126 protein-coding genes and 3 tRNA genes (2 of these 129 running past the window's edge) are annotated in these 109,264 nt (G+C 67.7%); 73 read left to right on the top strand and 56 right to left on the bottom strand.

Annotation, left to right across the window (positions count from 1 at the left end; translation table 11 throughout):
* Positions 1-750 carry the final stretch of a bifunctional proline dehydrogenase/L-glutamate gamma-semialdehyde dehydrogenase PutA gene (gene putA, locus LPC10_RS02205; protein ID WP_231345273.1) on the top strand. 2,343 nt of this gene lie to the left of the window's left edge, so only the last 750 of its 3,093 coding nucleotides appear in the window; its start codon lies beyond the left edge, outside the window; its stop codon occupies positions 748-750.
* A gap of 171 nt (positions 751-921) precedes the next feature.
* Here putA and LPC10_RS02200 read toward each other — a convergent pair whose 3' ends face one another.
* Together LPC10_RS02200 and LPC10_RS02195 are read right to left on the bottom strand one after the other, a co-directional pair.
* Complete coding sequence (locus tag LPC10_RS02200; protein WP_133089746.1) at positions 922-1,164, bottom strand: DUF2188 domain-containing protein; 243 nt, start codon at positions 1,162-1,164, stop codon at positions 922-924.
* A gap of 90 nt (positions 1,165-1,254) precedes the next feature.
* Entirely contained in the window at positions 1,255-1,482 is a 228-nt protein-coding gene (locus tag LPC10_RS02195; RefSeq protein ID WP_231345272.1) for a hypothetical protein, read from the bottom strand.
* Between the two features lie 111 nt (positions 1,483-1,593).
* On the opposite strand from LPC10_RS02195, the gene LPC10_RS02190 reads away from it, so the two are divergent.
* A complete protein-coding gene (locus LPC10_RS02190; protein ID WP_231345271.1) occupies positions 1,594-1,818 on the top strand; it encodes a hypothetical protein in 225 nt (74 codons plus the stop codon).
* 20 nt (positions 1,819-1,838) lie between these two features.
* Here the strand turns inward: LPC10_RS02190 and LPC10_RS02185 are convergent, their stop codons facing one another.
* Both LPC10_RS02185 and LPC10_RS02180 read right to left on the bottom strand, forming a co-directional pair.
* Positions 1,839-2,405: a glutathione peroxidase gene (locus LPC10_RS02185; RefSeq protein ID WP_231345270.1), complete on the bottom strand. Its 567-nt coding sequence runs from the start codon at positions 2,403-2,405 to the stop codon at positions 1,839-1,841.
* Positions 2,406-2,496: 91 nt separating this feature from the next.
* Positions 2,497-2,964, bottom strand: a complete 468-nt coding sequence (locus tag LPC10_RS02180; RefSeq protein ID WP_231345269.1) for a histidine kinase — start codon at positions 2,962-2,964, stop codon at positions 2,497-2,499.
* A gap of 418 nt (positions 2,965-3,382) precedes the next feature.
* Between LPC10_RS02180 and argJ the strand changes: the two genes are divergently transcribed.
* From argJ to LPC10_RS02160, 4 genes are read left to right on the top strand one after another with little or no spacing between them, the layout of a single operon-like run.
* Positions 3,383-4,627: a bifunctional glutamate N-acetyltransferase/amino-acid acetyltransferase ArgJ gene (argJ, locus tag LPC10_RS02175; protein ID WP_231345268.1), complete on the top strand. Its 1,245-nt coding sequence runs from the start codon at positions 3,383-3,385 to the stop codon at positions 4,625-4,627.
* Positions 4,624-5,346 carry an SIMPL domain-containing protein gene (locus LPC10_RS02170; protein ID WP_231345267.1) on the top strand — a complete coding sequence of 241 codons (723 nt, stop codon included), beginning with the start codon at positions 4,624-4,626 and terminating at the stop codon, positions 5,344-5,346. The genes argJ and LPC10_RS02170 overlap by 4 nt, the downstream gene beginning before the upstream one ends.
* Entirely contained in the window at positions 5,343-5,759 is a 417-nt protein-coding gene (locus LPC10_RS02165) for a (deoxy)nucleoside triphosphate pyrophosphohydrolase (protein WP_231345266.1), read from the top strand. Before LPC10_RS02170 ends, LPC10_RS02165 begins: the two co-directional genes overlap by 4 nt.
* A gap of 25 nt (positions 5,760-5,784) precedes the next feature.
* The gene (locus LPC10_RS02160; protein ID WP_231345265.1) at positions 5,785-7,329 is read left to right on the top strand and encodes a DUF6880 family protein; all 1,545 of its coding nucleotides are present in this window, start codon (positions 5,785-5,787) and stop codon (positions 7,327-7,329) included.
* Between the two features lie 147 nt (positions 7,330-7,476).
* Here LPC10_RS02160 and LPC10_RS02155 read toward each other — a convergent pair whose 3' ends face one another.
* Both LPC10_RS02155 and LPC10_RS02150 read right to left on the bottom strand, forming a co-directional pair.
* Positions 7,477-7,833: a DUF427 domain-containing protein gene (locus LPC10_RS02155; RefSeq protein ID WP_231345264.1), complete on the bottom strand. Its 357-nt coding sequence runs from the start codon at positions 7,831-7,833 to the stop codon at positions 7,477-7,479.
* Complete coding sequence (locus LPC10_RS02150; RefSeq protein ID WP_231345263.1) at positions 7,830-8,723, bottom strand: methyltransferase domain-containing protein; 894 nt, start codon at positions 8,721-8,723, stop codon at positions 7,830-7,832. The genes LPC10_RS02155 and LPC10_RS02150 overlap by 4 nt, the downstream gene beginning before the upstream one ends.
* A gap of 196 nt (positions 8,724-8,919) precedes the next feature.
* Between LPC10_RS02150 and LPC10_RS02145 the strand changes: the two genes are divergently transcribed.
* On the top strand, positions 8,920-9,147 hold the full coding sequence (locus tag LPC10_RS02145) for a hypothetical protein (RefSeq protein WP_231345262.1): 228 nt from the start codon (positions 8,920-8,922) through the stop codon (positions 9,145-9,147).
* Between the two features lie 29 nt (positions 9,148-9,176).
* Positions 9,177-9,935: a ComF family protein gene (locus LPC10_RS02140; RefSeq protein WP_231345261.1), complete on the top strand. Its 759-nt coding sequence runs from the start codon at positions 9,177-9,179 to the stop codon at positions 9,933-9,935.
* An 88-nt stretch (positions 9,936-10,023) separates the two neighbouring features.
* On the opposite strand, the gene LPC10_RS02135 is transcribed toward LPC10_RS02140, so the two are convergent.
* The 4 genes from LPC10_RS02135 to LPC10_RS02120 all read right to left on the bottom strand — a co-directional run bounded on the left by LPC10_RS02135 (position 10,024) and on the right by LPC10_RS02120 (position 17,053).
* Positions 10,024-11,283 carry a nitrate/nitrite transporter gene (locus tag LPC10_RS02135; RefSeq protein ID WP_231345260.1) on the bottom strand — a complete coding sequence of 420 codons (1,260 nt, stop codon included), beginning with the start codon at positions 11,281-11,283 and terminating at the stop codon, positions 10,024-10,026.
* Positions 11,284-11,643: 360 nt separating this feature from the next.
* A complete protein-coding gene (locus LPC10_RS02130; RefSeq protein ID WP_231345259.1) occupies positions 11,644-15,390 on the bottom strand; it encodes an AAA family ATPase in 3,747 nt (1,248 codons plus the stop codon).
* 10 nt (positions 15,391-15,400) lie between these two features.
* Positions 15,401-16,648 carry an exonuclease SbcCD subunit D gene (locus tag LPC10_RS02125; RefSeq protein WP_231345258.1) on the bottom strand — a complete coding sequence of 416 codons (1,248 nt, stop codon included), beginning with the start codon at positions 16,646-16,648 and terminating at the stop codon, positions 15,401-15,403.
* Between the two features lie 132 nt (positions 16,649-16,780).
* Positions 16,781-17,053 (bottom strand): hypothetical protein, encoded by a 273-nt coding sequence (locus tag LPC10_RS02120; protein ID WP_231345257.1) that lies wholly within the window; start codon positions 17,051-17,053, stop codon positions 16,781-16,783.
* Between the two features lie 340 nt (positions 17,054-17,393).
* Between LPC10_RS02120 and LPC10_RS02115 the strand changes: the two genes are divergently transcribed.
* Both LPC10_RS02115 and LPC10_RS02110 read left to right on the top strand, forming a co-directional pair.
* Entirely contained in the window at positions 17,394-18,311 is a 918-nt protein-coding gene (locus LPC10_RS02115; RefSeq protein WP_231345256.1) for a L,D-transpeptidase, read from the top strand.
* A 71-nt stretch (positions 18,312-18,382) separates the two neighbouring features.
* Positions 18,383-20,263 carry a S9 family peptidase gene (locus LPC10_RS02110; RefSeq protein ID WP_231345255.1) on the top strand — a complete coding sequence of 627 codons (1,881 nt, stop codon included), beginning with the start codon at positions 18,383-18,385 and terminating at the stop codon, positions 20,261-20,263.
* A gap of 194 nt (positions 20,264-20,457) precedes the next feature.
* Here the strand turns inward: LPC10_RS02110 and LPC10_RS02105 are convergent, their stop codons facing one another.
* Together LPC10_RS02105 and LPC10_RS02100 are read right to left on the bottom strand one after the other, a co-directional pair.
* A complete protein-coding gene (locus LPC10_RS02105) occupies positions 20,458-20,805 on the bottom strand; it encodes a hypothetical protein (RefSeq protein WP_231345254.1) in 348 nt (115 codons plus the stop codon).
* Between the two features lie 130 nt (positions 20,806-20,935).
* Positions 20,936-21,967 (bottom strand): alpha/beta hydrolase, encoded by a 1,032-nt coding sequence (locus LPC10_RS02100; RefSeq protein WP_231345253.1) that lies wholly within the window; start codon positions 21,965-21,967, stop codon positions 20,936-20,938.
* Between the two features lie 146 nt (positions 21,968-22,113).
* Here LPC10_RS02100 and meaB point away from each other — a divergent pair, with 146 nt between their 5' ends.
* Positions 22,114-23,103, top strand: coding sequence for a methylmalonyl Co-A mutase-associated GTPase MeaB (meaB, locus tag LPC10_RS02095; protein ID WP_231345252.1), 990 nt, complete (start codon positions 22,114-22,116; stop codon positions 23,101-23,103).
* On the top strand, positions 23,100-23,765 hold the full coding sequence (locus LPC10_RS02090) for a peptidase C15 (RefSeq protein WP_231345251.1): 666 nt from the start codon (positions 23,100-23,102) through the stop codon (positions 23,763-23,765). The genes meaB and LPC10_RS02090 overlap by 4 nt, the downstream gene beginning before the upstream one ends.
* On the opposite strand, the gene leuD is transcribed toward LPC10_RS02090, so the two are convergent.
* Positions 23,729-24,334: a 3-isopropylmalate dehydratase small subunit gene (gene leuD, locus LPC10_RS02085; protein ID WP_108938454.1), complete on the bottom strand. Its 606-nt coding sequence runs from the start codon at positions 24,332-24,334 to the stop codon at positions 23,729-23,731. The genes LPC10_RS02090 and leuD overlap by 37 nt on opposite strands.
* 159 nt (positions 24,335-24,493) lie before the next feature.
* Here leuD and LPC10_RS02080 point away from each other — a divergent pair, with 159 nt between their 5' ends.
* The gene (locus LPC10_RS02080; protein WP_162940415.1) at positions 24,494-24,667 is read left to right on the top strand and encodes a hypothetical protein; all 174 of its coding nucleotides are present in this window, start codon (positions 24,494-24,496) and stop codon (positions 24,665-24,667) included.
* Positions 24,668-24,679: 12 nt separating this feature from the next.
* Here the strand turns inward: LPC10_RS02080 and trpS are convergent, their stop codons facing one another.
* The gene (trpS, locus tag LPC10_RS02075) at positions 24,680-25,741 is read right to left on the bottom strand and encodes a tryptophan--tRNA ligase (protein WP_166058226.1); all 1,062 of its coding nucleotides are present in this window, start codon (positions 25,739-25,741) and stop codon (positions 24,680-24,682) included.
* 198 nt (positions 25,742-25,939) lie between these two features.
* Positions 25,940-26,314, bottom strand: a complete 375-nt coding sequence (locus tag LPC10_RS02070; protein WP_231345250.1) for a helix-turn-helix transcriptional regulator — start codon at positions 26,312-26,314, stop codon at positions 25,940-25,942.
* Between the two features lie 108 nt (positions 26,315-26,422).
* Between LPC10_RS02070 and LPC10_RS02065 the strand changes: the two genes are divergently transcribed.
* On the top strand, positions 26,423-27,169 hold the full coding sequence (locus tag LPC10_RS02065) for a glucose 1-dehydrogenase (RefSeq protein WP_231345249.1): 747 nt from the start codon (positions 26,423-26,425) through the stop codon (positions 27,167-27,169).
* A 135-nt stretch (positions 27,170-27,304) separates the two neighbouring features.
* Here the strand turns inward: LPC10_RS02065 and LPC10_RS02060 are convergent, their stop codons facing one another.
* On the bottom strand, positions 27,305-29,371 hold the full coding sequence (locus LPC10_RS02060; protein WP_231345248.1) for a protein meaA: 2,067 nt from the start codon (positions 29,369-29,371) through the stop codon (positions 27,305-27,307).
* Between the two features lie 368 nt (positions 29,372-29,739).
* Here LPC10_RS02060 and LPC10_RS02055 point away from each other — a divergent pair, with 368 nt between their 5' ends.
* A complete protein-coding gene (locus LPC10_RS02055) occupies positions 29,740-31,212 on the top strand; it encodes a catalase (RefSeq protein ID WP_231345247.1) in 1,473 nt (490 codons plus the stop codon).
* 180 nt (positions 31,213-31,392) lie between these two features.
* The gene (ccrA, locus tag LPC10_RS02050; RefSeq protein ID WP_231345246.1) at positions 31,393-32,691 is read left to right on the top strand and encodes a crotonyl-CoA carboxylase/reductase; all 1,299 of its coding nucleotides are present in this window, start codon (positions 31,393-31,395) and stop codon (positions 32,689-32,691) included.
* Positions 32,692-32,913: 222 nt separating this feature from the next.
* On the opposite strand, the gene LPC10_RS02045 is transcribed toward ccrA, so the two are convergent.
* The 3 genes from LPC10_RS02045 to LPC10_RS02035 form a co-directional block, all read right to left on the bottom strand.
* Positions 32,914-33,567 carry a pyridoxamine 5'-phosphate oxidase family protein gene (locus LPC10_RS02045; protein ID WP_012452299.1) on the bottom strand — a complete coding sequence of 218 codons (654 nt, stop codon included), beginning with the start codon at positions 33,565-33,567 and terminating at the stop codon, positions 32,914-32,916.
* 166 nt (positions 33,568-33,733) lie between these two features.
* A complete protein-coding gene (gene ilvC, locus LPC10_RS02040; protein ID WP_133089719.1) occupies positions 33,734-34,753 on the bottom strand; it encodes a ketol-acid reductoisomerase in 1,020 nt (339 codons plus the stop codon).
* A 33-nt stretch (positions 34,754-34,786) separates the two neighbouring features.
* Complete coding sequence (locus LPC10_RS02035; protein WP_231345245.1) at positions 34,787-35,434, bottom strand: TetR/AcrR family transcriptional regulator; 648 nt, start codon at positions 35,432-35,434, stop codon at positions 34,787-34,789.
* 224 nt (positions 35,435-35,658) lie between these two features.
* Between LPC10_RS02035 and LPC10_RS02030 the strand changes: the two genes are divergently transcribed.
* Both LPC10_RS02030 and LPC10_RS02025 read left to right on the top strand, forming a co-directional pair.
* Positions 35,659-35,733, top strand: a tRNA-Val gene (locus tag LPC10_RS02030).
* A 131-nt stretch (positions 35,734-35,864) separates the two neighbouring features.
* Positions 35,865-36,419 carry a TerB family tellurite resistance protein gene (locus LPC10_RS02025; protein ID WP_231345244.1) on the top strand — a complete coding sequence of 185 codons (555 nt, stop codon included), beginning with the start codon at positions 35,865-35,867 and terminating at the stop codon, positions 36,417-36,419.
* 146 nt (positions 36,420-36,565) lie between these two features.
* On the opposite strand, the gene LPC10_RS02020 is transcribed toward LPC10_RS02025, so the two are convergent.
* The 9 genes from LPC10_RS02020 to LPC10_RS01980 all read right to left on the bottom strand — a co-directional run bounded on the left by LPC10_RS02020 (position 36,566) and on the right by LPC10_RS01980 (position 46,923).
* Positions 36,566-38,098: an acyl-CoA carboxylase subunit beta gene (locus LPC10_RS02020; protein ID WP_166058218.1), complete on the bottom strand. Its 1,533-nt coding sequence runs from the start codon at positions 38,096-38,098 to the stop codon at positions 36,566-36,568.
* Positions 38,099-38,589: 491 nt separating this feature from the next.
* Positions 38,590-39,393: an ATP12 family chaperone protein gene (locus LPC10_RS02015; protein ID WP_231345243.1), complete on the bottom strand. Its 804-nt coding sequence runs from the start codon at positions 39,391-39,393 to the stop codon at positions 38,590-38,592.
* A gap of 63 nt (positions 39,394-39,456) precedes the next feature.
* Complete coding sequence (locus tag LPC10_RS02010) at positions 39,457-40,158, bottom strand: HAD-IA family hydrolase (protein ID WP_231345242.1); 702 nt, start codon at positions 40,156-40,158, stop codon at positions 39,457-39,459.
* A gap of 20 nt (positions 40,159-40,178) precedes the next feature.
* The gene (locus LPC10_RS02005; protein WP_231345241.1) at positions 40,179-40,574 is read right to left on the bottom strand and encodes a serine/threonine protein kinase; all 396 of its coding nucleotides are present in this window, start codon (positions 40,572-40,574) and stop codon (positions 40,179-40,181) included.
* A gap of 206 nt (positions 40,575-40,780) precedes the next feature.
* Positions 40,781-42,166: an RluA family pseudouridine synthase gene (locus tag LPC10_RS02000; RefSeq protein WP_231345240.1), complete on the bottom strand. Its 1,386-nt coding sequence runs from the start codon at positions 42,164-42,166 to the stop codon at positions 40,781-40,783.
* Positions 42,167-42,266: 100 nt separating this feature from the next.
* Entirely contained in the window at positions 42,267-42,623 is a 357-nt protein-coding gene (locus LPC10_RS01995; protein WP_231345239.1) for a hypothetical protein, read from the bottom strand.
* 109 nt (positions 42,624-42,732) lie between these two features.
* Positions 42,733-43,980 carry an Hsp70 family protein gene (locus tag LPC10_RS01990; RefSeq protein ID WP_231345238.1) on the bottom strand — a complete coding sequence of 416 codons (1,248 nt, stop codon included), beginning with the start codon at positions 43,978-43,980 and terminating at the stop codon, positions 42,733-42,735.
* 97 nt (positions 43,981-44,077) lie between these two features.
* Positions 44,078-45,574 (bottom strand): carboxypeptidase M32, encoded by a 1,497-nt coding sequence (locus tag LPC10_RS01985; RefSeq protein WP_231345237.1) that lies wholly within the window; start codon positions 45,572-45,574, stop codon positions 44,078-44,080.
* 35 nt (positions 45,575-45,609) lie between these two features.
* Positions 45,610-46,923 (bottom strand): replication-associated recombination protein A, encoded by a 1,314-nt coding sequence (locus LPC10_RS01980; protein WP_231346942.1) that lies wholly within the window; start codon positions 46,921-46,923, stop codon positions 45,610-45,612.
* A gap of 132 nt (positions 46,924-47,055) precedes the next feature.
* Here LPC10_RS01980 and LPC10_RS01975 point away from each other — a divergent pair.
* Both LPC10_RS01975 and LPC10_RS01970 read left to right on the top strand, forming a co-directional pair.
* Positions 47,056-47,145, top strand: a tRNA-Ser gene (locus LPC10_RS01975).
* Positions 47,146-47,254: 109 nt separating this feature from the next.
* Entirely contained in the window at positions 47,255-48,568 is a 1,314-nt protein-coding gene (locus LPC10_RS01970; protein WP_231345236.1) for a tyrosine-type recombinase/integrase, read from the top strand.
* Here the strand turns inward: LPC10_RS01970 and LPC10_RS01965 are convergent.
* From LPC10_RS01965 to LPC10_RS01860, 22 genes are all read right to left on the bottom strand, one after another.
* Positions 48,532-48,762: a hypothetical protein gene (locus LPC10_RS01965; protein ID WP_231345235.1), complete on the bottom strand. Its 231-nt coding sequence runs from the start codon at positions 48,760-48,762 to the stop codon at positions 48,532-48,534. The genes LPC10_RS01970 and LPC10_RS01965 overlap by 37 nt on opposite strands.
* Positions 48,755-48,937 carry a hypothetical protein gene (locus tag LPC10_RS01960; protein ID WP_231345234.1) on the bottom strand — a complete coding sequence of 61 codons (183 nt, stop codon included), beginning with the start codon at positions 48,935-48,937 and terminating at the stop codon, positions 48,755-48,757. Before LPC10_RS01960 ends, LPC10_RS01965 begins: the two co-directional genes overlap by 8 nt.
* Complete coding sequence (locus LPC10_RS01955; protein WP_231345233.1) at positions 48,930-49,214, bottom strand: hypothetical protein; 285 nt, start codon at positions 49,212-49,214, stop codon at positions 48,930-48,932. The genes LPC10_RS01960 and LPC10_RS01955 overlap by 8 nt, the downstream gene beginning before the upstream one ends.
* The gene (locus tag LPC10_RS01950) at positions 49,207-49,554 is read right to left on the bottom strand and encodes a hypothetical protein (RefSeq protein WP_231345232.1); all 348 of its coding nucleotides are present in this window, start codon (positions 49,552-49,554) and stop codon (positions 49,207-49,209) included. Before LPC10_RS01950 ends, LPC10_RS01955 begins: the two co-directional genes overlap by 8 nt.
* A complete protein-coding gene (locus LPC10_RS01945; protein WP_231345231.1) occupies positions 49,544-49,750 on the bottom strand; it encodes a hypothetical protein in 207 nt (68 codons plus the stop codon). Before LPC10_RS01945 ends, LPC10_RS01950 begins: the two co-directional genes overlap by 11 nt.
* On the bottom strand, positions 49,747-49,899 hold the full coding sequence (locus LPC10_RS01940; protein WP_231345230.1) for a hypothetical protein: 153 nt from the start codon (positions 49,897-49,899) through the stop codon (positions 49,747-49,749). Before LPC10_RS01940 ends, LPC10_RS01945 begins: the two co-directional genes overlap by 4 nt.
* Positions 49,892-50,281, bottom strand: a complete 390-nt coding sequence (locus LPC10_RS01935) for a hypothetical protein (RefSeq protein WP_231345229.1) — start codon at positions 50,279-50,281, stop codon at positions 49,892-49,894. Before LPC10_RS01935 ends, LPC10_RS01940 begins: the two co-directional genes overlap by 8 nt.
* A gap of 4 nt (positions 50,282-50,285) precedes the next feature.
* Positions 50,286-50,936, bottom strand: a complete 651-nt coding sequence (locus LPC10_RS01930) for a hypothetical protein (protein WP_231345228.1) — start codon at positions 50,934-50,936, stop codon at positions 50,286-50,288.
* 1 nt (position 50,937) lies between these two features.
* Positions 50,938-51,396: a hypothetical protein gene (locus LPC10_RS01925; RefSeq protein WP_231345227.1), complete on the bottom strand. Its 459-nt coding sequence runs from the start codon at positions 51,394-51,396 to the stop codon at positions 50,938-50,940.
* Between the two features lies 1 nt (position 51,397).
* Positions 51,398-51,895 carry a hypothetical protein gene (locus tag LPC10_RS01920; RefSeq protein ID WP_231345226.1) on the bottom strand — a complete coding sequence of 166 codons (498 nt, stop codon included), beginning with the start codon at positions 51,893-51,895 and terminating at the stop codon, positions 51,398-51,400.
* A gap of 1 nt (position 51,896) precedes the next feature.
* Positions 51,897-53,720, bottom strand: coding sequence for a hypothetical protein (locus tag LPC10_RS01915; RefSeq protein ID WP_231345225.1), 1,824 nt, complete (start codon positions 53,718-53,720; stop codon positions 51,897-51,899).
* A gap of 43 nt (positions 53,721-53,763) precedes the next feature.
* Positions 53,764-54,120, bottom strand: a complete 357-nt coding sequence (locus LPC10_RS01910; protein ID WP_231345224.1) for a hypothetical protein — start codon at positions 54,118-54,120, stop codon at positions 53,764-53,766.
* An 8-nt stretch (positions 54,121-54,128) separates the two neighbouring features.
* Complete coding sequence (locus tag LPC10_RS01905) at positions 54,129-54,527, bottom strand: hypothetical protein (RefSeq protein ID WP_231345223.1); 399 nt, start codon at positions 54,525-54,527, stop codon at positions 54,129-54,131.
* A 41-nt stretch (positions 54,528-54,568) separates the two neighbouring features.
* Complete coding sequence (locus tag LPC10_RS01900; RefSeq protein WP_231345222.1) at positions 54,569-55,255, bottom strand: hypothetical protein; 687 nt, start codon at positions 55,253-55,255, stop codon at positions 54,569-54,571.
* On the bottom strand, positions 55,252-55,605 hold the full coding sequence (locus LPC10_RS01895; protein ID WP_231345221.1) for a hypothetical protein: 354 nt from the start codon (positions 55,603-55,605) through the stop codon (positions 55,252-55,254). The genes LPC10_RS01900 and LPC10_RS01895 overlap by 4 nt, the downstream gene beginning before the upstream one ends.
* Entirely contained in the window at positions 55,605-55,844 is a 240-nt protein-coding gene (locus LPC10_RS01890; protein WP_231345220.1) for a hypothetical protein, read from the bottom strand. The genes LPC10_RS01895 and LPC10_RS01890 overlap by 1 nt, the downstream gene beginning before the upstream one ends.
* Entirely contained in the window at positions 55,841-55,981 is a 141-nt protein-coding gene (locus LPC10_RS01885; protein WP_231345219.1) for a hypothetical protein, read from the bottom strand. The genes LPC10_RS01890 and LPC10_RS01885 overlap by 4 nt, the downstream gene beginning before the upstream one ends.
* Entirely contained in the window at positions 55,972-56,325 is a 354-nt protein-coding gene (locus LPC10_RS01880; protein WP_231345217.1) for a hypothetical protein, read from the bottom strand. The genes LPC10_RS01885 and LPC10_RS01880 overlap by 10 nt, the downstream gene beginning before the upstream one ends.
* A gap of 71 nt (positions 56,326-56,396) precedes the next feature.
* Entirely contained in the window at positions 56,397-56,543 is a 147-nt protein-coding gene (locus LPC10_RS01875; protein ID WP_231345215.1) for a hypothetical protein, read from the bottom strand.
* Positions 56,544-57,087: 544 nt separating this feature from the next.
* Positions 57,088-57,870, bottom strand: a complete 783-nt coding sequence (locus LPC10_RS01870; protein WP_231345212.1) for a hypothetical protein — start codon at positions 57,868-57,870, stop codon at positions 57,088-57,090.
* A 131-nt stretch (positions 57,871-58,001) separates the two neighbouring features.
* The gene (locus LPC10_RS01865; protein WP_231345209.1) at positions 58,002-58,301 is read right to left on the bottom strand and encodes a hypothetical protein; all 300 of its coding nucleotides are present in this window, start codon (positions 58,299-58,301) and stop codon (positions 58,002-58,004) included.
* A 102-nt stretch (positions 58,302-58,403) separates the two neighbouring features.
* A complete protein-coding gene (locus LPC10_RS01860; RefSeq protein WP_231345208.1) occupies positions 58,404-59,030 on the bottom strand; it encodes a S24 family peptidase in 627 nt (208 codons plus the stop codon).
* A 93-nt stretch (positions 59,031-59,123) separates the two neighbouring features.
* Between LPC10_RS01860 and LPC10_RS01855 the strand changes: the two genes are divergently transcribed.
* The 45 genes from LPC10_RS01855 to LPC10_RS01640 all read left to right on the top strand — a co-directional run bounded on the left by LPC10_RS01855 (position 59,124) and on the right by LPC10_RS01640 (position 98,710).
* On the top strand, positions 59,124-59,369 hold the full coding sequence (locus LPC10_RS01855) for a helix-turn-helix transcriptional regulator (RefSeq protein WP_231345205.1): 246 nt from the start codon (positions 59,124-59,126) through the stop codon (positions 59,367-59,369).
* Complete coding sequence (locus LPC10_RS01850) at positions 59,366-59,509, top strand: hypothetical protein (RefSeq protein ID WP_231345204.1); 144 nt, start codon at positions 59,366-59,368, stop codon at positions 59,507-59,509. Before LPC10_RS01855 ends, LPC10_RS01850 begins: the two co-directional genes overlap by 4 nt.
* A gap of 423 nt (positions 59,510-59,932) precedes the next feature.
* On the top strand, positions 59,933-60,250 hold the full coding sequence (locus tag LPC10_RS01845; RefSeq protein WP_231345203.1) for a hypothetical protein: 318 nt from the start codon (positions 59,933-59,935) through the stop codon (positions 60,248-60,250).
* Entirely contained in the window at positions 60,247-60,429 is a 183-nt protein-coding gene (locus tag LPC10_RS01840) for a hypothetical protein (RefSeq protein ID WP_231345202.1), read from the top strand. The genes LPC10_RS01845 and LPC10_RS01840 overlap by 4 nt, the downstream gene beginning before the upstream one ends.
* Complete coding sequence (locus LPC10_RS01835) at positions 60,426-60,926, top strand: helix-turn-helix domain-containing protein (RefSeq protein WP_231345201.1); 501 nt, start codon at positions 60,426-60,428, stop codon at positions 60,924-60,926. The genes LPC10_RS01840 and LPC10_RS01835 overlap by 4 nt, the downstream gene beginning before the upstream one ends.
* Positions 60,923-61,474, top strand: coding sequence for a hypothetical protein (locus tag LPC10_RS01830; RefSeq protein WP_231345199.1), 552 nt, complete (start codon positions 60,923-60,925; stop codon positions 61,472-61,474). The genes LPC10_RS01835 and LPC10_RS01830 overlap by 4 nt, the downstream gene beginning before the upstream one ends.
* Positions 61,475-61,660: 186 nt before the next feature.
* Positions 61,661-62,404, top strand: a complete 744-nt coding sequence (locus LPC10_RS01825) for an ATP-binding protein (protein WP_231345198.1) — start codon at positions 61,661-61,663, stop codon at positions 62,402-62,404.
* Positions 62,405-62,409: 5 nt separating this feature from the next.
* A complete protein-coding gene (locus tag LPC10_RS01820) occupies positions 62,410-62,976 on the top strand; it encodes a DUF669 domain-containing protein (RefSeq protein WP_231345197.1) in 567 nt (188 codons plus the stop codon).
* Positions 62,977-63,066: 90 nt separating this feature from the next.
* Positions 63,067-63,651 (top strand): 3'-5' exonuclease, encoded by a 585-nt coding sequence (locus tag LPC10_RS01815; protein WP_231345196.1) that lies wholly within the window; start codon positions 63,067-63,069, stop codon positions 63,649-63,651.
* Complete coding sequence (locus LPC10_RS01810) at positions 63,651-64,352, top strand: GxxExxY protein (protein ID WP_231345195.1); 702 nt, start codon at positions 63,651-63,653, stop codon at positions 64,350-64,352. Before LPC10_RS01815 ends, LPC10_RS01810 begins: the two co-directional genes overlap by 1 nt.
* Before the next feature lie 100 nt (positions 64,353-64,452).
* Complete coding sequence (istA, locus tag LPC10_RS01805) at positions 64,453-65,952, top strand: IS21-like element ISMdi7 family transposase (protein ID WP_012778770.1); 1,500 nt, start codon at positions 64,453-64,455, stop codon at positions 65,950-65,952.
* Positions 65,949-66,791 carry an IS21-like element ISMdi7 family helper ATPase IstB gene (gene istB / locus LPC10_RS01800; protein WP_003596510.1) on the top strand — a complete coding sequence of 281 codons (843 nt, stop codon included), beginning with the start codon at positions 65,949-65,951 and terminating at the stop codon, positions 66,789-66,791. The genes istA and istB overlap by 4 nt, the downstream gene beginning before the upstream one ends.
* A 21-nt stretch (positions 66,792-66,812) precedes the next feature.
* Positions 66,813-67,454: an HNH endonuclease gene (locus LPC10_RS25655; RefSeq protein WP_370644632.1), complete on the top strand. Its 642-nt coding sequence runs from the start codon at positions 66,813-66,815 to the stop codon at positions 67,452-67,454.
* On the top strand, positions 67,379-69,061 hold the full coding sequence (locus LPC10_RS01795; RefSeq protein ID WP_231345194.1) for a DEAD/DEAH box helicase: 1,683 nt from the start codon (positions 67,379-67,381) through the stop codon (positions 69,059-69,061). The genes LPC10_RS25655 and LPC10_RS01795 overlap by 76 nt, the downstream gene beginning before the upstream one ends.
* A 4-nt stretch (positions 69,062-69,065) precedes the next feature.
* Positions 69,066-69,440 carry a DUF6511 domain-containing protein gene (locus LPC10_RS01790; RefSeq protein WP_231345193.1) on the top strand — a complete coding sequence of 125 codons (375 nt, stop codon included), beginning with the start codon at positions 69,066-69,068 and terminating at the stop codon, positions 69,438-69,440.
* A gap of 3 nt (positions 69,441-69,443) precedes the next feature.
* On the top strand, positions 69,444-71,789 hold the full coding sequence (locus tag LPC10_RS01785; protein WP_231345192.1) for a bifunctional DNA primase/polymerase: 2,346 nt from the start codon (positions 69,444-69,446) through the stop codon (positions 71,787-71,789).
* Positions 71,786-72,106 (top strand): hypothetical protein, encoded by a 321-nt coding sequence (locus LPC10_RS01780; RefSeq protein ID WP_231345191.1) that lies wholly within the window; start codon positions 71,786-71,788, stop codon positions 72,104-72,106. The genes LPC10_RS01785 and LPC10_RS01780 overlap by 4 nt, the downstream gene beginning before the upstream one ends.
* A gap of 456 nt (positions 72,107-72,562) precedes the next feature.
* Complete coding sequence (locus tag LPC10_RS01775; RefSeq protein ID WP_231345190.1) at positions 72,563-73,318, top strand: transcription termination/antitermination protein NusG; 756 nt, start codon at positions 72,563-72,565, stop codon at positions 73,316-73,318.
* A 383-nt stretch (positions 73,319-73,701) separates the two neighbouring features.
* On the top strand, positions 73,702-74,355 hold the full coding sequence (locus LPC10_RS01770; RefSeq protein WP_231345189.1) for a hypothetical protein: 654 nt from the start codon (positions 73,702-73,704) through the stop codon (positions 74,353-74,355).
* 188 nt (positions 74,356-74,543) lie between these two features.
* Entirely contained in the window at positions 74,544-74,783 is a 240-nt protein-coding gene (locus tag LPC10_RS01765; RefSeq protein ID WP_231345188.1) for a hypothetical protein, read from the top strand.
* A gap of 262 nt (positions 74,784-75,045) precedes the next feature.
* Positions 75,046-75,552, top strand: a complete 507-nt coding sequence (locus tag LPC10_RS01760) for a hypothetical protein (RefSeq protein ID WP_370644631.1) — start codon at positions 75,046-75,048, stop codon at positions 75,550-75,552.
* Between the two features lie 154 nt (positions 75,553-75,706).
* A complete protein-coding gene (locus tag LPC10_RS01755; protein WP_370644630.1) occupies positions 75,707-77,578 on the top strand; it encodes a phage terminase large subunit family protein in 1,872 nt (623 codons plus the stop codon).
* Positions 77,578-77,832, top strand: a complete 255-nt coding sequence (locus tag LPC10_RS01750) for a phage head-tail joining protein (protein WP_231345183.1) — start codon at positions 77,578-77,580, stop codon at positions 77,830-77,832. The genes LPC10_RS01755 and LPC10_RS01750 overlap by 1 nt, the downstream gene beginning before the upstream one ends.
* 3 nt (positions 77,833-77,835) lie before the next feature.
* A complete protein-coding gene (locus LPC10_RS01745) occupies positions 77,836-79,446 on the top strand; it encodes a phage portal protein (RefSeq protein WP_231345182.1) in 1,611 nt (536 codons plus the stop codon).
* On the top strand, positions 79,443-80,345 hold the full coding sequence (locus LPC10_RS01740) for a S49 family peptidase (RefSeq protein WP_231345181.1): 903 nt from the start codon (positions 79,443-79,445) through the stop codon (positions 80,343-80,345). Before LPC10_RS01745 ends, LPC10_RS01740 begins: the two co-directional genes overlap by 4 nt.
* Before the next feature lie 68 nt (positions 80,346-80,413).
* Complete coding sequence (locus LPC10_RS01735; protein ID WP_231345180.1) at positions 80,414-80,992, top strand: hypothetical protein; 579 nt, start codon at positions 80,414-80,416, stop codon at positions 80,990-80,992.
* A 13-nt stretch (positions 80,993-81,005) separates the two neighbouring features.
* Positions 81,006-81,386 carry a head decoration protein gene (locus LPC10_RS01730; RefSeq protein ID WP_231345179.1) on the top strand — a complete coding sequence of 127 codons (381 nt, stop codon included), beginning with the start codon at positions 81,006-81,008 and terminating at the stop codon, positions 81,384-81,386.
* 3 nt (positions 81,387-81,389) lie between these two features.
* Positions 81,390-82,421, top strand: coding sequence for a major capsid protein (locus LPC10_RS01725; protein WP_231345178.1), 1,032 nt, complete (start codon positions 81,390-81,392; stop codon positions 82,419-82,421).
* Positions 82,422-82,432: 11 nt separating this feature from the next.
* Positions 82,433-82,729, top strand: a complete 297-nt coding sequence (locus LPC10_RS01720; RefSeq protein WP_231345177.1) for a hypothetical protein — start codon at positions 82,433-82,435, stop codon at positions 82,727-82,729.
* The gene (locus LPC10_RS01715) at positions 82,729-83,088 is read left to right on the top strand and encodes a hypothetical protein (protein WP_231345176.1); all 360 of its coding nucleotides are present in this window, start codon (positions 82,729-82,731) and stop codon (positions 83,086-83,088) included. The genes LPC10_RS01720 and LPC10_RS01715 overlap by 1 nt, the downstream gene beginning before the upstream one ends.
* Entirely contained in the window at positions 83,085-83,753 is a 669-nt protein-coding gene (locus tag LPC10_RS01710) for a DUF6441 family protein (protein WP_231345175.1), read from the top strand. The genes LPC10_RS01715 and LPC10_RS01710 overlap by 4 nt, the downstream gene beginning before the upstream one ends.
* Positions 83,753-84,187 carry a hypothetical protein gene (locus tag LPC10_RS01705; protein ID WP_153874210.1) on the top strand — a complete coding sequence of 145 codons (435 nt, stop codon included), beginning with the start codon at positions 83,753-83,755 and terminating at the stop codon, positions 84,185-84,187. The genes LPC10_RS01710 and LPC10_RS01705 overlap by 1 nt, the downstream gene beginning before the upstream one ends.
* 24 nt (positions 84,188-84,211) lie before the next feature.
* Entirely contained in the window at positions 84,212-85,153 is a 942-nt protein-coding gene (locus tag LPC10_RS01700) for a phage tail tube protein (RefSeq protein ID WP_231345174.1), read from the top strand.
* A 496-nt stretch (positions 85,154-85,649) separates the two neighbouring features.
* Complete coding sequence (locus LPC10_RS01695) at positions 85,650-85,976, top strand: hypothetical protein (RefSeq protein ID WP_231345173.1); 327 nt, start codon at positions 85,650-85,652, stop codon at positions 85,974-85,976.
* A 53-nt stretch (positions 85,977-86,029) separates the two neighbouring features.
* Entirely contained in the window at positions 86,030-86,227 is a 198-nt protein-coding gene (locus LPC10_RS01690) for a hypothetical protein (protein ID WP_012605436.1), read from the top strand.
* A complete protein-coding gene (locus LPC10_RS01685; RefSeq protein ID WP_231345172.1) occupies positions 86,217-89,726 on the top strand; it encodes a phage tail length tape measure family protein in 3,510 nt (1,169 codons plus the stop codon). Before LPC10_RS01690 ends, LPC10_RS01685 begins: the two co-directional genes overlap by 11 nt.
* 3 nt (positions 89,727-89,729) lie before the next feature.
* The gene (locus LPC10_RS01680; protein WP_231345171.1) at positions 89,730-90,104 is read left to right on the top strand and encodes a hypothetical protein; all 375 of its coding nucleotides are present in this window, start codon (positions 89,730-89,732) and stop codon (positions 90,102-90,104) included.
* Positions 90,105-90,108: 4 nt separating this feature from the next.
* Entirely contained in the window at positions 90,109-90,657 is a 549-nt protein-coding gene (locus LPC10_RS01675) for a DUF1833 family protein (RefSeq protein ID WP_231345168.1), read from the top strand.
* Positions 90,654-91,058, top strand: a complete 405-nt coding sequence (locus LPC10_RS01670; protein ID WP_231345167.1) for a glycoside hydrolase — start codon at positions 90,654-90,656, stop codon at positions 91,056-91,058. Before LPC10_RS01675 ends, LPC10_RS01670 begins: the two co-directional genes overlap by 4 nt.
* A complete protein-coding gene (locus tag LPC10_RS01665; RefSeq protein ID WP_231345164.1) occupies positions 91,055-95,041 on the top strand; it encodes a host specificity factor TipJ family phage tail protein in 3,987 nt (1,328 codons plus the stop codon). The genes LPC10_RS01670 and LPC10_RS01665 overlap by 4 nt, the downstream gene beginning before the upstream one ends.
* Before the next feature lie 11 nt (positions 95,042-95,052).
* Positions 95,053-95,364 carry a hypothetical protein gene (locus LPC10_RS01660; protein WP_231345162.1) on the top strand — a complete coding sequence of 104 codons (312 nt, stop codon included), beginning with the start codon at positions 95,053-95,055 and terminating at the stop codon, positions 95,362-95,364.
* Positions 95,361-95,633 (top strand): hypothetical protein, encoded by a 273-nt coding sequence (locus tag LPC10_RS01655; RefSeq protein WP_231345161.1) that lies wholly within the window; start codon positions 95,361-95,363, stop codon positions 95,631-95,633. Before LPC10_RS01660 ends, LPC10_RS01655 begins: the two co-directional genes overlap by 4 nt.
* Before the next feature lie 109 nt (positions 95,634-95,742).
* Positions 95,743-97,479, top strand: coding sequence for a hypothetical protein (locus LPC10_RS01650; protein ID WP_231345159.1), 1,737 nt, complete (start codon positions 95,743-95,745; stop codon positions 97,477-97,479).
* Positions 97,480-97,662: 183 nt separating this feature from the next.
* A complete protein-coding gene (locus tag LPC10_RS01645; RefSeq protein WP_231345157.1) occupies positions 97,663-98,523 on the top strand; it encodes a hypothetical protein in 861 nt (286 codons plus the stop codon).
* A gap of 10 nt (positions 98,524-98,533) precedes the next feature.
* Entirely contained in the window at positions 98,534-98,710 is a 177-nt protein-coding gene (locus LPC10_RS01640) for a hypothetical protein (RefSeq protein WP_231345155.1), read from the top strand.
* Between the two features lie 97 nt (positions 98,711-98,807).
* Here LPC10_RS01640 and LPC10_RS01635 read toward each other — a convergent pair.
* Positions 98,808-98,885: transfer RNA gene (locus LPC10_RS01635), tRNA-Cys, on the bottom strand.
* Between the two features lie 335 nt (positions 98,886-99,220).
* On the opposite strand from LPC10_RS01635, the gene LPC10_RS01630 reads away from it, so the two are divergent.
* From LPC10_RS01630 to LPC10_RS01605, 6 genes are all read left to right on the top strand, one after another.
* Positions 99,221-99,445 carry a hypothetical protein gene (locus LPC10_RS01630; RefSeq protein ID WP_231345154.1) on the top strand — a complete coding sequence of 75 codons (225 nt, stop codon included), beginning with the start codon at positions 99,221-99,223 and terminating at the stop codon, positions 99,443-99,445.
* A gap of 103 nt (positions 99,446-99,548) precedes the next feature.
* Positions 99,549-100,064, top strand: a complete 516-nt coding sequence (locus LPC10_RS01625) for a hypothetical protein (protein ID WP_231345153.1) — start codon at positions 99,549-99,551, stop codon at positions 100,062-100,064.
* A gap of 51 nt (positions 100,065-100,115) precedes the next feature.
* Positions 100,116-101,324, top strand: coding sequence for a hypothetical protein (locus LPC10_RS01620; protein ID WP_231345152.1), 1,209 nt, complete (start codon positions 100,116-100,118; stop codon positions 101,322-101,324).
* Between the two features lie 3 nt (positions 101,325-101,327).
* On the top strand, positions 101,328-101,744 hold the full coding sequence (locus tag LPC10_RS01615) for a hypothetical protein (RefSeq protein ID WP_231345151.1): 417 nt from the start codon (positions 101,328-101,330) through the stop codon (positions 101,742-101,744).
* Between the two features lie 14 nt (positions 101,745-101,758).
* A complete protein-coding gene (locus tag LPC10_RS01610; RefSeq protein WP_231345149.1) occupies positions 101,759-102,073 on the top strand; it encodes a hypothetical protein in 315 nt (104 codons plus the stop codon).
* A 2-nt stretch (positions 102,074-102,075) separates the two neighbouring features.
* Positions 102,076-102,687, top strand: coding sequence for a hypothetical protein (locus LPC10_RS01605; RefSeq protein ID WP_231345148.1), 612 nt, complete (start codon positions 102,076-102,078; stop codon positions 102,685-102,687).
* 81 nt (positions 102,688-102,768) lie between these two features.
* On the opposite strand, the gene LPC10_RS25650 is transcribed toward LPC10_RS01605, so the two are convergent.
* From LPC10_RS25650 to LPC10_RS01585, 5 genes are all read right to left on the bottom strand, one after another.
* On the bottom strand, positions 102,769-102,963 hold the full coding sequence (locus LPC10_RS25650; RefSeq protein ID WP_370644628.1) for a Lar family restriction alleviation protein: 195 nt from the start codon (positions 102,961-102,963) through the stop codon (positions 102,769-102,771).
* Between the two features lie 58 nt (positions 102,964-103,021).
* On the bottom strand, positions 103,022-103,243 hold the full coding sequence (locus tag LPC10_RS01600; protein ID WP_231345147.1) for a hypothetical protein: 222 nt from the start codon (positions 103,241-103,243) through the stop codon (positions 103,022-103,024).
* Positions 103,244-103,288: 45 nt separating this feature from the next.
* Complete coding sequence (locus tag LPC10_RS01595) at positions 103,289-103,513, bottom strand: hypothetical protein (protein WP_231345146.1); 225 nt, start codon at positions 103,511-103,513, stop codon at positions 103,289-103,291.
* Positions 103,514-103,611: 98 nt separating this feature from the next.
* Positions 103,612-104,490, bottom strand: a complete 879-nt coding sequence (locus tag LPC10_RS01590; RefSeq protein ID WP_231345145.1) for an RNA ligase family protein — start codon at positions 104,488-104,490, stop codon at positions 103,612-103,614.
* 506 nt (positions 104,491-104,996) lie between these two features.
* Positions 104,997-105,185, bottom strand: a complete 189-nt coding sequence (locus LPC10_RS01585; protein ID WP_231345144.1) for a helix-hairpin-helix domain-containing protein — start codon at positions 105,183-105,185, stop codon at positions 104,997-104,999.
* Positions 105,186-105,446: 261 nt separating this feature from the next.
* Here LPC10_RS01585 and LPC10_RS01580 point away from each other — a divergent pair, with 261 nt between their 5' ends.
* Both LPC10_RS01580 and LPC10_RS01575 read left to right on the top strand, forming a co-directional pair.
* Positions 105,447-106,571, top strand: coding sequence for a hypothetical protein (locus tag LPC10_RS01580; RefSeq protein WP_231345143.1), 1,125 nt, complete (start codon positions 105,447-105,449; stop codon positions 106,569-106,571).
* Between the two features lie 339 nt (positions 106,572-106,910).
* Positions 106,911-109,264, top strand: partial view of a DEAD/DEAH box helicase gene (locus tag LPC10_RS01575; RefSeq protein ID WP_231345142.1) — the 5' end (the start) only. The gene runs 2,911 nt beyond the window's last position; the window shows 2,354 of its 5,265 coding nt (coding positions 1-2,354); it begins with the start codon at positions 106,911-106,913; the stop codon falls past the right edge of the window.

Raw genomic sequence — 109,264 nt, 5'->3', positions numbered from 1 at the left:
GCGATCCTGCCGCTGATCGCCGAGACCGGCGGCATCAACGCGATGATCGTCGATGCCACGGCGCTTCCCGAGCAGGTGGCCGACGACGTCGTCACCTCGGCCTTCCGGTCCGCCGGCCAGCGCTGCTCGGCCCTTCGGCTGCTCCTCGTGCAGGAGGATGTGGCCGACCGGATGATCGCGACGGTGGCGGGCGCCGCGCGAGAACTCACGGTCGGTGATCCGCGCGACCTCGCCAACGATATCGGGCCGGTGATCGATGTCGAGGCGAAAAAGCGGCTCGAGGCCCATATCGGGGCGATGACGGCTACAGCGCGTCCGCATTTCGTTCGGGCGGCGCCGGGCGGTGTGTACGTGGCGCCCCACATCTTCGAGATCGGCGCCGTGGCGGACCTGCGGCAGGAGGTGTTCGGGCCGATCCTGCACGTCGTCCGCTTTCCGGCAAACGGTCTCTCCCACATCGTCGAGGAGATCCGGGCCGGCGGTTACGGGCTGACCCTCGGCATCCACTCGCGCATCGAGGCGGCGGCGGAGCGGATCGCCGAGGCCCTGCCGCACGGCAACGTCTACGTGAATCGCAACATGATCGGCGCGGTGGTGGGGAGCCAGCCGTTCGGCGGCACCGGCCTGTCGGGCACCGGCCCGAAGGCCGGCGGCCCGCATTATCTCGCCCGCTTCGCCATTGAGCGGACCCTGACCGTCAACACCGCGGCGGCAGGCGGCAGCGTCGGGCTCATCACCCTCGACGGGTGAGGCCGGAACGCGTTTCCGGTCGATCGCTTCGGCCCCGTCTCATTCCGTCATCGCGAGCGTCAGCGAAGCGATCCAGCGCCCGAATTCTCCGGAAGATTTGCGCCCTGGATTGCCCCGGCTTCGCCTCGCAAGAACGCAGAGGAAACCGAAGTCATCAGCCGGGGCGCCGGATCAATCCTCCACAACCCGCGCCACCGGTCGGTCGCTGCCCTGTGCGGTCTCGTCGTGCCACTGGCCGCGCCCGTCCTGGTAGCGGATGCCCTCGGTCGAGCCCGGCACCTGCTGCTCGGCCGCCGCCGCCTGCGCTGCCTGAAGCGCCTCCTCCCGGCTCGGGAAAGGCTCGGAGAAGACGTCGCCGACCTTGTAGGCGAAGCCGCCGTCGTGCTCGACGATGTGGTAGGTGACTTCGGTCATCGCGAAAGATCCCGTTCGTTTCCGGCGCGCTTTCCCCGCGCGATCTGGAGCCCGAACCGATTGAGATGCCGGAGGTTCCGCCTCTCCCCGTCAATGCCGCGTCGGCACCCGGCGCGGAATGCGCGCGACCGCAGCCTCGCAGCCGGCGATCAACGAGCCGCGCATGTCGTCCGGATCGAAGCCGACGCCGTCAGGAAAGGCGACGACATGCGCCTGCGCGCTGTCTTCCGGCCGGATGTGGGCGACCCACCCGTCCGGCGTTCGCTCGAAGCTCACCTCATAGACGATGCCACCCTGTTCGAAGCTGTGCGGTTCCATCGCGCGATCTCCGGCCCGGCCTCTCCGGCCGCAATGATGACGCGGCCCGGTGGCATGTGGGGACGCGCCCCGTTCGGGCGCGAGTCCCCCTTGATCGGAATCTCATCGCCGATGCGTTCGAGCACCGTCTTCGTCTTCGCGAGCCTCTGCCTCGCCGCCACGCCCGCCCCGGCCCAGAGCGTGCCGCCAAACCCCTTCGCCTCGAACTATCCGTCCGCGTCGCCGCGTGCCGTGGAGCGGGACGGCCGCCTTCCGTCACCGCGTGCCCGGCGCCCGCTGCCGCCGGAACGGGTGCAGCGGGGCCTGCTGCCGCCGGCCGACATTCCGGGGCGGTGAAGCGAGAGACGGCGAACGGATCAGGCCTGCCCCAGCTCCGCGACGATCGCGCTGACGATGCGCGGGTCGCTCGGATCGACCTGGGTCGCGAAGGCGGCGCGCAGAGTGCCGTCGCGGCCGATCAGATATTTATGGAAGTTCCATTGCGGGCTCTGCCCCGGCTTCTGCTCGGCCGCCCAGCGGTAGAACGGATGCGCGGAAGGACCCCGGACATGGGTCTTGTCGGTCACGGGGAAGGTGACGCCGTGGTTTTTCCGCGCGGCGTCCGCGATGGCCGCTCCGTCGAGGGGCTCCTGGTTGCCGAAGTCGGGCGATGGGACCGCGATCACCGTCAGGCCGCGCTCGCCGAAGCGGGTCCAGAGACCCTGGAGGCCGGCGAATTGCGGAGCGTAGCCGCAGGCGGTGGCGGTGTTGACGACGAGGACGGGCTTGCCGGCATAGGCTGCGAGCGGAAGGCTCCCGCCCTCCGGCTTGGCGAAGGCGAAGGCAGCGGCCGGCCCTGCCTCGGCGGCACGGGCGGCGGTCGATGCGCGGCCCGCGGCGAGAACGGCGAGCAGAGCGAGGCAGTCGCGGCGGCGAATCGTCATGGCGTTGAGTCCTCCGCCCCGGAGGCTGCCACAAGCGGCCGCCCATGAGGTACGAGCCCGATCGTCGCGGATTTGAACGGCGAAGCGCGTCTCAGAGGGCGCGGGCGGCCAGCGCCTCGCGCACCGAGCAGGCCACTGCCTCCTCGTTCGGGCTGGACACCAGCAGCGCGTCCGCCGGCACGAGGTCGGCGCAATCGCTGAGAGCCGAGTCGCAGGCGACGACGATGCCGAGGTTCGGGCGCAGGGCGCGTGCCTCCGCGGCGAGTTCGCTGAGCCCGAGCGAGCCGTGCAGCTCGGCATCCGTCACAAGAACGTCGATCGGCAGTCCGAGCACGAGCACCGTGAGGGCATCGACAGCCGAATCGACCGTCGTCGCGCTGTAGCCCGCGCGGCGGATCTGCCCGTTGATCTCGTCGCGCCACCGCTTCCGGCGCCCCGCAATCAACACCTGGACGCCGTAGCAACTGCGCGGCGTGCCGCTTACCCCGATCGGGCCCTCCGCATGAACGGGAGCCTCGGCGATGGTCGCGTCCTCACGATCTTGGGTGCGCTGCATCATTCTAGGTTACGCAGATCGCACAATGCATACAAGCGTCGGCCAGCGATCAGACCCCCGATGCGCCACATGGGACACACCTGCAAGACATGTTGAGACGCGTCGTCGGCTTGTAAATTGCAAGTTGTTCCGAGAGTACTCCGCGCCTTGAACTTGCCGGACGAATGCCGGCCATTGGTGTATGCCGGCCTGTGGTCAAGCGTGTCGGGATGGCTGTCGGCAGTCGCCTGGGCCGGCGGCGGGGCCGTGGCGGCTTTCGCCCGCTTGGGGCGTACTCCGCGAGTTGACGTGGCGCTTCACGGGCGCAAGACAGCGGCCTGCGACCCTTGAGCTTCATGCCCGTGTCGCCTCCGCGTGCGAGGCCGCGCTTCCCGATGCGGCCGAATGGGCGAGAACGGGTACGAGACGGAGCCGACGACCGATGTCATCCACCGAAATCTCCCCTCTGGCCCCGGCCGTGTCGCCTTCGCTGCCGGACATCGCGGGCGTGCGCCTCGCCACGGCGCAGGCCGGCATCCGCTACAAGAACCGCACCGACGTGCTCTACGTGGCCCTGGCCGAGGGAACGCAGGTGGCGGGCGTGTTCACCCGCTCGCGCTGCCCTTCCGCGCCGGTGGATTGGTGCCGCGACGCGCTGAAGACCGGCAAGGGCGCGCGGGCGCTCGTGGTCAATTCGGGGAATGCCAACGCCTTTACCGGCATGAAGGGCCGCGAGGCGGTGGCGCTGACCGCCGAGATCGCCGGCCGGGCCGCTTCCTGCGCCCCCGAGGCTGTGATGATCGCCTCCACCGGCGTGATCGGTGAGCCGCTCGATGCCCGCAAATTCGAGGGCGTGCTGGCCGATTGCGCCGCCCGTGCCGAGGGCGGCGCCGAGGCCTGGGCGCAGGCGGCCCAGGCGATCATGACCACCGACACCTTCCCGAAACTCGCCACCCGCCGGGTCGAGATCGACGGCGTGGCGGTGACGATCAACGGCGTCGCCAAGGGTGCCGGCATGATCGCTCCCGACATGGCGACGATGCTTTCCTTCGCCTTCACCGACGCGGCGCTTCCGCAGGACGTGCTGCAGGAACTCCTCAGCGAGGGCACCAAGACCTCGTTCAACTGCGTGACGGTGGACGGCGACACCTCCACCTCGGACACGCTGCTGCTCTTCGCCACCGGCGCCGCGGGCAACGCGGCGGTCACCCGCGCCGACGATCCCCGGCTCGCCGGCTTTCGCGCCGCCCTCGACGACCTGCTGATCGAGCTGGCGCAACTCGTCGCCCGCGACGGCGAAGGGGCCAACAAGCTCGTGACCGTCGAGGTCGAGGGCGCCGAGAGCGACCCGTCCGCCCATCGCATCGCCATGTCGATCGCCAATTCGCCGCTGGTGAAGACGGCCGTGGCCGGCGAGGACGCCAATTGGGGCCGGGTGGTGATGGCGGTGGGCAAGGCCGGCGAGCCCGCCGACCGCGACCGCCTCGCGATCTGGTTCGGCGACGTGCGTGTCGCCGTGCAGGGCGCCCGCGATCCCGATTACAGCGAGGAGGCGGCCAGCGCGGTGATGCGGCGGCCCGAGATCACCGTGCGCGTCGATCTCGGGCTCGGCCAGGGCCGCGCCCGCGTCTGGACCTGCGATCTCACCAAGGCCTACGTCGCCATCAACGGAGACTACCGCTCGTGACGCGTTTTCCGATCGCAGCGCCTCTCCTGCTACTCGCTGTCGCGACGGCACCCGCCTCGGCCGATGACGAGCCGGGCCGCATCCGGGTGATCGGCCGCGCCTCGCAGGAGGTTGCGCCGGATTTCGCCTCTGTCGAGATCGGCGTCGAGAGCCGCGGCGCCACGCCGGCCGCCGCGCTCGATGCCGCGAGCCAAGCGGCGAAGGGGATCGTCGCGACGGCCAAGGAGATGGGTGTGGCGGAGGCCGATATCGGCACCTCCGCGATCACCCTGCAGCCGCGCATCAGGAACGTTCGCCAATCGGACGGCACGATGGGCGAGCGCGAGGACGGCTATACGGCGAGTAACCGCGTGCGGGTGCGGCTCGCCGAGATGGGCAAGCTTGGCGAACTGATGCGGCGCACCCTCGATTCCGGTGCCAACCGGATCCAGGGGATCAGCTTCGGCCTGCGCGACCCGGCGGCGGCGGAAGCCGCTGTGCAGGTCGCCGCCGTGAAGGACGCGAAAGCGCAGGCCGAGCGCATTGCCGAGGCGACCGGGGTGAAGCTTGGTACCGTGATCTCGATCGACGCGCCGCCGCGGACCGAGTCGGTCCGGCCGATGCCCTACGCCATGGCGATGAAGGCGCCGGCCCCGCGCGGCCGCACCGCCGTGCCGGTGGAGGCCGGCTCGATCGAGACATCGGCCGAGGTCGACGCCGTCTTCGCGATCGGCCGATGAGCCTGCCCGTCAAGCTCTTGCTCGTCGTCGCCGCGGCCCTCGTCGATGCCGATGGCCGGGTGCTGATGGCCCAGCGGCCAGAGGGCAAGGCGCTGGCCGGCCTCTGGGAATTCCCCGGGGGCAAGGTCGAGCCGGGCGAACGGCCGGAGGAGACGCTGATCCGCGAACTTGCCGAGGAACTCGGCATCGCGGTGAAGGAGCCCTGCCTCGCGCCACTCACCTTCGCCAGCCACGCCTACCCGGATTTCCACCTGCTGATGCCGCTCTACATCTGCCGGCGCTGGGAAGGGGTTCCGCAGTCACGCGAGGCACAGGCGCTCCGCTGGGTGCGCCCAGGGGCCTTGCGGGACCTGCCGATGCCGCCGGCCGACCTGCCGCTGATCCCCTTCCTGATCGATCTGCTCGGACCCTGACCGGGCCCGGAGGGAGAGGGAAGCGATGGCGCGACGGGCAAAGGCGGCTGTCGAGAGCGCGGCGTCTGCGAAGACGCCCGCGGAATTGAAGCCGCCCAAGAAATCCCGCAGCACCACGCCGACGGCGGAGAGCCTCGCGGCGCTCAGCCAGGAGCGGCTCATCGCCCTGATCCTCGACGAAGTCGGCCAGAGCGCCGCCTTCAAGAAGCGGGTGAGCGCCGCACTCGCCGCGCTCCAGGGGCCGGACCGCGTCGCAGCCATGATCGACCGCCGCCTCTCGGCGCTGGAGAAGGCGCGCGGCTACATCGACTGGCAGAAGCGCCGGGCCTTCGCCGCCGATCTCGACGCCACGCTGGCGACCGTCCTCTCCGACCTGAAGCCGCTCGATTCCGAGATGGCCCTCGAGCGGCTGCTGCGCTTCCTCCGCAGCGCCGAGGCGACCCTGGAGCGCGTCGACGATTCCAGCGGGCAGGTGCACGGCATCTACGAGGCCGCGGCGGAAGCCGCCGCCGGTCTCGCGGCGGGGCTCCCGGCGCAAGCCGCGCTCGGCTTCGCGACACGTGCCCTCGATGGGCTCGAACACGACGGTTTCGGCCTCGTCGGTGCGCTCCTGATCGATCTCCTGCCGAAGCTGCCGAAGGCAGCGCTGGAACCGCTCGATGCGCGGCTGGTCGAGGCCCTCGCCGCGCTGCCCGCCCAACCCAAGAAGAAGTCCGGCCCGGCCACCTTCGAGATGGCTGGACTGGAATGGGAGCGCCGCTATCATCGCCTCAGCTTGAACCGTCTGCGTCAGGCGATCGCCGATGCCCGCGGTGACGCCGACGCGTTCATCGCCCTCGAACTCGAGATGTCGCCCGAGCGGCCCGATCGCGTCGCCGTGGCGGAGCGGCTGCTCGCTTCGGGCCGCGCCGCGGAAGCCCTCGACTGGATCCGCCGCGAGCAAAAGCGCGGGGTGGTGGTGATGACCCGCGAGGACCTGCTGGCCGGCGGCCACGATTCGCAGGGCCCGGAGCGCGAGCGCGAGGCCGTGGAGATCCGTATCCTCGATGCACTCGGCCGCAAGGACGAGGCGCAAGGTCTGCGCTGGGCGCGCTTCGAGAAGAGCCTCGATCCGCAGGCCCTGCGCGACTACCTCGCCCGCCTACCGGACTTCGAGGACGAGGAGGCGCTGGAGCGTGCCTTTGCCCATGCCGCAAGCCTCAAGGACCCGCATGGCGGCCTCTACTTCCTGGTGCGCTGGCCGCATCTGGATCGTGCCGCGCGGCTGGTGCTCGACCGGCGCAGCGAGTGGTCGGGCCGGATCTGGGAATTGCTCGCCCCGGCCGCCGAGGCGCTGGAGCCGGACCATCCGCTGGCGGCGAGCGTGCTCTACCGTGCGCTCATCGACGACATCCTCGATCGCGGCCGCTCGCCCGCCTACGGCCACGGCGCGCGCCACCTGACACGCCTCGCCGAATTGGCGCGGGAACTGGCGCCGGGCGACCTCGCGCCGAGCCACGCGGATTACGTGGCGCAGCTCCGTAAGGCGCACGGGCGCAAGAGCGGGTTCTGGTCCCAGGTGGAGGGGTGACGTCGGATCCGATCGGAAGACCTCCGCGCCGCCTCCGTCCTTGCGAGGCGAAGCCGTGGCAATCCGGGGCGCGACATTTCCGGATAGGTCGCGCCCTGGATCGCTTCGGCTGAAGCCTCGCGATGACGAGGAGGTTCGAGCCGATCCCTACGCCTCGATCGCTTCGACCTGATCCGGATAGAACGCGACATGGCCGCGGATGCGAGCGACCGCCGGAAACGGGTTCTCGTAGGACCACGCCGCCGGTGTACCGGATGGTCCGCCGGCCGGGAGATCGAAATACAAGGCCTCGCCCTTGTAGGGGCAGAAGCTCCGCCGCGGATTGGGGACGAGCATGCCCGCGGCGACATCCTCGCGCGGGATGTACAGAACGGGCGCGTAGCCGGCTTCCCGCAGTTCCAGCGCCCGCCGTGTTTCGGCGATCACGCGCCCGTTGCGGTGAACGCGCACGGGAGCGGGATAGAGCGTGATGGTGATCGGATGGGCGGGGCCGGGCTCCTTCATGACGGCTCCCCATCGACCGGCAGTCGATGCTCGGCGGCGCCGAGGGCATCGGCGAGGCGCGTCTTCGCGCTGCCGGGCCGCAGCGGCTTCTGCTGGCTCTCGTGCGGCGCCCAGCCGGACAACCACAGGATCTCGAAGGTCGCCCGCAGCCGCCCGTCGGGATCGGAAAAGCGCTCGGCGTAGATCGCGGTGGCCCGCATCAGCGTCGCCCGCCGCAGCGGCATGCGGCGGCGATCGTGCAAGGCGTTGGTCAGGCCCATGGCGCGCAGGTCGCGCATCAGCGAGAACGGATCGCCGTAGCGGACGGTGATCGTCTCCGCATCGACCACCGGCAGGGCGAACCCCGCCCGCTGGAGAAGGCCGCCAAGGTCGCGCAATTCGGCGAAGGGGGCCACGCGAGGGCTCGCCCCGCCCTCGGTCTCACTCTCGGCCTGGAGAAAGGCCTGGCGCAGCTCGGTGAGTGTCGCGCCGCCGAGAAGGCCGGCGAGCAGAAGGCCGTCGGGCTTGAGCGCCCGACGCAGTTGCAGCAGAGCGCCGGGCAGATCGTTGACGTGCTGAAGCGAGAGCGCCGACACGGCGAGATCGAACCCGGCGCCTGCGCCGAACGGCAGCAATTCGGGATCGCCGACCACCGATCCGCCCGGTTCGGCCGTGGGGCTGAGGCGGATCATCCGCCCGACGCGGCCGCTCGCTCGCAGCCGTTCCGTGAGGGTCGGCACGGGCGTGCCGAGATCGAGTCCGAGGCTGAAGGAGCGCGTCACCGCCGCGAGACGATCTTCCAGATCGTCCGCGACCCGTTCCACGAGGAAGCCGGCATAGCCCGCCTCCCGCGCACGCGCGATGCGTCGGCGGATCAGGGCGGGATCAAACAGGGGAGCTGACTCGTTCATCGGATAGGCAGATGGGGCTTTGAGCGCGCTGCGGCCAGGGCACATTCCCAGTCCGGACCGCGCGCCGAGACGGCTCCGTCACACGGGAGTGGAACGGTTTCGTCAACCGGTCGGACGCGCGATCTTTCGGCGGCGAAATGACCGGGAACGGAATCGAGGTCTTTCCGTTTTTGCTCGTCGATCGAGGAGGTTGAAGATGACACGGATCCTGATCCGCGCCGCGCTGATCCTTGCCGCCGTCGCCATGGCCGGCGCGGCGGAAGCGAAGGGCTGCCTGAAGGGCGCCGCGGTGGGCGGAATTGCGGGGCACATGGCCGGACACGGTGTCGTCGGTGCCGCTGCGGGATGCGCCATCGGACGCCACGAAGCGAATAAGAAGGACAAGGCGGCGCGGCAGCAAGAGCAGGGCACCCCGGCGCGCTGACGGCGGCCCCTCGAACCGCCCGGCCGCGGATGACGGGCTCCGCCCTCGGCGAAGGCCTGCGTCGCTTCGCCGCGAGCGCCATCGGATTGATCTATCCGCCGACCTGCATCGCCTGCGGTGCGGCCATCGGGCAGCCCCACGCTCTCTGCGCCGCCTGCTGGAGCGGACTGCGCCTGATCGAGCGCCCCTATTGCGAACGACTCGGCACACCCTTCGCCCTCGACCTTGGGGTCGGCAGCCTGATCTCGCCCGGCGCCCTCGCCGAGCCCCCGGTCTTCGGACGCGCCCGAGCGGTCGCGGTCTACGACGGGACGGCGCGGGATCTCATCCACCGCCTCAAGTTCAACGACCGTCTCGACCTCGGCCGGACCATGGCGCGCATGATGGCTGCCGCCGGCAGCGAATTGCTGCAAGAGGCCGATCTCATCGTGCCGGTTCCGCTGCACGGCCTGCGCCTCTGGCGGCGGCGCTTCAATCAATCGGCTTTGCTGGCGCGCGACATCGGACGGCAGAGCGGCAAGCCTTGCGACTTGCGGGCGCTGGCCCGCGTGAAGGCGACCCGACCCCAGGTCGGCCTCACGCGCCGCCAGCGCGCCGAGAATCTCCAGGGCGCCTTCCGCGTCACGGAGGCGGGGCGCGCGCGCATTACCGGCCGGCGCCTTCTTCTGATCGATGACGTGGCGACCACGGGAGCCACGGGCAACGCCGCCGCCCGCGTGCTGCTGCGCGCGGGCGCGGCGAACGTCGATCTGCTGACCTTCGCCACGGTGACGCGGGACGGGCTCTGAGCCGGTCCATCGACGATGCTGCGACCGTCGGAAACGGGAACGGGGGCCGCGAGGGCCCCCGTCCGACGATGTTTCGGTGCGGCGCCTCTCAGGCGCCCGCCGGTTCCATCCGGCCGGTGGCTCGAACCTGGGCTTCGGTCGGCTGGTCGAGCACCTTGCCGCGAGGGCCGACCCAGTCGCCGACCCACTTGCGCTGCCACAAGAACAGGCAGCCGAGCACGAGAGCCGTGAAAAGGGCATAGATCACGAACCCTGAGGCGAAGCCGCCGGTATACTGCTTCGAGAAGCCCATCACGTTGGGCAGGATTGCGCCACCCAGCGCCCCGACCTCGCCGATCATCGAGCCGGCGACGGCGGTGTTGGTGGGCCAGCGCAGGGGCACGAGCTGGAACAGCGCGCCGTTGCCGGCGCCGAGCGCGGCGAAGCACAGCATGAACAGCAGCGTCGTCACCGCGAGCGAGGGTGTGGTGGTCAGCGCCAGGAACGAGCCGATCGCGGCCAGCAGCACCAGGGAGAGGACGAGGATGCCGCCCATGCGGTCGGCATAGTAGCCGCCGACGATGCGGATGCCCGACCCCATCAGGGCGGCGAGCATCGTCAGGCGCCCGGCCTCGATCTTCGTGACCGAGAACTGCTCGTAGAAGAAGGTCGGCAGGAAGTTCGAGAGGCCGATGAAGCCGCCGAAGGTGATGACGTAGATCAGCGAGAAGGCCCACCCGTCCTTGGTGAACAAGCAGGAGACGTGCTCCTTGAAGGTCTGGCCGTGGCAGTCCGGCGGCTCCTTGGCGAGAAAGATCATCACCAGGATCGGCACGATCATCACGAGGCCGGCGAAGCCGTAGACCGCCTGCCAACCGAAGGCCTGGGCCAGCGGCGGCGCGAACAGTACGGCGAGCACGGTGCCGGAATTGCCGGCACCGGCGATGCCCATGGCGAGCCCCTTGTGCTCCGGCGGGAACCAGCCCGAGCCCAGCGAAAGCGCCACGCCGAAGGAGGCGCCGGCGATGCCGAGCAGCACGCCCATCGCGAGCACGTCGTTGTAGGATGAGACGAAGAAGAAGCCGTAGGCCATCGCGAGCACGATGACGCCCATCTCCGTCAGCGCCGCGTTCTTGCGGCCGATATACTGGGCCAGGATGCCGAGCGGGAAGCGCATGATCGCGCCGGCCAGGATCGGCAGCGAGATCATGAAGCCGGTCTGGGCCGGGCTGAGCCCGTAGGTCTCGGTGATGAACGGACCCATGGCGCCGTTGAGCACCCAGATCGCGAAGCAGAAGTCGAAATAGAGGAACGCGGCGAACAGGGTCGGGTTGTGCCCCGACTTCATCACGGTCTTGAAGGAAGCCATCGGCGTTCTCATTGGGCTCGAAGACCTGCCGTCCGGCGAAACGCCGTGCGGGGCCGTTCATGCGGGAGAGTGTGTCCGGACATGCGCCGTCCGAGCGCGAGGCGCCGTTGCCCCGCCCGCCGCCCAGAGGCAGCGTTCAAAGCTATGCAGGGGGCGTGCCAGTTTTGATGCTACTGGGAACCGGCCGGCATGGCTGCCCGACGGAGGCTTCCGGAGCCGACCGCCTCGCGCTCCCACGGACAAGAAGACCCGCATGTCCCGAGAGGATCGACCGGACAGGGCCGGGTCCGGGCCGTGCGGCCGCAGCGTGCTGTCCGGGGATGCAGCGCTGTCTATGAACGAAGCAGCGGCTGCATGGCTTCAATCGATGGCAGCGCCGCGGTCCACGACGCGGACCACGCTGCGCCCGGAGCCGCGCTTCTCCACGCGGATCTGTACGGCGATGCGCTCCATCATCCCTGCGACATGGGTGATGACGCCGACCTTGCGACCTCGGCCCTGCAGCGTCTCCAGCGCGTCCACCGCGAGGTCCAGGGTCTCGGCGTCGAGCGAGCCGAACCCTTCGTCGATGAACAGCGTGTCGACGAAGGATTGCCGTCCCTCCAGGCCCGAGAGGGCGAGCGCCAGGGCCAGCGAGACGAGGAAACGCTCACCGCCGGACAGACTGCGCGTCGCCCGGCGCTCGTCGCCCATGTCGCGGTCGACGACGTGGAGGGCGAGGTCGGCGCCCGCGCTCCGGGCCAGACGATACCGGGGGCTGAGCGCCTTGAGCTGTTCGTTGGCGAGATGGACGAGGTGATCGAGTGTCACTCCTTGCGCGAAGCGGCGGAAGCGGTCGCCGCCGGCCGAGCCGATCGCTTCCTCGACCCGGTGCCAAGTGGCGAACTCGCCCTTGGCCGCCTCGATCGCGTGGGCGAGGTCGGCCGCCTTCGCGCGGGCGGCCTCGTCGCGGAGCAGTTCCGCGTCCAGCGCACCGAGGCGCTGCTGCGCCTGCGCCATCGCCTCCGTCAGCCGCGCCGCCTCGGCCTGCGCGGCGGCGACGTCGATCTCGGACTCGGTGCTGAGCGTCGCGACATCGGCCTGGCGTGTGGCAAGCGCTGTCAACGCCTCAGCCTCGTCGCGGGCGAGCCGGTCGAGATGCCCGCGCAAAGCCTCGCGCGTCTCGGCCGGGACGGCGAGCAAGGCCGCCACCGCCTCGCGGCCGCGCTCGCCGCAGGCCTGCGCGAAGGCGGCCTCGGCCGCATCGTGGCGGGCTGCAGCCCGCTCCAGAGCGGAGACCGCCGCAGAGGCCTCGGAGACGGCGCCCGTAAGAGCGCGGGCGGCCTCGGCGCCGGCGGTCTGCGCGGCTTGAAGCGCGTCGCGGGCCGCGCGGCGCTCGTTGTTGAGCCGCGTGCGGTGCGTGCCGGTCGCCTCGCCGCCAAGAAGGCCGGCGCGGGCGGCGTGCGCCTGGCCGAGGCGGACCTGCCGTTCCGCCGCCTCGGCGCGGGCTTCGGCGGCGGCGCGCGTCTCGGTTTCGCTCAACGAAGCGGCGGCTGCCCGTTCCGGCGCCAGGGCAGCGAGTTGCGCTTCGTGCCCGGCCTGCTGCGTCTGCAGGATCGCGTAGGCTTGCCCGAGGGCGAGGATCCGGTCGGCGCCGGCCTCCGGGGCGCGGTCGAGATCAGGCAGGCCGAGATCGGCGGCGCTGAGGGCCGGAGCGATTTCCCCCGCAAGGTCCGACATCCGCTGGAGGAGGGCGGCGTGACCGTTCTCCGCCCGTTCAGCCGCGAGACCGGCCTCGCCGCGGCGGCGCGTCATCGCGTCGAGAGAGCGGGTCTGCGCCTCGATCCGCGCCTCGACCGCGTCGCGATCCCGGATCAGGCCGTCGATCTCACCGCGCAGGGCTCGCGCCGCCGCAAGCGTCCGCTGGGTGGCGTCGCGCTCGGCCCGCGCGGCGGCGCCGGCGGCGGCAAGGCCGGACAGATCCGGTTCCTGCGGCAGAGGTACGGCAAGCCCGGACGCGTCGCGCGCGGCGGCGAGGTCGGGCAGGCCGGCGCGGTAGCGGGTGGCGGTCGAGGCAGCCGCCTCGGCGGCCGCGGCGCCGCGCTCCTGCGCGTCGTCATGCCGGCCCTCGGCCGCCGCGGCATCGCCCCGCGCCCGGTCGTGGGCGGCCTGATGGGCCGCGATCTCGGCGTCCAGTGCCGCGCGTCGGGCGCGCATCTCCTCGGCGAGACGTCCGAGGGCATCGTCGGATCCGTGAGCATGCGGATGGTCGCGGCCGCCGCAGACCGGGCAGGGCGCGCCCGCCACCAGAAGGCTGCGCAGCCGCGCCGCCTCGCGCGACGCGCTTTCCTGGGCGAGTTCCGCGAGCGGTGCGATCCCCGAGCGGCGGATGCCGACCTCGTGCAGCGCCCGCTCCTCCGCTGCGAAGCGGGCGGCGGCCTCGGCGAAGGCTGCGCCGGCTTCGGCCTCCGCTTCCGCCGCGGCCGCCCGGTCGGCCAGCGCCGTGCCGTGGCGCTGCGCCAGGGTGTAGGCGTCGCGAAGGGCATCGAGCAGGCCTTCGAGGGCGACCGCGCGCGCCTGCGCGGCAGGCTCGGCGAGCGCGTCGAACGCCGCCTCCCGCTCGGCGCGGGCAGCGGCCAGCGCCTCGCGGCGGGCACGAAGCTCGGCGAGGCGGGCGGTGCCTTCGCTGGCCTCGCCGTCGCAGGCGGCGATCTCGGCCCGGCGCGCCGCGGCCTCCTGCGCCGCCGTCTCCGCTTGCCCGCGCAGCCGCGCCCGTTCGCGGATGCGGCGGGCGAACTCCTCGCCGCGCTCGGCCAGGAGGGCGTGGGCCCGGTCGGCGTCGAGGCGGTGAGCTGCATTGTCGCGCGCATCCCGTGTCTCCGCGAGACGCCGGTCGAGGGCGGCCAACGTGGCGAGCGCCGCCTCAGCAGCTGCGGCGGCCCGAATGGCCTTTTGCGCGGCGTTTTCGGATTCTGATTCCGCATGGGCGATCGCCTCGTCGAGCTTGGTCGCTTGGTCCCAGAGCGGGCCGAAACGCTTGAACACGACTTCTGCGGCCTCGTCCGCCGCGCCGGCCTCCGCCCGCTTCGCCTCGGCGGCCTCCGCGGCCATGCGCGCCGCCGTGACACGGATCGCCGCCGCTTCGGCTTCCGCCCGCGCCGCCCTCCGCTCGCGGGCGGCCTCGCCGAGGGCCTCCGCGCGCCCGCGCAGCGGCTCGACCGCGTCGAGTTCGGCCCATCGCGCTCGCTCCGGTGCCGCCGCCTCCGACGCCGTGCGGGCCGCGGCGGCGCGCTGCTCGGCCAGCGCCAGCGCCAGCCCGGCGGCCTCGATCCGTCGGGCGGTCTCGAGGACGCGTCCCACCGCCTCCTGCTCGGCGCGCCACGCCGTCACCTCGGCAAGGCGCTCCGCGCGCTCCGACCGGCGGGCCTGCAAGCCGGCCTCGTCGAGCAGGCCGATCTCGCCCTGCCGCAGTTCCAAAGCTTCGACCGCGCGGCGATGCTCCTCGTAGCCGAGATGCACCCGCTTCGAGATTTCCGAATAGATCGCGGTGCCGGTGATCTTCTCCAGAAGCTCGGCCCGCTCGCCCTCCGCCGCGAGCAGGAAGGCGTCGAACTCGCCCTGGGCCAGCAGAACCGTGCGGCGGAACTGGTCGAATGTCAGGTCGGTGAGCCCGACGACCTTGTCGAGCACCTGCGTCTTGCCCGCCGCCACGGCGCTGCCGTCGTCGAGCCGGTGCAGGCGCCGCCGCTCCGCCTGGAGCTTGCCCGTCGCCCGGTTGCGGGCGCGATAGGCCTCCCAGCCCACGCGATAGGCGATGCCGTCCTGGCCGATGAAATCGACCTCGGCATAGCCGGAGCCGGCGCCTCGGCGCAGGATCGCCCGCCCATCGCTGGCGCTCAGCGCCTCGCCGCCAGGATCGGGCACGTCCTCGCGGCGGCTCACCGCGACGCGGGGATAGCGGCCGTACAGGGCGAGGCAAAGCGCGTCGAGGATCGTGGACTTGCCCGCGCCGGTCTCGCCGGTGATGGCGAACAGGCCGGTGGCGCCGAGCGGCTCGGCGGCGAGATCGACCGCGAAGGGCGCGGCGAGGCTCGCGAGGTTCTCGCCGCGGATCGCGAGGATGCGCATGGCTTGGGGCTCAGGCCTCGGCTCGCGCGCGGTGGAACACGTCGAGATGAGCGGGCTCGGGCTCCTCGTCCCACTTCGCGCGGTAGGCGAGGCGGAACAGCTCCTCCGGGTCGCGCTCGGACAGGCGCGGCGGCGGCGCGTCCGGTTCCACGATCTCGATCGCGGCCCGCGGCGGCACGCTGACCCGCACATCGACCACGCGCACGGGGAAACTCTCGGCGATGCGGTCCACCTCGGCTCGATAGCCGGGAAGCAGACCCTCGCGGGCGAGCCGAACCTGGATGTAGGGTCGTGCCTCCAGCGGCAGATCGGGATCGAGCGTGAGCGCCGCGAGATGGTCGCCGAGATCGGCCAGCGGCATGTCGCCGGAGGCGGGCAGGCGCAGGAAGGGGACGGGGCGCGGGATCTCGATATGCTCGATCTCCGCCGCGCCGGTGCCGAGCGTCACCAGGGTGACGCCGTGGCGGTAGGGCTGCTCGGCGGCCGAGAGCGGGATCAGCGAGCCGCAATAGCGCACCTGCCCGCCGCCCAGCCCCTGGGCGCGATGAAGATGGCCGAGCGCCACGTAGCGCGCCTCCTCGGGAAACACGTCGGCCGGCACCGCGTGCTCGCCGCCGACGAGAATGCGCCGCTCGGCGCCCTCCGATTCGAGACCGCCCGCGACGTGGAGATGGCCGGTGACGAGGAGCGGCAGGCCGGCGAGCCGCGGCCGGGCCGCCTCGAAGAGCTGACCGTAGAGGTCGCGCACCGCCCGCACGATCGGCGAGGTCTCGCCGATGCGCCGCTCGGCTCCCAGCGAGGAGAGCGGCGGCAGGCAGGCGGCGGTGGGATAGGAGACGGCGAGCACCTGCGCCGCCACCTCGCCGCCGGCCGAACGGACCGGCACGAGATGGCGTTCGAGATCGATCGCGCCGTCGCGGCGTCGGACATTGCCGACGACGTGGACGCCGATGGCCTCCAGCAGTGGGCGCGGCGCTTCGAGGCGTCCGGCGGCATCGTGGTTGCCGGCGGTGATGACGATGGTCATCGCCGGCCGCGCCGCGTGCAGGCGCGCCATCAACGCGTAGAAGCGCGCCTGGGATTCACCGGACGGGTTCTGGCTGTCGAACACATCGCCCGCCACCACGAGGGCATCGACCTCGCGCTCGACCACAATGCTCTCCAGGCAGCCGAATACGGCCTCGTGCTCGCTCTCGCGGGAGAAGCCGCGCAGGGTCTGGCCGATATGCCAGTCGCCCGTATGGAGAACGCGGATCACTGAGAACGCCACTCACCGAAACCGAAGCCGCGACCGTCGCAGCCTTGAGGCGGCTTGTAGCGGGTTGCGTCGCCGGCTTCGAGTAGATCCCGGCGTTGAGCCGGGATCTCCTGTGGCTTGCGGCTGCGCGCCTCAGTGGCAGACGGTCACCGTCTTCACGATCCAGCCTTCCTCGGCTTGCCAGAGCTTGCGCCGCACGCGGCCGCAACTGGCCGGTTCGGCTGCGGTCCAAGCCGTCTGCGGTGCCGCGGGCGGCAGTTTCGCGTCCGGCTGTGCCGCCTTCGGCCTGACCATCGTCTTGGTTGGGCGAGACGGAGCCGCCTTGCGGGCGGCCAAGGCCTCACTGGGAAGCGTCAGGCCGAGGCAGAGCAATCCGAGCGAGAAGCGGAGGAGCGAGGCGCGCAAGGGAGGAGGTCCGTGGTCGGGGCCAAACGGCTACGCTTGATCTAGGGATGCGTCCGGCCAAAACAATCGCCGTTCGCCACGATTCGCCCCGCAATCCGCACATTTTTTGCGAAATCGTTAAAGCCGCCCGCCGCGCGCATGGCGGCTGCGCGTGTAACCTTTCGGACACAATGTTCGCACAGTTCGCGGTGCAGGAGCCATGACGGTCGCGACCGGCCCTGACGCCCGTGCGCTTCCTTGCTAGGGAACAAGCGGGGCAGTTCAGCCGGCCCGGACGATCGTGACCGTTCTTCCGTATTCCGGAGACGTTTTCGGCCCGGCCCATTCGATCGAGCGATCTATGTCACTTCAGAACCGCCGTACGCTTCTTTTCGGAGCCGCGACGAGCCTCGGGCTCGCGCTCCTGCCGGCGCACGTCCTCGCCCAGACCTTCGACGGGTTCGACGACGACCGCCTCTACCAGGACAGCAACGGCAACCTGTTCCGCCGCCGCGGCGGTCAGTACGTTCCCTATAACGGCCGCGTCAGCAACGGGCGCCCGGTGCCCGATGCGCAGACGGATCTCGACGCGGAAGGCTATGCCCGCCGACGGGCCGAGCGTTACGGCGAGCCCTCCGCCGCCGAGGCCCCCAACCAGACGCCGCGCCAGCAGCAGGCCGGTTATCCAGTGCCGCCGCAGGAGCCCGATAACGGTCCGATCGACTATGCGAAGGCCTACGCGGCCATCGCCAACGAGCCGTTCCCGGTCCAAGCGATCGCCTACAAGAAGTTCAACCCGAACTATCTGCGTCAGGAGGTCGATTACCGGACGAACGAGCCGCCGGGCACGATCGTGGTCGATCCCAAGGCGCGCTACCTCTACCTCGTCCTGCCGAACGGTCGGGCGCGGCGGTACGGCGTCGGCGTGGGCAAGCAGGGCTTCTCGTGGTCGGGCACCGCGACCGTCAATTCGAAGCAGGCTTGGCCGGACTGGTATCCGCCGAAGGAGATGATCGCCCGCCGGCCGGATCTCGCCCGCCAGGTCGATAAGCTGCAGAGCGGCCTCGGCGTCCCCGGCGGCAGCCGCAACCCGCTCGGGGCGCGGGCCATGTACCTGTGGCAGAACAACAAGGACACGCTGTTCCGCATCCACGGCACGCTGGAGCCGCATTCCATCGGCCAGAGCGTGTCCTCGGGCTGCATCCGCATGATCAATCAGGACGCGATCGACCTGTTCAACCGCGTCGAGGTCGGCGCCAAGGTGGTGGTACTCGGCTGATCCCGCGATAGTTTCCTCGAAACCCGAGCGCGTCGCCTATTCGCGGCGCCGCCGGCTTTCGAGGAGACGTCATGGTCGATCTGATCCCCCGCGAGCACCTGTTCGGCAACCCGACGCGCTACGGCCATCAGATCAGCCCGGACGGGCGCCGTCTCGGCTGGGTGGCGCCCCACGAGGGCGTGCTCAACATCTGGTCCGCGCCGATCGACGATCTCGACGCGGCCAAGCCCGTTACCGCCGACCGGCGGCGCGGCATCGACGCCTACGCCTTCGCCTATGACGGGCGGCATCTGCTCTACGTTCAAGACGCGGACGGCGATGAGAATCACCACCTCTACGCTGTGGATCTCGAAACGGGCGAGCGGCGCGACCTGACGCCGATTCCGGGCATCGCCGCGGCAATCGTCGGCCTCAGCCGCATCGTGCGCGACCGGGTGCTGGTGGCGATCAACGACCGCGACCCGCGCTTCCACGAGTTGCACAGCATCGATCTCGCCACCGGCGAGCGCAGCCTAGTCGCCGAGAATCCCGGCTTCGCCGGCTTCCTGATCGATGAGCGCTACGCGGTGCGCTTCGCCTTCCGCAACCTTCCAGATGGTTCGAGCCAGTTGCTTGCCCCGGACGGCGCCAACTGGAAGCCGTGGCTCACCTTCCCACCCGAGGATGCCCGTGTTTCCGGCGCGGAGAACCTCGATGCCGCCGGCACGGCTCTGTTCTGCCGCGACAGCCGCGGCCGCAACACCGCTGCGCTGACCCGGATCGATCTCGCCACCGGCGAGACACGCGTGATGGCGGCGCACGAAGAGGCGGATATCGGCGCCGTGCTGCAGGATGCCGAGACGCACGAGCCCGTGGCCTACGCGGTGACGCATGCCCGCAAATCCTGGCACGTGCTCGATCCGCGCTTCACCGACGACTTCGCCTTCCTCGAAACGAAAGGGCTCGGTGACTGGTATCCGGCGAGCCGGACCGAGGACGATTCGCTCTGGATCGTCGTCGCGCGGGCCGACACCCGCGTCGGCGAGGCGGCGATCTACGACCGGCGGGCGAAGACGCTTCGTTCGCTCGGCAGCGCCCGGCCGGAGCTGGAAGGAGCGCCACTCGCGGCCATGAGCCCGGCGATCATCCGCTCCCGCGACGGGCTCGATCTTGTCTCCTACCTCACCCGTCCACTCGGCGCCGACGGCCCCGGCCCGCTGGTGCTTCTCGTCCATGGCGGCCCGTGGGCCCGCGACAGCTTCGGCTTCGATGGCATCCATCAATGGCTGGCCAACCGCGGCTATTCCGCGCTCAGCGTCAATTTCCGCTCCTCGACCGGCTTCGGAAAGGCGTTCCTCAACGCGGGTGACCGCGAATGGGGCCGGCGGATGGACGACGACCTCAGCGACGCCGTCGCCTGGGCGGTGGCGCAGGGCGTGGCCGACCCGGCCCGCGTCGCGATCATGGGGGGCAGCTACGGAGGCTACGCCACGCTGCTGGCGCTGACTCGCAACCCGGAAGCGTATGCCTGCGGGATCGACCTCGTCGGCCCGGCCAACCTCGAAACACTGGTGCGGACGATCCCGCCCTACTGGGAGGCGATGCGGGCGCAGCTCCATCGCGCCATCGGCGATCCGGACACCGAGGAGGGCATGGCATTGATCCGCGAGCGCTCACCGGTCTACTTCGCCGACCGGATCAAGGCGCCGCTGCTGATCGTGCAGGGGGCGAACGATCCGCGGGTGAAGCAGGCCGAGTCCGATCAGATGGTCGCCGCGATGGAGCGGGGCGGCATCCCCGTCACCTATCTGCTGTTTCCCGATGAGGGCCACGGCCTCGTGCGCCCGGCGAACCGCCTGGCCTTCTTCGCCCGCGCCGAAGATTTTCTCGCACGCCATCTCGGCGGGCGCTGCGAGCCGATACGCGAATCGGAGTCGGCCGGAACGTCGATGCAGGTGATGCGGGAGGGGTGAACCGCTGCGGCGCCCGAAGCGGCGGGCATTGCCCCCTGGATTGCTCCGGTTCCGCCTCGCAATGCCGTGAAAAATCGTCTTCGCGGTCATTGCGAGCGAAGCGCAGCAATCCAGCCGCGCTCCGCTTGCTGATCGAAAACGACCGTGCCGATCGCTTCCGCAGGCACGGCCTTTATCTCGGCGTGGACACCGCGTTACGCGTCGAGCGGCTGATCCTCGTCCTCGTCGTCGATATCCACGAGGAAGACGATGTCGGCCTCTTCCTCGTCGTCCGAGCCGTCACCCTCGGCCGCATGCTGCTCGTCGGGCTCGAAATCGCCTTCGCCGTCATCGGCGGCAAGCGCGTCCTCGAACTCCTCGATCTCGTCCTCGGTGGATTTGCGCACGGTGAGCGCCGAGGTGCCGTTCCAGATCGGACGGCCGGCGGTGGTCATCGAGCGGATGTCCTCCTTGAAGCCGTCGCAGGTGAACAGGTCGCGGGCGGTCGCCTCGTCGCCGTTGATGACCGCGATCGCCGTGCCGTCGATCTCGAGCGTGAACATCGGGAACGTCCTCGAAGGAGGGAAAAGAGCCGCAGGCCGACAGGCGGCGCTGCGCGAAGAACCCAGGCTGACCGGGTCCGGCGGCGCTTGTAGGACGTCGGGACGGGATTCGTCGATGGGTCTTACGAGATTACGCGCCGCTGCCGCGGGCGATGGCCCGTTTCACGACGGCCTGCACCTCGCGGTTCGACAGGAACAGGTCGTGATTGAAGAGGCCGCCGCCGTAATCGGAGGCGTCGGCCACGCGTACGCCCAGTGACTCCAGCCGCTCTCGGTCGGCGGCGCCTGCGCGGACGACGCCGCCGGCGATGGCGCCCGACAGTTCGAGGGCCCGGTCGTTGGTGGCCGAGATCACGGTGATGCGCTTGGCGTCCGGCCCCAGGCGCTCGACGCCGTTGGCGAAGAGGTCGATGTCGATGTCGGGGGCGGCAAGCACCACCGCGCCGATGCGGGCGACCGCCACCTCGCCGGCTTCGACCCGCAACATGCGCAGGGTCTCCAACGTGAGGAGCGTCCCCATCGAGTGGGCGACGATGTGGATGCGCCCGCCGCTCGGCGTCGTCGCGACCGTCTTCAGAAGGTCCTCGAAAGCGTCGCGGGACCACAGCGCGCTCTCGCGGTCGTAGCCGTAATCGAAGGTCGCCGCCGCCGAGGGCCAGGTGAACAGGGCCGAGGCGCCGTTGAAGCGGATCCCGTCGGAGAGACGCGCGGCGCTGATCGCGGCGGATTCGAAGCTCTCGCGGTAGCCGTGGACGTAGATCAGCACATCGCGGCCGAAGGTGGATTGGGCGAAGGCGGCCGCCGCGCCGGGGCCCGTCGTAACTTCGCCGACGGATCGGACCCCCCAATCACCGCCCACCACCGCCGAGACCTTGCCGATCAGCGAGCGATCCGGCGCCGACATGCGCGCCTCGGCAAAGCTGAGGCCCCGCCCGCGCTCGGAGCCGAAGAACGGGGCCTTTGGCGGGCTGCCGGAGACCGGACGACGGGTGGTGGCGACGAGGAGCACCGGGCTCACGTCGAGCGCGGACTGCGTCTCGCCGACCGTGCCGGTGGCGAGCCCGTCCATCACGCAGGCCGACAAGGCGGGGGAGAGGCCGGCCACGCCGGCCAGACCCATCAGGCGCAGGAGGGAGCGGCGTGTCGCGTCGGAGGGCTGCATGACCGGTCTCAGGTCCCCGAAAAATCCCGTTCCGGTAGCAGGCCGGTGCTGGGCGCTCCTCCTTCGCGCAGGATCTTGGCCGTGGCGGGGCACGATTGGGATTTTGGGCACTCGACGCCCGCGCGACGCCCCGGCATGAAGGAGCCATGAGCGCGACCCTTCCCGACATGGACACAATCCGCGAGCGTCTTCTGGCCGGCGACCGGGCGGCTTTGGCCCGCGCCATCACGCTCGCCGAGTCGCGCCGGGCCGATCACCGGGCGGCGGCGCGCGACCTCATCGACGCGGTGCTGCCGCAGACGGGCCGCGCGATCCGGGTCGGCATCACCGGCGTGCCGGGCGTCGGGAAATCGACCACGATCGACGCCCTCGGCGCGCTGCTGACGGGCGCCGGGCACAAGGTGGCGGTGCTGGCGGTCGATCCCTCCTCGACGCGCACCGGCGGCTCGATCCTCGGCGACAAGACCCGGATGGCGCGGCTCGCCATCGATCGCAACGCCTTCATCCGGCCCTCGCCTTCTTCGGGCACGCTCGGCGGCGTGGCGGCGAAGACCCGCGAGACCATGCTGCTGTGCGAGGCGGCGGGCTTCGACGTGATCCTGGTCGAGACCGTCGGCGTCGGCCAGTCGGAGACGGCGGTGGCCGACCTCACCGATTTCTTCCTCGTGCTGATGCTGCCGGGGGCGGGCGACGAGCTTCAGGGCATCAAGAAGGGCATCCTCGAACTCGCTGACATGATCGCCGTCAACAAGGCCGATGACGGCGAGGGCGAACGCCGGGCCAACGCCGCGGCCTCTGAGTACCGCGCTGCGCTCCACATTCTGACGCCGCCCTCGGCCACCTGGACACCGCCGGTGGTCACGATCTCCGGCCTGCACGGCAAGGGGCTCGACGGCCTGTGGAGCCGGATCGAGGATCACCGTGCCAAGCTGACCGCGACCGGCGAGATCGCGAAGAAGCGGCGCGAGCAGGATGTGAAATGGATGTGGGCCCTCGTGCACGAGCGGCTGCACCAGCGTCTGGTCGGCAGCGCCGAGGTACGCCAAGCCACCGCCGAGGCCGAGCGGGCGGTGGCCGGCGGCGAGCACTCGCCCGCCGCCGGCGCCGACGCCATCGCAACCTTGATCGGATTGTGAGCCGCCTGCTCGTCACGGGATTCGGCCCGTTTCCCACGGTGCCCGACAATCCGAGCGGGCGCCTCGCGCGGCGGCTGGCGGCCTCGCCGCATCTGCGTCGCATCCTCGGGGCTACGCCGGACTGCCTCGTGCTCGACACCCGCTACGGCGCCCTCGACAGCGAGCTCGCCCCCGCCTTGGCGAGACGGCCCGAGGCCGTGCTGATGATCGGCGTCGCCGCGAGTCGCTCTCGCGTCTGCGTCGAGACGCGGGGCGTCAACCGGGTGAGCCGGCTGTTTCCCGATGCGAGCGGCGCGGTCGGCCGGACGCTCGCCTTCGATCCCGGCGGTCCGACGCAGCGGCGCAGCCCCGCGGCGGCGCAGGTGCGGGTGGCGCTGCGGCGGGCCGGCCTCGACGCTGCGACCTCGCGCGATGCCGGGCGCTACCTGTGCAACGCGTCGTACTATCGGGTGCTGGAGCAGGGCTGCCCGGCGGTCTTCCTGCACATCCCGATGCCGCCGCGCACGCGCCGGCCGAAAGCCGGGGGACGGCGCCGCCGGCCCGCGCTCGACTGTTGGGCCGCAGCGTTTGCCGAGGCTGCGCGGGTGCTCGCCGTGCGAGGCAGGGCGCGCCCGTCAGCCCTGAATCAGGCCCATTCGCGCTGGGCGAGCTTCGCCTCGTAGGCGTCGATCGCCGGAGCCTTCTGGTCCAGCGTTAGGCCGATCTCGTCGAGACCGTTGAGCAGGTTGTGCTTGCGGCCCTCGTCGATGTCGAAATGCAGGGTGCCGCCGTCGGGACCCTTGATGGTCTGCGCCGCGAGATCGATCGTCAGCGTCGCGTTGGAGCCGCGCTCGGCATCCTCGAACAGCTTCTCCAGATCCTCCGGCGGGACGACGATGGCCAGGATGCCGTTCTTGGCGCAGTTGTTGAAGAAGATGTCGGCGAAGCTCGTGGAGATCACGCAGCGGATGCCGAAATCGGCCAGCGCCCAGGGCGCGTGCTCGCGCGACGAGCCGCAGCCGAAATTGTCGCCGACCACGAGGATCTTGGCGTTGCGGTAGGCCGGCTGGTTGAGAACGAAATCCGGGTTTTCCGAGCCGTCGTCGTTGTAGCGCATCTCCGAGAACAGGCCCTGGCCGAGCCCGGTGCGCTTGATCGTCTTGAGATACTGCTTGGGGATGATGCGGTCGGTGTCGATGTTGATGATCCGCATGGGCGCGGCGACGCCCTCCAGGGTCGTGAACTTTTCCATCATGCTTCTCGAAATCGTCGTCGGATGCCGGGTACAGATTTCCCGGCCTCGATCCGCCGGTATCTAGCAGTCGAATCGCCGGGCCGGTAGACGGTCACTTTACGACCGGCACCGGACTTGCCTTATGATAGGAACAGTCGAGGGGGGAGCACGCGGACGATGGCCGACACGTCAGACACCTTCAAGAAGGCCCCCAAGCGCAAGCCCTCCAAGGGCAAGAGCGTGTCCGTCTCGCCCGAGATGCGCCAGGCCTATGCCGACCTGATCAAGGAGCGCGAGGATAAGGAACAGGCCTATGGCCGCCACCTGCGCAAGGACGAGCCGCGCCGCTGACGGCGCGACCCCTCACACCGCCCTAAGGGCCGGCCCGCGCCGGACGAAGCCGACGATGTCCTTGACCGCGTCGAGCGTCGGAGCGGCGATCGCTTCCGCACGACCGGCACCGTCGGCGAGCACGGAGTCGATATAGGCCGGATCGGCCACCAGCCGCTTCATCTCGGCACCGATCGGAGCCAGCGTCTCCACGGCGAGATCGACGAGCGCCGGCTTGAAGCTGGAGAATTGCGCGCCGCCGAAATCCTTCAGCACCTCGTCGCGGGTGATGCCGCGAAGCGCCGCGAAGATGCCGACGAGGTTGTCGGCCTCCGGACGCCCGGCCAAGCCCGCGGTCTCCGAGGGGAGGGGCTCCGGATCGGTCTTGGCCTTGCGCACCTTCTGCGCGATGGCATCGGCGTCGTCCGTGAGGGCGATGCGCGAATACTCGGACGGGTCCGACTTCGACATCTTCTTGGTGCCGTCGCGGAGCGACATCACCCGCGCCGCCGGTCCGCCGATCAGCGGCTCGGTCTGCGGGAAGAACTGCTCGCCGTGCCCGTGGGCCAGGATCGACTGCGCAAAGTCGTTGTTGAACTTCTGGGCGATGTCGCGGGTCAGTTCGAGGTGCTGCTTCTGATCCTCGCCGACGGGCACGTGGGTCGCCCGGTAGGCCAGGATGTCGGCGGCCATCAGCACCGGGTAATCGTAGAGACCGATCGAGGCGTTCTCCCGATCCTTGCCGGCTTTGTCCTTGAACTGCGTCATGCGGTTGAGCCAGCCGAGGCGCGCGACGCAGTTGAAGATCCAGGCGAGCTCCGCGTGCTGCGGAACTTGGGACTGGTTGAAGACGATGGAGCGCTTCGGGTCGATGCCGGCGGCGAGGAAGGCGGCCGTGACTTCGCGGATCTGACCTTTGAGCGCCTGCGGATCCTGCCACATCGTGATCGCGTGGAGATCGACCACGCAGTAGAGGCATTGCGCGTCGCGCTGCTGCATCTCGACGAAGCGCTTGATGGCGCCGAGATAGTTGCCGAGGTGCAGGTTGCCGGTCGGCTGGACGCCGGAAAACACGAGTTCGGTGAACGCGGCCATCGGCGCGGGTCCCTGGAAAGAAGGTCCGGGCCGAGGCGATCTCGCATCCCGCTTGAAGCGGCGGTTACTGGCACCGCCGACGGCGGCGGGTCAAGCAGGATGAACCGCACCCTCCCGCCCTGTCCGAACCCGAATTTCCGGTGTCGGGCCCGCCCGGCGAGGGTATGAGACCACCACGTCGGACCTGCACTCCGAATCTTATCTCGCCTCGGGTCGAGCGACCGCCTCGTCCTGCCGGTCTTCGCAGGCCGTTCGCGCCGCGTAGGCGTTCATGATCGCCGACAACAGGCCGGGAAAGCGCGCGTCCACCTCGGCACAGCGCGAGTGGTTGCGCATCTCGACGCCGTGCCGCTCACAACGAATCAAGCCAGCCTCGCGCAGAACCTTGAAATGGCTTGAGAGCGACGATTTCGGGATGACCTGATCGCCCACCGACGACACAGCCGAGCAAGCCTCGACACAGCCCGCCTTCGTGATCCGGGCGAAGATCGCCGCCCGCCGCGGATCGGACAGGGCGTGCAAGATCGCCTCCGGTCGGACGTCCTCAATCGCAGGGTGAAACAGCGGCCTCATGATTCATCCATATGGGGGCTTGAACCCCGCTCCCATAGTTCCGAATTCCCGAACTATGGGACTGAGGCCTCCATGTCGGAGCTGTCCCATATCGAAGGGATAGCACAGATGTCGAAGCTTGAGGGCAAGGTCGCGGTGGTGACCGGCGCATCGAAGGGAATCGGTGCGGCGATCGCCAAGGCGCTGGCGAAGGACGGTGCAGCCGTCGTCGTCAACTACGCGTCGAGCAAGGCCGGTGCGGTTGCCGTGGTCGCGGCCATCACCGAGGCCGGAGGCAGAGCCGTCGCGGTTCAGGCCGACGTTTCCAAGGCTGAGCAGGCTCAGGGCCTGATCGACGCCGCCGCGCAGCAATTCGGCCAGCTCGACGTGCTGGTGAACAATTCCGGCGTCTACGAATTCGCGGCGATCGAAGAGGTGACGGAGGAGCATTACCGCCGTCTGTTCGACATCAATGTGCTGGGCGTGCTGCTCGCGACGCGGGCGGCCGCGCGGCACCTCGGAGAGGGCGGCAGCATCATCAACATCTCGTCGGTGGTCACCGACGTGAACATGCCCACGAGCGCGGTCTATACGGGCACGAAGGCGGCGCTGAACGGGATCTCGGGCGTGCTCGCCAACGAACTTGCTCCGCGCAAGATCCGGGTCAATACGGTCAGTCCCGGCTACGTCGTGACCGAGGGCACGCACACGGCCGGCATCGCCGGCTCCGAAATGGAGGCCGGCATGGTCGCGCAGACGCCGCTCGGCCGCGTCGGGCAGCCGGACGACATCGCCCGGGTCGTGGCCTTCCTCGCCTCCGACGACGCCCGTTGGGTGACCGGAGAGGTCATCAACGCCAGCGGCGGCGTTCGCTGAGGGTGCCCCCTCTTCGCCAGCTGCGACAGCAAAGTCGCCGCTGACACGGTGGACCGGATTGCACGCCCCCTCTCCCCGTCTGCGAGGATCGAGGAGGAGGGGGCGTGCCCCTCGTCCGCAGCGTTGCGAAGGCCTTCAGAAGACCTGAGCCCCGCCCTCGCTCCGCTTCGGCGCGCCCGGCACGCCGGCTTCCGTGTCCGCCCGGTCGGCGGCGCGCTTGTCGAGCGCCCGCTCCACGACCTTGGCGAGCCCGACCATGATCTTGTCGAGTTCGTAGTCCTTCGGCGTATAGACGGCGGTGACGCCCATATTCTTGAGCACCAGCTCGTCCTCGGTGGAGATGATGCCGCCGACGACGACCGGGACGTGGTCGAGCCCGGCCTCGCGCAGCTTCGCCTTCACCTCACGCACCAGCGGCACATGGCTGCCGGACAGCACGGAGAGGCCGATGACATGGGCCCCGCGCTCCTTCGCCTTGGCAACGATCTCGGTCGGCGTTTGGCGGATGCCGTCATAGGTCACGTCGAAGCCGACATCGCGGGCGCGGAGCGCGATCTGCTCGGCGCCGTTGGAGTGGCCGTCGAGGCCCGGCTTGCCGACGACGAGCTTCGGCGTCTCGCCAAGCCGCTCGCCGAGATCGGCGATGAGCAGGCGCGCCTCTTCCGCTGCGCCCGAGGTGACGGTCTCCAGCGTCACGCCAGTCGGCGCGCGGTACTCGCCGAAGACCTCGCGCAGGCGCTGGCCCCACTCGCCGGTGGTGACACCGGCCTTCGCCGCCGCGATGGAGGGCGGCATGATGTTGGTGCCCGAGCGCGCGGCCTGCTCCAGGTCGTCGAGCGCCTGACGGACTGCGCGGTCGTCGCGCTTGGAGCGCCACTCGCGGATGCGCGCCTCGGCTTCCATCTCGACCGTCTCAGAGACGGTGAAGATCGCGCCGTCGCCGGCAGTGAGCGGCGAGGGCTCGCCCTGCTGCCACTTGTTGACGCCGACGACGATCTGCTCGCCCTTCTCGATCGCGGCGATGCGCTTGGCGTTCGATTCCACCAGCGCCCGCTTCAGCTCGCCCGCCTCGACCGCCGTGACCGCGCCGCCGAGTTCGGCGATCCGCTTCAGCTCTGCGCGGGTCTGCTCTTTCAGCGCCTCGACGCGGGATTCGATCACCGTCGAGCCGTCGAAGATGTCGTCGTATTCCAGCAGGTCGGTTTCAAAAGCGAGGATCTGCTGCATCCGCATCGACCATTGCTGATCCCACGGTCGCGGCAGGCCGAGCGCCTCGTTCCAGGCCGGCAGCTGCACCGCGCGGGCGCGGGCGCGCTTCGAGAGCGTGACCGCCAGCATCTCGATGAGGATGCGGTGCACGTTGTTCTCAGGCTGCTGCTCCGTCAGCCCGAGGGAGTTCACCTGCACGCCGTACCGGAAAATCCGCTTCTTGGCGTCGGTGATGCCGTAGCGCTGTTGGGCGATTTCGTCCCACAATTCGGCGAACGCCCGCATCTTGCAGATCTCTGTGACGAACCGCATCCCGGCATTCACGAAGAACGAGATGCGGCTGAACACGTCCGAGAAGCTGGCCTCGTCGAAGTCGGGGTCGTCGCGCACGGTGTCGAGCACGGCGATGGCGATGGCCAGCGCGTAGGAGAGTTCCTGAACCGGCGTCGCCCCCGCCTCCTGCAGGTGGTAGGAGCAGACGTTCATCGGGTTCCACTTCGGCACGTTCTTGGTCGTGAACAGGATCACGTCCTTGGTGAGCCGAAGCGAAGGCGCGGGCGGGAACACGTAGGTGCCGCGCGAGAGATATTCCTTGATAATGTCGTTCTGCGTCGTGCCCTGAAGCGCGGCGATCGGCGCGCCCTGCTCCTCGGCCACCGCGAGATAGAGCGACAGCAGCCACGGCGCCGTGGCGTTGATCGTCATCGAGGTGTTCATCTGCGACAGCGGGATCTGGTCGAACAGGGTCCGCATGTCGCCCAGATGCGCGATCGAGACGCCGACCTTCCCGACCTCGCCGCGGGCGAGCTCGTGGTCCGGGTCGTAGCCGGTCTGGGTCGGCAAATCGAAGGCGACAGAGAGGCCGGTCTGGCCCTTGGCGAGGTTGCCGCGATAGAGCTTGTTCGACTCCGCCGCCGTGGAATGGCCCGCATAGGTGCGGATGATCCACGGCTTGTCGCGCTTGACCTCGGCGACGCTCGCTTGCGCGCTCATCCCACTCGACTCCCTGATCCGATGCGATTGCGCGCCTCGAGGCGCGGCTGTTGGCCGGCACCGTAGCGAAGCCGCCGCGGCTCGTCATCTGGGAGAAAGGTCGGGGGTGCCGGCCTCAAGCCCTGGAAAAACTTGATCCGGCGGTGAAGCGGATTTGTCTTGGCTGCGTCGGACCGGGCAAGACCGATCCGTTCCGGCTTCCCTCAAATCCACGGGACCTATTTGTCAGCAAAGCGACAGATGCATCGCTCCGTCGCAGATCCGAACGGCTCCAAGCTCGGCCTCGCGCGTTGGGCCGGCAACGTTCGCACGGCTGACCGCTGGTTGCGACGCTCGCCCGCAGAGGCATCGGCAAGGAGAAGCACGCGATGACAGACCAGAGCCCACGCCTCACGACGGCGTTCGGAAACCCGGTTTCCGACAACCAGAACTCGCTCACCGCCGGCCCGCGCGGACCGGTTCTGATGCAGGACTACCACCTCATCGAGAAGATGGCTCACTTCAACCGGGAGCGGATCCCGGAGCGGGTCGTCCACGCCAAGGGCTACGGTGCCTACGGCACGTTCCGCCTCACGAAGTCGCTGTCGGAGTTCACCCGCGCCAAGGTGCTGACCGAGGTCGGCCGGGAGGTGCCGATGGTGGCGCGTTTCTCCACGGTCGGCGGTGAATCCGGCTCGGCCGACACCGCCCGCGACCCGCGCGGCTTCGCCCTCAAGTTCTACACCGAGGAGGGCAACTGGGATCTCGTCGGCAACAACACGCCGATCTTCTTCGTGCGCGACGCGATCAAGTTCTCCGATTTCATCCGCACGCAGAAGCGCGATCCGCGCACGCACCTGAAGCCGCACTGGAGGCGCTGGGATTTCTGGAGCCTTTCTCCGGAGGCGATCCATCAGGTGATGTTTCTGTACTCGGATCGCGGCACGCCGAAGTCGGCCCGCTTCATGAACGGCTACGGCTCGCACACCTTCTCGCTCTGGAACGACCGCGGTGAGCGCTACTGGGTGAAGTTCCACTTCCACACCCAGCAGGGCATCCAGAATTTTTCGGCCGACGAGGCCGACGAGGTTGCGGGCAAGGACCCGGATTATTCATCCGCCGACCTGTCGAACGCGATCGAGCAGGGCGACTTTCCGAAATGGAAGGTCTCGGTGCAGATTATGCCGGAACTGGAGGCCGACACCTACCGCATCCATCCCTTCGACCTCACCAAGGTCTGGCCGCACGGCGACTATCCACTGATCGAGATCGGCGAGATGGAGTTGAACCGCAATCCCGACAATTACTTCGCCGAAATCGAGCAATCGGCTTTCGAGCCCTCGAACGTGGTGCCCGGCATCGGCTTCTCACCGGACAAGATGCTGCAGAATCGGGTGCTCTCCTACGCCGACGCCCACCGCTACCGGCTCGGCGTGAACTACCAGCAGATCCCGGTGAACCAGCCGAAGAACGCCGCGGTGCAGACCTATCACCGCGACGGCGCCATGCGCACCGACGGCAACCACGGTGCCCAGGTCGATTACGAGCCGAACTCCTTCGGCGGCCCGAAGCAGGATCCGTCGTTCGCCGAACCGCCCCTGCGCATCCGCGGCGATGCCGGCCGCTACGGTTGGCCGGGCGACGACGAGGACCTCTATGGCCAGCCTCGTCTGTTCTGGACCAAGGTTCTCGACGAGGGCGGTCGCAAGCGGTTGGTCGAGAACATCGTCACCTCCATGGGTGACAGCCCACGCAACATTCAGGATCGGATGATCGCGCACTGGTTCAAGGTGCACGAGGATTTCGGTCGCGGCGTCGCTCAGGGGCTTGGGATCGACACCACGCGCGTTGCCGCCGAGTAGCGAATTCAAGTTAATTTTGAATACAGAGGCATCGACTTCGGTCGGTGCCTCTTTTTTGTGCGGATGCGAACAAGCCTCGTCTTTTAGGCCACTTGGAAGGCTTGAAACATCGTGCTTATAGCGTCGGCCAAGGTCGCGCCGTTCGTCACGCGCGCACCAGGATAAACAGGGAGTGTCACGATGGCTGCAAGCGCAGCGCCGGCCTGGACTGGGCAGACGGCGGAAGCCAAGGACCTTTACGAGCTCGGCGAAATTCCCCCGCTCGGACACGTGCCTGCCAAGATGTACGCTTGGGCGATCCGTCGTGAGCGCCATGGGCCGCCGGAACAGTCGCACCAGCTCGAAGTGCTTCCCGTGTGGGACATCGGCGATGACGAGGTGCTCGTCTACGTCATGGCCGCGGGCGTCAATTACAACGGCGTCTGGGCCGGCCTCGGTGAGCCGATCTCGCCCTTCGACGTGCACAAGGGCGAGTACCACATCGCCGGTTCGGACGCCTCGGGCATCGTCTGGAAGGTCGGCGCCAAGGTGAAGCGCTGGAAGGTCGGCGACGAGGTCATCGTCCACTGCAATCAGGATGACGGCGACGACGAGGAGTGCAACGGCGGCGATCCGATGTTCTCGCCGACCCAGCGCATCTGGGGTTACGAGACCGGGGACGGATCCTTCGCCCAGTTCTGCCGGGTGCAGTCACGCCAGCTCATGGTCCGGCCGAAGCACCTGACCTGGGAAGAGGCGGCCTGCTACACGCTCACCCTCGCCACCGCTTACCGCATGCTGTTCGGTCATGCGCCGCACACCGTGCGTCCGGGCCAGAACGTGCTGATCTGGGGCGCCTCGGGCGGCCTCGGCGTGTTCGGCGTGCAGCTCTGCGCGGCCTCGGGCGCCAATGCCATCGCGGTCATCTCGGACGAGTCGAAGCGCGACTACGTGATGAGCCTCGGCGCCAAGGGCGTCATCAACCGCAAGGACTTCGATTGCTGGGGCCAGCTCCCGAAGGTGAACAGCCCTGAGTACAACACCTGGCTCAAGGAAGCTCGGCGGTTCGGCAAGGCGATCTGGGACATCACCGGCAAGGGCAACGACGTCGACATCGTGTTCGAGCATCCGGGCGAGGCGACCTTCCCGGTCTCGTCGCTGGTGGTGAAGCGCGGCGGTATGGTGGTGTTCTGCGCCGGCACGACCGGCTTCAACATCACCTTCGATGCCCGCTACGTCTGGATGCGCCAGAAGCGCATCCAGGGCTCGCACTTCGCCCACCTCAAGCAGGCCTCGGCCGCCAACCAGTTCGTCATGGACCGGCGGGTCGATCCCTGCATGAGCGAGGTGTTCCCCTGGGACAAGATCCCGGCCGCCCACACCAAGATGTGGAAGAACCAGCACCCGCCGGGCAACATGGCCGTGCTCGTGAACTCCACCCGCGCCGGCCTGCGCACGGTCGAGGACGTGATCGAGGCTGGGCCGCTCAAGGCGATGTGAGCCCGCTCGATTTGAAGTGAGAGAGCCCGCGCATTCCTCGGAATGCGCGGGCTTCTTTCGTTGGAAGACTCCGTCGGTCAACGCGGTCAATCGGCCAAGGCTGGCCTGAAGAACGTCGTGCCGAAAGGAGCCCCGTCGCGGTCCGCGAGGTCGCGTGTGCAATGCACGACCCGACGCGCTGAGCCGACAGGCCGCGCGACCGGCAAACCTTTCCGTTCGGCCTCAGGCCTCGCCGCGGGCGACGAGCGCCTCGTACTCGGACACTTCGAGGCGGCCTTCCTTGGCCACCCGCGCCTTGTCCTCGTCGCTGATCACGTCGCCGGCGAGGTCGAGTCGCTTCCAGGCGGCCAGCGGCGTCTCGCGGTTCGGGCGGGGGACGTACTTGTTCTGCTCGAGCTTCTTGTACTTGTGAATGTAGCGCGGGCAGTTGACCCAAATCTTGGTCACATCGACCTTCACGAGGTACTTCGCCTCCGTGTACTCGGCCATCAGCGGGTCGTCGCGCAGAAGCGAGGCGTGGCCCTGCACCCGGATGCGGTGCGGCGTCTCGAAGTCGATGAACAGAAGGCCGACTTTGGCCTGCCCCGCGATGTTGCCCACCGAGTAGAACATCCCATTGCCGTCGAAGCCGGGAAACACCAGCGTCGAGCCGTCGACCACTTTCACGAACCCGGTCGGGCCGCCTTTGTAGGAGACGGTCGGCATGCCGTCGGGATCGACGGTAGACAGGAAGAACATGTCGCGCGAGCCGATGAAGGCGGCTTCCTCCGGCTGGACCGTCTCGTGCACCCAGTCCTCGTCGAGGCGGACCGCGAGCTTGGTCGTGCCGAATTCCTCTTGGAGGGCGCGGTGCGCCTCCGAGTAGAGCGATGCCATAAGCGTCTCCTCCGGGGCCCGTTGCCTCGGGCCTCCTCGGGGAGCGTTTAAGGCAAAGATGAGAGGCCGCAAACGGCCCACGAAAAAAGGCCGGTCACGCTCGCGCGAACCGACCCTTCTTCGACACAGCGGAGGCCGAGCAAAGCACGGCCTCCCGATTTTCAAATTAGTTCTTGGACTTGTCGACCAGGGCCTTCTCGGAGATCCACGGCATCATGCCGCGCAGCTTGGCGCCGACTTCCTCGATCGGGTGAGCGGCGAGCTTGGCGCGGGTGGCCTTGAACGAGGTCTGGCCGACCTTGTTCTCCAGCATCCAGTTGCGGGTGAAGATGCCCGACTGGATGTCGTTGAGGACGCGCTTCATCTCGGCCTTGGTCTCCGGCGTCACGATGCGCGGGCCGGTGACGTACTCGCCGTACTCGGCGGTGTTCGAGATCGAGTAGTTCATGTTGGCGATGCCGCCCTCGTAGATGAGGTCGACGATCAGCTTCACCTCGTGCAGGCACTCGAAATAGGCCATCTCGGGGGCGTAGCCCGCCTCGACCAGGGTCTCGAAGCCGGCCTTGATCAGCTCGACGAGGCCGCCGCAGAGCACGGCCTGCTCACCGAACAGATCGGTCTCGCACTCTTCCTTGAAGGTCGTCTCGATGATGCCGGCGCGGCCGCCGCCATTGGCCGAAGCATAGGAGAGGCCGAGGTCGTGGGCGTTGCCCGAGGCGTCCTGGGCGATGGCGATCAGGGTCGGCACGCCGCCGCCCTTGAGGTACTCGCCGCGCACGGTGTGGCCGGGGCCCTTCGGGGCGACCATCAGCACGTCAAGGTCCTTGCGCGGCTCGATCAGGTTGAAGTGCACGTTGAGGCCGTGGGCGAACAGGAGGGCGGCGCCCTGCTTCATGTTGCCCTCGAGCGACTCCTTGTAGATGTCACCCTGCAGCTCGTCGGGGGTGAGCATCATCACCACGTCGCCCCACTTGGCGGCGTCGGCGACGTTCATCACCTTGAAGCCTTCGTGCTCCGCCTTCTTGGCGGTGGCCGAGCCTTCGCGGAGCGCGATGACGATGTCCTTCACGCCCGAATCGCGCAGGTTGAGCGCGTGGGCATGGCCCTGGGAGCCGTAGCCGACGATGACGACCTTCTTGCCCTTGATCAGGTTCAGGTCGGCGTCGCGATCGTAATAGACGCGCATGGTTGTGTCCTCTTTCGTATCAGTCGTTTCGGTTCAGGGTTTCGCCTGGCCGTAGAGGGCCAGGAACTGCTCGACGGCTCGGGCCGCGTCGCTCCGGATCCCGGCGGCGTCAAGATCGAGCGCGTCGCCGAGAAGAAGTCTGATCTGGATATCGCGGCCAACCAGACCGAAGAAGGTCCGGAACGCCGCCTCGCTGTCATCGAAGGCGAGAAGGCCCGCCGCGCGGCCGGCTTCCAGCACCGGCTTCACCCGTTCGCCGATGGCGAAGCGCCCGTTCGCCAGCACGATGCCGCCGAGATTGCTCTTGGCCGAACCGGCCTCGGCAATGGCGATGCGGTTGAGCGCCACCGACGTGCGGCTGCTGATCACCGCGAGCCAGCTCTCGGCGAAGTCGAGGAGGTTGTCCCGCAGGGTATCGGCGTCGAGCCCGCTGACCTCGTAGCGGCCCGCATGGACCCGCGAGGCTTGCCAGCGCACCGTCGCCGTGAGCAGGCCGTCGCGGTCGCCGAACCACTTGTAGAGCGTCTCCTTCGAGCAGCTTGCCCGGCGCGCCACCGCATCCATGGTGAGCGGATCGCGCCCATCGACCATCAGTGCCAGTGCGGCGTCCAGCACGGCCTGCTGACGCGGGGAGGGCCGCTCGGTTGGAGGCTCTTCCAAGGTGATGGCGCTTGCCTGCATGTCCCGGCTAACGAACAGTACCGTACCGTACGGTACGCTCTCCTAGACGACTCGGTTGGGAGCGGCAAGCCGCGAGCGCACGATCGGTTGTGGTCGTTTTCGCCGTCATGATTCTGTCGTGGCGGTGCGGAAGTCGCTTGCCGAGCGCCGAACCTCGGCGTATACGGCCCTCCGTCGCCACGGCGACGCCCGTGCCGTCCTCCGCAGGCGGCATAGTGGGGCTTGGGTGCGTAGCTCAGCGGGAGAGCATTCGCTTCACACGCGAAGGGTCACAGGTTCGATCCCTGTCGCGCCCACCACGCCCACTTCAACGAAATTCGAATTCTCGTTCAAATCGCGTTCTGGGACACCGAACGCATTTGACGCTGGCGCATCAGCATGTTCGGTTCGCTGCGATTCGCATCATTTGTGCGTTCGCGGAGACTGCCTTTTGCCGATTCTCATTATCTTTGCCGCCATCATTGCCAGCGTTCTGTTCTGGCTTCTGCGGGCCCACTACGCGGTCAAGCAGCTCAAGGAGATCGATCAGGACACCAAGGGGCTCCAGCGCCAGGCGAAGTCCGCATTCGAGAACATCATCGGGACGCCGCTGCAGCGGGTGAACGACGTGCGCCTCGCGGCCGTAATCCTGATGATCCAAATCGTGCGCACCGGCAGCCCGATCACGGCCTCCGAGAAGACCCGCATCCTCGAGCTGATGGAGAACCCGCTGGAGATCCAGACGATCTCTGCGACCTTCGAGCGGGCCTGGCGCTACACGCAGGAGCGCCGACCCTTCTCCCTCGCGGCCGACCCGCTGCTCCCGCTGCTTCGCGACAAGCTGACTGAGGCCGAGCGGATGCAGCTCGTGGACATGCTGACGAAGGTCGCCTCCGCCCATTCCGCCCCGAGCGAGTTGCAGCGCGAGGCGCTGGTGCGGCTCAAGCGGCGCTTGAGCGGCGGCAAGCCGACACTCGCCACGAGCCGTTCCGGGAATTTCGGGTGATACGGCTTCCGGCTGATCCGGTCGGGTCTGCCCCATCTCCTCCGTCATCGCGAGGCGAAGCCATCGACCGGAAATCGTATGAGACGTCACACGCCGTAATCGAACGAAAAAGGCCGCCCCCTGGGCGGCCTTCTCGCAGGCCCGCCTCAGAGCGGGATGTTGTCGTGCTTCTTCCAGGGCTGCTCCATCTCCTTCGTGCGCAGCATCCCGAGCGCCCGCGCGATGCGCTTACGGGTGGAGTGAGGCATGATCACCTCGTCGATATAGCCGCGCTCGGCCGCGACGAAGGGCGAGAGGAAGCGGTCCTCGTACTCCTTGGTCCGCTCGGCGATCTTGGCCTCGTCGCCGATCTCGGCGCGGAAAATGATCTCGACCGCGCCCTTGGCGCCCATCACCGCGATCTGCGCCGTCGGCCAAGCGTAATTCAGGTCGGCGCCGACATGCTTGGAGGCCATGACGTCGTATGCGCCGCCGAAGGCTTTTCGCGTGATGATGGTCACGAGCGGCACCGTCGCCTGAGAATAGGCGAAGAGCAGCTTCGCGCCGTGCTTGATCAGACCGCCATATTCCTGCGCCGTTCCGGGCAGGAAGCCCGGCACGTCGACGAAGGTGACGATCGGAATCGAGAAGGCGTTGCAGAAGCGCACGAAGCGGGCGGCCTTGCGCGAGGCATCCGAGTCGAGCACGCCGGCCAGAACCAGCGGCTGGTTGGCGACGAAGCCGACGGTGCGACCCTCGACGCGGCCGAAGCCGGTGATGATGTTGCGGGCATAGGCTGCCTGGATCTCGAAGAAGTCGCCTTCGTCCACCACCCGGCGGATCAGCTCGCCCATGTCGTAGGGCTTGTTCGGGTTGTCCGGGATCAGCGTGTCGAGCGACTTGTCGAGGCGGTTGACGTCGTCGAAGCTCTCGATCTCCGGCACGCCCTCGATGTTGTTGGCGGGCAGGAAGTCGAGCAGGCGGCGGATCTGCAGGATCGCCTCGACGTCGTTCTCGAACGAGCCGTCGGCGATCGACGACTTCGAGGTGTGGACTTTGGCGCCGCCGAGTTCTTCCGCCGTGACGACCTCGTTGGTCACGGTCTTCACCACGTCCGGGCCGGTCACGAACATGTAGCTCGTGTCGCGCACCATGAAGATGAAGTCGGTCATGGCCGGCGAGTAGACGTCACCACCCGCGCAGGGTCCCATGATGACCGAGATCTGCGGGATCACGCCGGAGGCGGCGACGTTGCGGCGGAACACCTCGCCGTATCCGCCGAGCGCCGCCACGCCCTCCTGGATGCGGGCGCCGCCGGCATCAAAAATGCCGATGATCGGCGCGCGCATCTTCAGCGCCATGTCCTGAACCTTGACGATCTTGGCCGCGTGCGCCTCGGACAGCGAGCCGCCGAACACCGTGAAGTCCTTCGAGAACAGGAAGACGGTGCGCCCGTTCACGGTGCCCCAGCCGGTCACCACGCCGTCGCCGGAGATCTTCTGCTTCTCCATGCCGAAATCGGTGGAGCGGTGCTGGACGAACATGTCGAACTCCTCGAACGACCCGTGGTCGAGCAGCAGTTCGATGCGCTCGCGCGCCGTCAGCTTGCCGCGCTTGTGCTGCGCCTCGAGCCGCTTTTCCCCGCCGCCGAGACGGGCCTGCGCGCGGCGCTCTTCAAGCTTCTCGAGAATATCCTTCATGGTCCGGCGAGACTCCCTGACGATCGAAATCGTTTATTGAATGCAGATCACAGCGTAAGAGCTTGACCTTGCATCGATCGATCGCCCTTAGCACGCGTTCCCGCACTCGGAAACGGCTCGGCGGGCGTCCATTGGGCCAATGCTCGGCGATGGCATGCACCTCATGTGGGCCCGGCTCGTCGGCCGGACGCGGGCTCGCCCGTGTTGACGAGCGGCGTCGGCTCGACCGGTGCGGACGGGGCGCGCAGGTAGCGCTGCTCAGGACGAGCAGGGCAGCGACGGTGATAAGGGTGACCTGCCGGGTGTCGCGTCGAAGGATCGGCACGTTCGTCTCGAAACTCAGACGAGACCGAGAGTGGAGCCTGCGCGAAGCGAACCGATCGTGCGGAGAAGCGACACTTGAGTTTCGGTAGACGGTTACTTTCTCATTGCTCCAAGAAAGGCATCCTGCCCATCAAGTGATCGCATCCAATGAAAAAGTATGGTGCCTCTCAGGGGCTGCGCTGGGCGACGAGTGCGGCCGCGTCGAATTCGGTCCGGCGGTGGGCGAGACGGGCCTCGGCCTCCGCGTCGCGCCCCCAGATGCTCGCCTGATAGCTCTCGTCGATATGGGCGGCCGCCCAGGCTTCGTCCGCGCTCAGGCGCCGGTGCAGCACCGCCAGCGCGATCACGAGGGAGCCAGTCAGCGTCGTCAGAGCGTGAAGCGCCGCCAGCCGGAACGGGTCGTCGACCGCGTCGATCGCCGCGCGAAGCGCCGCCACCGAATCCTCCGGCTGCTCCACATGCATGACTCCCTCAGCGAGGAACAGCCGCGCACCCAGCGCCTCACCGGCCCAGTCTACCAGCGGATCCCAGGCGGCGGCCTGCTCAGCGACGAGGCGGTCCGGCGTTCCGGCGCGGTAGGCAACGAGGTCGGTGCCGGCAAAGGCGCCGAGATCCTCTGCCACTGCGGCGCGGCGCTCGACGACGCCGTCGATGGTCGTGTTGACGAGCCGGGTCAGTGGCATCGTGCGCGGATCGATCACCGTCTCCTGTGCCGTCCATTCCGCCGCGAGCGCTTCACCGAGCCCGAGATCGGGGACGACGAGCGGCCGGCGGCCGGGTGTGTTTGCGCCGCGCCCGTCGAGCACCAGGCGGAAGCCACCCTCGGCCTCCGCGACGCCGGCCTGCGCGTAGAAGCGCTTGGGCAGCGTCGGTGCTGTGCTCGCGCGGGCGGCTCGGATGGGATCGAGTTGTCCATCGCCGCCGGGCTCGCCGAGCCAATCGCGGGTCACGTCGTCGCCTGAAGTGCTCATGCTTCGCAGATAGGATGTCTCGCAGCCTCGTGCGAGTCGTCCGCTGCGGCCAAGAGCAATTCTCTACGAGGCGGCAAGGCGCGGCGAGACCGGGCCGGCTTTCGAGCCGTCGAGAGGACCCGAGAACAGGTCGCTCAGGGAGGCTGCCGTATCGACCACCGTCACCGCGCCGGCGCCGAACAGCGCGCCGGGCGTGTGGTAGCCCCAGCCGACGCCGATGGCCGCCACGCCCGCGCTCCGGGCCATCATCATGTCGTAGGTGGTGTCGCCGATCATCACTGTCATCGACGGTTCGGCGCCGGCTTCGCCCATCGCCTGGAGCAGCATCGCCGGATCGGGCTTGGACGGCGCGTCGTCGGCGGTCTGGATCGTGGCGAACCAGCGCTCCCAGCCGTGTTTGTCCACAAGATGATCGACGCCCCGGCGCGACTTGCCCGTGGCGATGCCGAGTTGAATGTCGTCGCGTCGATGCAGACGCTCGACCAGCTCGGCCATCCCCGGAAACAGCGGCTCCTCGTAATCCGGATCGACGCGCAGCGTCTGGAACGCCTTGCGGTAGCTGTGCGAGAGTGACTCGATCGGCCCGGCCTCGCCGACGAGACGGCGAAACGCTTCGGGCAGGGACAGCCCGACGACGGAAAGCGCTTCCTTGCGCGCGGGCGCTTCGAGCCCGTGCTCGGAAAAGGCACGCCGCTGAGCTTCCACGATCAGGTGCTGGCTGTCGACGAGTGTGCCGTCGACATCGAAGACGATCAGCTTGAGCACGAACGCGTCGCCTCGAAGGCTCAAGGGCGACGGACGGGCGCCGGCTGCGAGGCCGGGCGCCGCTCGTAACCGAGGCGGCAGCGAACGAGGAACCGGCGGCGCGCGCCTCCCGAAAGCTTGCGGCGATGCGATTCGCGGTTGCAGGCGGCGTAGGAGATCCGCCGTCGGCGCTCGGCGGCACGCATGCCCTGGCCCTGCGACCGCGGCGCTTGGGCCGCCTGTGAGGGCGGGGCGGCGGAGGGCGGTTGTCCCTGGGGCAGTGCCGGCGGCTGGCCTTGGGGTTGCCCTTGAAGCGGCCCTTGGGCTTGCCCCTGCATCGGACCCTGCGCCTTGTCGCCGGGCGGTGCCGCGCCGACCGGCGTGACGGCGCAGACGAGGCCGGCAAGCGCGACGGAGAACAGCGTGACGGGCCTCATGCGATCCTAAAACCTCGTAGCGGCGGCCAGCAGCGGGACGAAGGCGTCCGTGAGGCGGGGCGGCAACCGGTCGCCACGCCTCATCGGTTCGCACCGATAGAAGCACCTCGCCGTGTTCCCGTCCACGCGGAAGGCTTACGATGCGACACCTATGGCAAGAGCCCCGACTTCCAAGGCGCTCTGCGCTTTCGTGAAGGGCGGGCGGCTCAGGCCTCCGGCGCCTCGACGATCGGGTCGTAGCGCGCGGCATCGAAGCCGAGCAGGTTCCAGCTCTGGGCCATGTGCGGGGGCAGCGGCGCGCTGACATCGACCGGCTGGCCCGTGCGCGGATGCGGGATCACGATGCGGCGGGCCAGGAGATGCAGACGGTTCTGGATGCCGCCGGGTAGCTCCCAGTTCTCCACGTCGAAATATTTCGGGTCGCCGACAATCGGGTGGCCGATATGCGCGGCGTGGGCGCGCAACTGGTGCGTCCGGCCCGTGACCGGCTTAAGCGAGAGCCACGCGAGCTTCTGCGCCGCCTGATCGACGGTGGCGTAGTAGGTCAGTGCGTGGCTCGCGCCCTCGTCGCCGTGCTTGGCCACCCGCATGCGCGCGTCGGCATCGGTGGGCTCGTCCTTGACGAGATAGGTCGAGACTCGGCCCTGGCGGGTGCGGGGCACGCCGGCCACCAGCGCCCAGTAGATCTTTCGCGCGGCGCGGGAGCGGAAGCTCTTGGCCAGCGTCGCGGCGGCGAGCCGCGTCTTGGCGACGATCAGGCAGCCGGCGGTGTCCTTGTCGAGGCGGTGGACGAGGCGCGGGCGCTGCCCGTCCGGCCCGGTCAGCGCCTCCAGGAGGCCGTCGACATGGCGCACGGTGCCCGAGCCACCCTGCACCGCCAGCCCGAACGGCTTGTTGAGGATCATCATGTCCGCGTCCTCGTAGAGGATCAGCGAACGCAGGAACTCGGCATCCCCGTCGATCTTGGCGGCGCTGCGCGGGCGGTCGGCCGGCTGCTCCAGCTTGAGCGGCGGCACCCGCACGCTCGATCCCGGCTCGAGACGATCGTTCGGCTTGGCGCGCTTGCCGTCCACCCGCAACTCGCCCTTACGGACGATGCTCTGCACGCGGGTGAAGGGAAGCTGCGGAAAGCGCGCACCGAGGAAGCGGTCGATGCGCATCCCGGCCTCGTCGGGGGCGACGGTCAGTGTCTGCACGCCGCTCGCCAGCGTCGCCGAGGCGGCCGCGCGCTGCTCGCGCCGGGTCGGGCCGGCAGGCGGTGCAGGGGACTCTGCCCGCTTAGAATCGGCCCACGTAGAATCGGCCCGCGCCGACTTGGCAGCGGAGGCTCGGGGGGCCGACGGCCCGGCGCGCTCTCGAGAAGGATCCGCCTTCGGGGCGGCCGTCCTTGGCTTGCGCGGCGGGCGCGGCGCGCTTTCGGCTGCTGCGTCGTCGCCCCAGGGCGAGCGGTCGCTGACATCGTCGCCGCGGTTGCGCGCGGCGCGCTGGGCGGCGTCCTTGGCTGAGGTGCGCGGTCCCGTGCCGGGGCGCGGCGTGTAGCCGCCGGGCCCGCGTTTCGCGCCGGACCCGCGATGTGGAGGACGTCCCTTCATGCGCCGCTGCTATCATCCTGAGATGACGGCGCAAAGCGTCGCCGCTGATGGGAGCATCGATTCTCTGTCCGCGACCGCGTCCAGCGCATGGCGCGAGGCGTCAGCGCCCGGTGCTGCTCCCGCCACGGGACATCCCGGTTCCGGTCGAACCGCCCATGCCGGTTCCGGTCTCGCCGACACCGGCCGAGCCGCCGCCCCGCGCGCCGACGTTGCCGCCCTGGCCGGTTTCCGAGCCGCTGCCCGGCGCCTGCCCCGACGCGCCGACGGAGCCGGCGGCCGCTCCCTCGGCGCCGCTGTTCGCGCCGCTTCCGCTTGTCCGAGAGCTGCCGGGGCCCGCCGGGTCGCCCGCGGACTGGGCGCGAGCGGCGCCCATCGGCGCGAACAGCAACAGGGCGGACAGCGCCAGGCCCGTCCGCAAATTGTGGGCCGGACGGATCGTCTTCGGTCGCGCGAACATGCGGAATCTCGCCTGACGGGGTGGGCTCATCCCACCGGAGGGGGTCCGGGACATGCGCAAATCGGCGGCGATTGTTCCGTGCAAGGAGGTTCGGGGAAGACCGGTCGCGTCAGGCCGCGAGCCGCGCCGCCTCCAGGGTGAGGCCGAGCCCGACCGAGCCGAACGTGTCGCCATCGACCACCCGCGCCGTCGGCACGCAGGCGGTGAGCGCCGCACGCACATGCGGCAGACCCGTCGATCCCCCGGTCAGGAACAGCGCGTCGATCCGATCGGCGGATAATTCGGCTTGAGTGAGGCATCGGTCGATCCGCTGCGCCATCCGGCGCGCGAGGTCGTCGGTGTGCCCGGCGAGCCGGCCGCGATCGACATCGGCCGCGAGGCCCGGTTCGACCCAGTCGAGATCGACCGTGCCGACTCCCGCATCGGAGGCGGCGATCTTGGCGCCCTCGACCGCCATGGCGAGTGAGTGCCCGCGCTCCGCCTCCACGACCGTGCGCAGACGGGTCACGAGTTCCGGCCGGGCGGCGTCGCGCACCACCTCATCGATCTCGCGCAGGGTCTTGGGATTGTAGAGCCGGTTGATGCTCGACCACGTGGCAAGGTCGTGGAAATAGGCGTTCGGCACGGCCAGATCCGCCCGCCTCATCGGGCTCCCGAGACCGAGGAGCGGCATCACCGCACCGAGGCTCAAGTTGCGGTCGAAGTCGGTGCCGCCGATGCGGATGCCGTCATTGGCCAGGATGTCGTCGGCCCGCTCGTCGCGCCGGTGCCGCTCGGGCGAGAGCCGGACGATGGAGAAGTCCGAGGTGCCGCCACCGATATCGGCGATCAGCGCGATTTCCTCGCTCGTCACCATGCGCTCGTAATCGAGTGCGGCGGCGATCGGCTCGTACTGGAAGCGAACATGGCGGAAGCCGATGCTCTCGGCGATCTGCCGCAGCGTGTCCTCCGCCTTGCGATCGCCCGCCGGATCGTTGTCGACGAAATGCACCGGGCGGCCATGCACCACGGTGTCGAGTTCGACGCCGGCCTCCGCCTCGCCGCGAGCCTTCACCAGGGTGAGGTAGCGGGCGATGACGTCGCGGAAGCGGATGCGCTCGCGGCCGACCGGCGTGGTCTCCTCGATCAAGGCGGAGCCGAGCACCGATTTGAGCGCCCGCATCAGCCGGCCCGGTGTGCCCTCGACATAGGCCTCGATCGCCGCTCGCCCGATCTGCGGGTCGCGGCCGGGCGCGAAGAAGATCGCGCTCGGCAGGGTGCGGTGCGCGCCCTCCAGCGGCACCAGGACCGGACGGTCTCCCGCGCCGATCCCGAGGGTGGTGTTGGACGTGCCGAAATCGAGGCCGCAGGCCGCCATGGGACCGGATCGCTTGGATTCTCGAGGGGAGGGCGGCCCCGTTACGGTCCCGCGCCGCCGAGCGCAATCCCCGATTGGTCACAGCGTGGCCTGACCCTCACGCTTCCGTGCCGAGATAGCGGCGGCGCAGATGCGCCAGGAAATCCTCCGCGCCGAGCGCCTTGCCGGTCGCGGCGAGCAGCAATTCGTCGGTCTCCATCAGGCTGGCGCGGGCATGAACGTTCTCGCGCAACCAGCCGCGCAATTGCGCAAAGTCGCCCTCGGCCAGAGCCGGGCGGATGCCGGGGTGCGCTGCGCAGGCCGCCCTGAAGAGCTGTGCGGCGGCGAGCGCCCCGAGGGTGTAGGTCGGGAAGTAGCCGAAGCTGCCGCCCGGCCAGTGGATGTCCTGCAGGCAGCCGTGCCGGTCGTCCGGTACAATCAGTCCCAGCAATTCCCTCATGCCGTCGTTGAAGGCGCCCGGCAGGTCGGCCACCGCGAGGTCGCCCGCGATCATCGCCGTCTCCAGGCGGTAGCGCAGCAGGATATGGGCCGGGTAAGTCACCTCGTCGGCGTCCACCCGGATGAAGCCGGGCTCGACGCGGGTGTAGAGGCGGTGCAGGTTCTCCGCCTCCCAGGCCGGGCCGTCACCGCCGAACGCCGCGCGAAGGGTCGGGGCGAGGTAGGCGCAGAATTCGGCCGAGCGGCAGGCCTGCATCTCGACCAGCAGCGACTGGCTCTCGTGCAGGCTCATGCCGCGAGCCTGCCCCACGGGCTGATGCCGCCACGCGGCCGGGCGGCCCTGCTCGTAGATCGCGTGGCCGGTCTCGTGCAGTACGCCCATCAGCGCGCCGGTGGCGCTGGCCTCGTCGTAGCGGGTTGTGATGCGGACATCATCCGTGGCGCCGCCGCAGAAGGGGTGCAGGCTGACATCGAGCCGCCCGCGGGAAAAATCGAACCCGACCGCCCGCATCAGCCGCAGGCCGATCTCCCGCTGGATCGCCACCGGAAACGGGCCGGGCAACGGCAGGGCAGGGGCCTGCGCCGCCTGCCGCTCGCGCACCGCGACGACGAGATCCGGCAGGACGGCCCGCAATTCCGAGAAGATCGGATCGATGCGCGCGCGCCGCATGCCGGGATCGTAGCCGTCCAGCAGCGCGTCGTAGGGATCGAGCCCGAGCGCCGCCCCCTTGGCCTCGCCGACGAGACGACGCAGCCGCAGCACCTCCTCGAGATGCGGGCGCAGCCGGGCGAAGTCCGAATCGCGCCGCGCCTCGCGCCAGATCATTTCGCAGCGCGTCGTCGCCCTCGACGCGGCGGCGACGAGATCGCCCGGCACCGCGGCCGCATGGGCATAGGCCCGGCGCATCTCGCGCAGGTTTGCCCGCTCCCACGCGCCGAGACCCGCCTCGGCCTCCGCCGCCTCAAGGCGCTCGGCATTGCGCGGGTCCGTGAGGATCTCGTGGGCGAGCACGCTCAGTACGGCCAATTGCTCGCCGCGGGTATCGGAGGCGCCGTCCGGCATCTGGGTCTGCGTGTCCCAGCCGAGAATGCCGCTCGCATCCTCCAGAGCGCCGAGGCGGGCGAAGGTGGCGGCGAGCGTCGCGTAAGCCTGCATGTTCGGTCGAAATCCTTCGGTATCGCCTATGACGGTCAGTCCTCGCCGCGGCGGTCCTGCCGCAGCCGTTCCCAGTAGGCGAGCCGCTCCCGGTAGCGGGTCTCCATGCCCCTCTCCGTCGGCTCGTAGAAGTGCTGGCGCCCGAGGGCTTCGGGCCAGTAATCCTGGCCGGAGAAAGCGTCGGGCTCGTCGTGGTCGTAGCGATACCCCTCGCCGTAGCCGATGCGCTTCATCAGCCCCGTCGGCGCGTTGAGGATGGTGCGCGGCGGCGCCAGCGAACCGGCGGCCTTCGCCACCCGCGTCGCGGCCTTGTAGGCGGTGTAGACCGCGTTCGATTTCGGCGCGCAGGCGAGATAGACGGTGACCTGCGCCAGCGCGAGTTCGCCTTCCGGCGAGCCGAGGAAATCGAAGGCGTCCTTGGCCGCGTTGGCCACGACGAGAGCCTGCGGGTCGGCCAGCCCGATATCCTCCACCGCCATCCGCACGAGCCGTCGGGCGATGAAGAGCCGGTCCTCGCCCGCATCGAGCATCCGGCACAGATAGTACAGGGCCGCGTCGGGGTCTGAGCCGCGCACGGTCTTATGCAGGGCGGAAATGAGGTTGTAGTGCCCCTCCTGCGCCTTGTCGTAGATCGGTGCTCGCCGCTGGACGAGGGTCTGCAGCGTCTCCGCATCGAGGGTCTCGCCGGGACGGGCCGAGCGCCACACCTCCTCCGCCAGAGTCAGCGCGGCGCGCCCGTCGCCGTCGGCCATGCGGATCAGCGCCGCACGCGCCTCCTCATCGAGCGGGAGGGGCTGGCTGTCCATCTCCTCGGCCCGGGCCAGCAGCCGGGCGAGCGCGGCCGCATCGAGCGCGCGGAACAGCAGCACCCGGGCGCGCGAGAGCAGAGCCGCGTTCAGTTCGAAGGAGGGATTCTCCGTCGTCGCGCCGACGAGGGTGACGGTGCCGTCCTCCATGACCGGCAGGAAGGCATCGAGCTGCGCGCGATTGAACCGGTGGATCTCATCGACGAACAGCAGCGTGCCCTGGCCCGTTGCACGGCGCTTGCGCGCCGCCTCGAACACCTTCCGCAGATCGGCGATACCGGAAAAGATCGCCGAGATCTGCTCGAAATGAAGCGCGGTCTCGTGAGCGAGAAGCCGGGCCACGGTGGTCTTGCCGGTGCCGGGCGGTCCCCAGAACACCAGCGAGCCGAGCGAGCGCGAGGCGAGAAGCCGCGTCAGCGCCCCGTCCGGCCCGGTCAGGTGCTCCTGTCCCACGACCTCGGAGAGCCGCCGCGGGCGCAGACGATCCGCGAGTGGCCGGGGCGCGCCTGTCTCGAGGCCGGCGGAAACGAACAGGTCGGACATGCGTGGCATGAACACCGCAGCCCCTCCCGCCGCAAGAGCCTTCCGTTCGCGATCCGCACTTCCCACGCGAAGCCGGCTTGTGGGACAGCCCACCGCATGCTAGGGCGCATCCCGTCGATGAGACACCTCTGCGGAGAGGTGGCAGAGCGGTTGAATGCACCGCACTCGAAATGCGGCATGGGTGCAAGCCCATCGGGGGTTCGAATCCCCCCCTCTCCGCCACTCGACATCGCCTAAGCTCCTGTAAAATAACGATAATTCACTAAGCCCTTGCGCTTGGCTCCTATGTTCGTGCTACAAGGCGTCATACAGAACGTAACACACGGCCCCCATGTCTGGCGACTACCTTTTGAAGCGCGACGGCGTTTGGCACTACAGCCGACGCGTCCCTCTGAACGTCGCCGATCTCGACCGGCGCGGCATCGTCCGGCAGTCCACCCGCATCCGGGTTGTGGAAGATCCCCGCGGCGCCAAGGCCCGGCGCGTTGCCGACAAGATCAACGGGGAGCTTGAAGCATTCTGGCTCGGGCTGCTGAACGGCCAGGCCGAAGAAGCCCACAAGCGTTACGATGCCGCGAGGAAGCGCGCGCGAGGCTTTGGCTTCGATTACCTGCCAGCGGCAGAGGTGTCCCGCCTCCCCATCCCTGAGATTGTCGCCCGCCTAGAGGCTGCGTCTACGTCGGGGAGCGAGCTGCACGAACTGAGCGTGAGCGCGCTGGCCGGCGGCGTGAAGCAGCCGAAATTGATGTTGTCCGATCTGTTCGCTGAGTACGAGAGGCTGAGCGCGACGGACATTCGCGACCTCTCGCCCGATCAAGTTCGCAAGTGGCGCAACCCCAAACTCCGAGCAGTGGCTAACCTGATCCAGGTCGTTGGCGACCGGCCCATATCAAGCGTGACGCGCGACCAAGCCCTCGATTTTCGCGAATGGTGGCAGGGGCGCGTCGCAGACGAAGAGCTTGATCCCGATACGGCGAACAAGGACTTCGGGCATCTCAACACGATGTTCAAAGCGGTCGAGCGCGCAATGCGGATCGGCCTTGGCCCTGTCTTCTCCGAGATGCGCATCCGTGGTGCGTCGGGAGGTCAGCGCGTCGCGTTCCTTCCGCCCTTCGTGCAGGAGCGCATCCTGGCTGACGGTGCGTTGGACGGCCTCAACGACGAGGCGCGACGTGTAATCTACCTGATTGTAGAGACGGGGCTGCGCTTGTCGGAAGCCTGCAACCTCAACGGCGACACGATCCGGTTGGACGCTCCCGTGCCGCACGTCATCGTGCGAGCTGACGGCCGGCGCATGAAGACGGACCAGTCGGCCCGAGAAATCCCGCTGGTTGGCGTGTCGCTCATGGCCGCCCGCGCGCAACCGAAAGGCTTCCCTCGCTACCGGGACAAGGCGGCGTCGCTTTCGGCGGCAGTGAACAAGATCCTGCATAGCCGCGGCCTCCTGCCGATTGAGGGGCAGACGCTCTACTCACTGCGGCACACGTTCGAAGACCGGCTGACGAAGGTGGAGGCGCCCGACAAGCTGATGGCGGCGCTCATGGGCCACAAGTTTCACCGCCCCAGATACGGCCTCGGGCCGAGCCTGGAGCAGAAACAGGAGTGGCTTCAGCGGATCGCCTTCAAGCCGCCGTCCATGGTGTAGGCGTCAAGGAAGCGCTGGGCGCGATCTCGCGGCGCGGCCTCGGACTCTGCCTTTTGCAATTCGGCGTACAGCCGATCGAAAATGGGCGCATAAACTTCTCCGTACTGCTCCACGATGTAGGCAGCTTCCGCCGTCGCCTTGCGTAGCCTCTCGTAAGAGACGCCGCAGTCGAGGATGCCCCTCTCTCTAGGCACGATCCTCTCTCCCCTTGTCTTCGGTGGTGGGGGTGGCTCGACGGGCAACGACGTAGGCGATGAGGCTGGCGTAGGCGCAGCCCACGGCGAGGCCCCAACTGAACCCGTCGCTGACGAAGCGGCCGGCCTCGATCAGGCCCCATGTCAGGAGGGACAGGACGATCACGCTACGCATCGCCCTTCTCCTGTTCGGCGAGGGCGGCGCGGCCAGCGTCGGTTAAGGCGTAGAGGTTTCTGCTGCCGAACTCGGCTGGACCATAGAGGCCGCGAATGCCGTCAAGCTGGCCCTTTTCGATCAGCCACGAGCTTGTTGGCCCGCTGACCTTCATATGAGTCCAGTGCTTCGGCCCGCGCATGGTGCGTTTGCCATTTCGTGTCCACTCGCTTGTGTGGTTTGGCTGCGTCGCCAGCCAGTTGAGAAAGTCGCGCTGTGCGTCGGTGAGCTTACGCATTCCGCTCCCCTTCGGGCTGGAGAGGGAGGGCGGCGACACGCTTGGACGTCTCGCCGGTCAGGATGTGCCACAGCGAGCCGTTGACCCACTCGCGGCGCTCGCGGTCGTGCATGTCGATGGCGGCAATCGCCCTCTCCCGCATCCACCGCGCCCCGTCCTCAAAGGCACGGCTCTGGAGGGCGGCGATCTCGGCGGCTTGGGCTTCCAAGAGCCTTGAGGCTTCCCGCACAGCAGCGGCGGCGGCGCCAAAATCGGCCTCTATCAGGTACTGCTCGGCGCACGTCAGTGAGCAGGTCACCGCCTCGATCTCGGCGGCGAGGCTCTTGGGATCAGTGGACACGGGGCGCCTCCCAAACCACGTTGCCGTTCACGTCCTCGACCTTCACCGTGCCGGGGTTGAGCCGGATGTTGTCGTCTAGGTGGGCGGCCGGGATCTCGACCGGGTAGAAGAACAGCTTCCCGTCAGGCCCGGCGCGGAAGAACAGGAAGACGGTCAGGCCCTTGGCTTCGAGGGCGCGGCGTTGCTGGCGGTTCATGGACGACCTGCCTCCACGATCTTGAGGGCGTCTTGCAGCGCGCGGATGCGGATGGCGCAGGCGGCGGCGTCAATGGAATTGCCGGCGCGGGCGTGCTGGTCGCGCCAGTGTTCGGCCTGCGTGATGAGGGCTCGGATGCGCTCACCCATGACGGTCGGCCTCCTCACGGTTGAGCGCAGGGGTGGGGGGTTGGTGCTTCCAGGGCTGGTTGAAGAGGCGCCGGCTGAAGTCGGTCGCCTCAATCACTTGGCCCGCGCCGCCTGAACTCGACATCGTGCAGCGCTCGCAGGCGCGGACACACCACTTGTTCAAGCGCTCGTCGGGATGCGTCGGCTTGGCGTGGCCGCCCTCGTACGTGCCGGGATCGGCAGGGGCTTCCCCGACCTCATTGTCGGCGAGATAGGCGAAGTCGTCGGGATCTTCGCCGAGGCGGGCCTTCGGCCGGCCATGGATGCCCCAAGCCTTGCCGCAGTTGGCGTCGCAGATGACGACGGCGGGCTGGCCAAAATAGACGATTTGTCGGGCAATCATGGCTCTACCCCTCCCTTGCCGTGGCCGCGCGGGCGGCTTCGTTCGGCCAGTGCAGGATGGTCTTCAGCCACCAATCGGCCTCGGACATGCGGTCGTTGCAGTAGCCGCCCTGCCAAGCGGCCACGTCGCCGATCGGCGTGTAGGTCAGCCCGTCTTCGCTGGCGCCATCCTCAAGACACTTCTCGGCCTGCTGACGCTTGCGCCAATAGGCGACCTGCTCCTCGGCCTTCGCCTTCAGCGCCCTGTCCTTCGCCTCTCCCTCGGCCCGGAGCCGGGCTAGTTCGGCCCGCGCCTCGTCCCTCTCGGCCGTGACACGCGCCTTGATCCGTTCCGCTGCCGCGATGATCTCAGATCGCTCGCCATTCGGAAGCGGGGCGTCCAGCGCCGAGACCACCATCATATCGACACAGCCCGGAAGCTGCCCGAGCGGGACTTGTGCCAGAGCCGCAGCGCAGTCGGACAACACCAGGGCGTATTCGTCCCTCTCGGCCGTGACCTGCTGAAGGGCGGCGAGGAGCGGGGCGAGCACCTTGCCTTCGAGCTTCAGCATGATGCTGCGGACGATGGCTTCGCGGGCTGGCTCGGCAAGGCCGGGGGCGCCGACCTTGAGCGAGTGCCGGATCAGTTCCCGAGCGTGCTCTCGATGTTCGACCATCTCAGCGCTCCCCAGTCCGACCGGTTCGAGCGATGTGATCCGCACGCTGGATAGCAGCCTTCATCGCGTCGAAAATGCGCTCTTCGCGGTCTTCATAGTTCGTCTCGATGTCGCCGAGGACGAAGTCGTAGGTCGCGAGAGCCGCCGAAATACGCTCGGACTGGAATAGTTCTTCGGCTTCCTCGTCGCGGCTCGCACGCTGGGCCAGAGCGGCATCGACCACCGGCAGCAGGCCGCGAGCATCGGATCGCAGCGGCTCATGGTGGATGGGCCAGCGCGCGAAAATGGAGCGCCAGCCGGTTTCATGCTCCATCGCCATGTTGTTGAGCACGTTGCGGGTGCGGTCGAGCGCATGCCGCAAGTTCTCGTTCTCGTTTTGCAGCCGCTCAATCTCGCGATCGCGCTCGACCTCGCCGAATGCGCTGAGCCTAACGGTGATGTGCTCGGGATGATGGGCCATGTCAGGCTACTTCCGTCTTTTTGGTAGCGACCAGGATAGAGCGGCAGTCCTTCGCGGCTTGGCGCAAGAACTCGGCCCTCTCTCGCAGTGCCAAAATGTAGTCTACGTTGGGTTTTTCGCCGTGCACCTCAACGAGACGATCGGCGATGAACTCCATGAGTTCAGCCGTATCACGTGTCGCTGTTCCTCCTCTTATTGAGGAAAGGACATCTTCTATGTGGGCCGGTGTGATTTCGAGAGGGCGAGTCTTGGATGCGTCTGGATCAGCGGGGCGCACCAGCCGCGAGCTGACCCACGTGCTCATGAACGTCCCGTTGTGCATCCAGGATAGTTCGATCTGCGGAGCCTCCTCCTTCCAGAGGATGCCGGTCACGATGGCTTTGGTGGCATCGTCCTCGCCCACATAGACCGTCTGCCCCAGAGCAAACGGAGAGCGGTAGACGACAGGAGGCGCCTTCGTGCCCGCAGGCATCGGTGCGTTGACACTGAACTGGTACATCTTAGCGCCCTCCCTGACCGGAGGAGTCCGGCGGGGCGGGCAGACGCGCCCAGCAGTCGAACCGATGCTCGGGATAGGCTGCGCCGGACTCGGTGTGCCACGGGTATTCCGTGTCCGACCCGCTCCACCAGACAGTCAGAAGATCCCAGCCGCAGCCGTTGTCTCGGGCGACGTTGATGGGAGTGCCGTCCCGCGGCGCGGCCTCCATGTCGAAGCTCCACGCCCCCTGCGCCTCCGGGGCTGCCGTGCTGATGTCTCTCCACCCCGCATCCGAGGGGGCTTCCGGGCGGGCCGCGAGCATGGCGCTATAGACGCCCTTGATGTTCCCAGAGCCCTTCGAGTTCCGATAGCCGGCCTCGACCATACCGGGCGTCGGCTCAACTGGAACCGCCACCGTCTCCGCCGCCCCCGTGCTGGTGCTGTCGGGGGCGGGCTTCTCGGCGAGGCAAACAGCGGCTGCGACCCGGTTCCAAGCCTCAATGGTGTTGTCGCTGGTTTCCGAAAGCGAGCCATCTGGGTAGCGCGTTTCGTACGCTGCAATGGCACCTGCTGTCGGTATCACGGCGCCAGTAACGAGGTCAGTTGATCGCCTTGATGCAGAGGGCCATCCGTGATGCCAGCAAAACGCTGCGTAGGCTGCCACGTCGAGCGGGTCGCCCTTGCCGACGTGGCGTAGGAGACCGTTCTGGCACTCCACCTGCCAGTCACTCTTGAGCCACCCGTTCTTCCAGCCGTACTTAGCCTCGGCTGCGCGCAGTTTCACCTTCAGGGCCGCCGAAAACCGATCAACGAGCGCATCGGTCTCCGCCCCCGACCCGGCGCTCTGCCCGGCCGGATGGGAGGCGAGGAGGGTGCGGACGAAATTGACGGCGGCGACGATGAACGCGGTGTTCGCCCGTGCGGTCTCGTCCCAAGCCGTGAAGCCGTCCTCGTCCGCCTCCTCGTGAATGACGCCGAGCGTGCTGTTGCTCGTCTCCGCGATCACGCCAGGGTTGCCGTAGCGGGGCTCGGCGTCCGTCAGAATGCTGTAGGCGAGATACCCCTCGCCGCAGTCCTCTCCCGAGCCATAGGACCCGTCGCACTTTTCGCTCTCGGTGTACCACTCGCCCTTCGTCGCCGCCTCGCTCAGCGCCCGCAGTCCATCCGGCACGGCCCCTGCCGGCTGGGCGGGGGTGGCTGAAGCTAGGACGGACGACACGTTCGCCACGCGCCCGGTTGCAACGTCGAGCCACGAGGCGGCTTTCCCTTGCTCGCCGGTCAGATCTTCGCCGATTGTGTGAAGGTCTGCGCGAAGCCGTTCAAGTTCGGCCAGCAGGTAGGTGCGCGTCCGCTCAAACGTCCATGCGTGATCCTCCCCCGCCGTCATCCCGCCGTCCGTGCGGGGAGCGGGTGTGGCGAGATCACCGTGGCGGTAGGCGTTCACGAGCGCTTCGACGAACTCGATCTCGTGCCACTCGCCGCGGATCGGGAACATGCCGTCCGTGCCGTTGTCGAGGCGCGCAAGGCCGTCCGCGCCATTGGTGCTGGCGAACCACTTCCCACCGGCGGCGCGCTTTGACAGCGCCTCTAGATGAACTTGCCGAGCACGAAGCCCCCAATCCCGGCCACGATCGCGATCAGGATCGCCGCCGTCAGCAGGAACGTCCCCAATCCGCGCATCATGTTCGGGTCCATGGCCTGCCTCCGTGAGGTATCGGTGGATCTGATCGGCGAAGAACTGCCCGAGGCTGACGGTCTCGGATTTGTGCTCGGCGGCGCGCTCGATGCGGCTGCGGAGCATCCCGGCGAGGGTTCGGGCAGAAACCGTCTTGGCCTCCGCCGTCATCGTCTCAGCGCCTACCGCGCCCTGTGCTGGGATAGACATGGGGTTAGGCCTCAGACCGGCGCTTCGAGAACAGGACAGACGGGCACTGCTCTGCTCGCTGGCGAATGAGTTCAGCGAGTTCGAGCGCGCCTTCGCGGGTGAAGCCGATAGAGCGGATCGGCTTGCCGAAGTCGAAGATGACCCTGCCGTTGAAGACGGTGACGCCGAACATCAGGCCGCCTTCGTCATGCGGAACGATACGGCCATGTGGGTGGTCGCCAGTCGGCCCAAGCGATGTCTGAAGCTGTTTCTCTTTCAGGTTCGCCAGCTCGTCCTTGAGCATCTTGCCGAGGTCTTCTGTCGTGCCCGCGGTGTTGCTGAGCAGATGGGCAAGGGAGTGGTCGCTGCTGTGATGGCTCATGGCTGTGCCTACCTCTTGTTCCAGGGCTTGAAGGTCAGAATTGCGCTGGGGCTGAATTCAGGGCTCGCCCAATCGCCGTTGAAGGTCAGGGCTCGATCGTCGATCGTGACGAGAGCGGCGGGCTTGAACCACGGCCACGAAAACCGTCGATGGATGCTGGCGGCATCGCCCCAGCACTCGCATTCTGCCAAGGAAGGCTCGTTCCCACCGGCTTCCCAGTGGTCGGCAATGGCATTCGAAAGCCAGCGCTTCATGGCCTGCCGGCCGAGCGGGTTCTTGCTGCGTGAAGAGAAGATCGCGACTTCGAAGCTGTCGAGCGCTCGCAGGAGGTAGGGGATAGCTCCGGGCACCGGCTTATCCGGGATGACGTGAGCGCCCTTCCATCCGCTTGTGTAGGAGTGGATCACCCCGTCGAAGTCGAGGCAAAGAATTGGCTTCCGAGGCATGGCTATGCCTCCTTCGCGTGAGGGTTGACGGGATCGGGGGAGAGGGGAGTGCGCTCGATACGGGCGAGGCCAAGCAGGCCGCCGGGGTGCGCGTAGGATCGGCGCAGCAATCCGCGCCGGCAGAGATCCGCGAAGGTCTCAAGCTCGTCGGCGTCGAGCATGCCGACGTACAGACCGTCGAAGCGGTCCATGAAGGCGGCGTCCTCAGCAGAGATCGCCATCACCGCCCCCCCCTTCAGCGAGACCGCCAGGGGTCTGAGCCCCCTCGTTCTGGCTTTCGTTGGCGGGGAGGAGGGCTTCGGGCGATACCGCAGGCGCCGAAGCGCGTTCCGCATGGCGCCGGACTGTCGCAGGACAGGCCCAGCGTTGCCGTCGATCCGACCGCGGCCCTCCGTATCCGGGGCGACGCCCAGCGCGTCTATGTCGGCGCAGCGCACCGCGAACCGGGTGAAAAGGCGGCCCGGCCCCTTCGAACTCGTCCACGCCTTGTCGGTGTAGTACCGGCCGCCCTCGGCGACGCGCTCGGCCGTGTACTTGCCGGCCCATGAGAGCGCGTAGCAGTAGCCGGCATCGTTCGGCCGCCAGAAGCTGACGTAGGGATTTCTGTTCCACTCCGGACGCAGGTCCACGATGTAGAACAGATCCTCTCTCGCCCCCACAGGCGCTCGTGTCTCGGAGGTGAGGGTCATGCTGCTGCCCTCATCTCAGCGGTCATGCGCCGGCAATGGCGGAGGGCGGCGTCCTCGCCGAAGTCCCGAGCCGTGTCGCGGAAGTCGCTCTCCAGACCAGCCCGCTTCACCCATCCCGGCACTTGGACGGCGTTGATGGCAGCGAGCATCTTGCGGGCGTGCTTCGCCCGAGCGGCGCGGTGGGCGATCAGCCTCTCGCGGAAGGCAGGCGAACTCTCGCTGTGCCGAGCCGCCACGCGGGCAACTCGACCCTCGCTAAGGCCCACCTCGACCGCCACTTCCATGTAGCTCCCGCCCTTCTCAAGCAGGGCGATGATGGCGGCTTCGTCCACGATCTTGCGGGAGGTCATTAGGCAGCGTTCCTCGTCGCAACGTTGGGAGAAAGCCGAACTGCGAGCGTCGTCAGCGTCGCGGCATGAGCGCGAAGCAGGGTGGCGACGTGCTCAAGCTCTGCGACCCGCTCGGCAGACGGCTCGGCGTGCCGGGCCTCGTGCTTCATCGAGCCGACGAAGGTGCTCAGCAGGACTTCCGTGTCATGCGCGGCCCTAAGCGAGCGGTCGAACACGGGTGAACCGTCGTAGGTGCTCACGGCTCGCCTCCGATTGCGATGTGAGAGGGAGGGGTGAAGTCGCGAGCCTCATCGAGGCGGGCGAGGTGACGGCTGAGAAGGGAGATGCAGACCGAGCCGAGGAAGGCGGAGGCGAGAGCCGCGAGCATCATCCCCATGGGCTGTGCGCCTCCGGGTAGCCGGTGTTGTAGGAGGCGGCCCGCCCGGCTTGCTCATTGATCTCCAGGCGGGCGAGCAGAGCGTCCGCCAGGTCGTCGGGGTCGTTGGCTGCGAGCTGGCGCCCGTTCAGCGTCTCGACTTCGAGGGCGGCATAGATGGCCCGATCAAAGTCCTGGCGGGCGTGCTGGCACTTGGCGATGGCCTGCCGGATGGTGCTGCGGTCAGTGAGGTCGCCGGCCTTCAGCCGTGCCACCAAGCCGGTGAGATTGGCGTCGGCGAAGGCAACGTGGTTGCGAGCGCGGACGACGGGGCAGCGGACGGTTTCAAGGTATGAGGAGGTCACGACTGGGCTTCCATCTCGGCAAGAGCGATGCGGACAATTTGAAGGGCGGGCCGGGCTGTATTCGCGCGGTCTCAGTTCGCGCAGCCGCGACCCCACTCGTCTTCGCGGGCGACGTAATCGCGGTAATGGGGCTCTTTCTCGGGAGCCGCGGCGACGATCTCGGCGAGGGCGCTGCGGGCGGTTTCAAGAGCGGTGCGGGTGAGGGCAGAGACAGCCATCGTCCCGCCTCCGCCTCTGCGGCAGCAATGGCGGCGCGGACGGCCTTGAGGGTCTTCAGGTATTCAGCACGGTCGCTGCGCGGCTCAACGATGGAGAGGCACGCTTCCGCCGCTCGCAGCGCAGCGAGCATTTTCGGGGCAGCGCTGAGCAGGGCAACGTTTGCGTCAAGCTCACGATCGCCGTCGCGCCATATGTGCTTGTCCTGCTGAAGGACGATCGCGATGGGATAGCGGCGCGCAGAGCTGCCGATGGTCTGCCACGAAAGGGAGCGGACGTGACGAGGCGTGTCTACGCTCCAGCCGTCCTCAAACTCTTTCTGGCCCCACTTACCCGCCGTGTGCGCGGCGCGGAGGATGCCGGCGGAGGCCATGGATCAAGCCTCCTCGCCGAGAGGACGGGATCGCACGTAAGCGATGTGATCCGCCGTGAAGGCGATGGCGGCGATGACGAACGCCGGGCCAAACAGGGCCAGCAAGATCTGCACATCTGTCGAAAGGTGAGCGAGCACGGCTAGGCACTCCGGTTCGGGAGACGGGGAGGGGATCAGGCGCCCTTGAGGGCGATCATCCGCTCGACCAGCGCGAGGGCGGATTGCTGAAGCTCGCGGCGTGTCGGCTCCAACTTCGCTTTGGCGACGGCCCCGGCGGCGGCCCCGGCGGCGTCCCAGGCGGCGGCCCTGGCGGCGGCCCAGGCGGCGTCCCAGGCGGCGTCCCTGGCGGCGGCCCTGGCGGCGGCCCTGGCGGCGGCCCCGGCGGCGTCCCTGGCGGCGTCCCTGGCGGCGGCCCCGGCGGCGGCCCAGGCGGCGTCCCTGGCGGCGGCCCTGGCGGCGGCCCTGGCGGCGGCCCCGGCGGCGTCCCAGGCGGCGGCCCCGGCGGCGGCCCAGGCGGCGGCCCTGGCGGCGGCCCAGGCGGCGTCCCAGGCGGCGTCCCTGGCGGCGGCCCTGGCGGCGGCCCAGGCGGCGGCCGCATCCTTCCGAGCCGCCTCAAGAGGGCCGCGCAGAGACGGCGTGTTCGCGAAGTCCATGATTTCGGGCAACGATGACAGCGCATCGGCCTGCGCCGACAGTCCCGCGAGCCGAAGCCATGCCGGCGTGTGAATGCGGACCAGCCAGTCTGCCGCCATCGTGGCACGCTGGCTCTCGACTTCAGGCGTGGAGCGGGTGCCGACGAGCTTCGGGATCAGTGGCAGCAGAAGCGTCGTGCGCTCCTCATCCGGCAGCCCGTCGTTCCACGAGCGCATGAACGCGCCGATGACGGGGCAGGCGCACTGCGGGTGGTCGGACCAAGGCTCGCCCGCAACGAAGGCGACAGCCTCCATTGCACACATGCCGCCGTCATCGGGATTGTGCCCCCCACTGTCGAGGACAGTGACCTCGGAAAGGCGAGACGGGTTTACGGCATGAGAGGGAGATGCGGACACGACGATGCTCCGGCTTCTAAGATTTGAGGGAGGGGGGATCAGTGTGCGGCCGAGCGGCGGCCTTCCTTGGCGAGTGCCCAGGTGGCCTTCAGGGCGACAGACATCGCCTCGGATCGGGAAGAGCCGTAGCGGCGCTGATGGAGATCGGCGGCCGAACGTGCGGCCAGCATGATCGCGGCGCGGTCATAGGCGCCGGTCGAAAGGGTCAGGGGGCGATTGCCGAGCCGGATGTTGACGCGGACCAACTCGCGGCAGGCGAGGAAGCCGACAGGTACCTGAACGCGGTCAGCCTGGAGCGCCGACCGGGAGGTGAAGTTGCTGATCTGGCGGCTGGACACGTTCGGCTCCATCACCGTGTGGCGATGGATTTATTCGTATGCGACTAGGAATATGCCGTCAAGCAAAAATATTCTTGAACGAATGGCTCACAAGGGTGTCAGCTACCCAACGCGAACCCACTTCCGGCTTGGAATGATGGCCCAGATCTCCGCGACCCACTCGACGCGTTCATCCTCGCGCAGAGGGCCGTTGTGGCTTTCGAGGTTGAAGTGACCGGGTGAGTACCCGCGCCGCAGGGTCTTCAAGAGGTAGATTCCCTCACCGGTCCGAAGCACCACCTCCTGGCCGAGAAGATCCTCCGCCGTGTGGCCATTCGCCCTGGCAACAACAATCTCCCCGTCTTTCACCCGAGGGTGCATAGATGTTCCGCGCGCTTCTAAGGCAAAGCAACCTTCCGGGACAGGAAATGGTAGCTCAACAAGCTCCAAGCCCACACCGTCCCCCTGTGAATACCACTCGATTTGTTCCCCCAGACCTACAGCACCAACAATTGATACGGTGCGAAGCGTGCTAAGGTCGTGGGATGTTTCGGTCAGAATACCTTTATGCACCGCGTATGCACGCAGTTTTTGCGCCTCAAAAAAATTGGGGAGCTGAGATCCATTTTCCCACTTGCTGATGGTTGACTGCCCGACGCCTAGCTCCAGGCTGATCTCAAGCTGAGTGCGCCGCTTGCCGCCCGGCGTCGCCGGTTGCCGAAGGGCTCGGATGATCTCTTTCACGTCCATGCGCAGCATATCGAGACCGTAGCTGTCCGCTGGCAAATTCCGAAACGAATTGGAATTTGACAAAGTCATTCCAATTCGACTAGGAATAGGCTCATGAGCCCGCTCGCTTTCATTCGCAGAGAGATCTTCGGCGCCACTCAGGCCGAGATGGCGGCCGTCGCCGGGGTGTCGCAAAGCACCGTTTCCAAGTGGGAGGCGGGGCTGTTGGAGCCCGGCCGGGTGGAGATGGAGCGCATCCGCAAGGGCGCTGCGGGCCGAGGGCTCGCTTGGTGCGACGAGTGGTTCTTCCAGCCGCCCGCGTCTTCGGACTGCAAGGCCCCGGAGGCGATGCGCGCATGACCGCTCCCATCCTCGTACGCCTCGGCTACGTCGCCGCCGCTGCGCTCGTCACGATCGCCGTTCTCGGCGGGCTTGCGGAGCTTCGAACCGCCGCCTCGCGTGGCGAGCTGCATCTGATGCCTTGGAGCGTGGCGAGATGACCGCCTCACCCACCCTGTTCCAGCCAGCCGTGCATTCGCACGAGCCGGCGCCATGCTCTGCGGCCCATCTCGGCCGCTCCGTCCTTCGCCTTCGGCCTGCCAGAGCCTTGGGCGTCATCCTCTCGGCGGCTGGTGTTTCGCGTTCCGCCGAGGCTTGGGCTGCTCAGCCCGTTTCCTCCCAGAGACTTGAGCGATTGGCCTGCCAGGGCCGATCGCTCCTTTCCGGGAGCCTGTTTCGCGACCTTCTCGGTGCCAGCCGTCCGGTCGCTTCCATCGCGTGCCTCGCGTTCCCGATCCGCCTGACCGGGCAATCCTGAAATGACCTCCTCTCTCATCGCGCTTCCTTTCGCGCCGTCATCCTCAATGCACACAGCATCGGGGAAGAGCATGCGAAATTCTGGGTCTAAATTCCGCAAGGTTGGGATGTTCGATACCCAACTTTGGGTGGACGAATGGCGTCGGGTCCATCCGATCAAGCCGGCCGCGCTCGTTGCGCAGAACCTGGGCGCACCGGTCCGCAGCGTTGAGAAGTGGTTCAGCGGTGAGGCGTCGCCTTCGCTGAAGTGGCTCGGGCCGATCTTCACGATGTACGGCGCGACCTTCGTCCTCCGCGGCATGCGCAACCCTCCGGCATGGCTTTGCGAGGCCAGCCGTCGAGAGCAGCGCGAGCGCGTCGCGCTTTTTCAGAACGCAATCGACGCTGAATTTTCGGATCTTGAGTACGCGGAGTGTGAGGCGTGATCTTTCTTCAATGGTCATGGAAGCGTTGGCGCGCCTCTCATCTGCGCGCGCAGGCCGAAAGCCTCTTCGTGAAGGCGTTCGGCATGAAGAAGATGGCCGACGAATTGAAGCGGCAGGCCGATACGCTTGACGCTGAAGCCGACGCTCTTGAGCGCCAGGGCAAGGGGGACGTGCGATGAGCCGTTCCCCGGTCAAGACGACCGAAGTCCGCGAGATGCACCGGCTAGCTGAAGCCGGTCTGCATCAGGCCGCCATAGCTCGGCGTCTCGGCCGAAACCGCGAAACGGTCAGGCGCTACCTCGGCGAAAAGGGCGCATTTTACAAGGTTAGCCGCTTGAGCGCGGATGACCTGCGCGAGTGGTACGCCAATCCAGGCTTGCGTGCCCGTGAGGACCTTGCGGAGAGGCACGGATATTCGTCGGCAAACAGCATGGAAGTCATCGTGTCTCGGACACGTAAGCGTCTGCTGGCCAAGGGCATCATCGTCGAGACATCGCGGGATCAGCGGGCGGCCAAGTCGCGCGCCAAGGCCCTGAACCTCGCACGCGCCTATCATGCTCGGCCAAAAGGCGTCCGGCTTGAGGACATCATCGCCCAGCACGGATACCGCCCGTCGTCCGGCTGGTGTGCGCTGGACCGCGGCAAGAAGCTTCTCGCCGAGGAGGCACGCGCATGAGCGCCGAGACCTGCATTGTCGCGATCGACCCCGGACTGACCGGCGCTGTCGCCTTCTACTTCCCGTCTGCTCCTGATCGCGTCGCTGTCGAAGACATGCCGACCGCGGGCGGCGAGATCGACACCGCCGCACTCGTGCGCCGGATCAAGCAGATGGGGCCGACGATCGCTGTCATCGAGCAGGTCCACGCTATGCCAAAGAACGGCAGCATCGCGTGCTTCAAGCTCGGCATGGCCTACGGCGCCGCGCGCGCCGCACTCACGGTCTCTGGCGTGCCGACGCACCTCGTGACCCCGAATTCTTGGAAGAAGCACATGCGCCTTCCCGGCGGCGACCTTGGCAAAGAAGCCGGCCGCGCCATGGCGATCAGGCTCTTCCCTGCCACTTCCGAGCGCTTCGAGCGGAAGAAGGACCACAATCGCGCGGATGCCGCGCTGATCGCTGCGTTCGCCGCCGACAAGCTCATCAGTTCCACGACCGCGGCGCGGTCGGGATGTGCCGGCGACGGGGAGGCTGCCGCGTCGGCCTCCCCCGAGCTGGGCGCTTAGAGGCACCGAGGGGCACCCGAGATCCCGCCGACGGGCGGTCAGGTCGCCACTCACTGTCTTGGTTTCGGGTGCCCCCGGACCGGCCCTGCGGGTCGAAAGACAGTGGCGACAACAGGAGAATGAAGAGTGGCTGTATCCTGGGAAAGTTTGAACCAGAGGAAGCGCCCGCGTCCGCCGGCCATCCTCATGTATGGACCCGAGAAGAGCGGCAAGACCACGCTCAGCTCCGAGTTTGAGTCACCTGTGTTCCTCCAAACTGAGGAAGGTGAGGGCGTCCTCGACATCCATTCGCTCGGCAAGATCGAGACGTTCGCGGACCTGATGGACGCGATCGGCATGCTCTACGCCAACGAGCACGACTTCAAGACGGTCGTCCTCGATAGCATCACCGCGCTGCAGCCCATCGTGTGGGCCGAGACCGGCGAGCGCGGCGACGACAAGGGCAACAAGAAGAAGCGGATCGAGGATTTCGGCTACGGCAAGGGCTACATCTACGCCCTGGCCGTCTGGCAGGAAGTGCTTGACGGCCTCAACGCCCTTCGCCGCGACAAAGGTATGACCATCATCCTGATCGCGCACTCGAAGATCGAGCGCTTCGACGATCCGGAGACGGTGGGCTACTCGCGCTACGACATCGACCTGCACGACAAGGCGCGCGACTTCCTCAAGCGCGAGGTCGATGTCGTGCTGCTGCTTAAGCCCGACGTGACGGTGAAGACCGAAGACGCTGGCTTCAACAAGAACCGGGCGATCGGGCAGGGCGGCCGCTCCGTCTGGATGCATGCCACCAGCCGCCCGGCCTACGCCGCCGGCAACCGCTACGGCCTGCCTGAAAAGACGCTCTACGAGCCCGGCAAGGGCTTTACCGAACTCGCCCCGTTCTTCCCCCATCTCGCGACCGCTGACGCGGCTCGCATCGCAGCGGAGTAATCGTCATGGCCGACCTCGGAATGCATTTCAATCCGTCCGATGTGCCGGAAGACGAGAAGGGCTCGTTCGATCCGATGCCCGCGGGCGACTACAACGCTCAGATCGTCGAGAGCGAGATCAAGCCGAACAAAAGCGGTGAGATGCTGCGGCTCACGCTTGAGATCATCGACGGCCCGTTCGCAAACCGGAAGGTGTGGGACAACCTCAACATCCGGAACAAGAGCGCCAAGGCTCAGCAGATCGCTCAGCGTGCGCTGGCCGATATTTGCACCGCGACGAACACGGGTGCGCTCACCGACAGCGAGGATCTGCACTTCAAGCCGCTCGTCGTCACGCTCAAGATCGAGCCCGAGCGCACGGGGGATGATGGCAAGACCTACGACGCTCGCAACGCGGTGAAGCGCTACAAGGGTCGCTCCGGCCAGCCGCCGGTCAGCAAGGCGCCGTCGCAGGCTCAGCGGCCGCAGCAGTCGGCTCAGCCCGCTCGCGGTAGCGGTGGCGGCTCCAAGCCGTGGGAGCGGCCGTCGCAGAGCGCGGCGCGCACCGTAAACCACGACGACGTGCCGTTCTAGCGCTGCCGGGCGACCGGCCGGTCCCGGGAAGTTCTAGCCGGTCGCCCGCACCCCGTCTGACCCTTTCGAGCCGTTCGGAGAACCCGATCCATGGCACAGGACACCCATGCCGTCACTCACGTGATGGTCGATATCGAAACCCTCGGCACAGCGCCCGGCTCTGCCATTCTTTCCATCGGCGCAGTCGCGTTCGACCCGTTCACAGAACTGCTTGGCGTCTGCTTTGAGGCCAACATCAATCTCGCCGATGCGGTTGATCGCGGCCTGACCATCGACCCCCAGACGGTCATCTGGTGGGCCGGGCAGGGACAAGATGCAATCGCCTCGACGTTCCTTAAATCTGATGCCCAACCGTTAGCTTCAGTCCTTGCCGATCTCGGGACTTGGCTGCGCGGGTGCGGGGCGGAGGTTCGGATTTGGGCTCACGGCGCAAGCTTTGATCCAGTCCTGATCGAAGCCGCCTGCAAGAAGTGTGGTGTGCCGGCGCCATGGAAGTTCCGCGACCTTCGGGACACGCGGACCATCTTCGATCTCGCTGGCATCTCATCACTTGCCGAGTATCGCTGCGCCAACGATGTCCACCACTCGGCGCTGTCTGACGCCAAGGTGCAGGCCCGTGCGGTCGGCGACGCCTACCGTCTGCTCGGCCTCGGCAAGTCGGAGGTCGCCGCCTGATGGCCGCCATTCCCGCCCCCCTCTCGCACACCGTCGCCGCCATCGACGCCGCCTACGTGGCTGCCGCCCGCAACGGCGACAGCCTCGGCGTGTCGATGTCTCAGGTGATCCACCCCTGCGACCGGGCGCTGTTTTACCAATTCCGTTGGTGCGCCGCACCCGAGCCCGCCACCGGCCAGCGCCAGCGCATCTTCGAGACCGGCAACGTCTACGAGCGCCGCTTGCTCGACATGCTGCGCATGATCGGCTGCGACGTGTTCGAGATCGACGAGACCACCGGCAAGCAATTTCGTGTCGAACTGGCCGGCGGGCACATCCGCGGCAAGATGGATGCGGTCGCGACCGGTCTGCCCGAGGCGCCTGAGACCCCGCACGTCGTGGAAACGAAGTCGGCCAACGACAAATCGTTCAAGGCGATTGTGAAGGGGCCGGTGCGCGAAACGAAGCCCGAGCATCACGCGCAGTTGCAACTCTACATGCACGCCGAGGGTCTGCGCCGCGGGCTCTACCTCGTCGTCAACAAGAACACCGACGAGATCCACGCCGAGCGGGTCGAGTACGATCCCGCGTTCTGCCTCGCCATCATCGCGCGGATCGAACGCATCGTGGCGCTCGACGCCCCGCCCGCGCGGCTGCACGACGACCCGACCAAGAAGGGCGCCGTCGAGTGCATGTTCTGCTCAGCTCGGGCGGTTGTGTAGGGCGGTGACAAAACCATCCACTGGAGCGTCGGCTTTGTGCTGATGCGGGCGGTGTAAAAGCCGGCCAGTGGAGAGGCTTCTCTTTCGAGAGGAGCCGAGGATGTTCGTCGTGGAAGTCTACGCAGCCGTTCGGCAGTTCGTGTTCATCGAGGGCCAGTCCCGGCGTGAGGCGGCTCGGGTCTTCGGGTTGAGCCGAGAGACGATCGCCAAGATGTGTCGGTTCTCGTTGCCGCCGGGCTACACACGCTCGAAGCCGGTCGAGAAGCCGAAGCTCGGGCCTCTTCTGCCAGTGATCGCGGCGATCCTTGAGGCGGACCGGACTGCACCGCTCAAGCAACGCCATACGGCCAAGCGGATCTTCGAGCGCCTACGCGACGAGCACGGCTATGCCGGTGGCTATACCGTGGTGAAGGACCACGTACGGATCTGCCGAGCACGGGGGCAGGAGACTTTCGTGCCGCTCGCCCACCCGCCCGGCCATGCCCAGGTCGATTTTGGCGAGGCGGTCGCCACCATCGCTGGCGTGCGCCGCAAGATCCATTTCTTCTGCATGGATCTGCCGCACTCCGACGCCTGCTTCGTGAAGGCGTATCCGCGGGAGACCACCGAAGCTTTTCTCGACGGGCATGTCGCCGCCTTCGCCTTCTTCGGCGGCGTGCCTCTGTCGATCCTGTACGACAACACCAAAATCGCAGTGGCCAAGATCTGCGGCGACGGACAGCGTGAGCGTACGCGCGCCTTCACCGAGTTGGTGAGCCACTGCCTGTTCCGGGATCGCTTCGGCCGTCCGGGCAGGGGCAACGACAAGGGCAAGGTCGAGGGGCTGGTCAAGTTCGCCCGGTCCCACTTCATGACCCCGGCTCCGGAGGCGGCCTCGTTCGAGGCGCTGAACGCTGACCTGGAGCGCCGCTGCCGAGCTCGGCAGAACGAGTGCGCCGGGCGGCATCCCGAGAGCATCGGAACGCGGCTCATGGCCGATCGAGTGGTTCTGCGAGCCCTGCCGGCGGTGCCGCTGGAGCCGTGCGAGAAGAGGGCCGGGCGCGTCTCGTCGACCGCGCTGGTGCGCTATCGCGGCAACGACTACTCGGTGCCGACCACCTACGGCTTCCGGGACGTGCTGGTGAAGGGCTTCGTCGAGGAAGTCGTGATCCTGTGTGCGGGGGTCGAGATCGCCCGGCACCCGCGCAGCTACGGCAGCGGCGTTTTCGTCGCCGAACCTCTGCACTACCTCGCGCTGATCGAGACCAAGCCGAACGCCCTCGACCAAGCCGCGGCACTCCAGGGCTGGGATCTGCCCGAGGCGTTCCAGCACCTGCGCCACCTTCTGGAGGCGCGCATGGGCAACCGCGGCAAGCGCGAGTTCATCCAGGTGCTGCGCCTGATGGAGGCGATGCCGAAGGACCTCGTGGCCTGGGCCGTCACCGAGGCGATCCGGCTCGGGGCGATTGGCTTCGATGCGGTCAAGTTGATCGCGCTGGCCCGTCTCGAACGGCGGCCGCCTCGGCTCGACTTGTCGGCCTACCCGCATCTGCCCCGGCCTGCGGTGCGCGCGACGATGGCCGCCGACTACACGGTGCTGGTGCCGGAGGTGGCGGCATGAGCGTGAGCGGCGATGAGACGACACCGGGCGTCCTGCTCGCCCATCACCTCAAGCAGTTGAAGTTGCCGACGGTCCTGCGCGAGTACGACAAGGTCGCCCGGGACTGCGCCCGGAGCGGCCTCGACCACCCCCGCTATCTGCTGCGGCTGGTTGAGCTGGAACTGATCGACCGCGAACGGCGCATGGTCGAGCGCCGGATCCGGGCGGCACGCTTCCCGGCGGTGAAGAGCCTCGACACCTTCGACTTCGCCGCCATCCCGAGCCTGAACAAGATGCTCGTGCTGGAGCTGGCGCGCTGCGGCTACGTCCTCGGTCGGGAGAACGTCATCGCGCTCGGCAACTCCGGCACCGGCAAGACGCACATCGCCCTGGCTCTCGGACTGGCAGCCTGCCAGAAGGGCTTCTCGGTCACGTTCACCACGGCGGCCTCGCTGGTCAACCAGCTCATGGAGGCGCGTGACGAGCGCCGCCTGCTCCGGCTTCAGAGGGAGCTGGCCGCGGTGAAGTTGCTGATTGTCGATGAACTCGGCTACGTGCCGCTGTCGCCGACGGGGGCCGAGCTTTTGTTCGAGGTCCTGTCCCAGCGCTACGAGCGCGGCTCGACGGTGGTGACCTCGAACCTTCCGTTCGAGGACTGGACCTCGGTCCTGGGCTCGGAGCGGCTGACCGGTGCGCTGCTGGATCGGCTGACCCATCACGTCAGCATCCTGAGCCTGAACGGAGACAGCTACCGCCTCAGATCCTCCCGCAGCCGGCGGGGCCGCACAGACAGGGCGGAGCAAAACCAGGCCACCCTTGATGACCCTGATCCCGCGACGGGCGAGATCCGGCCAGCCTGACCTCACGATCCGCGACAAACGATGAAGAGGCCCGATCGGGCCCCTTCATCGTTCAGGCTGTCCGCAGTCCGTGGCCTGGTTTTACTCCGCCACGGCGGCCTAAAATTGGTCCGCCCTTTACACCGTAACGGGCATATGGCGCTCCGGCAGACGTCCAACGGGTCATGCCTTGAATGCTGTCGCCTGCGCGGTTTGCGCGACGATGTGAAAGCAAAAAGCCGGGAAAGCTGGAAGCTCAGATCACAACGGCAATACGAAATTTTCAAAGAGAGAGTCGCCCGAAACCCTGAGGCATATCTCGGCAAAAGGCGCGAGAACTACGAGCGAAATAGGGAAAAAATATTGGGTCGCCAGCGCGACAATTACAAGAGAAATCCCGATCCTTGGCTAAAGTCGTCGAGAAACCGGAAGGCTCGAAAGAAAGGGGCGGACGGCACCCATTCTTTGAAGGACATAGGCAGGATACTCAAGCAACAATCGAGCAAGTGCGCATATTGCAAGATAGAACTCAAAAATAAATATCACGTCGATCATATCGTTCCTCTCGCAAGGGGCGGGACTAATTGGCCGAATAATTTGCAGATTTTGTGCGCAACCTGCAATTTGCAGAAGAAAGACCAAGATCCTATCGATTTCGCTCGCCGCAAGGGGAGGCTCCTTTGACTACTCTCCGTCCCTACCAGCGCGACGCCGTTGATGCCGTCTTCGACTTTTGGGCGAACGGCGGCGAAAACCCGCTCGTCGAAGCCGCAACTGGCGTCGGCAAGTCGGTCATGCTCGCGACGCTGATCCGCGAATTGCTCGAGCGCTATCCCGAGATGCGCATCCTCGTGGTGGTCCACGTTCGCGAGCTCGTCGAACAAGATGCCAAGGCGCTGCTGCGCCTTTGGCCGGCAGCTCCGGTCGGGATCAACTCGGCCGGTCTTGGGCGCCGCGACTGGCGCTCCCGCATCTTGTTCTGTTCGATCCAGTCCGTCTATCGCGCGGCCGCGCAGCTCGGGCCTCGAGATCTCGTGCTGATCGACGAAGCCCACCTTGTGCCGCGGGCCGGCGACGGCATGTATCGTCGCCTGCTCGACGATCTGCGGGCCACGACGCCGGACCTGCGCGTCGCGGGCTTCACTGCCACTCCCTACCGTCTCGACTCTGGCCGGCTGGACGAGGGCGACGACCGGGTGTTCTCCGAGATCGTCTTTTCCTATGGCATCGGCCAAGGCATCGAAGACGGGTTCCTGTCCCCGCTCGTGTCTAAGGCGACCGCGACTACGCTCGACGTGTCGGGCGTGGCCCGCCGCGGCGGGGAGTTCGTCGCCGGCAGTCTCGAGGCTGCCGTTGACCGCGAGGACGTGACGGAAGCCGCCGTCGCCGAGCTCGTCACGCTCGGGGCAGGCCGCAAGTCCTGGCTTCTATTCGCCTCCGGCGTGGCGCACGCGATGCACCTGCGTGATGCTGTGCGGCGGCGGGGTATCCGCGCCGAGATGATCTCGGGTGAAACCCCGGCCGGCGAGCGCGATAGGCTCGTGCGCGAGTTCCGCGAGGGCCGGCTTCGGTGCCTCACGAACTGCGCCGTGCTCACGACCGGCTTCGACGCGCCTGGCGTCGATCTGGTGGCGATGTTGCGGCCCACGCTGTCGGTCGGCCTGTACGTGCAAATCGTCGGCCGCGGCACCCGCCTCGCGTCCGGCAAGACCGACTGCCTGATCCTCGACTATGCTGGCAATGTCCGGCGCCACGGCCCGGTGGACGCTATCGTGGTCGCAGGTAAGACCAAGGGCGGCCGCGCCGCGGCGGCCGAGGTCGAACAGGTCCGCGCGAAAGAGTGCCCGGCTTGCCAGAGCCTCAACGCGCTCAACGCCCGAACTTGCGTCACCTGTGGCCACGAGTGGACCCGCGACGAGGCGCCGAAGCACGAGGCGCAGGCTGATGCCGAAAGCCTGATCCTGTCGAGCCAAGCCCCGCCGTGGCTGCGCGTCACCGGCTGGGATTTCAAGCGACACACAAAGGCGGGCTCACCCGACAGCCTGTGCGTCTCGTTCCACTGCGGGGTGAGCACGCATCGGCTCTGGGTCTGCCTGGAGCACACGGGCGGCGTCCGAGGCCGCGCCGAGCGCTGGTGGTCCGACCGCGGCGGCGGTTGGGCGCCGCAGAGCGTCGCCGAGGCCCTGGACCGCACAGACGAACTCGCCATGCCGGCCGAGATCCGCGTGCGCAAGAACGGCAAGTACCACGAGATCGTCGGCTACCGCGACGCGATGAGGGAGGCGGCGTGATGCCATGACCCGCCACCTCGACAACCCCGCAGCCTGCTTCGTCTGTTGCCAGACAGCGACTGGGCTCGGGGTCGAGAAAGGAAGAAGCGTCGGTTGGCTCTGCCAAGAGTGCGCCGATGGTCACTACGGATCGAGAGCCTTTGCCATGCGTGCCAGCGCGTTCGACGAAATCCAGACCAAAGCCATTCTCGCAGCGGGGGCCGTCGGAGGCGGCTATCTCGACCGGATCGGCGAGACCGACCTTGCCAAACTCGACCCGCTGAACTGGCAGCAGTTTCTAGAGGTCGTGTTCGAAGCCTACCCCGCCGCGATCCGAGCCCAGATCGACGAGGCGGTGCCCCGAACGCCGGATGAGGAGGATGGCGAAGGGGAGGGCTGACCGATGGCGGACCTCGGCCTTCTCTTCGACCCCGCGCTCCACCAAGCACTCAGCAACCTCGACGTGGCCTTGGAATGGTCGCGGGCGGGAGTTCCGGTTTTCCCCTGCTACGCCAGCGGCGAGAAGGTGAAGTGCCCGCTGCGCGGCGTGTTCTGGCACTCGGCAGCCACCACGAACGAGCGGCAGATCCGGACGTGGTGGGAGCAGAACCCCGATGCTCTGCCGGCGCTTCATCTTGGGCGAGCCGACCTCCTCGTGATCGACGCAGATGGCGAGGGCGGCGTCGCTGACTGGTATGCGGTTCTGGACGGGCGCGACGACGATGCGCCGACCGTCGAGACCCCCTCGGGCGGCGAGCACCGCTACTTCCGCCGCGGCGGGCGCGACCTCGGCAACGGACGCGGCTCGCTGCCCCCGAAGCGCGGCAAGATCGGCATCGATGTGCGCGGCAAGGGCGGCTACGTCATCGCCCCCGGCGCGACGCTGCTCGACGGGCGGCGCTACGAGGCCAATGGCTACGACATCCTCTCCGCGCCTGAAATCCCCGATTGGCTCGTGGAGATCCTGCAGGGCCAACACGAGGTTCAGGAGAACCGCGCGGCTCGTATCGAGCCAGGTGCTCCGGTCTCCGATGTTCGGCGCCGAGCCTACGGCGAGCGCGCCCTTGAAGCCGAGATGCGCGAACTCGCCATGGCCGCTCCCGGCACGCGCAACGAGACCGCAAACCTCTGTGCGTTCCGGATCGGCCAGCTCGTTGGCGGCGGATGCCTGACCGAGCAGGAGGCATATGCTGCGCTCCACAACGCCGCCGCATCCTGGGGTATCCCGGCCAACGACAAGGCGCTCGGCCAGCGCGGCACAATCGCCCGAGCGTTGCGCGACGGGGCTCGGTCCCCCCGCTATTGCCCGGAGGAGGTGCCGGACACGCGCGGCGCCGAGGCGGCGGCCGCTCTGCTGGCGCGTCAGGTTCAGCGCGAGCCGGACGGCACGCTGATCGATGCCGAGACCGGCGAGGTCATCGAGACAGCCGACCATGCCATCGACGACGATCCCATCGGGGGCGACTACGATTTCGGGGATATCGCCCGCCCAGATGGGCTTCTCGGCGACATCACGGATTGGATCGTCGGAACGTCCCGCAAGCCCAACCGCCCGCTTGCCATGACTGCCGCCATCTCCGTCCTAGCGGGCATCTGTTCGCGCCATCTCATGGGCCCTACCGGCTCAGCTACTCACCTTTTTCTGGTCAACCTCGGCGCCACATCGGTCGGGAAGGATCGGCCCTTCAAAGCGGTGGGGCAGTTGCTCAAAGCCTCTGGCTACGGCTGCATCCTGCAATCCGGAAAGTTCATGTCTGGCTCGGCAATCGAACTGACGCTTAAGACTTCGCGGACCGCCGTTGCTACGGTCGATGAGATCGGCTCTGCCATTTTTGCGAAAATGTCGAGCCGTAAAGCAACGACACATGAAAACGCCATCAGCTCTGTGCTGCGCGAGCTGTGGTCAGTCCTTCCAGGCGACGACTGGCACACCTTCGCCAAGGCAGGCGCCGCAGGCGAATACCTCGCTTCGCCCGCGCTCACGCTTATGGGCGCCTCCACCCTCAACGAGTTCTATCGATCCATCACGGGCGCCTCGGTCGACAATGGCTTTCTTAATCGCTTCACCGTCATCATGGCCGACCCGCCGGCCGAGGAGCGCGACGAACTTCTGAACCGGCTCGTGGTGCCGCCGAGCCTATCGCAGCGGCTGGCTTCCATCCTGCCCAATGCTGGCAACCTGCAAGCGCTCACGGCTCTCGTCGGGGAAGAGCACCCAGCCGACATCTACAAGGTTCGATGGGCTGCGCCGGAGGTAGAGGCCATGCATCTAAGCCTCGCACGCCGTATCGCGCACTGGCGCGACGACGACGATGAAGCCTCGCCTTATCTCGGACGAACGGCTGAAATGGCGATCCGGCTCGCCACAATCCATGCGGTGTCGGCCATGGGGCGGCGCGCGGTCGTCACCGAACGCGATTATCGATGGGGCGCGTCCGTCGCGCTTGCCTCCGCACGGTTCATGATTCGAGAGGCGTCTGCGCGAATGGCTGAGACAGAGTTCCAGGCCAACCAAAAGCTGGTTCTTGCTTACATACGAGACGTGCGGGAAGCCAAACGGTCCGACATCACGCGCAAGATCGACGGCAGGTGGGAGCCGGCCATCACGGATCGCATCCTCCGAAGTCTGTGCGAAGGTGGGCAAGTGGTGCTGGAAAAGGGCGGATCGACCGCATCGGGGGGCCGAAAGCCTGATGTCTACGCCTACGTTCGGCCATCTCGAAAATCGAAGAATGGAGCTCCTGTGTGAACGAGATCGTCACCCATACCCTCAGCGCCTTCAAAGCTTGGCACGAGGCGCTTGAAGTACCTTGGGCGGGCCATGAGGTGCTGTCCGAGGGGCAGATCTACGCGGGCGGTGAGACGGTCGCCTACGACGGTTTCAAAACTCTTCGCGAGGCTTTGGGCGAGGCCAGGAAGCTCTACGCTTGGTATCCAGGCGCCGACATCGCGGCGACCGAAAAAATCCTCTGGGACGTATTTGAGGCAACGCCGCCGGACTGGCCCCGGCGAAGGCGATTGATGCTCGCCGCGAGCGTTGGGCGTTACCTCGCCGAGCTCGGCTAAGCGCCCCATCAGATCTGCGATTGGCCGCCCTTCCGGGCGGTTTCTTTTGTGCGCGGACGCAGCGGTTCAAGCAGCGGAAAAGGCGGGAGTTCCTTCGGAGGGCTCCGAAGGAACTAGATTTTTTTGGCCAGTTCCTTCGGTTCTTGCGGGGGTTTTTTCGGGCGCTTTTTCCGAAGGAACTGCCCCAGCTAAGTCATTGATATATATAATATATATACATATATATGGTTTATATCTAGTTCTTTCGGTTCTTTCGGAGTGTTCCTTCCCCATCCATTCATGGGTGGGGTATTTCTTATAGGTTCTCCGAAAGAACCGAATGAACCGAAAGAACTCAGATCAGCCCATCACCTGGGGGCGAGCCCCATGGCCCGCTTGCCACCTTTTATCCGTCCGCTATCATCCCCCTCGCACATTCCGACCGTGACCGTGGCGACCCACCAGAGGCCGCCGCGCATGAGTACCTCGAACCTGGGCCGCTACGGCTCGGCCAAGAAGACGCCCGTCCACTTCGCTCGCGTTCCGCTCAACCGGAGGCGCGAGATCGCCTTGCCGATCTGCGAGAGGATTGAGCCGTGTCGCATCGCGACCGGCGCCGAGCGCTTGTGGTGGCATGCCGTGACGGCGCGCCCAGGCCGCGTCGCGCATGCCGTTCGCAAGATCCGCGAGGCCGGGTTGCAAGCCTACGCTCCGATGCGGACGCACTGGAAGGAATCGCGCCGCGGCGACTGGCGCATCCGCAAGCAGCTTCAGACACCTTTGCTGGGTAGCTATGTGTTCGTCGGCATCCGCGCCGATCAATCGCTTGACCCGCTCTACGAGACGGACCTGCTTGGCCGAAATCGCATGGAGGTGTCCGCCATCGTCACCAACAACGGCAAGCCAGCGCCGATGCGGTGCGGCTCCATCGCCAAGATGGCGCGAGAGGAGGCAACCGGGTGGTACGACGATGACCTGCGGCCGGCGCTGGAGGCGGGCTCGGTCGAGGCAGTGCCGCTGCCTGCTTTCGCCGAGGGCGACAGCGTGGACATTCTCGGCGGCCCCTTCTCGTCGTTCCAGGGCGTCGTGACGGCCAGCGGCGATGGCCCGGCAGTTCGGATCGAGGCGATGATCTTCGGGCAAGCTACGCCCGTCCTGACGCCGATTGAATGGCTCTACAATCGAACGCGCCCGCCTGTGGAAAAAAACGGCAGCATTCGGCCCAGCGGTTGACTTGGCGATTCGCTGCTGCATCTTTGCAGGCACGACGAAGGCGCTCGCTGAGCTTAGGCCGTTGGCCGAGACCCGAGCGTCAGGACATAGTCCGCCTGCTGAGAACTCCATCGGGACCAGCAGTCCGTCGTGAGAAGCCGCTAGAGCCGCAGTTGGCTCGCGTTTTCTCGCGATGGGTGAAGTGTCTCTTCACAATAGCCCTCGCCGCGCAAGCGGCCCGACTAGGGCAGCAGTTTCAGAGTTTGGTGCGGCTTAGGCTGGCCTCGTGCTGGTTGAGCCTTGTAGCTCTGGGATCTGCGCAACGCAGGTCGGTCGCACCAATCCCCTCACCGCCCAGGCATCGGACAGCGCTTCAAGCCCGCGTCACCCCGCAGCACAACGCGGTGATCGCCAAGGACGAGCCGATCCCGGCCGAGCGCCGGAACAAGACCCCGAACCTCTACGCCTCGGCCGTGCGCTGGTACGTCTGCACGACGGCACCGAGCCGTGAGCTGTCGGCGGCGGCCAGCATCCGGCGCGCCATGCTCCGCGGAGTGCGCGAGGACGAGACGCCGTTCATCCCCTACGTGCCCTGCGAGTACCTGTGGCGGCGCGCTGTTCGCTCGAACCTGCGCGTGCCCCGTCGTGAGCAGCAGCGCCCGGCAATGCGGTCCTATCTGTTCCTGGGCGTTCTGGGCGGCCTCTGCGACGAGACGTTGGCCGTGCTGCGCGAGCGGGACATCGACGGCCGCAACCTGCATGGGCTGACCGGCATCCTCGGCTCGGCGAACCGCGGCCCGCTCGCCATGAACCCAGCCGGCCTGCGCTGGCTTCGGCAATGGGGCGAGGACGAGATGGCCGGGCGCACGAACCTGACGCCGCTCGCAGGCATGCAGGCAGGGGAAGAGGTGCGCGCCGGCTCGGGCCTGTTCAGCGGCTTCGTCGGCAAGTTCGTCGGCACGTCGGACGGCGGCGCGGTCGGCATCATTTCGTTGGAGGTGATGGGCGCACCGTTCGACTACCGGCTGCCAATCGAGGATGTGCATAGGGCCGCGTGATGCCTATCGCGGCGTTGACTTCTGATAGTCGCCCTCTAATGTTTCTCGCGCGCTCACGAACGAAGCGGAATAGCTCGGTGGCTGCGCGAGGACGGATGTGAGGCCGCCATAGGCCCTGCCACTTCTCATGATTGGAAAGACGCGCCCCGAGCGGATGACCCGCTGCGGGGCTTTTTCATGCCTTGGGCATGGAAGCGCGCGACGAGTGGAAGCCGACCGGCCGCACCCGCCTCCGCGGCCTCTGGTTCGGCCTGCTGGCCTACGAGGTCGAAGAGACCCGCATGATCAACATGTGGATGCCCGGCGCCCCGCATAGCCCGGTGAACTGGCGCCCGACCTATCGGTGGCGACGGATCAGGTTTGGCGGGGTGATCGACCTGCAGGGCACGGTGCCGGGTCGGCGCATCAAGGCGCATCTCGACAGGTAGGCCGGAGCGCCCCCGCCCCGAACCCCGGGGGACCCTGGCACCCCCGAACCTATACGGGTGGTCGGGGCCCCCAGCTTTCCTAGCGCCAGGGTCGTGGAACCCGGTAACGCGGTGACGGGTAACAGCGCCCATGGCAGAGACGAGCGGGGCAAAATTTCTCAGCCAGGCCGAGTTCGCCCGTCATCGCGGCGTCTCGCGCAAGGCCGTAACGACTTGGAAGCAGAAGGGCTTACTCGTTCTCGACGGCACCGGCCGCGTCGATGTGGAAGCCACCGAGTGGAACCTCGACCAGAGGCCAACGACCTATCGAGGCGGTGTTACCCATCGCCCGGTGAGGGCCAAGGACGGTAACAACGCCTCCCACGCAGCGGCTGCTCCGAAGCCGGCGCCGAAGCCTGCTCCCGAGCCCCAGCCCCGTCCGGCGCCCCTTGATGGCGACGGCGGCCAGGAAGATGCCTTCGACCCCGACGACCCGAACCTGCCGACGGCCATTGCGGTCCGGCGCAAGGAGAACTGGCTCGGCCTCCACCGGAAGCAGATCGTCGAGCGGGACGGCAGCAAGCTCGTTGATCGGCCCGCGGCCGAGTCAGCCTTCTTCGAGGAGGGCCGGGCGCTTCGAGATGCCTGGCTGGCGTGGCCGGCCCGGGTCGCGATCGAGATGGCCGACGAGCTCAAGATCGAACCGAGGCAGCTGACGCCGGTCCTGACCGCCTATGTCAAAAAGCACCTCGCCGAACTCGGCGAGCCCTCCGCCGGCGAGTTCGGCTGACACCGCGAGCCTGCGGAGCGCGTGGCGACGCGGTCTGACACCGCCCCCTGATCTCGACGTGGTGCAGTGGGCGGAGCGGTATCGCCGGCTGAGCAAGGAGAGCTCGAACGGCGGCCGTTTCATCGCCTCGCGTGTCGAGGTAGCGCGCGGGCCGATGCTGTGGGCGACCGAACCGGGCGTCAGCAAGATCACGCTGATGGCCTGCACGCAGTTGCTCAAGACCACCTGCATTGAGAACATCGCGGGGCGCTTCATCCACGTCGAGCCGTGCCCGATCCTCGGCGTGTTCCCGAAGGACGACGCGGCCGAGACCTTCTCGAAGGACCGGCTCGCGCCGATGATCCGCGACACGCGGGTGCTGCGCGATCTGTTCGGTGACGCCAAGTCACGGGACTCGGGCGCGACCCTGACGCACAAGCAATTTCCCGGGGGCCACATCACCCTCGTGGGCGCCAACAGCCCGACCAACCTCGCCATGCGGCCGATCCGGCTGCTGGTCTGCGACGAGATCGACAAGTACCCGCTCTCGGCCGGCGGCGAGGGCTCACCGATCGACCTCGCCGAGGAGCGGCAAGCCGAGTTCAAGGCCAACAGCCTGACGGTGGTGGCCTGCTCTCCAACGATTGCGGGCCGCTCGGCGATCGAGGCGAGCTACGACGAGAGCGACCAGCGCAAGCCCTTCGTCTGTTGCCCGCACTGCGCGGCCTGGCAGGCGATGGAATGGGAGCAGATCAAGTTCGACAAGGACGAGGGCGGCAAGATCATCACCGCCTCGGCGCGGTACGAGTGCGTCAGCTGCGAGCAGCCTTGGACCGAGGCGCAGCGGCTCGTCGCACTCCGCAAGATCGAATGGCGGCAGACGGCCTCGTTCACCTGCTGCGGCGAGAACCAAGTGCCCGAGCGGTGGGCGCCCGAAGCCTACGGTGTCCGGCGGGCCCTCTGCCGGTCCTGCGGCTGCGAGGCCGTCCCGAACGAACACGCGGGCGGGCAGGCCTCCAAGCTCTACGCCCCGAAGCAGACCATCAAGGAGACGGTCGCGAAATTCGCGCGGGCGCTGCGACGGGGGCCGGAAGCGTTGCGGACCTTCTTCAACACGCAGCTCGCCCGCACGTGGCGGGAGGGCGTTGACGCCCCCGAGTGGAAGGACGTCTACGCCCGGCGCGACGACTACCTGTCCGGCACGGTCCCGGCCGGCGCGCTGATCCTGTTCGCTGGTGTCGACGTGCAGAAGGACCGGCTCGAGGTTTCGGTCTGGGGCTTCGGGCGCAACCGCGAGCGCTGGCTCGTCGAACACAAGGTACTCACCGGCGACACCGCTCGGCCGACGGTCTGGGCCGAACTGGCGGCGATGTTCGACGAGACCTGGGAGCACATCGGCGGCGCCGAGATGGCGGTGCGCGATTGGGGCATCGATTCGAGCGCCTTCACCGACGTGGTCTACGCCTTCGTCCGGTCCCAGGCCGGCCGCGGCAACGTCCACGCGATCGACGGCCAGGACAGCTACTCGAACGTCTTCCTCGGCCTCGGCACGAAGGACGCGAACCCGAGGGGCAAGAAGATCCGGCGCGGCCTGAAGACAGTCCGTATCGGCGTCTCACTCGCCAAGCAGGAGCTGATGAGCTGCCTCGGCCTGCAGCGTCCCGCCGCCGGCGCGGCGTTCCCGGCCGGCTTCGTCCACCTCCCGCACGACGTGTCCGAGGACGGCGTGCAGCAGCTCACCGCCGAGGAGCTGGTGGTGAGCCTCAGCCGGGGAAAGACCCGGCGCGAATGGGTGCCGATCGGCGGCCGCCGCAACGAGTGGCTGGACTGCGCGAACTACGCCCGCGGCCTCGCGGCGATGCGCGGGTGGGACCGCTGGCGCGAGACGCAGTGGCGAGGGCTGGAAGATGCCCTCGGCATCGAGCGGAAAGCGCCGGAACTGCCGGCGGAGATCCCGCCGGCCGTGGTCGCGAACTCGCTGGCAGACCGGAACATGAAGCGCCGCACCCGGCGCAGCGTGGCCCGCAGAGGGCCGGCGAGGTGGTGATGGCCGACACGAAAGAACAGGAACTTGCGAAGCTGCGCGTGCAGCTCGCCAACCTCGACCGCGCCATGGCGAGCGGCGCCCTGACCATCGAGCAGGCCGACAACGGCGGGCGCACGACGTACCGGAGCTATGCCGAGATGCAGCAGGCGCGCCGCGATCTCTCCCGCCGCATCGACGGCCTCGACGCGACCCTGTCCGGCACGCCCCGGCGGCGCACGCGCCGCGTCGTGATGATCGGCACCGGCGGGTTCTGATCGGTGGCCGAGACCTTCCGCACCCGCCTGCGGGTCAAGGGCACGGGCGAGGTCGCCGAGCCGGTGGCGCTCGACCTCACCGGCGGCACGGGCGCCGCCGCGTCCACGCCCTACGAGGTGGCCGGCGGCACCGGCCGGCGCTCGCGGTCGTGGCGGGTCGGCTCCTGGGGGCCGAACGCCGCGATCACCTACGCGCTCGACGAGCTGCGCCGGAAGTCGCGCGACCTCAGCCGGAAGAACGCATTCGCCGGCGCGGCCGTCGATCGGCTCGTCGACAACATTATCGGCACCGGCATCGTGCCGCGCTCGATCGCGGCGCGCTCGGTCGCGGGCCTGAGCGATGAGCAGGCGAAGCGGGTCCGGCAGGAGGACGCGGCGTTCCGCGCCGGCCTGCAGAGCCTCTTCCTGGCCTGGACCGACGAGGCCGATTCGACCGGAGCACACGACTTCTACGGGCTGCAGGCCATCGCGGTCACCGGCATGGTCGAGGGCGGCGAGAGCTTCACCCGCCTGCGCACCCGTCTTCTGACCGACGGCCTCACCGTGCCGCTCCAGCTTCAGGTTCTGGAGGGCGACCACTGCGACCACCTGAAGACGGACGGCACCAACCGCATCCGTCAGGGTATCCAGTTCAATGCGATCGGCGCGCGGACCGGCTACTACCTGCGCCGCGAGCACCCAGGCGACGGCATCATCACTGGCGCGACCCTCGACGAAACGCTCGTGCCGGCCGGCGACATCTGCCACCTCTACCGGGCCCGCCGACCCGGCCAGGACCGCGGCGAGCCCTGGCTCGCGCGAGCGCTGAAGACGCTCTACGACCTCGACCAGTATTTCGACGCCGAGCTGGTGCGGAAGAAGAACGCCGCCCGCCTCGTCGCCTTCATCAAGCGCACGCTCGACGCTGCGGACGACGGCGATCCCGGCGGCGGCCCGATGGGCTCCGACCCGGCCGACGAGGAGGGCGTCGGCGTCGTCGAGATGGAGCCTGGCACGGTGCAGGTGCTCGCCGACGGCGAAGACGTCGAGATGTGCGAGCCCGCCGACGTCGGGGCGAACTTCGAGCCCTTCGTGCGCGAGGCCAAGCGCAGCGTCGCTGCGGCGGTGGGTCTGCTCTACGAGGTGCTGAGCGGCGACTATAGCCAGATGGACGACCGCACGCTGCGCGCCGCCCTCAACGACTTCCGCCGCTCCGTCGAGCGCTGGCAGCACCACCTCGTCGTCTACCAGTTCTGCCGGCCGATCTGGCGCCGCTGGATCGACCTCGCCCTTCTCTCTGGCGCGCTGAAGCTGCCGATCGGCATGACCCGGCAGCAGGCCTACGCGGTCGAGTGGGTGCCGCAGGCGTGGTCGTACATTCACCCGGTGCAGGACGTCGAAGGCAAGATGAAGGAGGTCCAGGCGGGCTTCTCGACACGCACCCGCGTCGTCGCCAGGGCCGGTTACGACGTCGAGCAGGTCGATGCCGAGAACGCGGCCGACAACGCCCGGGCCGACGAGCTGAAGCTCACCTACACCTCGGACGGGCGCAACGCTGCGAAGACGCCGGCCGCCGCCGCGCCCGCGCAGTCCGACGATCCGCCCCGGCCCAACACACCGAAGGAGCCGCAATGACGAGCGCCCTGCGCGCCCTGACGGCCGAGCCGTGGGCGATCCGTCCCGACTACCTGCATTTCATGGCCTCGCTCGCGAGCCTCGATCGCGACGGCCGCGCCGACCGCCGCTCCGCCGAGGGCGAGGACTGGTTCCGGCTCGACCTTGCCGCCGCGGCCGGCCCGACCGCGCAGCGCCTGGAAGGTGCCCGCTACGCGATGCTCACCCGCGAGGGCGTGGCGATCATCCCGGTGGTCGGCCCGATCTTCCCGCGCGCCAACCTGATGACCGAGATGTCCGGCACCGGCACCTCGGCGGCGATGCTGGCCCGCGATCTCGCCCTCGCCCGCGACAGCGTCGACGTCGGCGCTGTGCTGCTGATGGTGGATTCGCCCGGCGGCTCACCAACCGGCATCAACGCGCTCGCCGACCAGATCTACGCCATGCGCGGGCGCAAGCGCGTTCTGGCGCACGTCACCGGCACCTGCGCCTCCGCCGCCTACTGGCTCGCTTCGGCTGCGGGCGAACTCGCCGTCGAGAAGACCGGCATCGTCGGCTCGATCGGCGTGGTGGCGGCGGTGCCGAAGCAGGTCGAGCCGGACGCCTCCGGCACGCTGTCGATCGAGATCGTCTCGTCGAGCGCGCCGAACAAGCGCCCCGATCCGCAGACCGACGAGGGCGCGGCCGAGATCCGCTCGCTCCTCGACAGCATCGAGGCGCAGTTCATCGCCGATGTCGCTCGCGGCCGGAAGACCACCGCGGCCCGCGTGCAGAACGACTTCGGCCGCGGCGGTGTGAAGGTCGGGACCGATGCGGTCGCCGCCGGCATGGCCGACCGCGTCCAGACCTACGAGCGCAGCCTCGTCGAACTCACCCGCACCGCCTCGGCCGAGCGCCGGGCGCGTGCCGCGCGGGCCTGACCCCGCACGAGATCCGGCCCCGAGCCGGTAACCCGGCGCCACCGCGCCATTCACCGAAGGACGACATCATGGCCGCCGATCTGGCAGCCCTTCGCCGTGATCGCGCGAAGGCCTCCGCCCGCATGTCCGAACTGGTCGCCGCCGCGCGCAGCCGTTCGATGACCGACGACGAAACCCGCGACTTCGAGGCCGCTTCCGCCGAGGTCACCCGCCTCGACGGCGAGATCTCGGCCGCCGAGGGCAAGAACACGGTGGACGCGAGCACCACCATCTCGCGCGCCGATGCCGGCGAGATCGCCCGGCTCTGCGCCGCCGGCGGCGTGCCCGGCATGACCGCCACGCTGCTCACCGAGGGCGTGTCCGTGGACGACGCGAAGAAGCGCATCGCAGCGGCCGGTGAGGCGACGAACCTCGTGGCGCTCGCCCGGCGCAAGGACGCGAGCATTCCCGAAGACCTCGGGGCGAAGATGCTCGCCGAGGGTAAGACCGTCGAGGACATCCGCGCCGCCCTCTTCGACAAGCTCGTGGCGGCCGAGAACGAGACCTCGATCTCCAGCCACGTCCCCGCGGACGGGAAGAAGACCAGCGACGGCAAGCCCGTCGATCTCGTCGCCGACATGAAGCGCCGCCACGGCGTGAAGGACTGAGGAGGATCGCACGATGGCCCCCAAGACCGTCTCCCTCAAGACCGATTCCGACGTCGTCAAGAACGAGGGTCGGAACCGCATCAGCCGTGACGAGGGCACCCTCGCCACCGGCAGCGGCATTCTGCGCCCGGGCGTCGTGCTCGGCCGCATCACGGCCTCCAGCAAGCTGGTCCCGCTCGCTCCGGCGGCCAGCGACGGCTCGCAAACCGCCGCGGCCGTGCTTCTCGAGAACGTCGATGCGACGGCCGCCGATCAGCGTGTCGTCGTCCTCGCCCGCCACGCCGAGGTGGTCATCCAGTCCCTGGAATGGCCCGCCGGCATCACCGAAACCCAGAAGTCGGCCGCTCTGGCCGCTCTCGAAGCCAAGGGCGTCGTCGCCCGCATGGGGGTCTGACCAATGGCAACGCCGCTCGATCTTCTCGACGCTCCCGAGTTCGCCGACGACCGGCTGACCGAGAGCATCAACATCCCGCCCTACGCGACCGGCCGTCCGGCGCAGCTCCGCATCTTCACCGACACGCCGATCAACACGACCTACGCCCGCATCGCCATCGAGGAAGGGGAGATCACCATCATCCCCGACCGCGAGCGCGGCGGCCCGGGCAACAAGAACCTCGGCACCGATCGGCAGGAGACGCTGGTCCGCATCCCGCACTTCCCGCTCGACGACGCGATCACGCCGTCCGACCTTCAGAACCTGATGGTCTACGGCAACGGCTACGTCCTCCAGACGCTCGCCAACGTCTACAATCGCAAGCTGGAAGCGATCCGGGCCAAGCACGACGCGACCCACCACCACCTCGATTGGGGTGCCCTGCACGGGCTGGTGACCAGCGCGTCGGGCCGGGTGCTGTGCGACCTGTTCGAGACCTTCGGCATCACGCAGAGCGTGGTCGACTTCGATCTCGACAACACGGCGACCGACGTGGCGGCGAAGAACCGCGCGCTGAAGGCGATCATCCGCAAGGCGCTGCGCGGTCAGCCGGCGAGCGGTGTGCGGGTGCTGGCCGGTGCCGGGTTCTTCGACCGCTATGTCGGGCACACCAGCGTCAAGGAAGCCCTGAAGTCCTACGCGGGTCCGACCGTGAACCCGGCCCGCGAGGACGTCGCGGACAGCTTCACCTTCGCCGGCCTGACCATCGAGCGCATCGACGAGGATTTCCGCTACCGCCAGCCGGACGGAACCTTCATCACGCGCGAGGCCGTCGCAGACGACGAGGCGATCGCGCTCCCGCTCGGGACGCCGCTGTTCAAGCGCTACGTGGCGCCTCCGGACAGCATCCAGGAGGCGAACATCCCGCCTTCTGCCAAGGTGTTCGTCTCCACCGACATGCTGGCGCACGGCAAGGGTCAGGAGATCCACACCGAGTCGAACGTGCTTCCGATCTGTCTGCGCCCGGACGTGATCGTGAAGCTCACCCGCACCTGAGGGAGGCAGACATGCACGTTCGCATCAAGAAGGCCTTCGGCTTCACCAACGACCGCGGTGAGAAGATCACCGCGCCGCGCGGTTGGATCGGCGATCTGCCGGACCAGCACGCGAAAGCGGCGATCGAGTCCGGCCACGCCGTTCTCGGCAATCCTCAGGTACTGCCTGAGGGAGAGCCGGGGCCCGCCGAGGACGACCTGGGCGACAAGACCAGGGCCGAGCTGGAGGCACTGGCCAAGGAGCGCGGCGTCGACGTCTCGGCGGCCAAGAACAAGGCCGAAGTCATCGCGGCGCTGCGCGCGGCCTGATGAGCGCCTTCGCGATGGCGCTCGACGCCACGTTCGAGGATCCGAACCACGGCGAGGACGCCATCTGGCGTTCGGGCGGCACCGATCCCGGTCTGCCCGTTCGCATCCTGCGCCTGTCGCCCGAGGCCATCATCGGCATGGGCGATCAGCGCTACGACCTTGAGGCCATGCTGATCTCGGTGCGCCTGTCCGAGGTGTCGGCGCCGACTGTCGGCGATCAGGTCGATATCCTCGACGAGATGGGCGCGGTCGCCGAGACCGTCGAGGTGACGAGCTTGGCTCGCATCGACATGCGCCGGCTGGTGCGCACCTGCGGGGTGTCGCCGCTCGCGCCTGACGATCCGGACGACGAGCCGTGAGGTTCAAGGCGACTGTCACGGATCCCCGGGCGGCGCTGAAGGGCACCGAGCAGCAGATCGCCCGCTCGGTCACCGCCGGCATGCGCGAGATCGCCGACGGCCTGAAGGAGGATCTGCGCAGCGACGTGCGCGAATCCGGCCTCGGCCAACGCCTCGCCAACACCTGGCGCGGCCAGACCTTCCCGCGGACGGGCGAGAGCACCGAGGCAGCCGCCTACGTCTCCAGCAACGCCCCGAAGCTGATCGACGCCTTCGACCGCGGCGTCACCATCACCGCCCGCAACCGCCGCTTCCTGGCGATCCCGACGCCCGAGGCAGGCGTGCGACAGGTCTCGAAGCGCCGGTCCAAGGGCTCGACGGGCAACACGCTGACGCCCGCCGCCTGGGAGCGCGAGACCGGCGTGAAGCTGCGCTTCGTCCCGAGCAAGAACGGCGGTGGGGTGCTCGTGGCGGACGCGTTCTACCGGCGGCAGCCGAAGCGCTACCAGGGGCGCAAGTCCTTTCGCCCGATCAGGGAGGCCGGTCCCGACAAGGGCCGCTCCTTCGTCGTGATCTTCGTGCTGGTCCGGCAGGTGAAGCTCCGGAAGCGGCTCGACATCGAGGCGACCGCCAAGCGCTGGGCCGGTCGCGTGCCGGGCGCCATCGCGGCGCATTGGGAGGCCTGATGCCGAGCAAGCGCGAGCAGGTGATCCAGGCGGTGGTCGATCTCGTGAAGGGAGCGCTGCCGAAGGCGACGCACTACCGCAACGAGGAGAAGCCGCAGACCATCCCGGCCGGCGGCTCCGTCATCATCGAGGACGGCGACCCGGGCGAACCTGAGGTGACGCTGAACCCGACGACGTGGATCTACGAGCACCAGATCCCGGTCGATGTCGCCGCGAACAAGAGCCGGACGCAGACCGCCGAGGCCCGCCTCGACGCCATGATGCAGGCGATCGGCGCGGCGGTCGCGGCCGACCGCACGCTCGGCGGCCTGTGCGACTACCTCATGGTCAACGCTGCCCAGACCGAGGGGCTGACCTCCGAGGGCGCGCCGACGTCCCGCTACGGGCTCATCACCATCGTGGCCGTCTACGGCACGACCGATCCCCTGAACTGAACCACCCCGCCAGGAGAGAGACCCATGGCCCGAGCCCGCGGCGCGAACGCCATCATGGCGGCTGCCTTCGAGACCACCTACGGCACCCCGCCCAGCACCGGATACCGGAAGCTGCCCTTCGTCTCGTCGAACCTCGGCGAGGAGCAGGGCCTGATCGCCTCCGACCTCCTCGGCTACGGCCGCGAGGCGCTGCCGCCCTCCCGCGACGTCATCAACAACGACGGCGACGTGGTGGTGCCGATCGATCTACGCAACTTCGGCAATTGGCTGAAGCTGTTCATGGGGCAACCGGTCACCACCGCCATCACCGACGGGCAGCAGCACGTCTTCTCCTCGGGCGCCACGAACCTGCCGTCGATGACAGTCGAGGTCGGCCTGCCGGAGGTGCCGAGCTACGGCAAGAACTTCGGCGTCCGCGGCAACACGATGCGCGTGCAGATGCAGCGCTCAGGCCTGCTCACCGCGACCCTCGGGCTGATTGCCCAAGGCGAGAACAAGCTGGCCACCTCCGGCGCAGGCACGCCGGCTGAGGCCGAGATCGAGCGGTTCTCGCCGTTCCAGGGCGCCGTCACCCGCGCGGGCGTGGCGCTCGCCTCCGTCACCGCAGCCGACTTCACCTACAGCAACGGGCTGGAGAAGGTGGAGACGATCCGCGGCGATGGCCGGATCGAGGACGCCGACCCCGGCATGGTGATGATGTCGGGCTCGATCACCACCCGGTTCCGCGACACGACCCTGCTCGACCAGGCAACCGCCGGCGATCCGGTGGCGCTCACCTTCGGCTGGGTCACCGATGCCGGGCGCTCGCTCGTGTTCGAGGTGCCGGCCGTCTACCTGCCGCGCGCCAAGACGCCGGTGACAGGCCCGAACGGCGTGCAGGCCACCTTCAACTGGCAGGCGGCCAAGGACAGCGTGTCCGGAAAGACAGTCATCGCCACCCTGCGCAACAACGTCACCACCTACTGATCTGCATCAAGAGCATTCAGCAAGTGGCCTGAGGTGCTGATCGTGCCGGAAGGGCGACGAGAATTTGATCGTGCTTCCGGTGCCATTCGGAGATATGGTCGCGACAGCATAATAAAAGTGGTCCCTTTTCTGCTCAACGGACCAGCCAGTCTCTGTTCTGTTGGCAGTTGTAGTAGAGTCTTGCCCGAGCGGGCCGTTCGTCCATTTCTCGCGAATGCATATCGCAGCCATCTCAGGCGCGCGAGAACTCGTGAACTGCTCCTGGACTGATGCGCTCTTCCGCACGTCGTCTAAGCTTCCGCTGCAGGCAGATACCCATAGGGCCGCAGTCGCGGCGAGCCCGACCTTAACAATCGACACTTGTCCCCGCCCCTTGTCTCTTCCACCCAATTTCAGGCGTCAGATGCTTAAGCTGTCAGCTCGCGTAGAGGAACCGTTCTGGCTCGACCTGTTCCCAGGCGTTCGAGTTCGAGTTCGGCCCATCACGGTCGCATCCATGCTCGTTGCCCGCGAGGCGGTTGGCAGGGTCTACCGCGATGAGGATCAGACCGACGTCGCCACTCGCGCCAGCATGGCGCTGGTGCATGAACTGGCTCGACGCGGCATCGTGGAGTGGGAGGGGGTCGGCACAGCCGAGGGCGAACCCGCGCCGGTCACGGCCGAGACCGTCAACGCACTGCTCGAGCACTGGCCGGCCTACGATGCGCTCGACGCCCTCTACGTCACCCCGGCCCTTCGGCGGGACGAGGAAAAAAACGGATCCTCGAACTCGCCCGATGGCACTTCGGGGGAGGGTCCGGATACTGCGATGCCTGCGGCGTAGCCTGCCCTGAGTGCCCCTACGCCGTTCACGCGACGGAGACAGACGAGGGCACCGTGGCATGGGCGGTGATCCGCCGCTGCGGCGGGCAGGTCCGGGCCGCGTTCGCCGGCCCCTATGCCCTGGATTACGGGGCGATCCTCATGATGGCGGATGCGATGGGCGCCGAAACCGCCCTGCTTGCCGATGCCCTGCCATCGGTCGAGCCCATCATCGTGAAGGCCTACCGGGAGAACGCTGACGATGGCGACTAGCATCGCGATCCGCCTCGGCGTCGAGGGCGGCGCCGAACTGAAGCGCGTCCTCGACGACGCCGGCAGCGCCGGTCAGGCGGCGTTCCAGAAGGTGGGCGCGGCGGCCGATCAAGCGGCGGCCGCAACCGACCGGCAGACCGCGAAATGGCAGCGCTTGGCCCAGGCTGCGCGCGAGGCCGAGGCCCAGGCGCGAGCGCAGGCCAACGTCAACGCCCTGCTCGGCGTCGGTGCGGGCGGGGCCGGCTCGGCACGCGACTCGGCGTCAGTGTTTGAGGCCGAGCTTGCGCGTCAGGATCAGATCCGCGCCGCGCGGCAGGAGCAGGCGGCACGCACGGCGCAGACCAGCATCAACACGCTCCTCGGAGTTCGTGACGCGCAGGTTGGCGCAGCCCGCGCCTCGGCCTCCGCTTTCGAGGAGGCCTATCGCGCCGAGACAGATGCGCTGCGGCGGTCCGCCGAGGCCCGCACCACCATCGTCCGCAACACGGTCTCTGGCTGGCGCGACCTCGGTGCCGCTGGCGCTGCCACCCTCGCCAACATCGAGGCCGGCCGGCGCCTGGGCTCGCTCGGCAACGTGCCGGAGGCAGCCAACCAGAACGTCGCGCGGCGCTTGCGCCCCGACGAGATCACCAATTTGACCTACCAGGGCGGCGACGTGGTCGCTCAGCTCGGCTCCGGCTCGCCGCTCAGCATGATCGCCCTGCAACAGGGGCCGCAGATCGCGCAGGTGTTCGCCGGCCCCGGCGGCGCGAGCGTCAAGGGCGCCTTCGGGCAGGCGGGCGAGGCCGTGGCTGGGTTCGTCAGCCGCATCGGCCTCGTCGGCGGCGCGATCGGCGGCGTCACCGCCGCTGTCGTCGCCGGCATCGCGGCCACCGTCTCCTATCGCAACTCGCAGCAGGAGACGGAGAAGGTGCTTGCCGGCGTGGGCCGCACCTCCGGCGTTACCCTCAGCCAGATCAACGATCTCGCCGATGCACAGGTGCGGGCCGGCAACTTCAGCCGCCGCGGCGCGCGTGAGATCGCAACGGTCTACGCCGGCAACGGTCGCGTCGGCCCGGAGATCCTCGGGGATGCGGTCGGCGCCACGCGTGATTTCTCGCGCTTCCTCGGCGTCGATGCGACCGAGGGGGCGGCGCAGCTCGCGGCGTCGCTCGGCGACGTGTCGAAGGGCGTCGACGATCTCGGCCAGCGCTACGGCATCCTGAACGAGGCGCAGGCAGAGAACATCCGTCGGCTCGACGCGCAGGGCAATCGGCTCGGTGCTCAGCGGGCGCTGCTGGATGCCGTCCGCGCGAGCACTCGCGGCGTGGCGGAGGAGACCCGCGGGTGGGCTCTCGTCACGCAAACCGTCGGCACAGCGTGGGATCGTCTCGGCCAGACGCTGGATCGGTTCGCCACCGGTGGCGACCTGCAGACGCGCATCGCTGACCTCCGGCGGGTGCTGGCCGAGGGGCCGCAGCAGCAAACCGGCATCCTCGGCCTGCTTGGTGTCGGTGCGCAGCGGCCCGCAATCCAGGCTGAACTCGACCGGTTGCTTGAGCGCCAGCGCCTCGGGCAGGAGCAGACCGAGCGCGCACAGGCCGCGCAGCGTTCCTATCAGGTCGGCGCCGTGCTCCGGTCGCTCTCGCCCGATCAGGAGGAGCTGAAGCGCCTCACGGATCAGGGTGTCCTACTGCGGAAAGCGATCACCGAGCCGATGCGGTTCGGACTGCGGCCCGAGCAGGTCGAGGAGGCCAAGCGCGGGTTCGGGGATCTCAGCACCGTTGTTCGCAACCTCGTCGAGGACATCGATCGCTTCGGTAGCCGCGCAACCGCAGCACTCAACCGAACAGCAGAATTCAACGCCCGCATGGTGGGCGCCACAGGCTTCGGGCGCTCGGCCGCGGAGATCAATAAGACCTTCGACGATCAGCTGCGCGATGCGAAGGAGGCGGACCGCGCCGGGATCGAGCGTGCCCGACAGATCGAGCTCAGCAACCTAACGCGCTCGCAGACGCTGGAGCAGACCCAGCGCGGAGGCGCTTTCGCTCGAGCGCCGGCCGACATCCAGCAGATGATCCTCGCCGCCGCCCAGCGCTTCCCGACGGTGACGCCGGAGATCCTGGCCGCGATCGGCGAGAAGGAGAACAGCTTCCGCCTCTCTGGCCCGACCAACATCAAGGACCGCTTCGGCAATCCTGCCTCGACCGCTTGGGGCTTCGGCCAGATCACGGTCGATGCCGAGACCGACATTCGCAGGCTCATCCCGGGCTTCGACCGCAAGGATCCGAGCCAGGCGGTGATGGGTGCTGCGGCCTACCTCAGCCTGCGCCAGCAGTGGGCGGGGGGCGACCAGATCAAGGCACTGAACGGCTACGGCACCGGCCCGGGCTACGGCATCGACATCATGCGTCGTGCTGGCCAGATGGGCGACGCCTCATCGCTCGGCGTGGCCCGCGATCTTGACGCCCAAACCCAGGCTGTCGAGCGCAGCCAGGACGTGCTTCGCCGCAATACCGAGCTCTACGGCCGGAACGGCGCGCAGCTTGAGGCTTCGACCCGCGCGGCCGAGCTCTATCAGGACATGCTCGCCCGCGGCGTCCCGCCGAGCGAGGCCCTGCGCAAGAGCCTGGAAGGGTTCGCCCTCTCCGCGGAGCAGGCGTCGCGTGCGACCCGCCTCGTGCAGTTCGCCCGGGACGACGAGTTCTCCCGTGAGCAGTTGGGCCGCGACCGCATCGACCAGCAGGCCTACGCGGTGGCTCGCGCGCGGTTCGGTGACACGACCTCACCCGAGGCCCGCGCTGCCATCAGCCGGACCCGCGATACGCTGGAGATGTCCGAGACCAAGGCCATCTTCTCGGACGGCGTGACCTCGTTCGTCACCGACCTGCGCCGCGGCGGTGATGCTGCCACCGCTCTATCGAACGCCTTCGGCAACGCGGCCGACCGGCTTATCGCCAAGGTGATGGACAGTGCGATCTCCTCAGCCTTCGGCGCCGCTGGCGGAGGTTCTGGCGGTGGCATCGGTGGCTTCATCTCTAACCTGTTCGGCGGCGGCGCGAGTGCGGCCGGCGCTTCTCCCACCGGCGGCGTGCGCCTATTCGACGTGGGCGGCTTCACAGGTCACGGGGAGCGCTACGACGTGGCAGGCCTTGTTCACCGCGGCGAGGTGGTCTTCTCGCAGGACGACGTCGCGCGCCACGGCGGTGTGGCGGCGGTCGAGATCCTGCGGCGCAGCGGGGGTCTTCGTGGCTATGCCGATGGCGGCTATGTCGGTCGCGACGCCTTCACCATGCCGAGCGCCGCAGCGATGCGGCCGGCAAACGGCAACGGTGTGCCGCCCATCAACTTCATCACGCCGCCGGGCGTCGCACTTGAACGGGACGGCCCGCCGCAGCGCCGCGCAGATGGCGGCTACGACCAGGCTATCCGCGTGGTCGAGGGCGGGCTCGGGCAGCGAATGGCGCGCGGACAGGGCCCGTTCCGCGGTGTGAGCGGCGCCGGCTATCGGAACGGCTGACGCATGGCGAACCCCTCTTGGCCGTCCACGCTGCCGGAACTGCGCGGGCTGGCCTCGTCGGGCGGCACGCGCAGCCTTCATCCGACCGCGCAGGAGACGCAGTTCGATGATGGGCCGTCGCGCCGCCGCCGCCGACAGCTCTACGTCACGACGCCGCTGAGCATGACCCTGCGGCTGTCGCCGGAGGAGTTCGTGATCTTCAAGGCGTTCCACCTCAACGACCTGAACACTGGCGCGCGCCGCTTCACCGCGCCCGTGCTGCTGCCGGACATGAGCATCGGGCAGCGGGTCTGCTCCATCGAGGGCGAGGTCTCTTGGTCCGCGCCGCAACGGTCCAAGTACGTCGTGACCTTCACCCTCGTCGTTCAGGATTGGTGATCAGATGACGGTGAGCGCAGCCCTGCGCGAGGCCTACGCCTCGGGCGACGACGAGGGCGTGGTGATCGAGACCCTGGAGGTGGATCACGCCTCGCTCGATGAAGCGATCCGGCTGGTGCGGAACCTGGATGGCGGGCTCGGCGAGCCGGGCGAGACCCTGAGCCTGCCGATCGAGGCGGGCGGCCCGCGCCTCGCGCACCTGCTCTGCGCCTTCGAGCTGATTGCGCCGGGTGCCGACAGCGACGGCCCGACGGACGGCAAGATCCGCATCGACAACGTCTCCGACATCCTCCACGACCTGCTGAAGGACGCCATCGGCTACGATCAGGCCATCCGGGTCACGATCCGGTTCTATCGCGTGCTCCCGGGCCGCCTCGACGAGGTGACCGGCCCCGACGACGACAGCTTTACCGGCCTGGAGATGACGGCGGTCGAGATCTCCGCCGACAGCGCCGAGGGCACGATCGCGTGGCCGGATGGTCGGCAGCAGAACGTGCCGAGCGGCCCCGACGCCTTCTTCGACCGCGCGAACTACCCGGCCCTGTTCACGTGAGCGACCGCGCCGCCTTTCTGCGCCGCTGGCGCGGGGCCGCCTACGACAAGGTGGAGCGGAACTGCTGGTGGCTCGCCGCGCTGGCGCAGGCCGAGTTGTTCGGCCGCACCCTGCCGGCGGCGGACCCGGCCCTCGTCGCGGACGTCCGCGCCCGTGCCGAGGCGATGGCGACGCACCCCGCCCGAGCCGAGTGGCGCGAGACCCCGGCGCCCGTGGACGGCGCCCTCGTGCTGATGGGGAAGGTCGCCGGCGCCGAGACCCATTGCGGCGTCTACCTCGCCCAGGACGGCGGGCTGATCCTGCACACCGATGAGCGGCACGGCGTCGTGCTCGACCCGCCGCTCGAACTTGCCGCGGCCCGCCGCTGGCGGCTGACGTACCTGATCCCGAAGGTGCAATGACCCTCGTCGTCACCGCGAACATCGCCGGGCAGACCCGCGGCGAGCCCGTGCGGCTGCCGGATCGGCGCCGCCGTCGGCTCTCCACGATCGTCGCGCGGCACAAGCCGCCGGCCGGCCGCCGCTTCATTGTCTCGGTGCATCGGAAGGGTGAGGCCTTCCTGCGCCCGACCGACGGCTCTGTGCGTCTGCGCGCGAACTGGAGCCGCACGCTGGTCGGGCCCGACGACGTCGTGCTGGTGACGGAGGTGCCGCTTGGCCGGGGCATCGCCTCCATCGGCCTCGCCATCGCGTCGATCGCGCTCATCGCCGTGGCGCCCTACGCCGCGCCGGCGCTGGCCACGGCCTTGGGCGGCGTTTCGGTCACGGCCGTGCAGGCGGGCCTCGTCATCGGCGGCGTGGCGCTGGGCTACGCCGCGCAGGCCTCCTCCGCCGCGAAGAAGAAGACCGAGCGCAGCCTGTCGAGCGTGACGGGCGGCGGCAACATCCCAAAGCCCGGCGCGCGCAAGCCGCTGCTCTATGGCCGGTGCTGGTCCACGCCCCCGCTCAGCCAGAAGGACTTCATCACCTACGACGGCGACACGATGGTGCTGACCAAGCGCATGACGCTCGGCATCGGTCGCTTCCAGATCCACGCCGTGCATGTCGGCGAGGCCGTGTTCTGGACCGAGACCGGCGGCATCCAGGCGCCGTTCACCTCGACCGCCGGCCCGCTCGGCACGCAGATCGAGTTCCTGTTCGCCCAGCCCTCGACCATCGCGCCGGGCGACGTGATCTCCTCGCCGTCCGTCGGCGGGCAGGAGATGCCGCGGCCGGGCGGCAATCCCGATTGGACGCCGTGGTTTCGGCTGACCCCGCAGGGCGTCACCGCCGACGCGGCGCAGATGTCGTGGACCTATCCAGCGATCTACCGGGTCTCGTCGCAGGGCCGGCAGGCGCCGACGGTGGCTGGCGTCATCTTCCAGGCCCGCGAGATCAACCCGAACACGGGCGAGGTGGTCGGTCCTGAGTTCGAGCTGTGGCGCTCCAGCGAGGGCGCCACCGCGCTCACCACGACGCCGCTGCGCCGCTCGGCCTACTTCCGCCTGCCGAAGAGCGCCGCCTATCAGGTGCGGGCGCAGAACATGTACCCGGAGGCCGTCGGGTTCGAGCAGAAGAACGCCGCCTCTTGGGACGAGATGGCGGCGATCAAGGACGATGTCCGGATCCGGCCGGCCACCACCGAGATCGTCATGCGGGTGCGGGCCGGGAAGGGCCTGACCGTGACGGCCTTCTCCGAGATCTGGGTCGACGCCACGCGCATCGTGCCGGTGTGGAACGGCTCGGCCTGGATCGAGCAGCCGGAGCGCAAGGCGGTATGGGCCTTTGCCGACCTCGTGCGCTCGCAGCACGGTCTCGCCCTGCCGAACGGCTTCGACGCGACCAAGGCCATCTACTACCACAACCTGCTCGACGCGAATGACACCTTCGACGGCGTGCTGCCCGAGGTGTCCTCGTTCTGGGAAGCGGCCTCCGAGGTTCTGCTGCCGCTGCGCTGCGACCCGGTGAAGGTCGGGCCGGTGCACTCGTTTGTGCGCGACGAGAGCCGCGCCGAGCCGCGGCACGTCCTCACGCGCCGGCAGATCGTGCGCGACAGCGCGGGCGCCACCTTCAAGACGAAGGTCGAGGGCAGCGACGTCATCGTGGAGTTTGACCGCGACGGCGACCCGCGCCGCCCCGACGAGGTGCGGTTCAGCTATGGCCCGGCCACGCGCACGCCGAAGCGCTACCGGGTGAACGGCATCCGCGACGGCCTGCACGCGCTGAAGCACGCCACCTGGCTCGCGGCGGTCGCCGTGTTCCGCGGCGCCGAGCGGCGCATCACGACCGAATGGGACGGGCGTCTCGTCTTCCCAGGCGATCACGTCCTCTCGGATCTCTGGTTCTTCAAGGGCAAGCAGACGTTCGGCGTGGCCTCGGCCTCGGGTAACGTCCTGACGCTCGACGTCACCGCCAACGTGCCGGGCGAATGGGGCTACGGCTCCGTCCGCCGCCGCGACGGGCGGGAGTGGGGCATCCTGCGCATGCGCGGTGTTGGACCGCGCGGGCTGGAGCTTCACCCCGACGACGTGACCGCGCTCGCGGCGCAGACCGGCCGCAGCCTCGCCAGCGTGCTGGCCCGCGACAGCCAGGATCCCACCACCATCGTCATCGGCGATCTGACCGAGATCCAAGAGACCTACGTCGCCCGCTCGGCCATCCCGAGCGACGCCGACCGGGTTCAGATCGAGATGGTGGCCGACGACCCGCGCGTCTGGCAGCTCCTCGACGAGCAGGTGATCGCGCCGCTCCCCGTCAACGCCGACAACCTCGCCGAGCCGCTGATCCCGCAGATTTCAGTGCTGCACGCCCGCTGCCAGCGGATCGAGACCGGCATCGAAGTCGTGTGGGGTGTCTCCGTCACCCGCGGCGCCCGGAACTACGAGGCCGATCTCTCCTATGACAGCGGCGCCACCTGGGAGGTGCTGTCGCCCTACGGCCCGGCATCGAGCGGTCGCGCGCAGATGCGCCAGTCGGACCAGCCCGTCACGGTCCGCGCTCGCGCCTTCGGGCGCACCGGCCTGCCGGGCGACTACGTCGCCACGACCTTCACCACCGTGGCGCCGCTGATCGACAACAGCCAGATCGAACTACGCCTGCCGCCCATCGACTACGAGGGCCTGACGGAGGATGTCCGCGGCCGGATCGACCGCATCCTTGAGGTGGAGCGCGTCGCCAACGAGAAGGCCAGCGATCTTCTTGCCCGCGTGTTGGCAGCGGCGGCGGTCGGGGAAGAAAACACCGCCGCCATCGTCTACGAGAAAGAGGAGCGCCTGAGCGCCGACGCGGCGTTCGCGAGCGACCTCAGCGCCGCAGTGGTGCGCCTGGGCACTGCCGAGGCCGCCGCCATCACCGAGCGGCAGGCGCGGATCGATGGCGATAGCGTTCAGGCTCAGCGCACTGATGCGCTCATTGTCCGGTACGACAGCGATCTTGCCTATTTCCTTAATGAACAGACCGTCCGGATTGCCAATGACTCCGCTACCGCTACCAGCCTTCAGGTATTAAGCGCGAAGGTCGGAGACAACACGTCAGCCATTGTTGCTGAGCAAACCGCGCGAGTGGACGGGGATGGCGCGCTCGCGTCGCGCATTGATAGCCTCATCGTCCGCTATGACAGCGATCTCGCATACTTCGTGCAAGAGCGTGAGGTGCGCATCGCCAACGACGCGGCGTTCGCATCCCAGATCACTGCGGTTCAAGCACAGACCGACCGCGGCACCGCGTTCGGCCGCATGACGCTCTCGGCGCGCTCAGACATCTCGGGCGTGTCTGCCCGGTTTGAAACGCTGCTGGCGGTGGAGGTGAACGGCCAGACCCGCGGCACGGGCATGACGTTCGACCTGCTGCCCGGCGGCGGCAGCCTCGTCCGGTTCGACGCAGACAAGTTCGTCATCACGTCGCCGGGCGTGTCGGGCGTGCCGGCCTTCTCCTTCGACGCGGGCTCGGGAACGCTGAGCGTGCCGTATCTGCGGCTGCTCTCGCAGCAGGCGTCCACACCGCTGCGCATCGACATTGGATCTTACACGCTGATCGCTGGCGCCGGCACGGTCAACGATCAGATCGATGCCAACCTAAACTTCACGTACCTCGTCACCAATCCGGACTTCCCGGCCAACATCGAAGTCTTCGGCAGACTGACAATCTCCGGCCCGGCCGGGACATCGCTGCTCGGGATGCGCCTGATCGTGGACGGCGTCGTCGCCGGATATTTCAAGTTCAACGAGCAGAATGTTTCGGTGTCGGTCGGCCCTGGAAATAACACGTTCGACTTTCGAGCAAGCTGCATCCGCTACCTGCCGGCGGGAACACGAAGTGTTCGCATCCAATACAACTACACCTCGCCGGGCGCCGGGCAGGTGCAGATCAACGAGCTTCATCTCGCCGGCTTCCAGCCGAAAGCATAGGAACGACACTCATGCTCACTTTCTCCGAAAGCCGGCAGCGCACCCTGAACACGCCAGACGAGATCGCCGCGTATCTCGGCGAGACCTTCCGCGCCATGCAGGAGGACGGCCCGTTCAAGCCGGGCGACGAGGTGGCGATCACCTCGCGCAGCGGTCTCCCGCCTGAGATCGGCATCGGCGATGTCGGGATCATGCTGTGCGACCTGCCGAACCAGCTCTTTTCGTGGGTGTGGGTGTTCACGGCGGGCGGTCAGCAGATGGCCGTGCAGATCCAGACGGCTAACCTCGCCAAGCGCGAGCCTGCGGCGGGAGGCGAGGCATGAGCGACGCACCCGAGCAGAAGGCGATCAGCATCATCGAGATCAACGGCCGGATCGGCGAGTTGGAGGCGCAGAGGGATGCTGCTCTGTCTCGCGCCGCGAAGATCGCCGGGGAGAAGGCCGAGGCCATCGACCTCGTGCAGATCCTAAAGGCCGAGGTCGACCGCCTCACGACCCTGCTGAACGACCGCGGCGGCCCTGCGCCCGCGACCGCCTCGGACGACCCTGGGACCCCGCTCGCGCCCGCTGGCGCCGCAGCAACCGCCCACTGAGGCGCACCGGGCCGGCCTAAGCCGCCCGCCCCAATACCCGCAACCCTGACCGACCCCGCGCGTGGCTCACCGCCGCGCCGCGGCCGTTCGGCTGCCTGGAGGCCCTCCCTTGGCCGACTTCCCCCCCTTCGCCTTCACGACCCAGGAAAGCTGGTACGGCGAGCTGTCGTTCAAGGCAGCAGAAGATGGCAGCGCCCTGCCGCTCACCGGACGCCAGTTCGAGATGCACATCACGCCAGCGACGAGTGGTTCGCAGCTCGTGCCGCCGGTGCTCATCCTCACGACGGAGGAGGGGCGCGGACTGACGCTGAAGCAGGGTGACCCGGGCACGCTAGTCTTCCGGGTGCCGAAGACGACCGCGAACGACTTCCCGCGTGGCGAGTTCACCGCGGACGTGCTGGAGGTCGTCGGCGGTGAACGCTACCTCTTCATGCCGGTGCGGATCACCTACGCCGAGCCGTCGGGCCTGCGCGCCTTCCTGACGCGCTTCCTTGGCGTGTCGGTGTCGTTCGCTGCGCGGCAGCAGCCAATCTACACGCCGCTTGCCGTGCCGGGACGCGAGGGCCGGCCCGGCGCAACCATCATCACCGGCACCGTGCCGCCGGTCTCCGCCGACGGCAAGGATGGCGACTTCTACATCGAGACCCGTCCAGCCGGTCAGGGCCGGCGCATGTACGGCCCTAAGGCGGGCGGACAGTGGCCCGGCACACCCTGGAACATCCAGGTTGCCGCCATCAGCGACGTGCCGGGGCTGACGGGAGCGCTCGACGCCAAGGCACCGAACCGGATCGCACCGACCGGAGGCGCGACCGAGCGCCTTCTCGCCGACTGGCTTCGTGTGATCGAGTCGATCTACGGCGGCGATCCGGAGGACAGCGCGAACCAGATGTTTCTCGGCGACTCCGCCGGCAACGCGATCAGGTATGGCTTGTTCGGCAGCAAGGCCACCGGACCCGTACTCATGCCGGTGGGCGGCGTGGCCAAGGACAAGCCGGCCGTCTTCTCCGGCAACGGGAAAGGGGGACACCTCTTCATCAACGGTGCGGGCCGGCTCTTCGAGATCGAGGACGACGGCACCAACCTCGCCACGCGAAACCGGTTGATCGCTCGCGGCGGTGCCCTGAACCGCAATCCTCGGCTTCGGTCCACCTACGGGATGGATCTCGCCACCTCCGGCTTCGGGCAGCGCTTCAGCTTCATGGCGCCGAACGCATCCGGCGTGGACCGGATCTTTGCTCAGGTCTTCGCCTATTCCGCCGACCCGATCTACGCAACGCAACTCATCGCCGATAGCACGTATGCGCGGGTGCGGGGCAGCAACCAGAACGTCACCGGGGGCAATGGACCGATAGCGCTTCAGGCTGCAGGGCTTGGCTCCGCGCATATCATCAACGACAGCGGCAGTATCGCCCGGTTTGATGGTGTCGATACTCCGGACAGCTTCCTCGTTTTCAAGAACGCGGCGGCTGGGGGCTTCCCTCTGATCTCATGCGCGGACACGGCGAAGTATTTTCAGCTACTGCGCGCGGACATCAGGGGCAAGTTCAGGATCGTTGATGGTCGAGACGTTGCGCCGGTGGCGGGCGGGACGCTCAACGTTGCAACAATCGACACGTACATCCGCTTTCTGATGTCGGCGGCAGTCAATGGCTATACGATCAACCTCCCCGACAGCCCGCCGGACGGAACCGAGGTCTACTTCACTGCCGACAGTACACTGTCCGGCCTTGTATGGACGCCCCCCGCAGGCGCTTCGATTATTTATGCGCCGACTGCCATCGCTTCAAATGTGAGTGTGCGCCTACGATACTTTGCCTCGAACAAGCGCTGGTACAAGTGGGGTTGATCGATGCCGAGTGGTCTTTACGTTACCGCCGCCCGCTGGGATGGGTCCTACAACAACGACGCAAATAGCGTCGCTTGGGAGAACGCCAACTCCCTGTCCAATCCCGTCTACCAGCACCGCCTCCCCCTCCACGCAGAGGACCTCACCTCGCGCCGCATCAGGTGGAGCCCTTCGCAGGCGACAATGGATGCTGAGATCCTCGCGGCCGTGAGCGGCGGGCTGGGCGCTTGGGCATTCGATCGCTACCTACCGAACAACACTTTGAGCCGAGGCTTGGGCCTCTACCAATCGTCGTCCATCAAGTCGCAGATGCCGTGGTGCTCGATTATCGAGCCATATATGTTCGGCTCGACTGGAAATTATGCGACAGAAATAGCGACCCTGGTTTCGGAGTTCCAGCAGCCGCACCACCTTAAGATCGGCAACAGACCGGTCATATATATCTACCTGCCGATGCTGCTGACGAATTGGGGCGGAGACAACGCCGCCGGTCGGGCGAACTTCCGCACCGCGCTGGATGCCCTGCGCACGGCGACCGTGAACGCGGGGCTCGGTCAGCCCATCATCGTCGTGATGATGGGGCAGGCGCGGGACATGACCTATTACAATGCCTATGCGGCCGACGCGATGACATCCTACTCGGTCGGTATGTCGGAAGACCTCGACTGCCCGTTCTCGGTCCTGGCTGCCCGGGCCAAGCAGTACTGGGCCGATTGGGCGGCGCTCGGCGCCAAGGTCGTGCCGCTTGTGATGACGGGCTGGGATCGGCGGCCGATTATCGAGCGGCCGTTCTCGTATGATCCAAGCCAGATCCCTTTCGATGGGATGCGGCAGTACGTGGTTTATCCCACGAATGAAGAACTGAGACAGCACTTCGCGGACGCGGTCGCCTACGTCAACAATAACCCGACCATCTGCCCGTTCCCACTGGTTCATGCCTACGCGTGGAACGAGTTCTCGGAGGGCGGGATCTTGGCACCCACCCGCGGCGACCCGACCGGATCGAAGCTCGCCGCAATTCGCGACACCATCCGACGCGCGTGAGGAGACGCAAATGAAAGCCGACGAAAATGCCGCTCCTACGGCCTACATTGTCCCCGTGAATGTCCTGGCCGCGATTGAGGCATATCTGTCCCTCCAGCCCTTCCGGGAGGTCGAAGGGCTGATAGCGATCCTGCGCTCGGCGGAGGTCACGCCTTACGCCGACGAGAAGCCCAGCACCGAAGCCTGACACCGCGCGCCGCGCCGCCCGGCCCGAGCCTGAGACGACCCCACCACCGGAGAACACCACCATGGACGTCGCTGCGATCCAGCGCGGCGATGGTGATTGGAGGGCCGGGCTCGGACTCGAACCGAGCATGCGAAGCGCTTGCGGCGCGACCGGGTAGCCGATCCCCCACCAGCCCATAGCCGGCGCTTAGGGCTCCGCACCGCCCGCGGCGAGTGCCGAAAAACCACGGAGACACACAAATGATGACCGCCGCTGCATTCCGGCGCGCGGTGGTAGGGCCCGAAACACAATAGCAGCGGACCGGCCAGTGTGGGGTTCAGGCCGGCCCGCCGGCCGCCTGCCAAGGTGCTGACCGGCATCTGACACAGCGGCGGAGCCTGATGCCCCGCCCTGAGAGATCGTTCAACCCCTCCGCCCGATGCTGTCGGGCCTCGCAGCCCGGGATTGCCCGGCGCCATCCACGTTCCCGAGCCGGCCGGGCCCGCCGCGCGCCTCCCTGGAGCATACCCGATGTCAGACACCCGCATCTCCGCGGCCGATCTTCTGCGCCTTGCCGCCATCGCCTCGGTCTCGCCCGAGGGCACCGCCGACGAGGTCGTGGCAATCCTGCAGCGCACCGGACCCGCCGAGCCCGCGGCTGCCGATCACGCCCCGCAGCCCGAGCCGGAGCCGGACGCTCCGGCCGAGCGCGCGGCCGACGAGGCCGATTCCGACAAGCTCGCCAAGCCGGAGTAGTTCTCGGCGCCGAACCTCTATTGTGCTAGGGTATTGGCAGGCCGGAAGCGTGTTGGAAGCACGCCGCCGGCCCTAACCAAGCCAACCTAGTGAGAGGTTCGCAATGGCTGAGCGAGAATTTATCGACATCGGTACCCGGGCGAAAGACGCGACGGGTGAGAAGTACGGCAAGCTGACCGTGCTAGGCGCGGTCGGCCGAGACGATGGCCGCCGTATCCAATGGCTCGCGGTCTGCGAATGCGGCGGCGAGTGCGTAGATCAGATCCACAACCTTCGTCGCAACACGAGTTGTGGGTGCCACAAAGCCACTCGAATGGGCCGCCTGACGCTGAGGCACGGGCATTTCCGCGATCGGCAGAGAGCCGCGACCTACCACTCGTGGCAGTCCATGATCGCTCGCTGCGAAAACCCCAATCACGAGAATTTTGCTTACTACGGCGGGAGAGGCATCGAAGTTTGTCCGCGCTGGCGCGCAAGCTTCGAGGACTTTCTGGCTGATATGGGCGAGCGCCCACCGGGCCGAACGATCGACCGGCAAGATGTGAACGGGAACTACGAGCCCTCAAATTGTCGGTGGGCGACCGCCGTCGAACAGCGCGCCAATCAACGCCGCAAATAGCTGGCTCGGCGCGCTCTATCCAAACTCGGAGATCTACGAATGGATACGAGCGTGCCGCGCGGCGCGGCGAAGCTGCTTGACTTTATTGCCGCATACGAAGCGCCCGGTGGGTACAACGTCGTATATGGCAACAAACAGCGTCGAATGCCGAAGCAGATCACGTCCATGACCGTGGACGAGGTGATCGCTGACGGGCCTCGGCGCACTCGCGAGTATGGATCAAGCGCGTGCGCCCGGTATCAATTCATGACCGCGACGCTCAAGGGACTGAAGCAGACCCAGCGCCTGACCGGTCGCGAACTGATGACGCCGGACCTGCAAGATCGCCTTGGCTATGCGCTGCTTCTCGGCCGCGGCTACGCCAAGTTCATGGCGGGCCAGATGTCTATGGCGGCCTTCGGCAACGAGATCGCGAAGGAATGGGCATCGTTCCCGGTGCTGGCGCCGACCAACGGCAAGCGCCGCGGGCAATCCTACTATGCCGGCGACGGCCTCAACCACGTCCTCGTCGGGCCCGAGCCGGTGGAGGCCGTGCTGAAGGCCATGCGTGCTGAGCCCGTCGTCACGGTAGCTCCTGCGCCGGCTGTAACCCCTCTGCCGCCCTCCCTGCCGCAGGTGCAGGATCTCGTCGTGCCCGACGAGAGCAAGCTGTCTCGCTGGCTCCCCTGGCTGTTCAAGAAGAAGCCCACCGTCGCCGCTGCGGTCTCACGGCCGGGTCTCAAGCCGGGCGGCAGCGAAGCGCTCTGGGACGTGCAGAAGGCGCTCCGCGACCGCGCCTACTACACCAAGGGCTTCCTCGACGGCCTGGACGGGCCGCTGACGCAGGAGGCCGTCGCCCAGGCGCGCAAAGACAACGGCCTCGGTGACGGCGGGATCGACGGCGCCTTCATGGCGGCGCTGCCGGCAATGCCGCACCGACCGGTGGCCGCGGATCGGGCGAAGGTCTCGCTCGGCAAAGCCGCTCAGCACGCGCCCGAGCTGTTCGGCCCGGCGAAGTGGCTGGCAGGGCTCGGCCTCGGCACGCTCGGCCTGGGCGGCGCGGACGGGGCTGGTCTGCTCGACAACGTGCAGGGCACCTTCGTGCGGATCAACGACACGGCCGAGAAGGTGCAGACCGGCCTCGGCTACGTGACGTCGATCGTCGCCTTCCTCATCGAGCACAAGACGATCGTGTTCATCGGCCTCGGCGCGTTCCTGATCATCAAGGCGGCCGGCTACGTGCTCGATGCCTGGATCAAGGTGCGGACGGCGTTCTTCTAACCCATGCTCGTCACGGATGCCCTGGCGCAGGCGCCGAACCCGCAGGCGGTCATCGATCAGACCGCCTCATTCTACCTGAACCAGGGCGTTCTCGGCGCGACGTGCATCGTCTTCATCGGCCTGTTCCTCGGCGCCTCCTGGGTCGCTCGGGGCTTCTACAAGGACTTGAAAGCGGCCTGGGCTTCCGTCGCCTCTGAGCGCGAGAGGATGATCCTCGCGCAGCAGGCGACGGTCACAGCTACGGAGAAGAGCGTCGCGGCCCTGGAGGGGCTGAAATCGACGCTGGAGACCAGCAAGGACGCCAGCGAAGACCTCACGAAGCAGGTCGAACTGGCCGCGCAGGAAAGCCGGCACGCCCTCTCGAACATCAAGGCATCGCTCGATGGCATCGCTGGCCGGCTGGATCGGGGGCGCCCATGATCTGGAGGCGCATCATGTCGTGGTTCTCCCCGAGGCCGCCCGAGCCTGTCGATCCAGGCCGACTCGATGCCGTCCTTGCGCAGAACATCGAGGCGCAGCGCCGGGCCGCCGCCGCCGCCGATGAGGTGGTGCAGGCGGCCGACGAGAACCGCGAGCACGTCGAGGCCGCAGTCGGCGCCTTCAAAGAGCGGACGGCCGAACGGCTGGCACTGCAAGAGGCGAGACGCGCCGCACGAGAGCGCGCCGCCCAGGAGCGCGGCATCGTCAGCGCCGTGGATGACCTCCTGATGCTCCCGAGCTTCGGCGGGTCGGGCGAGAGGAAGAGTTGATCGTGTTCGTGAACATCTACGCCGACAACCGCCCCGAGACGCTGCGCAGCATCATCATTTGGGCCGCCGCCGTTCTCTTCATCGGGTATCAGATCCTCAACGCCTTCGTGTCGAACGAGGACATGATTATCTATGTCCGCATCCTCGACGTGGCGGCGACAGCCGTGGCGCTGTGGATCTTCGCGCCGGATGCGTGGGGCGGCATCATCCGCAAGTCGCCCGAGCCGAGGGACTTCCTCATCGTCGGCATCTGGCTCAAGTTCCTGTCGAGCGAGTTGCAGGGCATCTATGCCATCGTCTACCGGCTCGGCGGCGCCCCGAGGTGGTTCCTTAACAACGAGCTGCTACCCGGCGTCATCATGGTTGGCGTCATCGCCGTGGTCTGCCACGTCCTGGCGCCGGGCGCGATTGGGGCTCACGATGGACGGCCAGCGGTTCCGAGGCGCAATCAATACGGCCTCGCGATTGGCTTCGGATGCGCGGTGCTGATGGTCGGCGCGCTGATCGCCAGCAAGCCCGATGTGCAGCCGTGGCTGGAGCGGACCCGCCCCTACATCGGCGACTGGTGGCGGACGGGCGAGCTGCACCTCTGGAAGGTGCCCGCTTCGTCCTAGTCTGCCCGCCCGTTCCTCTCTCAGCCCCGCCCGGCATCCGCTGGTGCGGGGCTTCGTCGTTCTAGGCCGCCTTTTCCAACCTCATTGCCGCCGGTTCCACATGCGAACGGCGTCCTCGGTGGCCTCTTGCTGGTCGTCGTACTTAAACTCGGACAACGGCCCAACGGCGTCGCAACTGTGGCACGCCACCTGCGCGGCCCATCCGTCGATGTCTTCCGGCCGGCAAGACAAGTTTGTGCCCCGGCAGAACGGACACGGCTCAGCACCTTCAACCATCCTCGCCTCCTCTCAGCCCGCTCGGCACCCGCCGCAGCGGGCTTTCTCGTCTCTGGCCCTACCCGGCATCTTCCGCGACGAACCAAGCCGCCAGGAACTCCGCAGCCGCTTCCTTCGATCTAGCCCGACCCATGAACATCCCCTCAGGATCAACCACGAACCAAAGCCCTTCGTGCTCTTTGTCCTCCGAGACGGTGCCGGCTCGGCTATTCCCGACCAGGACGACGAAGGTGCCGTCTCCGTTGGGGGTGATGGTGTGCTCGGGGATGGCGGGCTTCATCAGCCCAGGTTAGCGCGGGGCGGTCGGCTCGGCGAGGGCGACTACCTATTCTCTGCGGGTCCAAGCGACAGGGCCGGCTCCGTGAGCGATGGCCTGAGTGATGAGCCATTCACCGAGCCGCAGGGCGGCGCCATAGTCGAGCGAGGCGGTGTTGTCGCCGTCGCCACCATGCAGAACGATGTCGATCTCATCCCGGTTTAGGCACGCCTGCACGTCATCCGAGCCGCGCAAGCCCTGTTCGTAGATGTGACTCTTGATCGTCTCACTCACGGCTTGGCCTCTCTTCAGGAAGGACGGATCGGGAAGGGTGGGGCTTGGCGATACAGAAGCGTTCGGGATCGCAATCGAGGCAGGGCTTGCCGTCGCCGTCATCCCGAGCCGCGCGGCAGAACTCGGCACACTCCTGCGGGTTGGCCGGGCCGTCTTCCAGCAGACGCCGCAGCCGGCGCTCTTCCTGGCAGAGAAGGTGATAGTCGCGCTCGACCTCGGCCTTCTCCTTGAGGACGATCGGACGGACGCCAGTGCCAGCGCTCGGCACAGCCCCGCAGGTTGGCGAGGTACTTGCCGTCTTCCTTGTCGGGCCGGACCCACTTCGCGAGGAAATCGACGCGGCCCTCGCGCTCGCAGCGATAGACGATGCCTTCGACCGGCTCGGTGGAGCCGTGGCGCCCGTACTCGCCGAGCCGAGCCAATGCGGCCTCAACCGGGATCGGCATCACATCGTCGTCGTGGACGCATGCAGCCGGCAGGAACCCAGCCGCGGGCACGCGCTCCTTGAACTCGTCGCGCAACACCCGATCCTTGCCGCGGAACAGGTCGAACGGCACGAATGGCTCGAAGAACTCATGGCCCGTGTCGTAGGCAGTGCCGTGAGCCAGGGCGAGCCATTCGCCGGCCAGCCGCTCGCCGGGCTTGAGCAGCGCTTCGAACTGCGCATACCGCTGCATCACGAACACCTCGAAAAGCTGAAGGTGCTCGTATCGGCCGTGGCGAGCGCGATAGCCGGCGCGGGTGAGCGGCACGATCTCGCCGTCAATGTTGGCGACAGCCATGCAGGCGCCGTCCAACTTCTCCGTGACGATGATGCGGTCGCCCTTGCGCGGGCGCTCGGTCAGGATCTTCGCCTGCCCCTCGTGGATGTGCCAGTCGCCCGGCCCGAGCCGAGAGTTCGGCAGATGCCCGATGGAGCCGTATGCCTTGCCGCCGAGAGGCTTGTTCGGCGCGGTGAAGGCTGTCTGAGAGGTCATGCGACAGCCCTCCAGCCGAGAGCCTTGCCGTCATTCGCTACGTCATACATGAAGCCAGCGCATGCGGCGCTAAGCCATTGCTTCGACTCGCTTGCTTCGCCAAACCCACCTGAGGTTTGACGGACCCCCTCTCCGCCAAGTCGCCTGAGACGCGCACCATAGATTGGCACTTTTGGGCGCTTTTCGTACACCGATCTCAGCATAATTTGGTACGGTCGCACGAGCGCCGTTGATAAATCAGCGCTTTTTCAGCAGCTGACCTCGACCGCAGGCTTCAACGCCATCGAGCCCGCAGGGCTCGTGGATAGAGCGGTTCATCGAAGATCTTCGAGACGCAACGTTGCTCAGCTGTGCGGTCTCGGCTGCGAGGAGGCAGCACGCATCCCAGGCATCTGGAAGATCGCGGATCGAGACAAGCTCGATCTGGTCGGCTCACGGCCGGAAGCCAGCAGGGCCTTCGAGCGGTGCCCGGGTACGACACGGCACTCGGGGAGCGAGCTAGGTCATCACTCGGGCGTGTCTGCTACCGACAATGCCTCACTGATGCCGTCGGTCTTGCCGGCTAAGCCAGGAACTCCATCGAGCTGCCGCAGGCTGGTGAAGCGACCTCGGTCCTCGCGATAGCGGTCGATCTCGAACCCATGCCCCTTGAGGGAAGGCAACGCATCGGGTTGCTCAGCCATCGCCGTGTTCACGATCGATCATCGCGGAAGGCTCCTTCGCACCTCCGACGCACAAGCTGAGGCTGATATCCCCGATCTTCACAGGCCGACGATCGTGCCCCCAGGGTCGTTGAGAATCGCTCGGCATTGGAACAAAGAATGAACGATGCGCGGTGGCCTGTCAGGGCTCGAACGGCTCGCTTGAGCCGGCGAGCGGGGGCTCTCTGCCTCCTCAATGCCGCGGCCGACATGTTGAAGGGGTACTGTAGGATCTGCGATCGCCATCGTCCGTTGATGGCCACTGACGACATCTGCTTCCCTTGCTCGGTCGGGATCACCCACACCTGTCCGATCTGCCAGGCCGTCGTATCAGGGAGCGGCAATGCTCCCTGCTATCCATGCAGCCAGCGCCGCCGGCCCGAGCGTCAGATCGACGAGGAAGCCGCGACGATCCCGATCCGGTGGATGTCGGGCATGTTCATCACCTTCTGCCGCGGTCGCATTCCGCTGGATGACGGCCTTGCTTCTCAGCGCATCACCCGCGCCGCCGAAGCATGCCGCGCGATCGCGGCGAGAGACCCGGCCTACGGTCGCATCACCACCGACGATGTCCATGCCGCGATCGGCGCAGAGGCCACCCGACGTGTGGCCCCCCTGATCGAGTTCATGTGCGACGTCGGCGTGCTTGAATGGGATCGCGCCCGGCTGAAGGTCCTAGTCGAGAACGATCGGGTCGATTCGATCCTAATGGCGCATCAGGATAGCCCCCATGCGTCCCTACTGCGCCAGTACCGCGACGACCTTGCCGCCCGAGGACGGAAGCCCGTCACCCAGCAGAACGCGCTCACGGCCGCGGTCGCGCTGCTCGCCGCGCTCGGTGACAAACCGCTCGCCGAGCTCAGCCAGCGCCACCTCGCACGCGCACTGCGCAAAACCCCGGGACAGCGCGCTTCGCTCAAGGGTTTTCTGAGCTTCGTCGCAGGTCAGGGTGGCCCGAAGCTGACCCTGCCCGCATTGCACCCCACCGATCCGGTCGCCCAGGAACGGCAGCTGCGCGAGGAGATAAAAGCGTGGCGTCAGCGCCTCCGGAAGCCGCGCCACACCGACGAGGCCAAGGCCCTGCTCGCTCTCCTCATCGCCAGGATTCACGCCCTGCCAATCCCCCGCGTCCTGTCGTTGCGGGACAACGATGTCACGGTCACTTACACCAGCGTCACGCTGTGGCCGGAGGCCGACGCGATCACACTCGAAGAATCGCTCGTCGGTGCTTTCCGTCGGTGGGCTGAATGGTCCGTGGGTTATGCCAGTCCGCCAAACCCCTGGTGCTTCAAAGGCCGCTACTCGTACGAGGCTCTGTCAGAAGCAGCGGTGGCGTACTACCGAAAGCCCGATACGAAGGGCAAACCTCCGAAGTATTGAGCCTTTCGTCGCTTCCAGCCCCGTACCCGGTGCGCGCCACAGCCGCGCGAGCGCCGTCGATAGGTCAGCGCTTTCTCAGCAGATGACGAAGTGCGAGCACAAGCTCGCTGCAGCACTTCCTGGAGCGCGATTCGTGCCTTCGTGCCGCCGGTTTGGCTTGCCAGTAACGGAAGCTCTGATTGCCCTGTGGGCCACACTTGCCCGCTAACTGCCGTGGAAACCGTGGTTCACGGCCGACAGCCGAGCTTTCCGCTACCTGAATGCGAGCACCTAGGGTAGCGTCCCAGGCAGGGGTGGAATGGTCGGGCTTATCGGCCGTCATGCAGGGGACATGACACTGTGGATGCGTTCGGCCTCGACCAGACCCTGATCCGGGACTACGACGCGTTCGCGCGATCATTCAACAAGATCGCTGCCGATGACATCCGGACCGAGGTAGATCGTCTCTACGACAACAAAGCGTTCTGGCCGGATCCGCTGATCACGATCAACCCGCACTTCGCTCGCGGGGAGACGCTGGACGACCTCGTGAAGGACGATGTCCTCCACCCGCTCACGACGCATATCTTCCGAGAGCGTGGCCGGGTCCTCAAGCCGCACCTTCATCAGGTCGAGGCGCTGACGAAGGCCAAGGCCGGCAAGAGCTTCGTCGTCACGACCGGCACCGGATCGGGCAAGTCGCTCTGCTACTTCCTGCCGATCATCGACGAGGCGATCCGGGAGCGTCAAAAGCCCGACTTCAAGCCGCGTACTCGCGCCATCGTCGTCTATCCGATGAACGCACTGGCGAACTCGCAGTTCGAGGGCCTAACCGAGTTCCTGAACCAGTGCGGCATTCCGGAAGCGCAACGCCCGCGCGTGCGAATCTACACAGGCCAGGAGAGCCGCGAGAAGCGCGAGGAGGTCCGGGACAACCCGCCGGACATCCTGCTCACCAACTTCATGATGCTCGAACTGCTGCTGACGCGGCAGAGTGAGCTCGACGCCCAGGTGATAGGCAACGCCCGCGGCCTGCGCTGGATCGTGCTCGACGAGTTACACACTTATCGCGGGCGTCAGGGTGCTGATGTCGCCGTCCTAGTGCGGCGACTGCGCGACCAGCTGTGCCGCGGCCACAGCGAGCCCGTCTGCATTGGCACGTCGGCGACCATGGCGACGCCGGACCAGGGTAATTCGATCAAAGCGGTGGCTAAGGTGGCCAGCGACTTGTTCGGCGTGTCGGTCGAGACCGACTGCGTGATCGAGGAGACCCTTCAGCGCGCCACCGACGAGGATCTAACCGTCGCCAGCGTACAGAGTCAGCTCGCCGCCTGCATCCAGAACCCGGTGCCAACAAACGCGACCGATGCCGAACTGAAGATCCATCCGCTTGCCGTCTGGATCGAGCTGCGGATCGGGTTGGAGTACAAGCCTCAATTCAAGCGGCGTCCACCGATGACTTTAGTGGATGCAGCGAAAGACCTCTCCGATGAGACCGGGTGCGACGCGGAGCTGTGCGAGCAGCGTCTGCGCGAGATGCTCAGCCTGCTGGCGCGTCCCGGTGCGGAGCGCGGCGGCACAGGTTCCCGCGCGTTTCTGGCGTTCAAGCTGCACCGGTTCATCTCCGGTGCCGGCCTCGTCTACACGACCCTGCGCACCGCCGGCCCCACCGGCATCCGTCGCGTCACGCTGAAGGGTCAGACCCACCATCCGGACGACAAGACAGCTCTGCTGTTCTCGACCCACTTCTGTCGCGATTGCGGGCACGAATATCACCCGGTCATGCGCCTCGACGACGAGGACGGCGACCGCTTCGTCGCGCGCTCGATCGACGATCCGATCAACGAGCGGGAGACGGACGGCGGCATCGCCGGCTATCTCGTGCCCGAACCCGAAACAATCAACGAGTTCTTCCAGGGCGCTCTCGATGAGTACCCCGACGAGTGGGTCGAGCACACGCCACGCGGTTCACGACTGAAATCCACGCGCCGAAAGCAGCAGGTTGCGGCCGCCGTCGTCCTGCCGAACGGGCACGTCGACGCCGCCGGCCGCCAGGCCTGGTTCATTCCCGGCCGGTGGCGGTTCTGCCTGAACTGCAAGCTGGAAGCCCAGCCCGGAACCCGCGAGCAGAACAAGCTTGCCGGCCTGACCGCCGAGGGTCGCTCGTCCGCGACAACGCTCATCGTGAGCAGCCTCCTGCGCTTCATGCATCGTCCCGAGGCGAAGATCGCCGACGACAAGCGCAAGGTGCTGGGGTTCTCCGACAACCGCCAGGACGCGGCGCTTCAGGCAGGGCACTTCAATGACTTCATCTTCACGACGCTGCTGCGGGCCGCCGTCCTCTCGGCCGTGCAAGCCGCTGGCCCTGATGGTCTCGCCGAGGCCGAGTACGGCACGGCCGTGCAGAAGGCGCTTGGTTTCGAGGACAACAACGACGACCGCCGCCGCCACTGGATGCGCTCGCCCGATGCCATCGGCCCGTCCCGTGCGCGGGCGATCACCGATCTCACGCGCGTTCTCAGCCACCGTGTGTGGAGCGATCAGCGTCGCGGTTGGCGGTACACCAACCTGAACCTCGAAAACCTTCAGCTCATCCGGGCACACTACCCGGGGCTGGAAAGCTGCGCTGACGAAGGCCTCTTCAAGGATGCTTCGCTGCTACGCGGCCTCAAGCCAGATGAGCGGCGGCGGGTCTTCAACGCCCTGTTCGAGGT

It is taken from the genome of Methylorubrum sp. B1-46 (assembly GCF_021117295.1).
GTDB lineage: Bacteria > Pseudomonadota > Alphaproteobacteria > Rhizobiales > Beijerinckiaceae > Methylobacterium.
Note: the sequence above shows the minus strand (reverse complement) of the source record. Positions and strands in the feature narration are given on the sequence as shown.

Excerpts from the sequence above, each read along its gene's own strand:
- LPC10_RS02180 (WP_231345269.1), bottom strand. The coding sequence starts at position 2,964 with ATGATGCAGCGCACCCAAGATCGTGAGGACGCGACCATCGCCGAGGCT.
- LPC10_RS02100 (WP_231345253.1), bottom strand. The coding sequence starts at position 21,967 with ATGCAGCCCTCCGACGCGACACGCCGCTCCCTCCTGCGCCTGATGGGT.
- LPC10_RS01665 (WP_231345164.1), top strand. The coding sequence starts at position 91,055 with ATGACCCTCGTCGTCACCGCGAACATCGCCGGGCAGACCCGCGGCGAG.
- LPC10_RS02105 (WP_231345254.1), bottom strand. The coding sequence starts at position 20,805 with ATGTTCACGCTCGAGATCGACGGCACGGCGATCGCGGTCATCAACGGC.
- istB (WP_003596510.1), top strand. The coding sequence starts at position 65,949 with ATGAGCGTGAGCGGCGATGAGACGACACCGGGCGTCCTGCTCGCCCAT.
- LPC10_RS02160 (WP_231345265.1), top strand. The coding sequence starts at position 5,785 with ATGGCGCGACGGGCAAAGGCGGCTGTCGAGAGCGCGGCGTCTGCGAAG.
- LPC10_RS02130 (WP_231345259.1), bottom strand. The coding sequence starts at position 15,390 with ATGCGCATCCTCGCGATCCGCGGCGAGAACCTCGCGAGCCTCGCCGCG.
- LPC10_RS25650 (WP_370644628.1), bottom strand. The coding sequence starts at position 102,963 with ATGGTTGAAGGTGCTGAGCCGTGTCCGTTCTGCCGGGGCACAAACTTG.
- ilvC (WP_133089719.1), bottom strand. The coding sequence starts at position 34,753 with ATGCGCGTCTATTACGATCGCGACGCCGACCTGAACCTGATCAAGGGC.
- LPC10_RS01845 (WP_231345203.1), top strand. The coding sequence starts at position 59,933 with ATGTTCGATACCCAACTTTGGGTGGACGAATGGCGTCGGGTCCATCCG.
- LPC10_RS01750 (WP_231345183.1), top strand. The coding sequence starts at position 77,578 with ATGGCCGACACGAAAGAACAGGAACTTGCGAAGCTGCGCGTGCAGCTC.
- LPC10_RS01970 (WP_231345236.1), top strand. The coding sequence starts at position 47,255 with ATGTCTGGCGACTACCTTTTGAAGCGCGACGGCGTTTGGCACTACAGC.
- LPC10_RS01935 (WP_231345229.1), bottom strand. The coding sequence starts at position 50,281 with ATGATTGCCCGACAAATCGTCTATTTTGGCCAGCCCGCCGTCGTCATC.
- LPC10_RS02005 (WP_231345241.1), bottom strand. The coding sequence starts at position 40,574 with ATGAGGCCCGTCACGCTGTTCTCCGTCGCGCTTGCCGGCCTCGTCTGC.
- LPC10_RS01655 (WP_231345161.1), top strand. The coding sequence starts at position 95,361 with ATGAGCGACGCACCCGAGCAGAAGGCGATCAGCATCATCGAGATCAAC.
- LPC10_RS02110 (WP_231345255.1), top strand. The coding sequence starts at position 18,383 with ATGGTCGATCTGATCCCCCGCGAGCACCTGTTCGGCAACCCGACGCGC.
- LPC10_RS01705 (WP_153874210.1), top strand. The coding sequence starts at position 83,753 with ATGCCGAGCAAGCGCGAGCAGGTGATCCAGGCGGTGGTCGATCTCGTG.
- LPC10_RS01990 (WP_231345238.1), bottom strand. The coding sequence starts at position 43,980 with ATGGCGGCCTGCGGCCTCGATTTCGGCACGTCCAACACCACCCTCGGG.
- LPC10_RS01835 (WP_231345201.1), top strand. The coding sequence starts at position 60,426 with ATGAGCCGTTCCCCGGTCAAGACGACCGAAGTCCGCGAGATGCACCGG.
- LPC10_RS02150 (WP_231345263.1), bottom strand. The coding sequence starts at position 8,723 with ATGAACGAGTCAGCTCCCCTGTTTGATCCCGCCCTGATCCGCCGACGC.
- LPC10_RS02000 (WP_231345240.1), bottom strand. The coding sequence starts at position 42,166 with ATGAAGGGACGTCCTCCACATCGCGGGTCCGGCGCGAAACGCGGGCCC.
- LPC10_RS01855 (WP_231345205.1), top strand. The coding sequence starts at position 59,124 with ATGAGCCCGCTCGCTTTCATTCGCAGAGAGATCTTCGGCGCCACTCAG.
- meaB (WP_231345252.1), top strand. The coding sequence starts at position 22,114 with ATGAGCGCGACCCTTCCCGACATGGACACAATCCGCGAGCGTCTTCTG.
- LPC10_RS01870 (WP_231345212.1), bottom strand. The coding sequence starts at position 57,870 with ATGTGTGCAATGGAGGCTGTCGCCTTCGTTGCGGGCGAGCCTTGGTCC.
- LPC10_RS01580 (WP_231345143.1), top strand. The coding sequence starts at position 105,447 with ATGGCCACTGACGACATCTGCTTCCCTTGCTCGGTCGGGATCACCCAC.
- LPC10_RS01955 (WP_231345233.1), bottom strand. The coding sequence starts at position 49,214 with ATGCGTAAGCTCACCGACGCACAGCGCGACTTTCTCAACTGGCTGGCG.
- LPC10_RS01900 (WP_231345222.1), bottom strand. The coding sequence starts at position 55,255 with ATGACCCTCACCTCCGAGACACGAGCGCCTGTGGGGGCGAGAGAGGAT.
- LPC10_RS02190 (WP_231345271.1), top strand. The coding sequence starts at position 1,594 with ATGCGTTCGAGCACCGTCTTCGTCTTCGCGAGCCTCTGCCTCGCCGCC.
- LPC10_RS01590 (WP_231345145.1), bottom strand. The coding sequence starts at position 104,490 with ATGACCTCTCAGACAGCCTTCACCGCGCCGAACAAGCCTCTCGGCGGC.
- LPC10_RS02145 (WP_231345262.1), top strand. The coding sequence starts at position 8,920 with ATGACACGGATCCTGATCCGCGCCGCGCTGATCCTTGCCGCCGTCGCC.
- LPC10_RS02055 (WP_231345247.1), top strand. The coding sequence starts at position 29,740 with ATGACAGACCAGAGCCCACGCCTCACGACGGCGTTCGGAAACCCGGTT.
- LPC10_RS01735 (WP_231345180.1), top strand. The coding sequence starts at position 80,414 with ATGGCCGCCGATCTGGCAGCCCTTCGCCGTGATCGCGCGAAGGCCTCC.
- LPC10_RS01740 (WP_231345181.1), top strand. The coding sequence starts at position 79,443 with ATGACGAGCGCCCTGCGCGCCCTGACGGCCGAGCCGTGGGCGATCCGT.
- LPC10_RS02165 (WP_231345266.1), top strand. The coding sequence starts at position 5,343 with ATGAGCCTGCCCGTCAAGCTCTTGCTCGTCGTCGCCGCGGCCCTCGTC.
- LPC10_RS01860 (WP_231345208.1), bottom strand. The coding sequence starts at position 59,030 with ATGGACGTGAAAGAGATCATCCGAGCCCTTCGGCAACCGGCGACGCCG.
- LPC10_RS01610 (WP_231345149.1), top strand. The coding sequence starts at position 101,759 with ATGTCGTGGTTCTCCCCGAGGCCGCCCGAGCCTGTCGATCCAGGCCGA.
- LPC10_RS01875 (WP_231345215.1), bottom strand. The coding sequence starts at position 56,543 with ATGGCTGTCTCTGCCCTCACCCGCACCGCTCTTGAAACCGCCCGCAGC.
- LPC10_RS01630 (WP_231345154.1), top strand. The coding sequence starts at position 99,221 with ATGTCAGACACCCGCATCTCCGCGGCCGATCTTCTGCGCCTTGCCGCC.
- LPC10_RS01895 (WP_231345221.1), bottom strand. The coding sequence starts at position 55,605 with ATGACCTCCCGCAAGATCGTGGACGAAGCCGCCATCATCGCCCTGCTT.
- LPC10_RS01850 (WP_231345204.1), top strand. The coding sequence starts at position 59,366 with ATGACCGCTCCCATCCTCGTACGCCTCGGCTACGTCGCCGCCGCTGCG.
- LPC10_RS01945 (WP_231345231.1), bottom strand. The coding sequence starts at position 49,750 with ATGAACCGCCAGCAACGCCGCGCCCTCGAAGCCAAGGGCCTGACCGTC.
- LPC10_RS01925 (WP_231345227.1), bottom strand. The coding sequence starts at position 51,396 with ATGGCCCATCATCCCGAGCACATCACCGTTAGGCTCAGCGCATTCGGC.
- LPC10_RS01830 (WP_231345199.1), top strand. The coding sequence starts at position 60,923 with ATGAGCGCCGAGACCTGCATTGTCGCGATCGACCCCGGACTGACCGGC.
- LPC10_RS01675 (WP_231345168.1), top strand. The coding sequence starts at position 90,109 with ATGACGGTGAGCGCAGCCCTGCGCGAGGCCTACGCCTCGGGCGACGAC.
- LPC10_RS01725 (WP_231345178.1), top strand. The coding sequence starts at position 81,390 with ATGGCAACGCCGCTCGATCTTCTCGACGCTCCCGAGTTCGCCGACGAC.
- LPC10_RS01815 (WP_231345196.1), top strand. The coding sequence starts at position 63,067 with ATGGCACAGGACACCCATGCCGTCACTCACGTGATGGTCGATATCGAA.
- LPC10_RS01730 (WP_231345179.1), top strand. The coding sequence starts at position 81,006 with ATGGCCCCCAAGACCGTCTCCCTCAAGACCGATTCCGACGTCGTCAAG.
- LPC10_RS02020 (WP_166058218.1), bottom strand. The coding sequence starts at position 38,098 with ATGAAGGATATTCTCGAGAAGCTTGAAGAGCGCCGCGCGCAGGCCCGT.
- LPC10_RS01625 (WP_231345153.1), top strand. The coding sequence starts at position 99,549 with ATGGCTGAGCGAGAATTTATCGACATCGGTACCCGGGCGAAAGACGCG.
- LPC10_RS01640 (WP_231345155.1), top strand. The coding sequence starts at position 98,534 with ATGAAAGCCGACGAAAATGCCGCTCCTACGGCCTACATTGTCCCCGTG.
- LPC10_RS01885 (WP_231345219.1), bottom strand. The coding sequence starts at position 55,981 with ATGGGGATGATGCTCGCGGCTCTCGCCTCCGCCTTCCTCGGCTCGGTC.
- LPC10_RS02195 (WP_231345272.1), bottom strand. The coding sequence starts at position 1,482 with ATGGAACCGCACAGCTTCGAACAGGGTGGCATCGTCTATGAGGTGAGC.
- LPC10_RS01985 (WP_231345237.1), bottom strand. The coding sequence starts at position 45,574 with ATGCAGGCTTACGCGACGCTCGCCGCCACCTTCGCCCGCCTCGGCGCT.
- LPC10_RS02135 (WP_231345260.1), bottom strand. The coding sequence starts at position 11,283 with ATGGCTTCCTTCAAGACCGTGATGAAGTCGGGGCACAACCCGACCCTG.
- LPC10_RS01775 (WP_231345190.1), top strand. The coding sequence starts at position 72,563 with ATGAGTACCTCGAACCTGGGCCGCTACGGCTCGGCCAAGAAGACGCCC.
- LPC10_RS01995 (WP_231345239.1), bottom strand. The coding sequence starts at position 42,623 with ATGTTCGCGCGACCGAAGACGATCCGTCCGGCCCACAATTTGCGGACG.
- LPC10_RS02065 (WP_231345249.1), top strand. The coding sequence starts at position 26,423 with ATGTCGAAGCTTGAGGGCAAGGTCGCGGTGGTGACCGGCGCATCGAAG.
- LPC10_RS01645 (WP_231345157.1), top strand. The coding sequence starts at position 97,663 with ATGGATGCTGAGATCCTCGCGGCCGTGAGCGGCGGGCTGGGCGCTTGG.
- LPC10_RS01715 (WP_231345176.1), top strand. The coding sequence starts at position 82,729 with ATGAGCGCCTTCGCGATGGCGCTCGACGCCACGTTCGAGGATCCGAAC.
- LPC10_RS01660 (WP_231345162.1), top strand. The coding sequence starts at position 95,053 with ATGCTCACTTTCTCCGAAAGCCGGCAGCGCACCCTGAACACGCCAGAC.
- LPC10_RS01790 (WP_231345193.1), top strand. The coding sequence starts at position 69,066 with ATGACCCGCCACCTCGACAACCCCGCAGCCTGCTTCGTCTGTTGCCAG.
- LPC10_RS01980 (WP_231346942.1), bottom strand. The coding sequence starts at position 46,923 with ATGTCCGACCTGTTCGTTTCCGCCGGCCTCGAGACAGGCGCGCCCCGG.
- LPC10_RS01785 (WP_231345192.1), top strand. The coding sequence starts at position 69,444 with ATGGCGGACCTCGGCCTTCTCTTCGACCCCGCGCTCCACCAAGCACTC.
- LPC10_RS01700 (WP_231345174.1), top strand. The coding sequence starts at position 84,212 with ATGGCCCGAGCCCGCGGCGCGAACGCCATCATGGCGGCTGCCTTCGAG.
- argJ (WP_231345268.1), top strand. The coding sequence starts at position 3,383 with ATGTCATCCACCGAAATCTCCCCTCTGGCCCCGGCCGTGTCGCCTTCG.
- LPC10_RS02060 (WP_231345248.1), bottom strand. The coding sequence starts at position 29,371 with ATGAGCGCGCAAGCGAGCGTCGCCGAGGTCAAGCGCGACAAGCCGTGG.
- LPC10_RS01755 (WP_370644630.1), top strand. The coding sequence starts at position 75,707 with ATGCTGTGGGCGACCGAACCGGGCGTCAGCAAGATCACGCTGATGGCC.
- LPC10_RS01930 (WP_231345228.1), bottom strand. The coding sequence starts at position 50,936 with ATGGTCGAACATCGAGAGCACGCTCGGGAACTGATCCGGCACTCGCTC.
- LPC10_RS01940 (WP_231345230.1), bottom strand. The coding sequence starts at position 49,899 with ATGGGTGAGCGCATCCGAGCCCTCATCACGCAGGCCGAACACTGGCGC.
- LPC10_RS01680 (WP_231345171.1), top strand. The coding sequence starts at position 89,730 with ATGGCGAACCCCTCTTGGCCGTCCACGCTGCCGGAACTGCGCGGGCTG.
- LPC10_RS01820 (WP_231345197.1), top strand. The coding sequence starts at position 62,410 with ATGGCCGACCTCGGAATGCATTTCAATCCGTCCGATGTGCCGGAAGAC.
- LPC10_RS02115 (WP_231345256.1), top strand. The coding sequence starts at position 17,394 with ATGTCACTTCAGAACCGCCGTACGCTTCTTTTCGGAGCCGCGACGAGC.
- LPC10_RS02140 (WP_231345261.1), top strand. The coding sequence starts at position 9,177 with ATGACGGGCTCCGCCCTCGGCGAAGGCCTGCGTCGCTTCGCCGCGAGC.
- LPC10_RS02070 (WP_231345250.1), bottom strand. The coding sequence starts at position 26,314 with ATGAGGCCGCTGTTTCACCCTGCGATTGAGGACGTCCGACCGGAGGCG.
- leuD (WP_108938454.1), bottom strand. The coding sequence starts at position 24,334 with ATGGAAAAGTTCACGACCCTGGAGGGCGTCGCCGCGCCCATGCGGATC.
- LPC10_RS01720 (WP_231345177.1), top strand. The coding sequence starts at position 82,433 with ATGCACGTTCGCATCAAGAAGGCCTTCGGCTTCACCAACGACCGCGGT.
- LPC10_RS01960 (WP_231345234.1), bottom strand. The coding sequence starts at position 48,937 with ATGCGTAGCGTGATCGTCCTGTCCCTCCTGACATGGGGCCTGATCGAG.
- LPC10_RS02155 (WP_231345264.1), bottom strand. The coding sequence starts at position 7,833 with ATGAAGGAGCCCGGCCCCGCCCATCCGATCACCATCACGCTCTATCCC.
- LPC10_RS02015 (WP_231345243.1), bottom strand. The coding sequence starts at position 39,393 with ATGAGCACTTCAGGCGACGACGTGACCCGCGATTGGCTCGGCGAGCCC.
- LPC10_RS01810 (WP_231345195.1), top strand. The coding sequence starts at position 63,651 with ATGGCCGCCATTCCCGCCCCCCTCTCGCACACCGTCGCCGCCATCGAC.
- LPC10_RS01920 (WP_231345226.1), bottom strand. The coding sequence starts at position 51,895 with ATGTACCAGTTCAGTGTCAACGCACCGATGCCTGCGGGCACGAAGGCG.
- LPC10_RS02080 (WP_162940415.1), top strand. The coding sequence starts at position 24,494 with ATGGCCGACACGTCAGACACCTTCAAGAAGGCCCCCAAGCGCAAGCCC.
- trpS (WP_166058226.1), bottom strand. The coding sequence starts at position 25,741 with ATGGCCGCGTTCACCGAACTCGTGTTTTCCGGCGTCCAGCCGACCGGC.
- LPC10_RS01825 (WP_231345198.1), top strand. The coding sequence starts at position 61,661 with ATGTATGGACCCGAGAAGAGCGGCAAGACCACGCTCAGCTCCGAGTTT.
- LPC10_RS01910 (WP_231345224.1), bottom strand. The coding sequence starts at position 54,120 with ATGAGCCATCACAGCAGCGACCACTCCCTTGCCCATCTGCTCAGCAAC.
- LPC10_RS01915 (WP_231345225.1), bottom strand. The coding sequence starts at position 53,720 with ATGACGGCGGAGGCCAAGACGGTTTCTGCCCGAACCCTCGCCGGGATG.
- istA (WP_012778770.1), top strand. The coding sequence starts at position 64,453 with ATGTTCGTCGTGGAAGTCTACGCAGCCGTTCGGCAGTTCGTGTTCATC.
- LPC10_RS02185 (WP_231345270.1), bottom strand. The coding sequence starts at position 2,405 with ATGACGATTCGCCGCCGCGACTGCCTCGCTCTGCTCGCCGTTCTCGCC.
- LPC10_RS02035 (WP_231345245.1), bottom strand. The coding sequence starts at position 35,434 with ATGCAGGCAAGCGCCATCACCTTGGAAGAGCCTCCAACCGAGCGGCCC.
- LPC10_RS01765 (WP_231345188.1), top strand. The coding sequence starts at position 74,544 with ATGGAAGCGCGCGACGAGTGGAAGCCGACCGGCCGCACCCGCCTCCGC.
- LPC10_RS02045 (WP_012452299.1), bottom strand. The coding sequence starts at position 33,567 with ATGGCATCGCTCTACTCGGAGGCGCACCGCGCCCTCCAAGAGGAATTC.
- LPC10_RS01685 (WP_231345172.1), top strand. The coding sequence starts at position 86,217 with ATGGCGACTAGCATCGCGATCCGCCTCGGCGTCGAGGGCGGCGCCGAA.
- LPC10_RS25655 (WP_370644632.1), top strand. The coding sequence starts at position 66,813 with ATGAAGAGGCCCGATCGGGCCCCTTCATCGTTCAGGCTGTCCGCAGTC.
- ccrA (WP_231345246.1), top strand. The coding sequence starts at position 31,393 with ATGGCTGCAAGCGCAGCGCCGGCCTGGACTGGGCAGACGGCGGAAGCC.
- LPC10_RS02200 (WP_133089746.1), bottom strand. The coding sequence starts at position 1,164 with ATGACCGAAGTCACCTACCACATCGTCGAGCACGACGGCGGCTTCGCC.
- LPC10_RS01615 (WP_231345151.1), top strand. The coding sequence starts at position 101,328 with ATGCTCGTCACGGATGCCCTGGCGCAGGCGCCGAACCCGCAGGCGGTC.
- LPC10_RS01695 (WP_231345173.1), top strand. The coding sequence starts at position 85,650 with ATGCTCGTTGCCCGCGAGGCGGTTGGCAGGGTCTACCGCGATGAGGAT.
- LPC10_RS01600 (WP_231345147.1), bottom strand. The coding sequence starts at position 103,243 with ATGAAGCCCGCCATCCCCGAGCACACCATCACCCCCAACGGAGACGGC.